The organism is Amycolatopsis heterodermiae (assembly GCF_034929455.1).
Taxonomy (GTDB): Bacteria; Actinomycetota; Actinomycetes; order Mycobacteriales; family Pseudonocardiaceae; genus Amycolatopsis; species Amycolatopsis heterodermiae.
This window is the reverse complement of the sequence record NZ_JAYFSI010000012.1, coordinates 110252-225188: the sequence shown is the minus strand read 5'-3', so window position 1 is coordinate 225188 and position 114937 is coordinate 110252. Positions and strand designations below refer to the sequence as shown.

Below are 114937 nucleotides of genomic sequence, written 5' to 3'. Positions count from 1 at the left end.
ACAGCGGCTCGGTGTGCTCGTACCGGTAGACGCCCATCTTGAGCTTCCGGTCGGTCATGACAGTCCTCCTCGGTCTCGTGGGGCCGCTTCCGTGAACGACCTTTCATTTTGAGCATGCCCCGAGACCCCTGCTATCGTCAAGGCGAATGACCATTCACGGAAGCAGGTGACCCGTGCCCCGCATCACCGCCGAACGCCGGGCGGCGAACCGGTCGCAGATCGTGGCCGCGGCCCGCCGCTGCTTCTCCCGCGACGGCTTCCACCAGACGTCGATGCCCGACATCGCGGCCGAGGCGGGCGTGTCGGTCGGCGCCCCCTACCGTTACTTCGCCAGCAAGGAAGCGATCATCCTCGAGATCGCCGGCGACGCCTTCCGGGTGATGTTCGATCCCGTCGAGCACTTCGCCGACGCGGCCGGCGACGTGACGGTGGCCGACCTGGTCGCGGCGGCGATCGAGCCGGTGAGCGGCGACGTCGCCGTCGACGGGTCGGGCCAGGCTGTCCCGGTCGACGAGTTGCTGCGCTGCGCCGTCCAGGCGTGGGGCGAGCTGCTCCGGCACGAAGGGCTGCGGCAGCACGCCGAAGCGGGTTTCGAGCACGTGCGCGGACGGATCGCCGACGCGCTCCGCACCGGTCAGCGGGCGGGCAGCGTGCCGGCCGAGCTGGATCCCGACCGCGGCGCGCGGATCGTGATGGCCCTGCTGCACGGTTTCGTCCTGCAGTACACGGCGTTCGGGCTGGACGACACCGCCGGGTTCACCCGCGACGTCCGTATCGCGCTCGGCGACGCCGGGCTGCTCCGCAAGCAGCGCTGAGGCTTCAGTCCTGCAGGTTCTCCGCGGTGAACGAGCGGCGCTCGGTCAGCTGAGCCAGGTGTGCTTCCAGGGTCTCCAGCTGCGCGGGCCCGATCCGGGCGGCCCAGCGGCTGCGGACGTCGTCGAAGAGAGCGCCGCCGACGGTCATCAGCTCGTGACCCCGGGCGGTCACCCGGACGCGCTTGCGGCGGGCGTCGGCCGGGTCGGGCTCGCGCTCGACGTAGCCGAAGTCCTCCAGCGTGGCGATCGTCTGCGCCGCGGCCTGCTTGGTGACCGACAGGCGGCGGCCCAGCTCGGAGGCGGTGTCCGCGCCCGCGTCCACGGCGCGCAGGGCGAACTCGTGCACCGGGCGGACGCCCTCGTGGCCGCGCTTCGCGAGCTCCACGTTCACCTCGTCGACCATCGAGTGGAACCCGCCGAGCAGCAGAAGCGCGAGCTCGGCGCCGCTGGACTGCGCCATGCGGCCGATTGTACGAGGCCCGCCGATATGGACAAGGCACTTGTCTATCTACTAGAGTTCGACAAGTGACTTGTCTATCTGTCGACCACCGCCACGCCCACGTCAACGGCACCGAGCTGCACTACGTCGCCGCCGGCACGTCCGGCTCTCCCGTGCTGCTGGTCCACGGCTTCCCGGAGACCTGGTGGGTCTTCCGCAAGCTGATCCCCCTGCTCGGCGAGCACCACCGGGTGTTCGCCGTCGACCTGCGCGGGTTCGGCGACTCCGCCACCGCCGGCCCGGAGCACGACAGCGCGACCGCGGCACAGGACCTCGCCGACCTGATCGCGCACCTGGACGTCGGCCCGGTCCACCTCACCGGCCAGGACGTCAGCGGCCCCGCGACGTTCCGCGTCGCCGCGACGCGCCCCGAGCTCGTCCGCAGCTACGCCGGCATCGAGACCGCGTTGCCGGGGTTCGGCGCCGAGGCGCTCGCCGACGTCACCCACGGCGGCGCCTGGCACATCGGCGTCCTCGCCGCCCCCGGCATCCCGGAGATGCTCCTCGCCGGGCGCGAGCGGGCGTTCCTCGCCGACTACGCGATCCCGTCCCTCTCCGCGAGCCCCGATGCATTTTCCGACAGCGACGTCGACGAGCTCGTCCGCGCCTACGGGCGTCCCGGCGGGTTCGCCGGCGCCGCGGGGCTGTACCGGTCCCTGCTCTCGGAAGGCGAGGAACTCCGGCAGCTCGCGGCACGGAAGCTGGCCGTGCCCGTCCTCGCGGTGGCGTCCTTTTCGGACCGCACGCCCGCGACGTTGCGGCAGGTCGCCGCCGACGTGACGGAGGTCCACATCGGAGGGATCGGCCACTACGTGGCGATGGAAGCCCCCGAACAGCTGGCCGCCGCCCTCCGTTCCTTCTACGCGGACATCGACCCGAAATGACCTATGCTCGGACGACGCCGTAGTTCCCTCGCCCTCCGGAGGAATCCGCCATGTCCTACGCCGTGGACTTCACGACCGTGTCGACGGTCGGCCTGGAATCGTCGCCGATCGCGGACGCTCTCGCCGGGCTGCGGGCGAACGAGGCCCGGTACTTCAAGAACAAGTACGACCACGTCTTCACGGTCGAGCCCGCGAGCGACGCCGCGCCGACGGTCGACTGGGCGCACCGGATCCTCAAGGAGGAACGCGGCATCGTGATCGGCGCGCGCCCGCTCGAGGCGACCGCGTTCGAGGTCGAGGGCATCCGGATGGCCTACGTCTTCTACGAAGACGGCCTGTCGATCAACGTGATGTACACGATCGAGGAGTCCGGGAAACGCGCGGTCGGGTTCAAGCTGTCGGACGGGATGGAGATCCCCGAAGAACTGTCGGCGTTCAAGTTCGCCCGTCAGAAGTCGAAGCTGGCCGGCACCATCCGCGGCTCCTACTTCGTCGTCAAGAACGAGTACTGACCGCGCGCCGGGCGGTGTTCGCGACGAGGACGGCCAGCAGGCCGGCCAGCGCGAGCGCGTCCTCGGGGTCGTCGGCGCGGCGCGCGACGCTCCGGACGGGACCCACCTGGTCGAGCGTGATCCCCGCCCTCGCCAGCAGGAACGTGAGCGCCAGGAACGCGGAGCGGGCGTTGCCGTCGTCGAACGGGTGGAAGAAGCAGACGTCGAGGTGGAGCCGCGCGGCCCGGGCGGGCAGCGGCAAGTCCTCTTCGTGGGCCTGCGCCAGGCACCGGTCGAACCGGCCGCGCAGCGAGGGGTCCACGCCGTAGCGTTCACGGCCGCCTTTGGCGAACGCCGGAAGCGTCCGGAACGGCGCCTCGGCGGTGTCCAGCACCCGGCACTGCCACGCGCTGAGCAAAGGAAAGCTCAGCGCAGCACCGGATTCGGCGTCGGCCCGGACGCACGCGAGGGCGCCGAGCAGGCGTGCGGCCCGGACCGGGTCACGGCCGTGGTCGCGGACGCGGATGTCGTGCACCGGCCCGTCGCGCACCGGGACGACCGCACCCGGCGGACTGCCGCGAACCTCGTGCCACGGCACGGAATCCCGCACGGCCAGCCAGGCCGCGAGGTGGTCGGTCACTCCTGGGCCGCGAGCCGGCCGGCGACGTCGTCCAGGACGCCGGGGTCCGGCGCGACCCAGCTCTCGAACTCACCGGAAACGGTGCGCGCGACCTGCTCCCGGGCCGTATCGGCGGGCACTCCCCAGCGGGTCAGGTACCAGGTGAGCACCTGCTCGCAGTGGAGGTACCAGGCGTCTCCGGCGCCGGTTCGCTCGACGACGGCGTTCACCAGGTCGGTGGTGGCGCGCTCCTGGACCCGGCCGCGCTCGTCCGGCGTGCCGTCCAACGGGTAGCGGTCGAACCGCTCGGCCAGGTCCTCCAGCCAGCTCCGCCACTGGCCGAGGGCCTCCCCGATCCGGTTCAGCGTCTCGTCCGGAGTGGTGATCGAGTGGCGGGGACAGCACCAGGCCGCGACCGGCCCACCGCCGAGATCCCCTTCGTCGTGCGCCCACCGCCAGCCCGCGGCCCAGCTCCCGAAGTGGCCGGTCATGGCCTGGGCCAGCTCGTCCACCCAGGCGGCGTCCACCCGCGCAGCGGGCAGCAGGGCCTTGATCGCGTCGAGCGCGGCCCCGGCGTCGAACGGGTGACGCCGGGGATCGACGTCGTCCCACGACAGGTCCACGGGCAGGACGGCTTCGGTCACCACCCGAGCATTTCACAGGGTGGGTGTCATCCCGCCGTCGATGACGATGTCCGTGCCCGTGACGTTCGCCGCGCGGTCGCCCGCCAGGAGCAGGACCAGGTCGGCCACCTCTTCGGGGCGGGTGAACCGGCCCGTCACCGCGTCGCCCGCGGCCTGCTTGGCGATCGCGTCCGGGTCCAGGCTCTTGGCGCGGCCGACGGTCGCCGCGACACCCTCGTCGCCCAGCCAGAGACCGGTGCTCACCGGGCCGGGGCTGACCGTGTTGGCCCGGATCCCCTGCGGGCCCAGTTCCTTGGACAGCGACTTGCTGAAGTTGAGCAACGCGGCCTTCGCGGCGCTGTAGTCGATGACGAGCGGGTCCGGCAGCGACGCGTTCACCGACGCGACCGTGACGATGGAGCCGGCGCCACGCTCGATCAGGTGCGGCACGGCGGCCCGGGTGGTGCGGACCGCCGAGAGGAAGTTGATCGTCAGCGCCGTCGTCCAGTCGTCGTCGGTGACGGACAGGAAGCCCCCGGTGCGCGGGGTGACGCCGCCGACGTTGTTCACCAGGACGTCCAGGCCGCCGAACTCGCTGATCGCGACGTCCACCAGCCGCGCGGGGCCGTCCGGGGCGGCGAGGTCGACCTGGACCGCCCGGACGGCGGTCAGCTCGGCGAGTTCGGGGGTCAGCGTGCGGGCGCCGGCGACGACGTGGACGCCCTCGGCGGCCAGCGCGCGCGTGATCGCCAGGCCGATGCCCTTGCTGGCGCCGGTGACGACGGCGATCTTGCCGGACAGGTTCAGCTCCATGGTGCGTGACACTGCACCCAGACCGATCAGGAATCAAGAAGCCCTGGTCACCGCCCCGCGCCTAGCGTTACCGCCATGAACTCCATCGAATCCTTCACCCTCGAGGTGGCCGACCCCGCGGCCGCCGAACGCTTCTACACCACCGCCTTCGGCCTGGGCGACCGCCTCCGGGTGCGGGCCTCGGACGAGCCGACCACCGGCTTCCGCGGGTTCACCCTCTCGCTCACCGTGTCCCAGCCCGCGAACGTCGACGCCCTGATCGGCGCCGCCCTCGAAGCCGGGGCGAGCACCCTCAAGCCCGCCGCGAAGTCGATGTGGGGCTACGGCGGCGTCGTCCGGGCCCCGGACGGCACGATCTGGAAGATCGCGACGTCGGCCAAGAAGGACACCGGCCCCGCCACCCGCGAGGTCGACGACGTCGTGCTCCTGCTCGGCGTCAGCGACGTGGCCGCGAGCAAGAAGTTCTACGTCGACCACGGCGTCGCCGTCGGGAAGAGCTTCGGCCGGATGTACGTCGAGTTCGAGACCACCGGCCTGAAGCTGGGGCTCTACCGGCGCAAGGCGCTCGCGAAGGACGCCGGAGTCTCCCCCGAAGGCGAGGGATCGCACCGGATCGCCATCGTCGGCGGCGGCACGCCCTTCACCGACCCGGACGGCTTCGCCTGGGAGACCACGTCGATCGCGGCCGCCTCCTAACCCTCCGGGTAGAAGAGGAACAGCGTGCAGCCCGTGACCGTCTGGGGCACGTGCCACGAGCCGGCCGGCGCGTGCAGGAACGTCCCGGCCGGGTGGTCGCGCGCGCCGTCGTTGAACGTGCCCGCAACGACGTAGACCTCCTCCGGGCCGGGCTCGTGGACGTCGCGGCGCGGCCAGGACGTGCCCGGGTCCATCTCCAGCACCCCCGCGTGCGCGCCGGCCGGGTCCGTCCACAACGGACGGAACCGGATGCCGGGGAACAGCTCTCTCACGGGGGCTTCCTCGACGGAGACGGCGGTGTAGCCCGGCTGCGCGAGGATCTCGGGGTGCATGTCCCCACGGTGCCGCGCCGAGGCACTGTCGGAACAGTGTCGACAAAGACACCCTGGGGTACTTTCCTGCCATGCATCGTGTGGTCGCGCTGGTCCGGCCGGTGCAGTCGACGTTCGAGCTCGGCTGCGGCGCCGAGGTCTTCGGCACGCGCCGGGCCGGGGTGCCGCAGCACTACGAGTTCGGCGTCTGCGCCGAGACGCCCGGCCCGGTGCCGACGACGGCCGGTTACACGATGTCCGTGCCGCGGGGGCTTTCGGCGCTCGCGTCCGCGGACACCGTGCTCATCCCGGGCTGGGCACCGCTCGGCGAGCCGCTGTCCCCGCGCGTGCGCAGCGCCCTGCTGCGGGCCCACGCCCGTGGCGCGCGGCTCGTCACGATCTGCTCCGGCGTGTTCGCGCTCGCGCGCACCGGGTTGCTGGACGGCCGTTCGGCCACGACGCACTGGCAGCGCGCCGCCCAGCTGCAGGCCGAGTTCCCCGAAGTGCGCGTCGAGCCTGACGCGCTGTACGTCGACCACGGCGACGTCGCGACGAGCGCCGGGGCGGGCGCGGGGATCGACCTGTGCCTGCACCTCGTGCGGAAGGACCACGGGGCCGCGCACGCGGCGCTCGTGGCGCGGCACATGGTGATGCCGCCGCATCGCGACGGCGGCCAGACCCAGTACGCGCCGCCGGCCCCGCCTCCGGACGCGCTGGACGGCCTCCTCGAGTGGGCCGGCGCGCGCCTCGGGACGTCCCTGTCGGTGGGCGACCTGGCCGCGCACCTGAGCGTTTCCCCCCGCACGCTGGCAAGGCGTTTCACCGAGCAGCTGGGCACGAGCCCCGGCGCCTGGCTGCTCGCGCGCCGGGTCGCCGAGGCCCGCACCCTGCTCGAGGAGACCGGCCTGCCGGTGGAGGCGATCGCGGCGCGCGTCGGCCTCACGTCCGCGGTCAACCTCCGCCGCCGCTTCCGCACCCTGGTGGGCACGACCCCGGGGGCCTACCGGCGGGCGTTCAGCTCCGGTAGCGGAACAGGATCCGGCCGCGGCTGAGGTCGTACGGGCTGAGCTCCACGAGCACCCGGTCGAACGGCAGGATCTTGATGTAGTTCCGCCGGATCTTCCCGCTGATGTGCGCGAGCACCTTGTGCCCGTTTTCCAGCTCCACCCGGAACGTGGCGTTGCGCAGGCACTCGGTGACCGTGCCCTCGATTTCGATGCTGCCGGTCTTCGCCATCAGCGGATCACCAGCTCGAGGTTGCTGCCCGCGCGCCGGGCACCGAAGCCCTCGAACAACGCCGTGGCCGCCGCATTGGCCTCGTTCACCTCGGCGGACGCCGTCTCGATTCCCTTGTGGTGCAAGGAATCCAGCACGTGGGCGAGCAGAGCCCGGGCGATGCCCCGGCGCCGCAGCCCGGCCCGGACCGCGATCAGCCCGATCCGGGGCTGCCGCAGGGGTATCACCCGGACCAGCCCCGCGTAGTCGCCGTCGAGCGTGGCCACGGCGTACCTCGACGGGTCCAACGCGGACCGCACCTCGGCGGGCATCTCCTGCCAGCCGACGGTGCTTTCGACCTCGGCGCGGATCACCCGATCCAGTTCTCTCAACGGTTTTTCTTCCGCCTCGCCGATTCCGATCACGTCGGCCGATATCGCGTAGGCGCCGGTGGGCACGACGTACTCCCACTCACGACGGCGGATCGAGAAGCCGGCGCGCAGCCAGTCGGTGGTCAGGTCGAGATCGGCCTCGTCGACCACGGTGTACAGCGGCCTCGGCAGGTCGCGCAGCATCGCCTCGGCGAGGTGGTCGAAGACGGCGCCGTGCCAGGCGTCGATGCTGAGGAAGGTCCGCCCATCGGGCCGTTGGGAGGCTTCGCCGCGGCCGACCACGAGGTCGTCCTCCAGCGCGTGCCAATGCCGCTCCGCGACGCGCGTCACGACGGCGGTGTCCGAATGATTCATGGTGTCACCTTTCGGGAGTGCTTGGCGCTCCCGGCGACACCTACGTCAGCCGCCCGACCGTGCTGGGAAGGGGAGCACCCACATCACTGCAACGTTCACGGGGTCTCACCTCCTGGGCCGATGTCACGGTTCCCGCGCAGGCTACCGTCTGGACGGCTGCGCACCCAACTCCTTTTCCGGCGGCGCTTTCCGGGGTCGCGGACCGGTCCGGGGTTTCGAGGTGGGTGGCCAGGACCAGGCCCGCCGCGAAGACCTGCTCGCGGACCGTGTCCCAAGCCTCCCGCACCTCGGCGACCGCAAGTGGCCGCTTCGAACCCCAAGTGTTCTGCGCAATGCCCGGACCGATCAGGCCAGGCATGCGGAGCGCGGGCCGGGCGAACCGCGGCCCCTCGCCGTCGGCCGGAAGAGCAGGAACGAAGCTGTACATGCCGTGGACCGGGTTCTCGAAGGTCGCCCCACGGTAAAGCGTGAACGGCGTGCGGGCGTCGGCCCCGGCGGCCAGCTGCTCGGCGGTGCAGGCCAGGAACGCCTCGTCCTCGCCGAGGTCGGCGGACTCCGCCGGTGTCCAACGTTCGGCCTCGGCGACGACGAACACCGTGTCGACGCAGAACTCGTAGTCGATCTTCGAACCGAAGCAGATCACCGACCCCGGCGACAGCGTCTGCATCGACGTGGGCCGGCGTTCGTCCCGAACCTGACGGCAGTTGCTGTAGCGCATCCGGTCACCGAACACCCACGGATCGGTGTTCTGCCCGATCCCACGCCCCCAGTACGGCCGGTGCAGCGCCCGGGGCAACCGCCCGTCTCGTGGCCACCGGCGCTCCACGTGCGACGGCGGCTCCCACTCACCCCAGAAGACCGGCTCCCCCTGCCGGACTTCGTTGTCGGCGAGGTAGCTGCCCTCCGAAATGAGGAACTTTCGTCCGTGGGCCCCGGTGTTCCACGGCATGTCGTCGCTCTCCGGGCAGTGTTCCGGTCCGGGGTGGGGGAACTGCACGAACGTCGCCATACTTCCGTGGTCGCGCCGGAAGCCGCTTTGTTACGCCGCTGCCTCGATGGCCTCCGCCAGCACCGAACGCAACGGCGTTGCCGGCCGCCCCAGCAGGCGCTCGAGTTCCGGGCTCACCTCGGCGAACTCGCCGCGGCGGGACGCGTGGAACATGCCCAGCAGCATCTGCGCCTGCGGTGCCGGCACCCCGTGGCCGGTCAGGGACGTCACCCATTCCTCGTCGTCCGCGACTACCCGGCGGATCGTGCGGCCCGTCAGCTCGCTGAGGATGCGCGCGGCGTCCGTGAGGTCCAGCGCCACCGGGGCGGTCAGCGGCGGGGTCGGGCCTTCGAACGAGCCGTCGGAGGCCAGGATGATCGCCGCCGCCTCCGCCAGGTCGGCGTGCGCGGTCCAGGAGACCGGGCCGTCCGCCGGGGCGACCAGCTCGCCCGTTTCCAGGGCCGCGCCGAGCAGCTGGGGCACGGTGCTCGCGTAGAAACCGTTGCGCAGCACCGTGAACGGCGTTCCCACCTTGGCCAGGTGGGCCTCGGTCGCGGCGTGGTCGGGCATCGGCGCGAACAGCGAGTCCTCGGCCGCGCCCTGGTGGCTCGTGTAGAGGATGCGCCCGGCGCCCGCTGCCACGGCGGCTTCGATGGCCGTGACGTGGCTTTCGACCGCCTTCCCGCCCGTCTCGTTCGCCGAGACGATGAGCACCTGCGAAGCACCCTCGAAGGCCTCTGCGAGCGACTGCGGGTCGCCGAAGTCGCCGCGCCGCACGCGGACGCCGAGGTCCCCCGCGCGGCCGACGTCACGGACGCTCACGCCGATCTGCTCGGCCGGGACGAGCCCCTGCAGCCGCTGGACGATCTGGGAGCCGAGCTTGCCGGTCCCACCGGTGACGACGATCATGGTCCACCTCTCGCTAACGTTGATAGTAACGACGTTAGCATCATGGATACCACAGATGCGTTATCATTGAAAACATGACGACGGTCAGGGACGAGACGCGGGCGAGCATCGTGGAAGTCGCGGCGCGGCTGGTGCGCGACGACGGCCCGGTCACCATCCGCGCCGTCGCGCAGGCGGCCGGGCTGCAGCCGCCGGCCATCTACCGGTTCTTCGCGGACAAGGACGCCCTGCTCGACGCCGTCGCCGAGCACGTGTTCACCGCCTACGTCACCGGGAAGACGCCCGACGCATCGGCCGACCCGCTGGCCGACCTGCGCACCGGGTGGGACGCGCACATCGCCTTCGGCCTGGCCAACGCGCCGCTGTTCGGCCTGCTGATCGACCCGCGGCGGGCCGCCAGTCCGGCCGCGGCGGCCGGGATGGCGGTGCTGCGCGCCCGCGTCCACCGCGTCGCGGCCACCGGGCGGCTGCGGGTCACCGAACGCCGCGCGGTCGAGGTGATCCACGCCGCCGGCACCGGCGCCGTGCTCACGCTGCTGGCCATGCCGCCGGACGACCGGGAGCCCGGTCTCGCCGACACGATGTACCAGGCGGTCCTCCAGACGATCCTCGCCGACGCGCCGGCGCCCGAGGTTGCGACGCCCGGCCTGTCGAAGCTGACCGCCGCCGAACGCGCGCTGCTGGCCGAGTGGCTCGACCGGCCCGGCGGCTGAGCCTGGGGCAGACTGGGACCGTGCCGGAACTCCCCGAGGTCGAGCTCGCCCGCCAGGTCCTCACCGGGGCCCTGGACCGCAAGATCCGCGAGGTCGACGACCACGACGACTGGGTCTGCCGTCCGCACGCGCCCGGCGACATCGCCGCCGCGCTGGCCGGCGGCCGGCTGACCGCCGCGCACCGGCGGGGCAAGACCCTGTGGTGCGAAACCGAAGGCGGCGACGGGAAACCCGGCCCGAACCTCGGCCTGCACCTGGGGATGGCCGGCCAGCTGCGGCTCGGCGACGAGCGCGGGCCGCTCGGCCCCGAACAGCTCCGCAGCCGCACGGAAAAGCCCGAGTGGTTCCGGTTCGGGATCACCTTCGCCGACGGCGAACAGCTGCTCCTCTTCGACACGCGACGGCTCAGCCGAGTGCGTCTCGACCCCGACCTAGACGCGCTCGGCCCCGACGCCGGCGAGGTCGCGCGCGCCGAGTTCCGCGAGCGGGTCGGCCGCGGCCGGGCGCCGCTGAAGGCGCGGCTGCTGGACCAGTCCGTGGTCGCCGGGGTCGGCAACCTGCTGGCCGACGAAACCCTGTGGCAGGCCGCGCTCAGCCCGTCACGGCCGGTCGACGGCCTGACCGGCGACGACCTCACCGAGCTCCACAAGGCCTTGAAGAAGGCGTTGCGCGCCGCGATCAAGCACGGCGGGGTGCACACCGGCGAGATCATCGGGCACCGCCGCCCCGGCGGCCACTGCCCGCGCTGCGGCGCCGAGATGGCCCACGGCACGGTCGGCGGCCGGTCGACCTGGTGGTGCTCGAAGGAACAGGCGGGCTAACGCGGCCCGAGCCCGGTACGGCCGTCGATCAGCTCACGCACGACGTCCAGCTGGCCGGCGTGCCGGGCCGTCTCCTCGATCATGTGCAGCACCACGCCGCGCAGGTCGCCGACCTCCGCTTCGGGCAGCTCCGGAGCACGCGTGTGGCAAGGCGTGTCGAGCGGCGTCGCGGCGACGACCTCGTCGGACCGCGCGCACTGGTTCCGGTAGAACGCGAACACGACCTCCGGGGCACGCGGGGTGGTGAGGGGCGCGTGGTCGTCGTCCGGCCAGCCGACCGGGTCGGCCGTGCCGGTGACGACCTCCTGGAACCAGTACCGCTCGGCGTACCCGAGGTGCTCCACCATCCCCAGCGGCGTCCAGCCGGACGGCAGGACCGGGGTCTTCAGCGCCGCCTCGCCCAAGCCGTCGAGAACGGCCAGGACGACGGCGCGTTGCGCGCGCAGGTACATCAGCAGCATGCTCTTCTCGTCCACGATCGCGGACCCTAGCGACTCCGCACGACGGCGAACGGAAAATGTCGGGGGTAGCCGGTAGCGTCGGATCCATGGCAACACTGGTCACCTTCCACGCCCATCCCGACGACGAGTGCCTCCGCACCGCGGGCGTCATGCGGAAGGCCGTAGAAGACGGGCATCGCGTCGTGCTGGTCGTCGCCACGCGCGGCGAGGTCGGCGAGGTACCCGACGGATTTCTCGCCGAGGGCGAAAAACTCGAGGACCGCCGGGTCCAGGAGGCCCACGCGGCCGCGGAGATCCTCGGCGTCGAGCGCGTCGAGTTCCTCGGCTACCGCGACTCCGGGATGATGGGCGAGGCGACGAACGACGACCCGCGGTGCTTCTGGCAGGCCGACGTCGAAACCGCCGCCGCCCGGCTCGCGGCGATCCTGCGCGAGGAGTCGGCGAGCGTGCTGACCGTCTACGACGACAACGGCGACTACGGCCACCCGGACCACATCCAGGTCCACCGCGTCGGCGTCCGCGCGGCCGAGCTGGCCGGCACCGCCCGCGTCTTCCAGGCGACGTTCAACCGCGAGTTCATGCAGCGCGGCTTCGAAGCGGCCATCGAGCAGGGGCTGATGCCGCCGGAGGCCGCCCCGTCACCCCCGGAGAACGTCGAGTTCGGCAAGCCCGAGGCCGAGATCACCGCGGCGGTGGACGTCTCGAAGTACGTCGACACGAAACGCGCGGCGATGCGGGCCCACCCGAGCCAGATCAGCGAGGACACGTTCATGCTGGCCATGCCGGACGAGGCGTTCGCCTTCGCGTTCGGCACCGAGTGGTACATCCGGGCCGGCCAGGGGCCGGGGATCACGGAGACGGATCTGATGGCCGGACTCTGAACGGGCTCAGGCGAGAGCCGCCGTCACGTCCAGCTCCACCAGCTGGTCCGGGTACCCGAGCTGCGCGACACCCAGCAGCGTGCTCGCCGTGGTGAAGGCCGCGCCGATTTCCGACGCCGTCAGGCGGTCCCAGACCGCCGAGAGCGTCGCGCGGTCGCCGGTCGCCACGTAGATCACCGTGCGGACCACGTCTTCCGGGGTGGCCCCGGCGAACGCCAGCGCAGCCGCCGTGTTGGCGATGACCTGGTCGGCCTGGGCGAGCACGTCACCGTCGACGACCTTGCCGTCCGCGGCCAGCGGGCACTGGCCGGCCAGGTACACCGTGCGGCCGGCCGGGGCCACCGTCACGTGGTGGTACCCCGGCGTCGTGTGCAGTCCGGGCGGGTTCTGCCGTTGAATGGTCACACCGGCATCTTCGCCGGGCGGGCAACCGGGTTTCGGGAGGGCGCGTGCGCAGGACCATCGACTGGGCGGACGGCGCGATCGTCGTCATCGACCAGACCGCGCTGCCCGCCGAGTACCGGCTGCTGGAGCTGCGCACGGTCGGCGAGCTGATCGACGCGATCAAGCGCCTCGCCGTCCGCGGCGCGCCCGCGCTCGGGGGTGCCGGCGCGCTCGGTGTCGCGCTGGCGGCCCGCCTCGGCGGGGACGTCCGGGCCGACGCCGAGCTGATCGCCGGCGCCCGCCCCACCGCGGTCAACCTGCGCTGGGGCGTCGAACGCGCGCTGGCCAAGCTCGGCCAGGGCGCCGACGCCGTCCTCGCCGAAGCACAGGCCCTGCTGGCCGAAGACGAAGAACTGAACAAGACGGCGTCCGCGCACGCCGCCGAGATCGTGCTGGCCGAGTGCCCGCGCCGGCCCCTGCGGCTGCTCAGCCACTGCAACGCGGGCCGGCTCGCGACCGTCGGGTGGGGCAGCGCGCTCGGCGTCGTCTGGCACCTGCACGAGCGCGGCCTCGTCGAGGAGGTGCTCGTCGGCGAGACGCGCCCGCTGCTGCAGGGCGCCCGGTTGACGGCGTGGGAGCTGGCGCAGGCCGGCGTCCCCTACCGCGTCCAGCCCGACGGCGCGGCCGCCGCCGCGATGGCGCGCGGGATGGTCGACTGCGTGCTCGTCGGCGCCGACCGGATCGCGGCCAACGGCGACGTCGCCAACAAGATCGGCACCTACGGCCTGGCGATCGCCGCCGCACACCACGGCGTGCCGTTCGTCGTCGTCGCGCCGTCGTCCACAGTGGACAGATCGCTCGCGGACGGCACGGGCGTCACCATCGAGGAACGCGACGCCCGCGAGCTCACCGAATACGCCGGGATCGGCATCACGCCGCCGGGCGCGGACGTGTTCAACCCCGCGTTCGACGTCACCCCGGCGGCGCTCATCACGGCCGTGGTCACCGAACACGGCCGCTACGAGCCGTCTTAAGGGCGGGGGCCGATCTCGCGGCCGCCGTCGGTCACCAGGATCGCCATGGCCGGGCACGAGTCGGCCGCGTCGAGCACCGTCTCGTCGCCGTCGACCTCGTCGGTGACCGTGTGGGCCACCGCGCCGTCCAGCGCGAACACCTCGGGCATCAGGGACGCGCACATCCCCGAGCCGATGCAGGTGTGTTCGTCGACCTCAACGTGCCAGCTCATGGTCACCTTCCGAAATCACCAGCCGATCGGCATCGACCGCGGTCCGCGGACGAGCATCTGCGTCTTCCACACGATATCGCCGGCCAGGTGCAGACCCGGCATCTCGGTGACCAACGCGCGCAGCGCCTCCTGCAGTTCGAGCCGGGCGAGCGGCGCGCCGAGGCAGTGGTGGACGCCGTGGCCGAAGCCGAGGTGGTGGTTGTCCTCGCGGTCGAACCGCAGGCCGTCCGCGTCGTCGAACTGCAGCCGGTCGCGGTTGGCCGCGCCGACCGCGACCAGCACGGGCTCGCCCGCGCGCACGAGCACCCCGCCGACCTCGATGTCCTCGGTGGCGTACCGCGCGAACCCGGCACCGGCGCCCAGCGGCACGAACCGCAGCAGCTCCTCGACCGCGGCCGGGATCAGCTCCGGGTCGGCGCACAGCCGGTCCCACTGCCCGGGCTGGTCCAGCAGCGCGTAGACGAAGTTGGGGATCTGGCTCGCGGTGGTCTCGTGGCCGGCGACGAGGATGCCGACGCACAGGTCGACCAGCTCCAGCTCGGTCAGCCGGTCCCGCGTGTCGCGAGCCTCGATCAACGCCGTCATCAGGTCGTCCTGCGGCTGTTCGCGGTGCTCGGCGATCAGGCCGCGCATGTAGTCGCGCAGCTCTTCGCGGTTGCGCTCGAACTCCTCGGCGGTCAGCCCGCTGGTGGACAGCGCGGCGTCGCTCCAGACGCGGAACTTCGGCCGGTCGGCGACCGGGACGCCGAGCAGCTCGCAGATCACCGCGACCGGGATCGGCAGCGCGTAGGCGTCGACGAGGTCCGCGGGCGCACCGGCGGCCTTCATGTCCGCGATCAGCCCGGTGGCGAGCTCGACGACGCGCGGCCGCAGCAGCTCGACGCGGCGCATGGTGAACGCCTTCGCGACCAGCGTCCGCAGCCGCGTGTGGTCGGGCGGGTCCATCTGCAGGATCCCGCCGTCACGCTGCATCGGCGACCGGCGCGGAGCGTCCTTTTCCTTCTCCATCGCCCGCGAGAAGCGCCGGTCCCCGAGCACGAGCCGGGCATCGGCGTACCGGGTGGCCAGCCACGCCGGCTCGCCGTAGGTCATCTTGACCCGCACCAGGCCGTCCCCCTCCCGCGCGGCGGCGTAGGCCTCGTTGAGATCGAGCCCGGCCTCCTCGTTGAACGGGTACGCGAGCGGCTCGGTGTGCGTGGTGGTCATCCGGAACCCCCGTGATCTCGTTTGTAAGCAACTGCTTGCTTGCAAACGCTACACAGCTTCGAGGCTCACGTCGAGCATTCTGATGACCACGCTGCGTAGAGCGTCAGGGCCCCTGGGCGCAGTGCACGCCTCGGAAGCAGCCCCCAGGCCGGCCTCCGAGGCGGCACCGAACGCCGCCCGCGTCCCCCCGAAAGCAGGCGGCTGACCCCGACGATGCCGTGCACCCGGCCGTTGTCCCAGGTCCGCGCAGTTATCGACCAGTTTTTGTCCAGTGCCCGGCGGAAAGTTTCCGGCCGGGTGTCACCGTGAGCCATTGCCGAGTCACGGAGACCTAGGTTACGGTGACCTAGGTGTGGATCGAGATCCTGCTGCTGTCGAGACTGGCCCGCGAACCGATGCACGGTTACGAGCTGCGCAAGGCCGTGGAGGCGTCCACCGGCCACACCCTGTCGAACAACTCGCTCTACCCGACCCTGCGCCGCTTCGTCGACGCCGGTGCGGTGAGCCGCAGCGCGGAGGAACAGGAGGCCAAACCGCCGCGGCACGTCTACACCGTCACCGATGTCGGGCGGGAGCTGCTGCACGACATGCTCGCCGACTTCCCGGCCGAACTCGGGCTCAACGACGCCGAATTCCTCGCCAGGGTGGGGAATTTCGGCTGGCTGCGCGAGGACGAACGCGTGCGCGTGATCGAGGTCCGCGACCGCGCGCTGGCCGCCGAGCACGAACGCCTGACGCGGCTGCTCGCCGACCAGGCCGACCCGTGGAGCCGGGCGACCATGCGGCACGTCTGCGAGCAGTTCGACACCGAACGCGCCTGGCTCTCCGAACTGAAACGAGGAGCGAACTCATGACCACCACCGAAGAGACCCCTCGGCTGCCCTTCGCCCGCGCCAACGCGCTGGCGATCGCGCCCGACTACGAAGCGCTCCGGCAGCAGGCGCCCATCAGCCGCGTGCTCACCCCCGCCGGCGACCCGGCGTGGCTGGTGACGTCGTTCGAGGAGGCCAAGGAAGTCTTCCGCGACAAGCGTTTCGGCCGCTCGCACCCGGCGCCGGAACAGGCGTCGCGGATCTCCCACGCCGCGATCCAGGACGGCCCGAGCGGCGACTTCGACACCGAAGAACAAGAGCACAAGCGGATGCGGCGGATGCTCGCGCCCGCATTCTCCGCGCCGCGGATGCGCGCCCTCGGCGACCGGATCGACGAGCTGACCACCCGCTGCCTCGACGACATGCAGGCCGCGCACGACGCCCACCCCGGCGAGCCGGTCAACCTGACCGAGCTGCTCGCGTTCCCCCTGCCGGTGCTGGTGATCTGCGAGCTGCTCGGCGTCCCGTTCGAGGACCGCGGGCACTTCCGGAACCTGTCCGAGCGGATCGCCGTGATGGACGGTGGTGCCGACGCGCAGGCCGCGATGAACGAGTTCAAGGCCTACATGACCGGGCTGGCCGACGCGAAGCGCGCGAACCCGCAGCCCGACGTCATCTCCGACATGGTCGCGGTCCAGGCCGACGACCCGACGTTCACCGACGACGACCTCGCCCGCATGGGCGCCGGGCTGCTGTTCGCCGGCCACGAGACGACGTCCACCCGGATCGCGATGGGCGTGCTGTTCCTGCTCACCGACACCACCCGCCGCGACCGCTTCGCCGCCGACCCGGACGGCGAGGTGAACCAGACGGTCGAGGAGATCCTGCGGATGACCGCGACCAGCGGCACCGGCCTGCTGCGCTACGCCCACGAGGACGTCGAGATCGCCGGGACCCGGATCATGCGCGGGGACGCCGTGCTCGTCTCCAGCGACGCGGCCAACCGCGACGCCGCGGCGTTCGCCGACCCGGACGAGTTCGACCCGGGCCGCACCCCGAACGTCCACCTCGCCTTCGGCACCGGCGCGCACGTCTGCATCGGCGCCAACCTGGCCCGCACCGAGCTGCGGACGGTGTTCCCCGCCCTGTTCCGCCGCTTCCCGGACATGCGCCTCGCCGTCGGCCTCGACGACATCGCGGTCCGCGTGAACCGCGTCGCCGGCGGCGTCGACCGCGTCCCCGTCACCTGGTGAGGAGCGCCCTGTGAAGATCAGCGTCGACACTGAGAAGTGCGTCGCATCCGGACAGTGCGTGCTGCTGGCGCCGGAGACGTTCGACCAGAACGAAGAGGACGGCACGGTGGTCCTGCTCGCGGAGGAGCCGCCGGCCGGGGAGCGGGACGCGGCGCGGCAGGCGGAGCTGACCTGCCCGGCCGCGGCGATCCGGCTCGCCGAGGCGTAGGCGCGCCGCACCCGCGTCCGGTTTGCCGGTTAACCTTCACCGGTGACCGAACAGCCGGGCCGGAAGCGGGACGCCGCCGCGACGCGCCTGGCGCTGCTCGACGCCGCCGCGAACCTGTTCGCCGAGCGGGGTTTCGACCGGACGACCGTGCGGGACATCGCCAAGGAGGCCGGCGCCAACCAGTCGCTGCTCTTCCGGTACTTCGGCAGCAAAGAGGCGCTGTTCGAGGCGGTCATCGCGCGCAACACGCGTGAGCAGATCGCCTCGAACTCGCCGGAACGCCTGTTCAGCGCGACCCTGCGCGCCATGCTGGAGCCCGGCAGCGAACGGAACCGCACGCTGGAGACGTACCTGCGCTCGCCGGGCAGCGACAGCGCCGCCGCGGCGATGCGGCAGGAGCTGGGCCGCGAGTACGCCGCCACCCTCACGGAACTGACCGACGCGCCGGACGCCGAGCTGCGCGCCGACCTGGCGATCGCCTGGCTGCTCGGCATCGGGCTGGTCCGCGAGATCACGGCCAAGGAACCCCTGGCCAGCGCCGACCCGGACGACATCTGCCGTCTCGTGCTCGCCGCCACCCGGACGTTGCTGGAGCGCACCGAATAGCCGCTAGGGCAGCGCGCGCCGCAGCAGCTCGGCCAGGTGCACGGCCCGGCGGCCCGACTCCTGCGCGATCTGCGTCCGGCAGCTGAAGCCGTCGGACACGACGATTGTGTCGTCCGAGGCCGCGCGGATCGCCGGGAGCATCCGGTCCTCCGCCACCGCTTTCGACACGTCGTAGTGGCCGCGTTCGAAGCCGAAGTTGCCCGCCAGGCCGCAGCACCCCGAATCCAGCGTCGTGTTGCGGACGCCCGCCGCCGCCATGGCCGACTCGTCGGCGCCGAAGCCGAGGACGGCGTGCTGGTGGCAGTGGACCTGGGTGATCGTGTCGACGTCCAGCGCCGCGAACGGGATCGGCGCGCGCTCCAGCAGTTCCGCGAACGTCGCCGTCCGCGAGGCCAGCAGCTCCGCGCGCGCGTCACCGGGCAGCAGCGCGGGCAGGTCGCCGCGGAAGAGGGCCGTGCAGCTCGGCTCCAGCCCGGCGACCTCGTAGCCCGCGTCCAAATAGGGCTGCAGCACGTCCAGCGTCCGGCGCAGCACCCGCCGCGCGACGTCGAGCTGGCCGGTCGACACCCACGTCAGTCCACAACAGACACCACGGTCGGGCAGCACGACGTCGTACCCGGCCGCGGTCAGCACCTCGCAGGCCGCGTCGAGCACCGACGGCGTCAGGTAGTTGTTGAACGAATCCGGCCACAGCACGACCTTCCGGTCACCGGAAGCCTGGCGTCGCAGGTCCGCGCGCGCCTTCGTGAAGGGCGTCCGCGCGAACTCCGGCAGCGCGCGTTCCGGCGTGATCCCGCCCAGCCGTTTCAGCAGGCCGGACAGCACCTTCGACCGTCCCGCCGCGTTGGCCAGCCGCGGCATCCGCGCGCTGACCCGCAACCACAGCGGCAGCCAGCCCATCGAATAGTGCGACGCCGGGCGCAGCCGCCGCCGGTAGTGCTGGTGCAGGAACTCGGCCTTGTACGTCGCCATGTCGACGTCCACCGGGCAGTCCGACAGGCAGCCCTTGCAGGACAGGCACAGGTCGAGCGCGTCGTGGACCTCCGCGGAGCGCCAGCCGTCCGTGATGACCTCGCCGTTGATCATCTCGGCGAGCAGGTGCGCCCGGCCGCGCGTCGAATGCTGCTCCTCACGGGTGGCGCGGAAACTCGGGCACATCACGCCGCCGCCGCTGGTGTTGCGGCACTTCCCCACCCCGACGCAGCGCCGCATCGCCTGCCCGAAACTGCCGCGGTCCTCCGGGTAGCCGAGCACCGTGACGTCCTCTATGGACAGTGGTGCCGTCCGGACGCGCAGGTTCGCGTCGACCTTGCGCGGCTCGACGAGGATGCCGGGGTTCATCCGCCCGGCGGGGTCGAAGATCGCCTTGAACCGGGCGAAGACGTCGAGCATTTCGGGGCTGTACATCCGGGACAGCAGCTCCGACCGGGCCTGGCCGTCGCCGTGTTCGCCCGACAGCGAGCCGCCGTGGGACGCGACGAGGTCCGCGGCCTCCTCCAGGAACCGCCGGAACCCGGCGATCCCTTGCGGTGACAGCAGATCGAAGTCCAGGCGCAGGTGCAGGCAGCCCTCGCCGTAGTGGCCGTAGACGACGCTCTTGCGCCCGTGCGCGCGCATCAGCTCCTTGAACTCGCGCAGGTACGCGCCGAGCCGCTCGGGCGGGACGGCCGCGTCCTCCCAGCCCGGCCACGCCTCGGCGCCGCCGGCGAGCCGGGTCGCCAGGCCGGCGCCCTCTTCGCGGATCCGCCAGAGCCGCCGCTGCGCCACGGGGTCGTCGAGCACCGCCGACCCGGTCAGCTCCAGCGACGCCGCCAGCGCGCGGGCCCGCCCGGCCGGGTCCTCCCCCGCCAGCTCGACGAACAGCCAGGCCCCGCCGGGCGGCAGGTCGTCCGCGCGCCCCGGCATCATCGCGACGAGCTCGGCGTCGACCCCTTCGACGGTCAGCGGCGACCACGGCAGGATCTGCGGCACGGCGTCGGCCGCGGCGATGTCGGACGGGAATCCCAGTACCGCCAGCACCCGCTGCTTCGGCAGCTCGGCCAGCGCGACCGTCGCTTCGAGCACCGTGACGCAGGTACCTTCCGAGCCGACCAGGGCCTTCGCGACGTCGAAACCGTTCTCCGGCAACAGGTGCTCCAGGCCGTAGCCGGACACCCGGCGGCCCCACGTCGAGAGTTCCTTGCGCAGCAACGCCAGGTTGTCGCCGACCAGCGCGCGCAGCTCGTCGAAGATCCGGCCCTCGGTGGGCTCGTCCCGGCCCACCCGCAGCCGCGTGCCGTCGTAGAGCAGGACGTCCAGCGAGCGGACGACGTCGACCGTGCGGCCCCAGGCCACCGAGTGCGAGCCGCACGCGTTGTTGCCGATCATCCCGCCGATCGTGCAGCGGCTGTGCGTCGACGGGTCCGGGCCGAACCGCAGCCCGTGCGGCGCCGCGACGGCCTGCAGGTCGTCCAGCACCGTGCCGGGCAGCACCCGCGCTAGCCGCGCGTCCGGGTCGAGGGAGAGCACCCCGCCGACGTGACGCGAGGTGTCGATCACCAGCCCGGGGCCGCACGCGTTGCCGGCGACGCTGGTGCCGCCGCCGCGGGCGATCACCGGCAGGTCCCGGGCGCGCGCGGCGGCGACCGCGGCGACGACGTCGTCGACGGACTCCGGCAGCACGACGCCCCGGGGCACGTGGCGGTAGTTGGAGGCGTCGGTCGTGTACAGCGCGAGCGTGGCGGCGTCGGTGAGGATCTCCACGCCCCCATTCAAGACGATCGGTGGCACGATCCGCTGTGTGACGATCGACCTGCACGCCCACAGCACGGCCTCGGACGGCACGACCCCACCGGCGGACCTGCCCCGGCTGGCGGCTCGGGCGGGCCTGACCGTGGTGGCGCTCACGGACCACGACACGCTGGCCGGGCTGGCTTCAGCTGCGCTTGCCGCTGCCGAGGCCGGGATCGAGCTGGTGCCCGGTGTCGAGATCTCCTGCCGGCTCGACGACGCCGAGGTGCACCTGCTCGGCTACTTCGTCGACCCGGCGGATCCGTCGCTGGCCGCCGAGCTGGAGCTGATCCGCACCGACCGCACCCGCCGCGCGGTCCGGATGGTCGAGCGCTGCCGCGAGCTGGGCGCGCCGATCACCCTGGCCCAGGTCTCGGCGATCGCCGCCGGTGCGCCGTTGGGCCGCCCGCACGTCGCGGCGGCGCTGGTGGCCTCGGGGGTGACGGCCGACGCGTTCACGCAGGACTGGATCGCCGACGGCGGCCGCGCGGACGTCCCGAAGCACGTCCTGCCCACGGCGGACGCGATCACCCTGGTCCGCGGGGCAGGCGGCACGGCGGTGCTGGCCCACCCGCGCTCATCGAAGCGCCGGGCCGAGGTCACGGACACCCAACTGGCGGCCTTGGCCGCCGCCGGACTCGCCGGGCTGGAGGCGGATCACCCGGAGCAGCCGCCAGAGGTCCGGCAGCAACTACGGGCGGTGGCCGCGGAGCTGGGCCTGCTCACAACGGGCTCGAGCGACTTCCACGGCGACCGCAAGCCGGTCCACCTGGGCCACTTCACCACGGCACCCGAGGTGCTGTCCGCCCTGCGCCCCTGACCCCCAGCGCCCCAATGTGGCGTTCGGTGCGTCCAGCGCACCGAACGCCACATTGGGTGCGTTGGACGCAACCAACGCCACATTGGGGCGCTACCCAGCGGCCGCCGCGAGACGGCGCTCCACCAGCGCCGCCGCCTCCTGCAGCGGCGTGGTCGAGTGGGACCGAGCCGCCGTCAGGAGGTCCGTCACCGTGTTCTCGATCGCCTCCACCCGGGCCAGGGCCGCGGTGTGGTCCAGGCCCTCTGCCTCCCGGGAGAGCGTGTAGACGATCCCGCCCGCGCTGGCCACGTAGTCCGGCACCCACAGCACGCCCCGGGCGGCGAGGGCGTCCGCGACGGCGTCTTCGGACAGCTGGTTGTTCGCCGGGCCCACCACCAGCGGGGTTTCGAGCCGGGCCACCGTCTCCGGGGTCAGGACCCCGCCCACCGCCGCCGGGATGACCACGTCCGCGGGCATGGTGAGCGCTTTCTCCGGCGGGACCCACTCGAAGTCGCGGGCCTCGGCACGCTTCGCCGGGTCGATGTCCGACACCACCACCGACGCACCCTCGGCGTGCAGGCTCGCGGCCAGGTGGGCGCCGACCGAGCCGTACCCGCTGATCACCACCCGGCGCCCGGCCATCGACCGCGTACCCGACGCGGCCCGCAGCGCGGCGAGGACGCCGGCCGCGGTCGGGCCGCTGGACGAGCCGGTGCCGCCCGCCACCTCGGGCGTGCAGTACGCGTGGGGCGTGACCTCGCGGAGCACCAGCATGTCGGCCGGGCCGGTGCCGACGTCCGGGCCGGCCAGGTACGCGCCGTCGAACGAGGCGATCAGGTCGCCGTGGTCGAGCAGGACGTCCCGCCGTTCCGCCGGCGAGAGCACCCGGCCGGGCTCGAGCGCGATGACGCTCTTCGCGCCGCCGAAGGCGAGGCCCGCGACAGCGCACTTCGCGGTCATCGCGGCCGACAGGCGCAGGACGTCGTCGACGGCCGCCGTCAGCCCCGGATAGGCCTTGAGGCGGCAGCCCCCGACGGCCGGGCCGAGCGCACTCGAATGGACGGCGACCATCGTGGTGACCCCGGATCGGCGGCCACGGCGGGCGATGAGGTGCTCATGTGCGGTCATGACGTCCGAAGTTAGAGTGAAGATCGACGATACAGATCCGCAGCCGAACTAAATTCGGTGACGACCAGGAGGTCCCGGTGCTGGACGAACTTGATTCGGCGATCGTGCGGCTGCTGCAGGAGGACGCGCGGCAGACCAACCGCGAAATCGCGCGGAAGACCGGCATCGCGCCCTCGACCTGCCTCGAGCGGATCCGGTTGCTGCGGGAGCGCGGCGTCATCCGCGGCTACCACGCCGACATCGACCTGGCGAGCCTCAACCGCGGCGTCCGGGCCCTGGTCGCGGCGCAGGTGCGGCCGCTGAGCCGGGCCGTGATCGACGCGTTCCAGCAGTCGATCGGCGAACTGCCGGAAGTGCTTTCGGTCTACGTCACCGCGGGCAGCGACGATTTCCTGATCGAAGTCACCACGCCCGACATCGACGGGCTGCACGCGTTCCTCGCCGACCGGCTCGCGATCCGCCGGGAGGTCGTCGGCTTCCGCACTTCGATCATTTTCCGGCACCTGCGCAAGACGACGTTGGAACCACTGGCCTAAGGGGTACCCGGACGCAGACGACACGCCACCCCTGACTACGCCCCCTAAATACCCGGATTCGCACGCTGAGAGGCGGAAACTGCCGGTGGCGGGGCGTCTAATGAGCACGACGGGAAGGAGGCGCCGCCATGATCACCGAACTGAACCATCGTGAGCGGGCCACACTGAGAGCCGTGGCAGAGGGCCACGCCGAGATCAGCTGCAGCTGCGAACCCGACCTCTTCATCGACGGCCTGAGCTGCTGCGACCAGTCCACCGTGCACCGGCTGGCCCGCCTGGGCCTGATCGCGCCGGCCCGCCCGGGCAAGTGCGGCGAACGCGTTCCGGCACTACTCACCGAAGCCGGATCGCACGCGCTGGGTGAGGTTTTCGCGGCCGCCGCGTAATTGTTTTGCCCGGCAGTGGGGGCCCTGCCAGCATCATCCGATGCACGTATTCCTCGAAACCGAGCGGCTGATCCTGCGCCGGTTCACCGAGAACGACGCCGACGCGCTGTTCGAGCTCTACGACGACCCCGCGGTGATGAAGTACCTCAATGGGGGCCTGCCCGCGGATCGCACCGAGATCGTCACTCTCGATCTCCCCGCGTTCCTCGGTTACTACGAGCGTTTCCCCGGTTACGGGTTCTGGGCCGCGATCGAGAAGCCGACCGGTGATTTCCTGGGGTGGTTCCACTACCGGCCGCGGCCGGCCGATCCGCCGGACGAACCCGAGCTGGGCTACCGGCTGCACCAGTCCGCCTGGGGCAAGGGCTACGGCACCGAAGGCTCGGCCGCGCTGCTCGCGAAGGGCTTCGAGGACCTGGGGGTCAAGCGCGTCACGGCGTTCACCATGACGGTGAACCAGCGCTCGCGGCGCGTGATGGAGAAACTGGGGATGACGTTCGTCCGCACGTACTTCGAAGAGTTCCCGGAGCACGAACGTGCCCCGGGTTCGGAGCACGGCGAAGTCGAGTACGCGATCACCCGCGACGAGTGGCTCGCGCTCCGGCCGCGGTCGTGAGTGGTTAGGGCGGTTAGAACCGCCCTAACCACTCACGACCAGCTGCGGCAGAAGGGTCAGCGGTAGACCTCGAACTCGTAGATCCGGGCCGCGCCGTTGCCGTCGTTGGCCGGGGTGGTGATGTTCAGCTTCACGTACCGCGCCGACCGGGTCGTGATCGGGTGGTACGTGCGGCTGGCCCGCGAACCGGACACGGTCGCGACCGTCGTCCACGAAGAGCCGTCGGTCGACGTCTGGATCGTGAACGCGCCGGTGTTCCAGCCGGTGGTCTCACCGCCGAGGCCGGCGTGCTTGACGACGAACGACGACACGTTCTGCGCCGACCCGAGGTCCACCTGGAGGAACTTCGTGGCGGCGGTGCTGCAGAACTTGCTGTTGTTCGCCAGGCTGCCGTCGACGGCGTTGGCCGCGCCCTCGGACGAGGCGCACGCCGCCGAGCCCGTCGCCGCCTTGCCCTGGGCCAGGTTCGTGCCGAGCTCCGGCGCGGCGGCCGGCGGCGTGAACCCGTCGTTGTACGACGGCGGGACGTCCGCCGCGTTCGTGCCCCACGCGCTCGCCGACGAGCCCATCGTGTAGTTCAGCGTCGACGCGCCCGCGATGTCGCCGTAGCGGATCCACGACTTCGTCGTCGCGACGCCGTTGACGCTCAGGCTCTGCACGTACTGCGCGCCCTGGCCGGCCCCGCTGCCGTTGATCTGGATCGTGCCGCTCGGGCGGATGATCGAGACCGAGGGGAACAGCGGGCCGTGCAGGGCCAGGACGTCCGCACCCGGGGTCGCCGGGTACATGCCCAGCGCGGCGAAGACATACCACGCCGAGGTCGCGCCGAGGTCGTCGTTTCCGGGCTCGCCGCCCGCGCCGGTGGTGAACGACTCGTTCATCACGCGCCGCACCGCCGAGCTGGTGCCCTGCGGGTGGGCGGCGTAGTTGTACGCCCACGGCACCCCGTGCTCGGGCTCGTTGCCGATGTAGAAGTACGGCTGGGTGAGGCCGCCGTTGAGCTGCGTGAAGTGGTGGTCCAGCCGCTGGACGGCGGTCTTCGCGCCGCCCATCAGGTTGATCACGCCCTGGTAGTTGTAGGGCACCATCCACGTGTACTGCGACGGGTTGCCTTCGGTGTAGCCGCTGTTGCTCGACGGCACGACCGGCCAGGCGAAGGTGCCGGTGCTGCCGCGCGGCTGGACGTAGCCGGAGTCGGTGCCGAACACGTTCTGCCACCACTGGGCGCGCTGCATGTAGGTGGTGTACTTCGTGGTGTCACCGACGGCTTTGGCGAACTGCGCCACCGCGAAGTCCGACGCCGAGTACTCGAGCGAGTCCGACGGGTCCTCGGTGACGTAGTGCCGGCTGACGTACCCGGACTGGCGCCCGCGGATCGCCTGCCCCTGCGCGGTGCCGCCGTTGGAGCTCTTGTCCATCAGCGTCAGCGCGGCCGCCGTGTCGAAGCCGCGGACACCGAAGGCGTACATGCTGCCGACGACGATCGGCCCGGGGTCACCGGTCATCACGAAGTGCTCGTTGTTGTTGTGCGACCACTTGGGCAGCAACCCGCCCTGCTGGCCGTCCAGCACCATGGACTTCGCGATGTCACTCGCTTCATTCGGCGCGACCAGCCCGATCAACGCCGCCCAGGACCGGTAGATGTCCCAGCCGGAGTAGTTCTGGTAGACGGTGTGGGTCGCCGTGTGGATCGCCTGGTCGAACCCGCGGTACTGGCCGTTGGTGTCGCTGGCGATGTTCGGGTTCTGGAACACGTGGTACAGCGCCGTGTAGAACTTCTGCAGGTCCGCGGCGGCACCCCCGGTCACCTGGACGCGGTTGAGGATCGTGTTCCAGCTCGTGTCGGCCGCGGCGCGGATCCCGGCGAAGTCGAACCCGGGGTTCTCCGCGGCGAGGTTCGCCTGCGCGTTGGCCAGGCTGACGAACGAGATGCCGACCTTCGCCTGGACTCCTGCGTTGCTGGAGGTGTCGAACGTGACGTAGCCGCCGGCGTTCGTGCCGCTGCTGCTCGCGGACCCGGCGCTCACCGTGCCGCCGAGCCACGTGCCGAAGCCGCTGGGCGCGCGGTCGAACTGGATCACGTAGAAGATCTGGTACGTCTTGGACGAACCGCAGAAGCCGCCGCCGGTCGCCGAACCGGTGAGCTGGCTGCCGCTGATGCTGACGGATCCGGCGCGGTTGCCGGTCGCGCTGCGGCCGGGGTTCACCAGCAGCCGCGCGGTCGTCGTGTTCGGGTAGGTCAGCTTCATGAAGCCGGACCGCTTGGTGGCGGACAGTTCGACGGTCGTGTTGTAGTTGTCCAGCTTGTTCTTGTAGTAGCCGGGCGCGGCCGACTCGTTCGCCTTCGTGTAGCTGCCCGCGTACCCGGTCCAGCCGGTGCCCGGCGACGTGCCGATCGCGCCGGTGATCGGCAGCAGGCCGAGGTCCTCGTTGTTGGGGCAGCCGGCGCCGTTGAAGTGGGTGAGGCTGAACTCTTCGATGCTGGTGTCGCCGTAGCGGTAGCCGGACGGCGACCCGGTCGGGGTGTCCGGGCTGAACTGCGTCATGCCGAACGGCACGACCGCTCCCGGGTAGGTGCTGCCGCCGGCGCCGCCGGGCACCGGGTTGGGCGAGTTGCTGTTGTCCGTGCCGATGAAGGGATTCACGTACTGCGTAAGGGCTAGCGTCGCGGCGCCGGCGGCCGGGGCGGGCAGCGCGGCGAGCCCCGCGCCCACGAGGACCGCGGCGAGCGCCGCTCCTCGAAGCCGTCTCCTGAACCTTGACAGTGGTCCGGACATGGAACCTTCCTCTCCTCGTCACGCAGGCGATGACAACGTTGTCACCTCGCGCCTCGCACCGCACTTTCGTAGCGAAAGCTCGGCTTTTCGAGGCTGGTGAGGCTGAAGTGGTGATGGAGGTGGTGCGCGGCCCGCTTCGGGGGCGGGGTGGTGATCCGGGGGTCGGGGAAGGCACATGGTGCCACGGGCGAATACCTCCGCGGTAGCACCGAAAGTCCGAATCACCGTTGCGCGCCAACCGAATCCGCGAACGGTCAGCCCACTGCCCGGCCGTGGTCCGGGTCAGGAGCCCGCGGTGACCCAGTGCTCGCCGAGTTCCGTCGCCGTGGCTTCGCCGTTCGTGAGGTCGGCGAGCCAGCCGTGGAACGCCGTGTCCTCATCGGAGGCCAGGCCGATCTCGAAGCGGGCGAGCTCGTCGAAACGGGTGGCGCGCAGGACGTACCGCGACGCGCGCAGGTCGTTCTCCAAGCGGCCCGCGCGGTCGTAGCCGACCGCGACCTCGAACACCTTGAGTCGACGGTGTTCTAGTACGCCTACAACGTCGATCGCTTGCGCGACAGCCTGTCCGTACGCGCGGATGAGCCCGCCCGCGCCCAGCAGCACCCCGCCGAAGTACCGCGTCACCACCGCGACGGTGTCCGTCAACTCCCGGCGGCGCAGCACTTCCAGCATCGGCGTGCCCGCGGTGCCGGCGGGTTCGCCGTCGTCGCTTGAACGTTGGGTCCGCCCGTCGGGGCCGAGAACGAAGGCGTGGCAGTGGTGCCGGGCGCCCGGATCGGCGCGCCGGCGGCCCGCGATGAACTCCCGCGCGGCGTCCTCCGACGTCACCGGAGCAAGCGCGCAGAGGAACCGGGAGCGCTTGATCTCCACCTCGTGACCGCCTTCGCGAGCCACGGAGAGATAACGATCAGTCATCGGACGGGTTCACCATGTACCCAGCTTGCCACCCCGGGGCCGGGTCACACCACCCGCACCGGACCACTTGGGACAGACGTTTCCCCAGGTCAAGGGCACATTCGACCGGGTCACGGGAGGCCCGGCCCGGCATATGGGACTACCCCCGGGGCCGTCAACGCAAGCGTGGCATTTCCCACCCGGGGACAACGACGTATGTCGATAACAGCGAATTCACACTATCGTCATAAGACCCGGCGAACCCGGGAGTAACACCGCGCGCTCCGGCTGACCCCCACCACAGTGGTCTGCCTTTGCGCGCACGCAGGACCGACATGTTCGGCTGCCCAGCGTTGTGCGGCCTCCCAGATGACCCGCGTCCGGTTTCCAGGCGTCCCCGCCCGGCCGATCCCCCGCGGCATCTTGCACTTCGACAACAGCAACTGTTCTCGACTGACCATCGCGCTACCGGACCACCTCGTTAACCGGTTCAGTTCGAACCACTCGATGAGGTGAGTACCGGTCACGCCAACGCCTTGGGAGGCGGCCAGCCGTGACCCACCGTGCCAGCGCCCTCCCCCCGTCGGGGGAGCAGCTCAGCAACGCCGAGGCCAAGGGCCTTTACCGGAGCGAATACGAACACGACGCCTGCGGTGTCGCGTTCGTCGCCGACCTCACCGGGCGCCGGGACCACGCCATCGTCTCGAAGGCCCTGGTCGCGTTGCGCAACCTGGAGCACCGAGGGGCGCGGGGCGCCGAACCGGACACCGGGGACGGCGCCGGGCTCCTGATCCAGATCCCGGACGAGTTCTACCGCGAGGTCGTCGACTTCGCGCTGCCCGAACCGGGCACCTACGCCGTCGGCACCGCTTTCCTGCCGCAGGACGAAAAACGCCGCGGCCGGGCGATGACGACCATCGAGCGCATCGCGGCCGAAGAGGACATGCGCGTGCTCGGCTGGCGCGAGCTGCCGGTCAACCCCGAGCACTGCGGGCCGACCGCGGCCGAGACGATGCCGCACTTCACGCAGTTGTTCCTCGCCGCGCGCCGCCCGAAGCCGGAGCACTCGGACCCGCTGCACATCGAGCGCAGCGCGTTCTGCGTCCGCAAGCGCGCCGAGCACGAACTCGTCGACGAAGACGTGTACTTCCCCAGCCTGTCGTCGCGCACGATCGTCTACAAAGGAATGCTCACCGAGCCGCAGGTCGAGCGGTTCTTCGCCGACCTGACCGACGAGCGGGTCACCAGCGCGCTCGGCCTGGTGCACTCCCGCTTCTCCACCAACACCTTCCCGTCGTGGCCGCTGGCGCACCCGTACCGGTACGTCGCGCACAACGGCGAGATCAACACCCTGCGCGGCAACCGCAACTGGATGGACGCCCGCGAGGCGCTGCTCGAGACCGACCTGATCCCGGGCGACCTCAAGCGGATCTACCCGGTGATCACCCGCGGCGCCAGCGACTCGGCGTCCTTCGACGAGGTGCTGGAGCTGCTCCACCTCGGCGGCCGCCCGCTGCCCCACGCCGTCCTGATGATGATCCCGGAGGCCTGGGAGAACCACCAGGAGATGGACCCGGCCCGGCGCGCCTTCTACGAGTTCCACTCGACGCTGATGGAGCCGTGGGACGGCCCGGCGCTGGTCGCCTTCACCGACGGCAGCCAGATCGGCGCGGTGCTCGACCGCAACGGCCTGCGCCCCGGCCGCTACTGGGTGACCGACGACGGTCTCGTCGTGCTCGCCTCGGAGGTCGGCGTGCTCGACATCGACCCGGCGACGATCGTCCGCAAGGGACGTCTCGAGCCCGGCCGGATGTTCCTCGTGGACACCGCCGAGGGCCGGATCGTCGAGGACGAGGAGATCAAGACCGAGCTGGCGACCGAGCACCCGTACGACGAGTGGGTCGAGGCCGGCCTGCTGCACCTCGACGCCCTGCCCGAGCGCGACCGCGAGGTGCCGCTGCACGCCGCGCTCGTGCGCCGCCAGCAGGCGTTCGGCTACACCGAGGAGGACCTCGAAACCATCCTGGAGCCGATGGCCCGCACCGGCGCGGAGCCGATCGGCTCGATGGGCAACGACTCGCCGCTGGCGCCGCTGTCCAGCCGGTCGCGGCTGCTGTTCGACTACTTCATCCAGCTGTTCGCGCAGGTCACGAACCCGCCGCTGGACGCGATCCGCGAGGAGCTGGTGACCGCGCTCGGCACGCAGATCGGCGCCGAGCCGAACCTGCTGGACGGGAACGCGGCGTCGTGCCGCCGGATCGTGCTGCCGTTCCCGGTGCTCGACAACGACCAGCTCGCCAAGCTCGTGCACGTCAACGACGACGGCACGCTGCCGGAGTTCCAGGCCGTCACCGTGCTCGGCCGGTACAACGTCCACGGCGGCGGTGAGGCGCTCGTCCAGCGGCTCGACGAGATCCGCGCCGAGGTGTCCGAGGCGATCGAGGACGGCGCGCGGCTGATCGTGCTGTCCGACCGCGGGCTCGACGAGGACCACGCGCCGATCCCGTCGCTGCTGCTGACCGGGGCGGTGCACCACCACCTCGTCCGCGAGAAGACGCGCACGCAGGTCGGCCTGATCGTCGAGGCCGGCGACGCGCGCGAGGTGCACCACATCGCGCTGCTCATCGGTTACGGCGTCGCCGCGGTCAACCCGTACCTCGCGATGGCGACCGTCGAGGAGATGGCCCACCAGGGCCTGATCCCGGGCGTGACGCCGAAGGAGGCGACCCACAACCTGATCAAGGCGCTGGGCAAGGGCGTCCGCAAGACGATGTCCAAGATGGGCGTCTCGACCGTCGCGTCCTACACCGGCGCGCAGATCTTCGAGGCGATCGGGCTCGGCGAAGAGGTCGTCGACAACTGCTTCACCGGCACGACCTCGCGCCTCGGCGGCGTCGGCTTCGGCACGCTGGCCGACGAGGTCGCCAAGCGGCACCTGTACGCGTTCCCGGCCGACGGCGTCCGCGCCGCCCACCGCGAGCTGGAGACCGGCGCCGACTACCAGTGGCGCCGCGAGGGTGAGCCGCACCTGTTCAACCCGCAGACGGTGTTCAAGCTCCAGCACTCCACGCGGTCCGGGAAGTACGACGTCTTCAAGGAGTACACGAAGGCCGTCGACGACCAGGCCGAGAAGCTGCTGACGCTGCGCGGGCTGTTCGGCTTCCAGTACGGCAAGCGGGCGCCCGTGCCGATCGACGAGGTCGAGCCGGTTTCGGAGATCGTCAAGCGGTTCGCCACCGGCGCGATCTCCTACGGCTCGATCTCGATGGAGATGCACCAGACCCTCGCCATCGCGATGAACCGCCTCGGCGGGAAGTCCAACACCGGTGAAGGCGGCGAAGACGCTGAGCGGCTCTACGACCCGGAGCGGCGAAGCGCCGTTAAGCAGGTCGCGTCCGGGCGCTTCGGCGTCACGAGCGAGTACCTGGTCAACGCCGACGACATCCAGATCAAGATGGCGCAGGGCGCGAAGCCGGGCGAAGGCGGGCAGCTGCCCGGCGCGAAGGTGTACCCGTGGATCGCGAAGACGCGGTACTCGACGCCGGGTGTCGGGCTCATCTCGCCGCCGCCGCACCACGACATCTACTCGATCGAGGACCTGGCCCAGCTGATCCACGACCTCAAGAACGCCAACCCCCGCGCGCGCATCCACGTGAAGCTCGTGTCCGAGGTCGGCGTCGGCACGGTCGCCGCGGGCGTCTCGAAGGCGCACGCGGACGTCGTGCTCATCTCCGGTCACGACGGCGGGACGGGCGCGTCGCCGCTGTCGTCCATCAAGCACGCCGGCGGGCCGTGGGAGCTGGGCCTGGCCGAGACGCAGCAGACGCTGCTGGCCAACCGGCTGCGCGACCGGATCGTGGTGCAGACCGACGGCCAGCTCAAGACCGGCCGCGACGTCGTCATCGCGGCGCTGCTCGGCGCCGAGGAGTTCGGCTTCGCGACCGCGCCGCTGGTGGTGTCGGGCTGCATCATGATGCGCGTCTGCCACCTCGACACGTGCCCGGTGGGGGTCGCAACGCAGAACCCGAAGCTGCGCGAGAAGTTCAGCGGCAAGGCCGAGTACGTCGTGAACTTCTTCGAGTTCATCGCCCAGGAGGTCCGCGAGTACCTGGCGGAGCTGGGTTTCCGGTCGATCGCCGAGGCCGTCGGCCACGCCGAGTTCCTCGACAAGCGCAAGGCGATCGACCACTGGAAGGCGTCCGGGCTCGACCTGTCGCCGATCTTCCACGTGCCCGACATGGCTCCGGCCGGCCTGCGGCTGCAGCAGACGCAGCAGGACCACGGGCTCGAGAAGGCGCTCGACAACACGCTGATCCAGCTCGCCGAGGGTGCCCTCAACTCGGGTGACAAGGTGCGGCTGGAACTCCCCGTCCGCAACGTGAACCGGACCGTCGGCACGATGCTCGGCTCCGAGCTGACCAAGCGGTGGGGCGGCGAGGGCCTGCCGGACGACACCATCGACGTCACCTTCACCGGGACCGCGGGCCAGTCGTTCGGCGCGTTCGTGCCGAAGGGCATCACGCTGCGGCTCTACGGCGACGGCAACGACTACGTCGGCAAGGGCCTGTCCGGCGGCCGGCTGATCGTGCGCCCGCCGAAGGAGGCGCAGTACGCCGCCGAGGAGCACATCATCGCCGGCAACGTGATCGCCTACGGCGCGACCAGCGGCGAGATCTTCATCCGCGGCAAGGTCGGCGAGCGGTTCTGCGTGCGCAACTCGGGCGCGCTGGCCGTCGTCGAAGGCGTCGGCGACCACGGCGGCGAGTACATGACCGGCGGCCGGATGGTCGTGCTCGGGCAGATCGGCCGCAACTTCGCGGCCGGCATGTCGGGCGGGGTCGCGTACGTGCTGGACCTGCCCGTGCACCGCGTCAACCCGGAGATGGTCGACATCGACCCGCTCGACTCCGAGGACGCCGACTTCCTGCGCGAGGCCCTCGAAAAGCACTACAACGAAACGGAGTCCGCGGTCGCGCGGGCCCTGCTCGCCGACTGGGACGCGGGCGTCGACCGGTTCGGCAAGGTCATGCCGAAGGACTACAAGCGCGTGCTCGCCGCCCAGGTGCAGGCCGAACGCGACGGGCGCGACGTGAACGAGGCGATCATGGAGGCCGCACATGGCTGACCCCAAGGGCTTTCTGACCACCACGCGCGAAGAGCCGAAGCGCCGTCCGGTCGACCTGCGGCTGATGGACTGGCGCGAGGTCTACGAGGACTTCGCGTCGACGAAGCTGGAGAAGCAGGCCGGCCGCTGCATGGACTGCGGCATCCCGTTCTGCCACCAGGGCTGCCCGCTCGGGAACCTGATCCCGGAGTGGAACACGCTGGTGTGGCGGGAAGACTGGCAGCAGGCGGCCGACCGGCTGCACGCGACCAACAACTTCCCGGAGTTCACCGGCACCCTGTGCCCGGCACCGTGCGAAACCGCGTGCGTGCTCGGGATCAACGACGACCCGGTGACCATCAAGCGCGTCGAGATCTCCATCATCGACCGTGCCTTCGAAGAGGGCTGGGTGACGCCGGAGGTGCCTTCGGCGAAGACCGGCAAGAAGGTTGCGGTCGTCGGGTCCGGGCCGTCGGGACTCGCCGCGGCGCAGCAGCTCACGCGCGCGGGCCACAGCGTCGTGGTCCTCGAGCGGGCCGACAAGATCGGCGGGCTGCTGCGCTACGGCATCCCCGAGTTCAAGATGGAGAAGCACCGCCTGGACCGGCGGATCGCGCAGATGGAGGCCGAGGGCACGGAGTTCCGCACCTCGGTGAACGTCGGCGTGAACGTCACCACCGCCGAGCTGCGGTCGTCCTACGACGCCGTGGTGCTGGCCGGTGGCGCGACCGACTGGCGCGACCTGCCGATCCCCGGCCGCGAGTTCGACGGCATCCACCAGGCGATGGAGTTCCTGCCGCCGGCCAACCGGGTCGCCTCCGGTGACCTCGACGTCTCGCCGTACTCGGCCGAGGGGCTCGACGTCGTCGTGATCGGCGGCGGCGACACGGGCGCGGACTGCGTCGGGACGTCGCACCGCCAGGGCGCCCGCTCGGTGACACAGCTGGAGATCATGCCGCGGCCGCCGGAGGCCCGCTCCGACGCCCACCCGTGGCCGACCTACCCGATGATCTACCGGGTGTCCTCGGCGCACGAAGAGGGCGGCGAGCGGCTGTATTCGGTCAACACGCAGGAGTTCGTGGCCGACGCGGACGGCCGGGTGCGGGCGCTGAAGCTGGTCGAGGTGCGCAACGAGGGCGGCAAGTTCGTCCCGGTCGAGGGCACCGAGACCGAGCTGCCCGCGCAGCTCGTGCTGCTGGCGATGGGGTTCCTCGGGCCGCAGAAGCAGGGCCTGGTCGAGGACCTCGGCGTCGAGCTGGACGCGCGCGGCAACGTGGCGCGCGACAAGGCGTTCAAGACGAGCCTGGACAACGTGTTCGTCGCGGGCGACATGGGCCGCGGCCAGTCCCTGATCGTCTGGGCCATCGCCGAAGGCCGTTCCGCGGCGGCCGGCGTCGACGCGTTCCTGACCGGGCGCGGCATCCTGCCCGCGCCGATCGCGCCGACGGACCGCCCGCTCGCGTAGCGCCCGGCGCCGGCGGAGGTGCCAAAGCCGTCACCTCCGCCGGCGCTGTCCCCCGTTTTGCACGGACCGCGTTTCCTTTCCGCGTTCAACTTAATCTTTCGTGTGAAACCGCCGAACCGGTGGCGCGAAGCCGCCGGTTCGTTGCATTCTGTCTTCAGGGGACCCGGCTGGCCGAAGGGGAGGCGCCGGCCGGGTACCGCCGCGAGGCGGTTTACTTGGGGAGGGGACCCTGATGTCTGTCGATCTGTCCACCACACTGTCCTGGACCACGGCGAGCGGCGACGCCGCGACGATGCTCGGCGAACTGCAGCCGAACATCCTCAAGGCGCACGTGCGTGATCACCTTTCGGCGCTGTTCCTGACGTTCGGCGACCCGGCGGAGGCGCGGGCCTTCCTCGTCTCGGTCACCGGGAAGATGAAGTCCGCCAAGGAACATCTCACCGAGGTCGGCGGGTTCAAGACCGGCGGCGGCGCCGGAACACCGTACGTCGGCGTCGGGCTCACCGCGCCGGGCTACCGCGTGCTCGGCGTCGAGAACTTCCCGCAGGACGAGGCGTTCCTGCGGGGCATGGCGGCCCCGGACACCCGGCGGCGGCTGGACGACCCGCCGCGCTCGACGTTCGATCCGGGCTACCACAGCGAAATCCACGCCGTCGTGCTCGTCGGGGACGCCACCGACAAGGCGATGACCGCGCGGCGCAACGAGATCCTCGACCTGCTGCCGGACTCCGTCACGGTCGCGGCGGAGGAGACCGGGCTCGGCCGGGTCAACGCGCGCGGCGAGGGCATCGAGCACTTCGGGTACGTCGACGGCCGGAGCCAGCCGTTGTTCCTGACCGAAGACGTCGACGCGGAAAAGAACAACACGGACGGCATCAACGTGTGGAACCCGGCGGCGCCGCTTTCCCAGGTATTGGTGTCCGACACCGCGGCGCCGGATCCTGGCGTGCATTTCGGCAGTTACTTCGTTTTCCGCAAGCTGGAGCAGAACGTCCGCCGGTTCAAGCAGGCGGAATCGGACCTCGCCGACACGCTCGGCCTCACCGGCGACGACCGCGAGCGCGCCGGCGCGATGATCATCGGCCGGTTCGAGGACGGCACGCCGCTGACCACCCAGCGGGAGGACGGCGCCGAGAGCCCGGTGTCGAACAACTTCACCTACGACGGCGACCGCGCCGCGCTCAAGTGCCCGTTCCAGGCGCACATCCGCAAGACGAACCCGCGCGGCTCCGGCGGCGCCGAGGAGCCGCCCGGCGAGCGGCTGCACCTGATGGCCCGCCGCGGCGTCACCTACGGCGAGCGCCCGGACGACCCGAACACGGACCTGCCGCCCGCGGCGCGCCCGAGCGGCGGCGTCGGGCTGCTGTTCATGGCCTTCAACTCGGTGCTGGGCAACCAGTTCGAGTTCACCCAGGCGATCTGGGCGGACAACCCGGGCTTCCCGATCGTGGACGGCGTCACCCCGGGCCTGGACCCGGTGATCGGCCAGGGCACGCGAGCACCGTCCGACTACACGGTCGACTGGGGCGGCTCGGCCCGGCGCACGGCGGACCCGGTGCCGCAGTCGGTCACCCTCAAGGGCGGCGAATACTTCTTCATGCCGTCGCTGGCGTTCCTCCGTTCGCTCTGATTACCCGGTACCTTGGTCGCTCTGGGTGAAGTGCGGCGAAAGGGACGGGGTTGGACCGGCACGAACGGCTCAGCGCACTGCTGGACATGGTGGGGCAGCGGGACAAGATCGACGTCGAGGCCTCCGCGGAGGAGCTCGACGTCTCCCCCGCCACGATCCGGCGCGATCTGGACCACCTGGCCGGCCGCCGGCTGCTGACCCGCACCCGGGGCGGGGCGGTGGCGAGCAACGTCGCGTACGACCTGCCGCTGCGGCACAAGGCCGCGCGCAACGCGCCGGAGAAGCAGCGCATCAGCGCGGCCGCCGCCCGGCTGGTCGAGCGCGGCATGGTGCTGGGCCTCAACGGCGGCACGACGAGCACCGAGGTCGCCCGCGCGCTGGCCCTGCGCCCGGAACTGGCCGAACGCGACGGCTCACCGGCGCTGACGGTGGTGACGAACGCGCTCAACATCGCGCACGAGCTGGCGGTCCGGCCGAACATCAAGATCGTGGTCACCGGCGGCGTGGCCCGGCAGCACTCGTTCGAGCTGACGGGCCCGCTGGCCAGCCTGTTCCTCGACCAGATCACCCTGGACCTGGTCTTCCTGGGCGTGGACGCGTTCGACCCCGAGCGCGGCGCGTACGCCCACCACGAAGGCGAGGCGAGCATCAACCGCTTGCTGGCGTCCCGGGCGCGCCAGGTGGTGGTGATCGCGGACAGCGGCAAACTGGGCGGCCACGCGTTCGCCCGCATCTGCGACACCACGGCCGTCCACCAGCTGATCACGGACTCGGGCGCGGACCCGGAGCAGGTGGCAGCCTTCGAAGCAGCGGGAGTCGAGGTCGTGACGGCCTGAGCGGCCTCTGTTCATTCTATAGGCTCTGAACTGCGAAAACCCGCCCCTCAGAGCGCCGCCAGCCGGTCCAAGGCCAGCAGCGCCGCGCCCAGCCGGCCCGCCTCGTCCCCCAGCTTCGCGATCCGCAGCTCCGGCATCTTCTGGAACGTCAGGTGCGCGGCCAGCCAGTCGCGCACCGGCTCCAGGACGTAGTCCGCCGCCGTGAACAGGCCGCCGCCCAGGACGATCACCTCCGGGCCCAGCAGCGTCAGCAGGGTGCGGATGCCGTGGCCGAGGCCGTCCAGGGCGTCCTGGACCACCTCCACCGCCACCTCGTCGCCGTGGCGGGCCAGCTCCACCACCTCGCGGGCGCCGTCGGCCGGGCGGCCCGTGCGTTCGGTGTAGCGGCGGGCGATCGCCGCCGCCGACGAGATCGCCTCCAGGCAGCCGATCGCGCCGCAGCCGCACTTCAGCGAGTGGCCGACGTCGATGTGCCCGACCTCGCCCGCCTGCCCGCCCGCCCGGTGGATCCGGCCGTCGAGCAGCAGCGCGGCCGCGATCCCGGTGCCGACCGGGATGAACGCCGCGTTCCGCACCCCCTGCCCGGCGCCGACGCGGAACTCGGCGATGCCGCCCGCGGTGACGTCGTGCCCGAACGCCACCGGGAGGCCGACCCGATCCTCCAGCAGCTCGCCGAAGTGGACCTCGCGCCAGTCGAGGTTGGCCGAGAAGTGGCAGATCCGGGTCTCCTCGTCGACGATCCCCGGCACCACCACGCCGACCGCCGCGGGTGTCTCCGTGCCGGCCTGCTCGGCCAGCGAAGCCACGATGTCCGCCACCTGCGCGGCGAGCGCCGTGCCGTCCGCGCTGCGCGCCGTCTCGGCCCGCAGCGTCGCCTTCGGCTGCAGCTGCTCGTCGAGCAGCGCCGCCTTGATCGTCGTACCGCCCACGTCGAGGGCCGCCACCATTCGAGTCACCGGCGCATTGTCACATTGACGGGCCCGGAAGTGCGGACCTACGCTCAACCGGCAAGACGACGAATTCCGGAACGCGGTGCAAGTCCGCGCGGTCGCGCCACTGTGACCCCTGCGAGGGGGAAGCCAGACCCGGACCGTTGTACGACCCCGATGAGGCCGCGAAAGCCCGAGGAGGCCCCCACCATGTCGCAAGCGGCAGCTCCCGCCGTTCCGCTCCCCGTCCGGATCCCGATCCGCGAGATCGTCCCGTGGGCGGTGTTCGTGGTGCTCCTCGCCCTGATCGCCGTCTACTTCGTGAGCGCCGAGCAGGGCGCCACCTCGATCTTCGCGAACATGTACGTCCACGAGTTCGTGCACGACGGCCGGCACCTGCTGGCCTTCCCCTGCCACTGATCGGCGGCACGTACTTTCATGATGAAGAACCTGCTGGTCCGCGGCATGCTCGCGGGCCTGATCGCCGGTGTGCTCGCGTTCGGTTTCGCCTACGCGTTCGGCGAGCCGCCGGTCGACACGTCCATCGGCCTCGAAGAGACCCTCTCGCACGACCACGCCCACGACGCCGGGACCGCCGACACCGGCCAGGCCGCCGAAGCACCCGAAGAGGAGCTCGTCCCGCGGGACATCCAGAGCACCGTCGGGCTGCTGACCGGGGTGCTGGTCTACGCCGTCGCGATCGGTGGCCTGCTCTCGCTCGCCTTCGCGTTCGCCCAAGGACGGCTCGGCAGCCTGCGGCCGCGCGTGACGGCGTTGCTGCTCACCGGCGGCGCGTTCGCCGTGGTGTTCCTGGTCCCGTTCCTGAAGTACCCGGCCAACCCGCCCGCGGTGGGCCAGCCGGGCACGATCGGCTCGCGCACCGAGCTGTACTTCGGGTTCGTCGCGGTGTCGCTGCTCGCGGGCATCCTGGCGACGGTGTTCGGCCGCAAGCTCGCGGACCGCTTCGGCGCGCTGAACGGCTTCCTCCTCGCGGCGGCGGGCTACGTCGTGGTGGTCGCCCTGGTGGCGTGGCTGATGCCGGTGGTCGACGAGGTCCCGGCGGCGTTCCCGGCGTCGACGCTCTGGCGCTTCCGCACGGCCTCGATCGGCACGCAGGCAACGCTCTGGCTGGCCCTGGGCCTGTCCTTCGGTGCCCTCGCGGAGAAGTCGCTGAACAAGAAGGCCCCGGCCGCCGCCGTTTCGTGATCACCGAGCCGGCGCCGCTCCTCTAGGATTTCCCCGCCGGGTCGGGGGATTCCGGAGGGGGAGTCTTGTTCGACGACACGCGCTCGACGCTGTCCAACCACAGCCAGACGACGGTCCGCGGACCCGTCGAGTCCGCCGGGACCGACGGGTTCGCGATCACGGCGTTCGTCATGGGGCTGCTCGGGCTGGTCCCGTTCGCGTTCGGTTTCGGGATCCGCGCGGTGGTCCGGACCAGCCGCACCGGCCGGAGCGGCAGCGGCTTGGCGATCGCCGGGATGGTGCTCGCCGTGCTCTGGCTGGGTGTCGGCCTCGTCGCGATCACGCCGCAGCGCGCGGCCGCCCCGGACTACGTCGGCGGCATGGCGGTCGGCGACTGCCTGGACGCCGGCGCGGACGGCGGGAACGTGATCCGGATGGCCTGCGACGTGCCGCACGACGAGCAGATCGCCGCCCGGGTCGACGTCGCCAACGGCGAGGAGGCCTATCCGGGCCTCACCACGCTGCGGGAGCTGGCGCAGCCGTTGTGCCGGATCGCGGGAGCCGCGTACTTCACCGGCGGCACCCCGCCGCCCGGCCTGGAGTTCCGCGCACACGTCCCGACCGAGTCGTCGTGGCGCACCGGGGACCGGGCGGCGACCTGCACGTTCGGAAAGGCGAGCGGCAAGCTCACCGAGCACGTCGGGCCGTGACGGCTAGGGCGCGCCGGGCGGCACGAACGGCAGGCCCTTCGGCGCGCCCAGCTCCAGCACCGTGAGCAGCGCGGCCGTGTCGAGGTGCTCGTCGACGGCGTCCGCCAGCCGGTCCAGCATGTCCTCGCGCAGGACGGCGAAGCCCGGGGCGTCCGGGGACGGCGTCCACGCGACGCCCGCCTGCGCCGCCGCCTCGGTGAGCCACGCGCGGCGGAAGGCGTCGTTCTCGAACGCGCCGTGCCACAGGGTTCCCCAGACCGCGCCGGACCGGTGACCGTCCAGAAAGGACTCCAGGGGCGCGGACGCCGTCACCGAGCCGTGGTGGATCTCGTAGGCGTCGACGCGGGTGCCGCGCCACTCGCCCGACGGGCGCGCGAGCACCTTCTCCTCGGCGAACGTCACCCGGGCCGGCAGCAGGCCCAGGCCCGCCACCTCGCCCGCGCCGGACTCGACGTCGTCCACAATGGACTCCGCGAGCATCTGGTAGCCACCGCAGATGCCGAGGACCGGCTTTCCGGCCGCGGCGCGGGCGGCCAGAGCGGTGTCGAGGCCGCGGGCGCGCAGCCAGGCCAGGTCGCCGACCGTGGCGCGGGAACCGGGCAGCACCACGACGTCCGCCGCCGCGACCGTATCCGGGTCGGCGGTGAGCGACACCGTGACGCCGGGTTCGGCAGCGAGGGCGTCGACGTCGGTCGCGTTGGACGCGCGCGGGAACCGGACCACCGCCACGCTCAGGCCGCCGCCATGGGCCTCCCGGCGCCAGCCGGCCGCGGCCAGCGCGTCCTCGGAGTCGATCCACACCCGGTCGAGCCAGGGCAGCACGCCCAGCACCGGCCGTCCGGTCACCTTCTCGAGGCTGTCGAGCCCGGGGCGCAGCAGGCCGACGTCGCCGCGGAACTTGTTGACGACCCAGCCCGCGACGAGCGCCTGGTCCTCGGCCGAGAGCAGCGCGAGGGTGCCGAACATCGCGGCGAGCACGCCACCGCGATCGATGTCACCGACCACGAGCACGGGCAGCCCGAACCGCCGCGCCAGCCCCAGGTTGACGTAGTCGCCGCCGCGCAGGTTGATCTCCGCGGGGCTGCCGGCGCCTTCGCAGACGACGACGTCGTAGCGCGCGCTGAGGTCTTCGAACGCGCCGAAGGCGATCTCGGCGAGCCCGGCCCGCCCGGTCGCGTACTCCCCCGCTTCGAGCGTCCCGAAGGGCTTCCCGAGGGCGACGACGTGGCTGCGCCGATCACTGCCGGGCTTGAGCAGCACGGGATTCATCGCGGCCTCGGGTTCGACGCGGGCCGCGCGCGCCTGCAACCACTGGGCGCGCCCGATCTCGGCACCGTCGGCGCAGACCATGGAGTTGTTGGACATGTTCTGCGCCTTGAACGGCGCGACGCGCACCCCGCGCCGCGCGAGCCACCGGCAGATCCCGGAGGTGACGAGGCTCTTGCCGGCATCGGACGTCGTCCCCGCGACGAGCAGGCCGCTCATCGGGCACCCTCGGAGTTGTCCACAGCCGCGGAGTTGTCCACAGATCGCCGAGCGGCCCTTCCCCCGGCCGCCACCCCGATAGACTGGACAGGGGCCGCCCCCCGGGGAGTGGTGGGGGCTGCCACCGCGGCGACGATGACCGCGGCGAGCCCGACCAGGCGGGAAAGTCGCACCGCCCGCCGCAGGTCGACCGGCTCCGGATCGCGCCCCTCGCCCAAGCGGGCCCGGCGCTCGACCTCACCCCCGTAGCTGTTCGTGCCGCCCAGCCGGATGTCCAGCGCGCCGGCGAACGCGGCCTCCACCTGGCCCGCGTTCGGGCTCGGGTGCAGGCCGCCGTCGCGTCGCCAGACCCGCCAGGCCGCCCGCGCACGCCCACCGGCGAGGGGCGCGCACAACGCCGTGAGCGCCGCCCCGAGCCGGGACGGCGCCAGGTTCACCAGGTCGTCGGCGCGCGCCGCGGCCCACCCGAACTCGCGGTAACGCTCCGACCGATACCCCACCATCGCGTCGAGCGTGTTGAGCGCGCGGTAGCCGAGCAGGCCGGGCAACCCGGCGACAGCTCCCCAGAACAGCGGCGCGACCACGGCGTCCGACGTGTTCTCCGCGATCGACTCGGTCGCCGCGCGGGTCAGCTCGGCGGAGTCGAGCGTCGTCGCGTCGCGCGCGCAGAGGTGCGAAAGCCGCGTACGCGCCGAAGGCACTTCGCCCGCTTCGAGCAGTCTGGCCATCTCCGCGCCTTCGTCCGCGAGACCACGTCCACCGAGTACGACCCACGTACAGACGGCAGTAGCCGCGAAGCGTGCGAAGGGCCTTCGCCGCGTCGCGGTCTGAAGCGCGGCGCCAAGGCCGACAGCCGTGAAGGCGCACAAGCCCGCGTACGCGGCTCCGCGCGGCTTCGAGTCGGCCCACAGGCGCTGCTCCAGACGAGCGGCGGCGGTGCCGAAGATCGCGACCGGATGCCCCTGACGGGGGTCACCGAACAGGGCGTCGGCGACATATCCGGTAACGAGTCCGGCCGCGGTTGTCCCTAGACGGAGTGGCACGTGGCGCACGTTAGCGCGTGCACCACAATGCCCGGTATGACTGTGTCCAACGCCGCCTCCGCGGGAAAGCAAACGTCGGCGGGGCTGAGCCACCGGCTAGCCGGGTATCTCGAAAACCTGGCCCGCGCCCTCCGCCGGTACGGACGCGACGAAGGAAAGGTGCTCGTCCTCGGCGGGGTCCGCTCGGGGAAGTCACGGCACGCCGAGCGGCTCGTCGCCCGCCACCCGCACCTCGTCTACGTCGCGCCCGGCCTGCCCGCGAGCGACGACGACCCCGAATGGGCCGCGCGGGTGGCCGCGCACCAGGCGCGGCGGCCGTCGAACTGGAAGACCGTCGAGACGACGGACCTGGCGGGCACCCTCCGGAAGGCGACCGAGCCGCTGCTGATCGACTGCCTCGGCACCTGGCTCTCGCGGGTGCTGGACGACGTCGGCGCGTGGGAGCAGAAGCGCGGCTGGGAGCACCGGCTGGACGACCGCCTCGAGGACTTCCTGGCCGCGTGGGCCGCGGCGCGGGTACCGGTGGTCGCGGTCAGCAACGAGGTCGGCAGCGGTGTGGTGCCCGCAACCTCGTCCGGACGGCTGTTCCGTGATGTGCTGGGGGCACTCAACAACCGGGTGTCCGCCGACGCCGACCGGGTCCAGCTGGTCGTCGCGGGCCGGGTGCTCGACCTGTAGACCGGAGGCGCCCGTGTTCGACGTACCCGTGCCCGACCCCGCCGCCCGCGCCGCCGCGCTCGAGCGGCTCGACGGCCTCGTCAAGCCGCTCGGCGCGCTGGGCAGGCTGGAAGAGATCGCCGCCTGGCTGGCCGCGGCGCACGGCAGCGTGCCGCCGCGTCCCCTGAACGACGTCCGCGTGGTCGTCTTCGCGGGCGACCACGGCGTGTCCGCGCTCTCGGCGTACCCGCGCGAGGTGACCGCGGCGATGGTGCGGGTGTTCCTCGCCGGCAAGAGCGGCGTGAACGTGCTGGCCGCACAGGTCGGGGCCAAGGTGCGGGTCGCCGACATCGGCGTCGACTGGGACGGCTCGGACGTCCCCGCGGACGTGACGGCCCACAAGATCCGCCGCGGTTCCGGCTCGATCGACGTCGAGGACGCCCTCGAACCGGGCGAAGCGCAGGCGGCGTTCGACGCGGGCCGCGCGATCGCGGACGAAGAACGTGACGCGGACGTGCTGATCCCGGGAGACATGGGCATCGGCAACACGGCGATGTGCGCGGCCCTGGTCGCGGCTTCGCTCGGCCTGCCGGCCGCCGAGGTCGTCGGCACCGGCACCGGCGTCGACGCGGCGGGCCTGGACCGCAAGACGGCGGCGGTCGCGGCGGCGCTGACGCGCACCGAGGGCCGCGTGGAGGACCCGTTCGAGCGCCTGACGGCCCTGGGCAGCGCGTGCGTGGCGGCCACGGCCGGGTTCCTGGTCCAGGCGGCGGTCCACGGCATCCCGGTGGTCCTGGACGGCGTCTTCTCGGGAGCGGCGGCCCTGGTGGCACGCGACATCGCGCCGGGCGCGGAGCAGTGGTGGCTGGCCGGGCACCGCTCGACGGAGCCGTCGCAGGCGTTCGCGCTGAAGGCACTGGGCTTGGACCCGATCCTGGACCTGGGACTGCGGCTGGGTGAGGGAAGCGGCGCCGTCCAGGCGATCCCGACGCTGCGCGCGGCCCGGGCGATCCTCGCAGAAATGGGCCTGCTGGCCGATCTCACGTGAGTCGCTGGGGTGATGCCGCGCGGATGGCCGCCGGGACGCTGACCACCGTGCCCGTCCCGGCGCCGCGCGTCATCGATCGGCGCGTTGCCGGGGGCGCCATGCTGCTCGCGCCGCTCGCCGCCGTTCCGCTGGCCGTGGCGGCCGCGCTGGCGGTCGCCGCCGGCCAGGCCGTGCACCTGCCCGCCCTCGCCACTGCCGGGCTGGCGCTCGGCGCGGTGGCCCTCGGCAGCCGCGGCCTGCACCTCGACGGGCTCGCCGACACCGCCGACGGCCTCGGCGCCTCCTACGACCGCGCCAAGGCCCTCGACGTCATGCGCCGCGGCGACTCCGGGCCGACCGGGGTCGCGACGCTGGTGTTCGTCCTGCTCGTCCAGGTCGGCGCGCTGGCCGGGGCGATCACCGCGAACCACGGCGTCGCGGCCGCCGTGGTGGCGGTGCTCGCCGGGCGCTGCACGCTGTCGATGTCCTGCGCGAACGGCGTCCCTTCGGCCCGGCCGGAGGGACTCGGCGCGACCGTCGCTGGCTCCGTGCCCAAGGTCGCGGCAGCGGCCGTGGCTTTGGGCGCCGCGGCGTTGGCGGCACTCGCGCCGGGCCTGGCCTGGTGGCGCGGACCGCTGGCGGTCTTGCTGGCCTACGCCGTCGCCGCGGCGCTCCTCCTCCGCTGCACGAAACGGCTCGGCGGCGTCACCGGCGACGTCCTCGGAGCGGGCGTCGAAGTGGGCGTTGCGGCCGCGTTGCTCGCGCTGTCAACCTGAGGCCTCCGCCCGGCGTGTACCAGGTAAACGCCGAGGAGGACACCCTGAGCGCTGACACCGCCGTGGACCTGGCGGAACCCTTCCGTGCCCACCGCCCCGGCCTCGTCCGGCTGGCCGTGCTGCTGCTCGGCGACCGCGGCCTCGCCGAGGACGTCGTGCAGGACGCATTCGTCGCGCTCTTCAAGCGGTGGCCGCTCGACGACCCGGCCGGCGCCGGCGGCTACCTGCGCGTCTCGGTCGTCAACGGCGCCCGCTCCGCCGAAGCCCTGCTCGACGAGGAACACCGCGAGGTCATCGCCGCCGTGCGGCAACTGCCGCGGCGGCAACGGGACGTGCTCGTGCTGCGGTACTGGTCCGGCCTTTCGGAAGCCGAGATCGCCGACACGCTCGGCGTCTCCCGCAGCACGGTCAAGACCTGCGCGTCCCGCGCGCTCGCAAAACTGAAAGGCAGCTCCGATGACCGACGCCGGAACCCGGCTGCGCCGCCGTTCACCTACCGCGCCCGACTCACAGCTTCCTGCCGAACTTCGAGATCACCACCCACTGCGGCGTCGACGAGGTGCAGAGCGGCCTGAACTTCTACGAAGCCGAAAAGCCCCTGTACGGACCGAACGGCGGAGCACCGGCGGGCTGGGGTGATCCCTACCAGGAGGGCACGATGTTCTTGACCGAACCCGGGTTCATGGAGTTCCGCGACGCCCGGGGCCACGTCGTGGAGTTCCGGCTCCGCCGCGGCGCGACGTCGTTCAAACACACCTGCGCAGTGCCGTGAGGAAGGCGTCCGTCACCTCACGGTCGCGCACTGCCAGGCGCAGGTGGTCCGGCCCCAGCCCGGGAAACGTGTCGCCGCGGCGGACCGCGTAGCCCGCTTCACGCAGCCGCGCACGGACGTCGGCGCCGCCTGGGATGCGGATCAGGACGAACGGGCCGCGTGGTTCACCGAGAACGGGAACACCCGCCGCGGCCAAGCCGGACACCAGGTAGTCACGGTCCGATTCCGCCGCCACAGCAAGCTTTTCGGCTTCCTCCACAGCGGACGGACGGCAGCACGCCACCGTCGCGACACCGGCCAAAGTGGACACCGACCACGGCACCTGGACCGCACGCAGCCGTTCGATCACAGAAGGCTCGGCGAGCACGTAACCCGCCCGCAATCCCGCCAGGCCCCAGGTTTTCGTCAAGCTGCGCAGCACCACGACACCAGGAAAGCCATGAGCCAGGCTTTCGACCTCACCGGGAACCGCGTCGAGGAACGCCTCGTCGACGACCAGCAACCGGCCGGGCCGCGCCAGCGCACGCAGGGAAGAAGCCGGGTGCAGCACCGACGTCGGGTTCGTCGGGTTGCCGACGAACACCAGGTCCGCGTCCTCGGGCACCGCGGCCGGGTCGAGCACGAATCCGTCCACTTCGGACAGGATCACCCTTGAGACCGCGTGCCCGGCGGCCCGCAGCGCGGCCTCCGGTTCGGTGAACTGCGGGTGCACGACGACCGCGTGGCGCGGCCGCAGCGCCGACGCAAGTAGCGTGAACGCCTCCGCGGCCCCTGCGGTCACCAGCACCTCCGCAGGGGAACGGCCGTGCCGCGCCGCCACCGCGGAAGTTGCTTCAACGGTGGATGGATAGGCCGCGAGAGTGTCCAAAGAGGACGCCAGCTCGGCCCGCAGCCACGACGGCGGCCGCGGCAGCCGGACGTTCACCGCGAGATCCACCAGCCCCGGCCCGACCTCGCGGTCGCCGTGGTGGTGGAGGTCGTAGTCACCCATGGGCGAACGCGCGGACGTTCGACGCGAACCGCTGCGCCAGCTCGGGGTACCCGGCCCAGTGGACGTGCAGGTAGGACGCGTGCAGTGTCGGCGACACGAAGCCGTCCAGTTGCCGGTCCCAGCCCCAGGCCGCCGAAGGGCCGTGCGACGGCGTGACTTCCGTGCGGTGGAACTCGTGCCCGGTGACGCGCTGACCGGCCGTGGCCAGCACGTTGTCCTCGACGGCGACCGCGCGCCGGTACCCGAGCTTGCCCCGCGCGGTCATCTTGGCGTCGGCCGGCACCGCGCCGACCATCGGCACACCGTCCAGCGACTGGCACAGGTACAGCAGCCCGGCGCATTCCGCGCTGACCGGCATCCCGCGGTCGACGGCCTTCGCGACCTCGGCGCGCAACGCCGTGTTCGCCGACAGCTCGGCCGCGTGCACCTCGGGGAACCCGCCGCCGAAGTACAGGCCGGCGCAGCCGTCCGGCAACGTCTTGTCCCGCAACGGGTCGACGTCCACGACGTCGACCCCGCAGGCCGCGAGCAGCTCGATGTTCTCGGTGTAGCGGAAGGTGAACGCCGGGCCGCCCGCGGCCGCGACCGTCACGCGTGGACCGTCCACACCGGACGGTTCCCACATCGGAGCCGAAAGCCGGGAAGCGCCCGACGCGATCCGGACGATCGCTTCCAGATCGACGCCGTCGGTGACCCACGCGGCCAGCGACGGCAGCACCCGCTCGGCTTCCGAGGCTCGTTCCGCCGCAGGCACGAGCCCGAGGTGACGGCTCGGCGCGTGGATCTCTTCGTTGCGGTACAACGCACCCAGCAGCGGCACGCCGGTGGCTTCCAGCGCAGAGGCGATCTCGTCGAGGTGCCGCTGCGAGCCCAGCTTGTTGAGGATGACGCCGGCCAGCCGCACCCGCGTGTCGTAGGACGCGAACCCCAGCACGGTCGCCGCGACGCTGCGCGAGGCCGCCGACGCGTCGACCACCAGCACCACCGGCGCGTCGATCAGCCGGGCCACGTGCGCGGTCGAGGCGTAGCCCTCGGTGCCGAGCGCGCCGTCGAACAGGCCCATCACGCCTTCGATCACGGCGATGTCCGCGTCCCGGGAACCGTGCCGCAGCAACGGGATCAGCGTGTCCTCACCCTGCAGGAACGGGTCGAGGTTGCGGGCCGGACGTCCCGTCGCGAGGGCGTGGTAGCTCGGGTCGATGAAGTCGGGGCCGACCTTGTGCCCGGACACCCGGTGCCCGGCCGCGCGCAGGGCCGCCATCAGGCCGGCGGCGATGGTGGTCTTGCCGTGCCCGGAACCGGGCGCGGCGATCACCACGCGCGCTACCACTCGATCCCCCGCTGGCCCTTCTGGCCGGCGTCCATCGGGTGCTTCACCTTGGTCATCTCGGCGACCAGGTCGGCGGCTTCGACCAGCTCCGGCGGCGCGTACCGGCCGGTGATGACCACGTGCTGGTGCCCCGGCCGATCGACCAAAGTGGACACGACGTCGTCGACTTCGAGCCAGCCCCACTTGAGCAGGTAGGAGAACTCGTCGAGGACGTAGAAGTCGTGCGTCTCGGCGGCCAGCCTTCGCTTGATCTCCGCCCAGCCCTCACGCGCGTTCGTCGCGTGGTCCTCGTCGGTGCCGGACTTGCGCGCCCAGCTCCAGCCCTCACCCATCTTGTGCCACTCGACGGGCCCGCCCTCGCCGGTGTCGTCGTGCAGCTTGCCCAGCGCGCGGAACGCGGCTTCCTCGCCGACGCGCCACTTCGCCGACTTGACGAACTGGAACACGCCGATCGACCAGCCCTGGTTCCAGGCCCGCAGCGCCATCCCGAACGCCGCGGTCGACTTGCCCTTCATCTCGCCGGTGTGCACGGCGAGCAGCGGCCGGTTGCGACGCTGGCGCGTGGTCAGCCCGTCCTTCGGGACGACTTCCGGTTTCCCCTGCGGCATCAGGCAGCCCTTCCCGCGGTGCGCGCGCGGACGGCGTCGGCGAGGGACTCCGCGGCGACGTCGGCCAGCGGCACGTGCTCGCCGCCGAGGTGCGCGGCCAGATCCGCGGCGAGGCCGAGGCGCATCTTGCCGCTTTCGCAGTCCATCACCACGGTCGTGACGCCGGTGAGCAGCCCGGCCGCGGCCTGGGCGCGCGCGACGGCGTTCGCGCCGCTGGTGGCGCGGCCGTCGGTGACGACGACCAGCAGCGGACGGCGTCGCGGATCGCGGATCTCTTCGACCCGCAGGACTCGCGCGGCTTCCAGGAGTCCTTCGGCCAGCGGCGTCCGGCCGCCGGTGGGCAGGCCTTCGAGGCGGGACGCGGCCGCGTCGACGCTGATCGTCGGCGGCAGCGCGAGTTCGGCGGAGTCACCGCGGAAAGTGACCAGCCCGACCTTGTCGCGGCGCTGGTAGGCGTCGAGCAGCAGCGAAAGCACCGCGGACTTGACCTCGCGCATGCGGGCCTTCGCGCCCATCGAGCCCGACGCGTCCACGCAGAACAGCACGAGGTTGCCCTCACGGCCTTCGCGCAGCGCGAACCGCAGGTCCTGCCGCCGCATCTTCAGGCCGGCGCCCTCGCGGCCGCGGGCTTTCTGGTGCGGGGCCGCAGCTTTGACGGTGGCGACCAGGTGCGGCCGCCCGTCCCGGACGCTCGGGGGCTGGACGCCGATGGTGCGCCCGCTGTCGGTGATCGCGCGCGACCGGCGTCCGCGCTCGCCCTCGCCGATGCCCTTGACGCGGAACACGCGGGCCTTGAACGTCTCCCCGGCACCGACGGTCTTCTGCTGCCCGCCGCTTTGCTGCTGAGGCTGGCCCTGCGGCGCGTCGCCGCCTTGTGGGACGTCTTGCGGCGCCTCGGGCGGCGTCGAACCGGAGCCGGGGCCGTCGTCCTCGGGGCCGGGCGGCTGAGCGTCCTGCAGGGCTTGCTCCAGCTGCTCTTCCGAGATTCCGGGCGCGTCGAACGGGTTGCGGCGCCGCCGGTGCGGCAGCGCGAGCCGCGCGGCGACACGGACGTCTTCGGTGGTCACCTCGTCGCGGCCGGCCCAGGCCGCGTGCGCGACCGCGGCACGCGCGGTGACGATGTCCGCGCGCATGCCGTCGACCTCGAACGACGCGCAGATCTCGGCGATCTGCCGCAGCGCGTCGTCGGGAAGCTTGACGGCGGGCAGAAGCCGTTGCGCCGACTCGATTTCCTCGGCGAGGCGGGTGTCGGCTTCGGCGTACCCGGCGGCAAAGGCGTCCGGGTCGGCTTCGTAGGCCAGGCGGCGGCGGACGACCTCGACGCGCTGCTCCGGGTCGCGACTGGAGGCGACCTCGACGGTCAGGCCGAACCGGTCCAGCAGCTGCGGGCGCAGCTCGCCTTCCTCGGGGTTCATGGTGCCGATCAGCACGAACCGCGCCGCGTGCGACACCGAGACGCCCTCGCGCTCGACGGTCGCCTGGCCCATCGCGGCGGCGTCGAGCAGGGTGTCGACGAGGTGGTCGTGCAGCAGGTTGACCTCGTCGACGTACAGCAGCCCGCGGTGCGCGGCGGCGAGCAGGCCGGGCTGGTAGTCCGTGACGCCCTCGGCCAGGGCCTTCTCCAGGTTCAGCGAGCCGACGACGCGGTCTTCGGCGGCGCCGACGGGCAGTTCGACCAGCCGCGCGGGACGCCGGTGACTGTTCGCGGCGCCGTGCGGGCCGTCCGGGCAGAGCGGGTCGGGCGCCGCGGGATCACACGAAAAGCGGCAGCCGTCGACGACCTCGACCCCCGGCAGCAGGCCCGCGAGCGCGCGGACCATGGTCGACTTCGCGGTGCCCTTCTCGCCCCGCACCAGCACCCCGCCCACGGCGGGCGAGATCGAGGACAGGATCAGCGCGAGGCGCAGGTCCGGCATCCCGACGACGGCGGTGAACGGGTACGGCTTCAACAGCACTCCTTCAGCGGCGGAGGTCGGCGTCCAGCCGATCATCGCACAGCGCCCGCCTCGCTTAGGGTGGGAAATCGTGCGCGAAGAATCACGTCCACCAGCCGACGAACGGCCCCCTCCGCGACGCCTGACGGTCGTGGGGATCGGGGCCGACGGCTGGCCCGGTCTGTCGGAACAGGCGCAGGCCCTGGTGCTCGGCGCCGACGTCGTCATCGGCGCGCCGCGGCAGCTGGGATACCTGCCCGCGGACGTGCCGGCGGTGGCCTGGCCGTCGCCGTTGCTGCCCGGGCTCGACGCGCTGCTCGCCGAGCACGAAGGCCACCGTGTGTGCGTCCTGGCCAGCGGAGATCCGTTTTTGTCGGGGGTGGGTTCTACGCTGGTGGCCCATGGATACGAAGTCGAGGCGCTGCCCGCGCTCTCGTCGGTGACACTGGCCCGGGCCCGGCTGGGCTGGTCCGCCGAGGAGACCGAGGTGGTGACCCTCGTCGGCCGATCGTCGGCGCGCGTGGCCCGGGTGCTGGCGCCGCTCCGGCGAGTGCTCGTGCTGGGTGCCGACGCGGCGGCTCTGCGCTCCCTGCTCACCGTGCGGGGTTATGGCGAGAGCGAGCTGTTCGCGCTGGAGAACCTGGGCGGGCCCGAAGAGCGCATCTCCGACGGCTGGACCGGCGATCCCGGTCCGCTGACGGTGTTCGCGCTGGAGTGCACCGGCCCGGCGCTGCCCCTGATCGGCATCCCGGACGAGGTGTACGCCCACGACGGCCAGCTGACGAAGCGCGACCTGCGGGTCTCGGCACTGGCCCGGCTCGCCCCGACCCCCGGCGAACTGCTGTGGGACGTCGGGGCGGGCGCGGGCAGCGTCGGCATCGAATGGTCGCGGATGCACGGGCTGAACCGCGCGATCGCGATCGAGCGTGAGCCCGAGCGCGCCGAGCGAATCGGCCGCAACGCGGTGGACCTGGGAGTACCGGAACTGGAGGTGGTGACCGGAGAAGCACCCGAAGCGCTGAGCGCACTACCCGAACCGGACGCCGTCTTCATCGGCGGCGGGGTGACACTGCCGGGCGTCCTGGACGCATGCCTGGCCACGGGCGCCCGAGTGGTGGCGCACGGAGTCACGCTGGAGGCCGAGCAGGTACTGGCCCGCACGTACGACCAGTACGGCGGCGAGCTGCTGCGAATAGCGGTCGAACGAGCCGCACCGCTGGGCGGCTTCACAGGCTGGACCCCGGCGCGCACGGTCACGCAGTGGAGCAGCCAATGACCGGCGCTACTGCGGCTTGTGACCGCACTCCGCCTTGCAGCCTCGAGAAGCGGCGACCGGCAGGCTGCGCCACTGCAGCCCACACCCGCGCAGGCCGGCGGGCGGCCAATCGCGCCGACACCTACGCGGCACGGCGGCCATCCGGCCGTGCCACCGCGGCCTGGGCCGCCGAGGCACGGCCAACGACCGGTCGCGCCACCGGCGCCCGCACCCACGGGCAACGGCGACCGACCGGCCACGCCGCGCTGACTCGTAGCCGAGCGGAACGGCGACCGGAAGGCTGCGCCACCGGCACCCATACCCGCGCGGCACAACGAGCGACCGGCGGCACAACACCGGACCGGGTCAGCAGAGCACGGCCAAGGCCCGGTCGCGCCGCCGGCGCGCGCACCCACGCGGCACGGCCAACGACCGGTAACGGCACCGGCGCGCGCCCCCACAGGGCACAGCCAACAGCTGGTTGCACCACCGCAACCCGCACCCACGCGGCACGCCCAACGACCGGTTGCAGCGCCGCAACCCGCACCTGCGCGGCACGACCAGCGGCTGGCTACTGCGCCCACACCCAGGGGCAACGGCAACCAACCAGCCACACCGCGACGGCCCACGCACCTCAGGCACGACCAACGACCGGCCACGCCACCGCAAACCACTTCACGGGGAGCAGCCGATGACCGTGTACTTCGTCGGTGCCGGACCCGGGGCCGCGGACCTGATCACCGTGCGCGGGCGGGACCTCCTTGGCCGCTGCGGCGTGTGCCTCTACCCCGGCAGCTTGACACCGCCCGCCCTGCTCGCCTACTGCCCCGGCGCCGAGCAGGTCGACACCGCCGGCCTCAGCCTCGAGCAGATCGTCGAGAAGCTGGTCCAAGCGCACCACGCCGGGCACGAGGTCGTGCGGTTGTGCTCTGGTGATCCGTCGCTCTACAGCGCCGTCGCCGAGCAGGTGCGGCGGCTTGATGCCGCCGGTGTGCCCTACGAGGTCGTGCCCGGGGTGCCCGCCTTTGCCGCGTCGGCCGCTGTGCTCGGGCGGGAGCTGACCGTGCCCGAGGTGGGGCAGAGCCTGATCATCACTCGCGTCCAGGCCCGGTCGACCGCGATGCCGCCCGGCGAGACCCTCGCCGCGTTCGCCGCCACCGGGGCGACCCTTGCGCTGCACCTGGCGATCAACCACGTCGAGCGGGTCACCGAAGAACTGAGCCCGCATTACGGCGCCGACTGCCCCGTCGCCGTCGTGGCGCTCGCCAGTCAGCCGGGCGAGACCGTGGTGCGCGGGGTGCTCGCCGAGCTTCCGGAGCTGGTGCGGGAAGCCGGGATGACGCGGGCGGCGACCATCTTCGTCGGCCGGGTGCTCGCCGCCGCCGGGTTTCCGGACAGCTTCCTCTATTCCAGTGCCCGCGACCGGGCGAACCAACCGGAGTCGTTGTGACGCAACTGCGCTGGGGGCTGCTGGCCGCCGGGACCATCGCCGCCGAGTTCGCCGCGGGCGTCGACGAGAGCAGGCACGGCGTGCTGACCGCCGTCGCCGCGCGGTCCGCCGACCGGGCGCGGGACTTCGCGACGCGCTTCGAGATCCCAAAGGCCTACGGCAGCTACGAAGACCTCCTCGCCGACCCGGATGTCGACGCGGTCTACGTCTCGACGCCGCACCCGATGCACCGGGAATGGGCGATCGCGGCGGCCGAAGCGGGCAAGCACGTGCTGTGCGAGAAGCCCCTCACCGTCACGGCCGCCGACGCCGAGGAGGTCATCGCCGCCGCCCGCAAGCAGGACGTCTTCCTGATGGAGGCGTTCATGTACCGGCTGCACCCGCAGACGCGGCGGCTGGCCGAGCTGGTCTCCTCCGGCGCGATCGGCGAGGTGCGCGCGGTCGACGTGACCTTCAGCTACGACGTCGAAGACGCCGAGGTCGAGCGGCTCGGCGACCTCGCGCTCGGTGGCGGCGGGATCCTCGACGTCGGCTGCTACTGCACGTCGCTGGCCCGGCTGGTCGCGCAGGCGGCACTCGGCGTCGACGTCGTCGAGCCGGAAGAGGTGACGGGGATGGCGAAGCTGTCCGCGTCCGGCGTCGACGAATACGCGACCGGCCTGCTGCGGCTGCCGGGCGACATCCTCGCGCGGCTGTCGTGCGGGTTCCGGCTGGCGCAGGAGGACGGCATCCACGTCTACGGCAGCCGAGGCAGCATCACCGTGCCGCGCCCGGCGTGGATCCACGCGCTCCGCAAGCCCGTGACGTCGCAGATCGTCATGACCCCGCACGACGGGGCGCCCGAGGTCATCGAGATCGAAGCGAGCCAGGGCCTCTTCGCACGCGAAGCGGATCACGTCGCCACGCACATCGGCGACCGGCAGGCACCGGAGCTGACCTGGGCCGAGACGCTGGCCAACATGCGGACGCTCGACCGCTGGCGCGAAGCCGTCGGCTACGGACGTCCTTCGTGATCCTCGTCCTCGGCGGAACGGCCGAAGCGCGGAAGCTCGCTTCGGTGCTGACAGACCGCGGAGTGCGCGTCGTGTCTTCGCTGGCGGGACGCGTCGCGCGGCCACGGCTCCCGGTCGGCGATGTGCGCGTAGGCGGCTTCGGTGGCCCGGAAGGCCTCGCGGCGTACCTGCGCGAGAACGGCGTACGCGCTGTCGTGGACGCGACGCACCCCTTCGCCGAGCGAATCGGTGCCAACGCCGCGAAAGCCGCCGAACTCACGAAAATCCCGCTGCTGCGGCTCGCGCGGCCCGGCTGGGAAGCGGGCGAAGGCGACCTCTGGCACTGGGCGGACGACCTCGACGACGCCGCGAGAAAGCTCCCGGACCTGGGCAAACGCGTCTTCCTGACCAGCGGGCGCCAGGGGCTGCCCGCCTTCGCGCACCTCGACGACCTCTGGTTCCTGATCCGCTGCGTCGACCCGCCCGAGCCGCCGCTGCCCCGGCACCACGAGCTGCTCCTCGCGCGCGGACCGTACGAAGTGGACAGCGAGCGCAAACTGCTCGCCCGCGTCGACGTTCTCGTGACAAAGGATTCCGGTGGCGGCCTGACCAGTGCCAAACTCACGGCCGCACGCGCACTGCGTGTGCCCGTGCTGCTGGTCCGGCGACCACCGAGGCCCGTCACGGAGACCGCCGAGACCGTGCCCGGAGCCGTTGAATGGGTCCTGAAGCGTTGATCGAAGTGTTCTACGAGGTCCTGCGCAAACGCCGGGACGTCCGCGGCGAGTTCACCGGCGAGCCGATCCCCGAAGCCACCCTGACGAGGATCCTCGAGGCCGCGCACGCCGCGCCCAGCGTGGGGCTCACGCAGCCGTGGGACTTCGTGCTGGTCGACGACCACACGACCCGCGAGCGGTTCGCGAAACACGTCCACGAAGAGCGGGACGTCTTCGCCGGACAGCTCACCGAAGAGCGCGCCGGCACCTTCGCGAACATCAAGATCGAGGGCATCCTCGAGTCGAGCCTCGGCATCGTCGTCACCTACGACCCGGCGCGCGGCGCCCCCGACGTCCTGGGCCGGCACGCGATCGCCGACGCCGGCCTGTACTCGGTCTGCCTGGCCATCCAGAACCTCTGGCTGGCCGCGACCGCCGAAGGCCTCGGCGTCGGCTGGGTCAGCTTCTACCGCGAAGCGTTCCTCGGCGAGCTGCTCGGCGTCCCCGGCGGCGTCCGCCCGGTCGCGTGGCTCTGCGTCGGCCCGGTGAGCCGGCTCGAAACCGTGCCCGACCTGGAGCGTCACGGCTGGCGCAGCCGCCGTCCCCTGAGCGAGGCGATACACCACGGCCGGTTCACGCCGCGTGACCCGGGGTCTGCGTAAAGCGCCTCGGTCTGACCCGTTAGCGTTGCGCCGATGCGTCTGATTGCCGTAGCGCTGGGGTTGCTCTCGGCCTTGTGCGCGCTGGCTTTCCCCTTCCTGCCGGTGGTGCAGGACACGGCGGAGGTCGTCTGGCCGACCGGCAGCGACACCCGCTCCGTCAACGCGCCCTTGACCGGGTACTGGGCCCAGGACCTGCGCGCCGAGCTGCCGTGCGCGGCCATCCGCTCGGTCGACGCCCGCACCAACGGCCCCGGCCTGCTGTTCGCCACCGTGCCCGACGGCCGCACCGACCCGAACGCCGGCAAGGGCGTCGGCCTGCAGCTGCGCGTCGACAACGGCGTGCTGTTCGCCTCCAGCCAGGGCCAGCAGATCGCCCAGCAGCCGCTGCCGGCCGAGAAGTGCGACGTCGAGCTGGACGTCGACGCGACGCAGATGACCCTCGCCGTGGCCGGGACGCCGATCTTCCACACCGGCGGCGACGTCCGGCCGCGTGTGGTCGGCATCTACTCCTCGATCAACTCGGGCAAGGACCCGATCGCCGGGCTGCACGTCTCGGTCGTGCCGGACACGCGCTACCAGACGTCGCCGACCGCGCTGAAGGTCGGCGTCGGCGTGGTCGCGATCCTGTCGCTGATCGGCTGCATGATCGCGGTCTGGCGGCGCGACTCCGGCTTCGCGCGCCGCGCCCCGCGCTGGGCGCCGGTCGGCTGGTGGCGGCTGACGCTGCGGGACGCGACGGTGATCGCCGCGCTCGGCGCGTGGGTCTTCATCGGGCCCGTGACCTCGGACGACGGCTACATCCTGACGATGGCCCGGGTCACCGAGCAGACCGGCTTCCTGACCAACTACCACCGCTGGTTCGGCGTCGCCGAGGCGCCGTTCGGCTGGTTCTACCACGTGTTCGAGCTGATGGCGCACGTCAGCGTGGTGCCGCCGTGGATCCGGCTGCCGTCGTTCCTGCTCGGCGTCCTGTGCTGGCTGCTGATCAGCCGCGAGGTCATGCCGCGCCTGGGCGCCCAGGTCCGCACCAGCCGCCCGGCCAGCTGGGCGGCGGCGACGGTGTTCCTGGTCTGGTGGATGCCCTACAACAACGGCGTCCGCCCGGAACCGGTCGCCGCGCTCGGGTCGCTGCTGGCGATCTGCGCCGTCGAACGCACTCTGGTGACCCGGCGGCTGCTGCCGCTGTGCCTCGGCCTGACCGCGGCCGGGTTCACCCTGGCCGCGACGCCGACCGGGCTGATCGCGGTGGCGCCGTTCCTGGTCGCCGCGCGCCCGCTGTTCAAGCTGGTCCGCCAGCGCGCCAACGAGAACGGCTGGCTGCCGGTGCTCGCGCCGGTCGCCGCGGCCGGGCTGCTGGTGCTGGTCGTGGTGTTCGCCGACCAGACGTTCGCGACGGTCCAGGAGGCGACGCGGATCCGCACGCAGGTCGGCCCCAACCTGTCGTGGTTCCAGGAGCTGGCGCGCTACCAATTGCTGTTCGCCGACCTGCCGGACGGCTCGGCGCCGCGCCGGTTCCCGGTGCTGCTGATCGTGCTGTGCACGGCCACCTGCCTGGTGATGCTGCTGCGCCGCGGCCGCATCCAGGGCGCGTCGCTCGGCCCCGCGCGCCGCCTGATCGGCACGACGGCGTTGTTCTTCCTGCTCCTGGCGCTGACGCCGACGAAGTGGACGCACCACTTCGGCGCGTTCGCCGCGGTCGGGGCGTCGATGGCGGCGTTGACGGCTCTAGCGACCAGTTCGACCGTGCTGCGGTCCAAACGCAACCGCGCCGCGTTCCTCGCCGGGCTGCTGGTCGTCGGCGCGCTGGCCGCGACCGGGCCCAACACGTACTGGTTCGTCTCACGCCTCGGCGTCCAGTGGACGAACGTGGCACCGTCGATCGGCGGCATCGGGCTGTCCACGATCCTGCTGGTAGCGGCCGCGATCGCCGGGATCTACGCGTTCGTCGAGAACGTCCGGGCCCACCGGCCGACCGCCGCGCCCCCGGTGCAGGAAGGCCGGTTGCGCGCGCTGCGGCTCGGGTCGCTGTCGCTGGTGGTGGTGTGCGGACTGGTGGCGGGCGGCGAGTTCGTCACGATGGCGTGGGCGATCCACAACCAGGCCGGCAGCTACAGCCTGGGCGCGGCGAACGTCGGGCACCTGTTCGGCAAGAGCTGCAACCTCTCCGACCACGTGATGGTGGAGCGCGACGCCGCGACGAGCATCCTGCACCCGCAGACCGAGCAGCGCACCGTCGCCGACGAGACCAAGCCGCCGGAGAACTCGCCGCTGCCCAACCCCGACCGCGACAACGGCCGCGTCCAGACCGGCTTCCACACCCGCCCGGTCGACGACAAGGACCCCCTCGCCGAGCCGCCACACGGCTTCACGCCGGAGAACGTGCCGATGTGGTCGAGCTACCTCGACCCGGAGACGCGCGCGGGCCGCCTGCGCAGCGACTGGTACGCGCTGACGGAGAAGCCGGGCGACGGCCAGGTGGTGGTGGCGACCGCGGGCGCGCCCCGGCGGCCGACGTCGGTCAGCCTCGACTACGGCGTCAACACCCCGGAGGGCGTGAAGATCCTGCGCAGCCAGTTCGTGCTGCCGCCGGGTTCGGGCACGGGCGGCTGGAACGACACCCGCATCAACCTGCGCGACCTCCCCGCGGAGACGAACGCGGTGCGCATCAACATCGTCGACAACGACCTCACGGAGGACGGCTGGATCGCCGCGTCGGCCCCGCGCGTCCCGACGTTCACGACGCTGACGGACAAGATCGGCTCGAAGCCGGTGTACATCGACTGGCCGGCGTCGTTCGTGTACCCGTGCGCCCAGCCGGTGACGTCCCACGACGGGATCTCCCAGGTCCCGGAGTACCGCATCACGGCGGGCGGCCTGGCGGACGAGGCGGAGTGGGCGTCCTCGACGAACGGCGGCCCGATCGGCTGGCTGGAGGAGCTGGCGGAGGAGCCCGAGGTGCCGAGCTACCTGATCGGCCAGCCGAGCCAGTCGTGGGGCCAGCTGCTGCAGATCGAGCCGTTCACCGAAGGCATCGCGCCGACGGTGATCCACGGCGAAAAAACCGTCCCGGGCTGGTGGTCACCGGGGCCGGGGCCGAGCCAGCCCAACGGCAAGGACCCCACCCGCTGAGGTTGTCCGTGAAGGCCACATCGAGGGACTCTGAGTCCCTCAATGTGGCCTTCACGGATTTCAGTAGCTGCGGGGCGTCCAGACGATGCCGTTCTCCGCGCGGGTCCGCGAAGAGCCCACGATCAGCAGGCAGCGCATGTCCACAGTGGACGGGTCCAGGTCGCCCAGCGTCGTGATCCGGATGTTCTCCTCCGGGCCGCCGACGTCGCGGGCCACCACCACCGGGGTCGACGGCAACCGGTGCCGCAGCAGGACCGCGCGGGCGTCGGCCAGCTGGGTCGTGCGGGTGCGAGAGGCCGGGTTGTACAGCGCCAGCACCAGGTCCGCCTCCGCCGCCGCGGACAGGCGGCGTTCGATGATCTCCCACGGCTTGAGCCGGTCCGACAGCGAGAGCACGCAGTAGTCGTGGCCCAGCGGGGCGCCCACCCGGGACGCCGCCGCCTGGGCCGCCGTCACGCCCGGGACGATCCGGACGCGCACCCCGGCGCCGTGGCCCGCGGACACCTGCTCCAGCACCGCCGACGCCATCGCGAACACCCCCGGGTCGCCCGAGGACACCACGGCCACCCGCGCACCGGAAGCCGCCAGCGCCAAGGCATCGCGAGCGCGGTCGGCCTCCACCCGGTTGCCCGACGCGTGCCGCTGCTGGCCCGCCTTCTGCGGCACCCGCGCCACGTACGGGCCGTACCCGACGATGTGGTCCACCGCTGACAGCTCCGCCGAAGCCTCCGGAGTCAGCCACTCCGGGCCCGCCGGGCCCAGGCCGACGACGACCACCTCGCCGCCGGAAACGACCTCAGGCGCGGAAACAGCGGGAGACTGACGGGACGCGTAAGCCGGCGAAGGCAGCAACGCCAGCGAAAAATAAGGTACCGAAGCGGGATCCACCGAAGCCAGCGGCGAAATCCGCTGCTCCCCCCACGTCGCGCGCTCGATGTAGAACGCGTCGTCCAGCTTTCCGGCCTCCGCCAACGCCTCCCGCACCGAACCGAACGTCCGCCCCAGCTTCACGACCGCCGCCGCGTCCGTGTCGGCCAGGCGCCGCGCCAGTTCCGGCGCGGGCAGCGTGCCCGGCAGGATCGTCAGCACCTCGTCGCGCTGGACCAGGGGGCGGCCGAGCACCGAGGACGCCGCGCTCACCGACGTCACCCCCGGCACGACCACCGCGCGGAACCGGCCGGAAAGCCGTTCGTGCATGTACATGTACGAGCCGTAGAAGAACGGGTCGCCTTCGCAGAGCACGACGACGTCGCGGCCCGCGTCGAGGTGCTCGGCCAGCCGTTTCGCGCTCAGCTCGTAGAAGTCGGCGATCGCGCCCTCGTAGCCGCCCGGGTGGTCGGTCGTCTCGGTCGTGACCGGGTAGACGAGCTTCTCCTCGACCTGCCCCTCACGCAGGTACGGCTCGGCCACCGACCGCGCGATGCTCCGGCCGTGCCGCGCGCAGTGGTACGCGATCACCGAGGCTTCCGAGATCAGCCGCGCGGCCTTGACCGTCATCAGTTCCGGGTCGCCGGGGCCGAGCCCGACGCCGTACAGCGTGCCAGTGCTCATTCTTCCGCGCTCGCGAGCGCGTTGATCGCGGCGACGGCCATCGCGCTGCCGCCCCGGCGTCCGTGGACCACCAGATAGGGCGCCGGTGCCCGCTTGGCCAATTCCACTTTGGACTCCATCGCGCCGACGAACCCGACCGGCACGCCGATGATCGCCGCGGGGGCGCCGACGCCTTCGTCGAGGATCTCCAGCAACCGGAACAACGCCGTCGGGGCGTTGCCGATCGCGACGACCGAGCCGGGCAGCTTGTCGCGCCACAGTTCCAGGGCCGCCGCCGAACGCGTCGTGCCCATCCGCTCGGCCAGCGACGGCACGCTGGGGTCCGACAGCGTGCAGACGACCTCGTTGCCCGCGGGGAGACGACGCCGGGTGACGCCGCTCGCGATCATCTGCGCGTCGCACAGGATCGGCGCGCCCGCCTCCAGCGCGGCACGGCCGGACTCGACGACGTCGAGGGTGTAACGCAGGTCGTCGACCAGATCGACCATGCCGCAGGCGTGGATCATCCGGACCGCCAGGCCGGCCACGTCGCCGGGCAGGATCGCCAGGTCCGCCTCCTCGCGGATCGTGGCGAACGAGTGCCGGTAGATCTCGGCACCGTCCCGCAGGTAGTCGATCACAGGGTTCCTTTCAGCTCGTCGAACGGCACCCACCGGCCGTCGACCCGGTAGCCGCCCGCCTCGGCGACAACGTCCACATGGGACTGTGACGGCCTCCCGCACCGCCGTTCACAGCCCGAAAAATGGGCGCGCAGGCCGGGCCGGAAGACGGCGTCGGCGCGGACGTCGGCGCGCGACTTCGCGCAGCCCGGACGTCCGATGCACGCGCTGGTCCCGAGCGGCTCGCCGCCGAAACCCAGCCGCTCGAAGACGTCGGCGGGCACGTCCGGCAGCACCAGGGACTTCCACGGCGTGACCACCGCCGGCCCGAAGGACGCCAGCGCGCGCACGTCGTCGGCCGTCAGCTGCCCGAACCGCGGGACCACGCCCGCGGCGGACGCCGAGATCATCCCGGCCGGCACCGGAACGTCCGCACGCGGAACCGGCGTCCCGCGCCACGCCGGGTCGTCCAACTCCGCGACGCGCCAGGCTGATCCGCGCACCCGAAGGAACTCCAGCGCGACGTCGATCAGCACCGGGACAGCGTCGGACAGCGAAACCCGGCGGCCGATATCGCCGCCCGCGAGCAGCAAAGTCCCCGAGGACGGACCGGTCGCGCGCCAGCAGACGTCGGCGCCCTCCCCGGCGACGTCACCGCGGCCGTCGTCGAAAGCGAAAAGGAACCGTCCAGGCAGCGACGCCAGTTCCGGCGTCGCACACAACCGCCGGTCCAGCGACGAAGCCAGGCCACGGACGTCGGCGAGGCCACCGTGAAGCCCGCTCAACGGCGAGGCCAGCACGTTCCGGACCCGCTCGTGCGACGGCGAGGGCAGCAGTCCCGCGTCGGTCAGCCGGGCCGCGAGGCCGGGCCGGGTGACGCCGCGCAGCTGGACGTTGCCCCGCGAGGTGAGGTGGAGGTCGCCGTCGCCGCACGCCTGCGCGCAGTCGGCCAGCGCGCGCAGCTGCGCGGCGGAAACCGCACCGCCCGGCAGCCGGACCCGCGCCAACGGGCCGTCCGCGGCGTCGTGAGTGGCGAAAACACCGGGGCACGCGTCGGCTCGCACACGCGCGTGGGTCGGCATGGGATCACTGTAACTCGCGGTTCTCCGGTTCCCGAGAGGCCGGACGCGGGCGCAGGACGGCGGTTCCGGCGTCCAGGTCCACGTCACGCCGGGGAGGCGCGCCGTCGGCGTCCTGCTCGATCAGCATCGACATGGTTTCCCGGTGTTCCAGCTCACGCCGCTTGGTGCCGTAGAGGAACGCGGTGGTCTCTTCGATGTAGGTCGCGGACAGCCGCGCCTTGAACCGCGAGCCGTTCTTGCGCGGCCGCAGCTCGATCGCGGCCACGACCAGCAGGATCACCACGCCGCCCGGAAGGGCCAGCCCCAGCCAAGTTCCCATGCCCGGCGAACCGGATGACCGCCGGTCAAGTTCCGGGTGCCGTAGAAGTCACGTCGAATGTAGTAGGTGTGCTACATTTCGTCGCATCAGTCAGATGGGGGTCAGACCATGAGAGATCCAGGGGACCCCGCCGTCCGCGTGCGCGGGCTGCGGATGCGCTACGGCGCGAACGACGTCCTGCACGGCGTCGAGTTCGAGGCCTGCCGGGGCGAGGTCGTCTGCCTGCTCGGGCCGAACGGCGCGGGCAAGACGACGACGATCGAGATCCTCGAAGGCTTCCGGATGCGGTCGGCCGGCGAGGTGAGCGTGCTGGGCGTCGACCCGGCGCACGGCGGCGAGGACTGGCGGGCGCGCCTGGGGGTCGTGCTCCAGTCCTGGCGCGACCACGGGAAGTGGCGCGTCCGCGAGCTGCTCGCCCACCTCGGCCGGTACTACGCGCCGTACTCGACGCCGTCGGCCGCCCGGCCGTGGGACGCCGACGAGCTGATGGCGACGGTGGGGCTCACCGAGCACGCGCGGAAGAAGATCAAGAACCTTTCCGGTGGCCAGCGACGGCGGCTCGACGTCGCGATCGGCATCGTCGGCCGTCCGGAGCTGCTGTTCCTCGACGAGCCGACCGCGGGCTTCGACCCGGAGGCCCGGCGCGAGTTCCACGAGCTGGTGCACCGGCTGTCCGACGAGCTCGACACCACGATCCTGCTGACCACGCACGACCTCGACGAGGCCGAGAAGCTGGCCGACCGGATCCTCATCCTCAACGGCGGCCGGATCATCGCCGACGGTTCGGCCGACGCGCTCAGCCGCCAGATCGCCGGCGAGGCCGAGGTCCGCTGGACGGTCGACGGCCAGCGCTTCGTCCACTCGACGACCGAAGCCACGAAGTACGTCCACGACCTGTTCAAGCAGCACGGCGAGGCCGTGGCCGACCTGGAGGTCCGCTGCGCGTCACTGGAGGACACCTACATGACGCTCGTCCACCGCGCCGAAACCGGCGGCGAAACCGAGCTCGGCCTCCAGGAAGCAGGTGCGCGATGAACCCCAGGACCGCCGCTTTGCGCTCCGGACTGCAGCGCGGCTGGATCGAGTTCAAGCAGACCTGGACCAACCCGGACGACGTGATCGGCCAGTTCGTCTTCGTCGTGCTCTTCCTCGGCGCGCTCTTCTTCATGCGCAACGCGACGCTGCCCGGCACCGGGTTCTCGCTCGGCGCGGCCAGCGTGCCCGGCGTCCTCGGCGCCGGGATCGTGTTCAGCGGGCTGAGCTCCTCGGCCGGCTACCTGGCCGTCGAGCGCGAAGACGGCACGCTGCTGCGCGCGAAGGCCACCCCGAACGGCATGCTCGGCTACCTGACCGGGAAGACGACGTCGGTTTCGCTCGCCCAGGTCACCAGCCTGCTGCTGACGCTGGTCCCCTGCCTGTTCCTCTACCCGTCGCTCGCGCCCGGCGGCGCCTGGTCGTACCTGCACCTGGTGTGGGTCCTGGCGCTGGGGCTGGTCGCGACCCTGCCGCTCGGGGCCGCGCTGGGGTCGCTCGCCGGCAGTCCCCGGGCCATCGGGCTGATCACCATGCCGGTCCTCGGGCTGGGCGCGATCTCGGGGATCTTCTACCCGATCACGGCGCTGCCGGTCTGGGTGCAGTACCTCGGCCAGGTGTTCCCGATGTACTGGCTGGGCCTGGGCATGCGCTCGGCCCTGCTGCCGGAGAGCACGGTGGTCGTCGAGATCGGCCAGTCGTGGCGGACGTTGCCGACCCTCGGCGTGCTCGCCGCGTGGGCCGTGATCGGATTGGCGCTGGCCCCGGTCCTGCTGCGCCGCATGGCGCGGCGGGAAGCGGGATCGTCGCTGGCGCAACGCCGGGAGAAGGCCATGCAGCGTGTGGGGTGAGTCATGAGCGAGGTCGTCTACAACCGGATCGCGATGCTGCGCGCGGAACGGTCGATCTCGCGCCGCGAGCTGGCCGACGCGCTGGGCGTGCACTACCAGACGATCGGCTACCTCGAGCGCGGCGAGTACAGCCCGAGCCTCTACCTGGCGCTGCGGATCGCGGACTTCTTCGAGGTCACCGTCGAGGTCCTGTTCTCGACGAAGCCGTTCCCCCGGCTGGGAGAGCGGTCCGCCTAAGGGACCGATGAGCAGTGGCAGGTGATCGAGCCGTCGCTGCCGGCATCGGGAGCAACGGAACGCCCGCGAGTCGATGACCGGCGGGTGATCAACGGGATGTTGTTCAAGGCCAAGACCGGGGTGGCCTGGCGGGATCTGCCGGAACGGTACGGCCGTGGAAAACGGTCTGCAACCGGTTCTGGCGCTGATCACGCACCGGCACCCGGTCGGTCCTGGTGGCACAAGTCCGGGTGGTCGCCGAGGCAATCGACGAACTCGACCGCGAGGTCTCGGTCGACTCCAGCATCGTGCGGCGTATCAGCACGCTGCCGGCGCCCGCCGGATGACCGGGTCCGAGGCGGGGGGCCGGGGGAAAGCGCGCTCGTGCGGCGGGCACAGCGAGCCAGGTGATCATGCCATCGGTAGGTCCCGTGGTGGACCCACCACCAAGATCCACCTCGCCTGCGACGGTCACGGACGGCCCTTGTCGATCGTGCTGACCGGCGGCGACGTCAACGACTGCACGATGTTCACCAGGTCATGGCCGGGATCGAGTTCCGTCGACCGGGTCTGGGCCGTCCGCCGACCATTCCCGAACGCCGTGATCAGCAGGCCAAACCGGCTGTGCCGAGGTCGGGTCGGCGGGCGACCACCGGCCTTCGACCGCACCATCTACCGACGCCGCAACATCGTCGAACGCTGCTTCACCCGCCTCGAACAGTTCCGCGCCATCGCCACTCGGTTCGACAAGACGGCTATCTCCTACCGAGGGATGATCGATCCGGCCATGCTGCTCACCTGGCTTTGAGGACAGACCCTAGGGCTTGCGGAGGTCGGCGTCCAGCAGCGCGCGGACGACGTCGGCGCGGCGGGTCTCGCGGACCGTCCGGCTGAGCTCGACGTGCAGGAACGGCGTGCCCGCGGCGGCCTGGCTCTGGACGTTCGTCGTCCCGGCCAGGCCGCGGCAGGGCTCGTCCCAGGCGCGGCAGACGCGGAACCCGGCGGCGGCGAACCGGTCGGCCGCCCGGCGGGCCGCGTCGCCGGCCTCGGCGGCGCCGGCCGAGAGCACGACGTCGGCCGAGGTCAGGGTGGTGTCGCCGAAGCCGTGGAGCTGGACCTGCGGCAGGCCGCGCCGGGCGAGCAGCGTCGTCACGACGTGGAAGACGCTGCGGGTTTCGTGCGCGGGGTCCTCACGGCGCCGGTGGGCACCGCAGATCGCGAGGACGGCGCCGGGCACCTGCCGGAAGAGGGCGAGCCCAATCCGGTCGGTCCGCAGGTCGGACGACGCGTGCGGCACCTCGACGACCAGCGACGGTGGCGCCGACCGGTCGACCGCGTAGAGCCCCCAGGCGCGCTCGGTGCCGGGCTCCTGCACCGCCAGGGTGTCACCCTCGACGGAAAACCCCAGCTCACCGAGGTCGTGGGACCGGTGGTCGAGGAAGGCGGCGAACCCGCTCTCGGCGGTCCGGAGCTCGGCCGGGGTCGGCACGCGGTACGGCTGACGAGCCGACTGCGCGGCCGTGAAGCCGCGCAGGAGGGAGTCCACACCGCCGGGTCGTGAGCCGCTCACCGCTTGACGTCGATCTCCACCCGGGGCCAGGGGACGACGCGGATCCGGATGCGGACGTCGCGCTCCGCGGCGAGGATCTTGTGGACCAGCGCCAGGACGATTCCCGCGGTGCAGGTCAGCAGGACGAGCGTCAACGCCACGAACCCCCACGGAACGGTGGTCACGTGAACTCCTCGGACCGCCCGGTTGACAGGATCCCCACCCCGGCGCGGCGGTCGATGCGCTGTTCCCACCATAGCCGCACACGTCACCTTGACGCCACGCCCGGGCGCACCGGAGAGTGAGTCCGATACCCACGCGTCGGCAGGTGGAGGAACCCGGTGAGAGTCCGGGGCGGTCCCGCCACTGTCACCGGAGAGCCCGCTCTCCGGAAGCCAGGAACTCCGGCCGGCGCACCCGCACTACCCGGGGCGCGGACCCCGAGGAGGAACCTCGTGATCCTGCTTCTGTCCACTTCGGACACCGACCTGCTCAGCGCCCGCTCGTGCGACGCCGAATTCCGGCTGGGCAACCCGTCACGCCTGGACCTCGCCGAGCTGCCCGCCCTGCTCGAGGGCGTGCGCATCGCGGTCGTCCGCATCCTCGGCACCCCGCGGACCTGGCAGGAGGGCCTGGACACGCTGCGGGCGTCGGGCGCGCACGTCGTCGTCCTCGGCGGGGAGCAGACGCCGGACGCGGAGCTGATGAAGCTCTCGACCGTCCCGGCGGGCATCGCCGCCGAGGCCCACGCCTACCTCGCGCAGGGCGGCCCGGCGAACCTCACGCAGCTGCACCGGTTCCTCTCCGACACGCTCCTGCTCACCGGCGACGGCTTCGAGCCGCCCGCCGAGCAGCCCGGCTGGGGCGTGCTCGACCGGCCTTCGCCGAAGACGGACGGCCCGGTCGTCGGGATCCTCTACTACCGGGCGCACCACCTGTCCGGGAACACGGCGTTCGTGCACACGCTCGCCGACCAGATCGAGGCCGCGGGCGGGCGCGCGTTGCCGATCTTCACCGCTTCGCTGCGGACGCGCGAGCCGGCGATGATGGCCGAGCTGGGCAAGGTCGACGCGCTGCTGGTCACCGTGCTGGCGGCGGGCGGCACCAAGCCGTCCGAGGTGGGCGCCGGGGGCGACGACGAGGCCTGGGACGTCGCCGAGATGGCCGCGCTCGACGTCCCGATCCTGCAGGCGCTGTGCCTGACCAGCGACCGCGAGACGTGGGCGGCCAGCGACGACGGCCTCTCCCCGCTCGATGCGGGCAACCAGATGGCCGTCCCGGAGTTCGACGGGCGGCTGATCACCGTGCCGTTCTCGTTCAAGGAGCTGGACCAGGACGGGCTGCCGCGCTACGTCCCGGACGCCGAGCGCGCGTCCCGCGTCGCCCGCATCGCGCTGGCGCACGCCCGGCTGCGGCACACGCCGGCGTCCGAGCGGCGGATCGCGCTGATGCTGTCCGCGTACCCGACGAAGCACTCGCGCGTCGGCAACGCGGTCGGGCTGGACACGCCCGCGTCGGCCATCGAACTGCTGCGGCGGATGCGCGAGCTGGGCTACGACCTGGGCGAGGACGCGTTCCCGGGCGTCGAGCCGACCGGCACCGACCAGCCCGACGGCGACGCCCTGATCCACGCGCTGATCGCCGCCGGCGGCCAGGACCCGGAGTGGCTGACCGAGGAGCAGCTGGCCGGCAACCCGATCCGGGTGCCCGCCGCGCGCTACCTCTCGTGGTTCGAGGAGCTGCCGGCGGAGCTGCGCGAAGGCATCGAAGGGCATTGGGGCCCGGCGCCGGGCGAGCTGTACGTCGACAACGGCGACATCGTGCTGGCGTCGCTGAAGAGCGGCAACGTGATCATCATGATCCAGCCGCCGCGCGGGTTCGGCGAGAACCCCGTCGCGATCTACCACAACCCGGACCTGCCGCCGAGCCACCACTACCTGGCCGCCTACCGCTGGCTGGAGGAGGAGTTCGGCGCGCACGCCGTCGTCCACCTGGGCAAGCACGGGTCGCTGGAATGGCTGCCGGGCAAGACGGCCGGGCTCTCGACGTCGTGCGCGCCCGACGCCGTGCTCGGGAACCTGCCGCTGGTGTACCCGTTCCTGATCAACGACCCCGGCGAAGGCGCGCAGGCCAAACGGCGGGCGCACGCGACGATCGTCGACCACCTGATCCCGCCGATGGCGCGCGCCGAGTCGTACGGCGACATGGCGCGGCTGGAGCAGCTGCTCGATGAGCACGCGAACATCGCGGCGATGGACCCGGCGAAGCTGCCCGCGGTGCGCGCGCAGATCTGGACGCTGATCCAGGCCGCGAAGCTGGACCACGACCTCGGCGTCGAGCAGCGGCCGCACGACGCGGAGTTCGACGACTTCCTGCTGCACATCGACGGCTGGCTCTGCGAGGTCAAGGACGCCCAGATCCGCGACGGCCTGCACGTCCTCGGCGCGGCGCCCACCGGCGAGGCGCGCGTCAACCTGGTGCTGGCGATGCTGCGCGCGCAGCAGGTCTGGGGCGGCAAGCAGGGCGCACTCCCGGGATTGCGATCGGCGTTGGGGCTCAAGGAGAACTCCGACGCGCCGACGTCCGAAGTGGACAAGATCGAGAAGACGGCCCGCTCGCTGGTCGAGGCGATGGAGTGGCGCTCCTGGGACGTCACGGCCGTGCGCGGCATCGTCGAAGACAAGCTCGGCGGCCCGGACGAGCAGGTCCGGCTGATCCTGGAGTTCGCGGCCAACGAGATCGTGCCGCGGCTGGCCGCGACCACGGGCGAGCTGGACGCGATCCTGCACGCGCTGGACGGCGGGTACATCCCGGCCGGGCCGAGCGGATCGCCGTTGCGCGGGCTGGTCAACGTGCTGCCGACCGGCCGGAACTTCTACACGGTCGACCCGAAGGCGATCCCGAGCCGGCTGGCGTGGGAGACCGGGCAGGCGCTGGCGGACTCGCTGCTGCGCCGCTACCGCGAGGACACCGGCGACTGGCCGCGCTCGGTCGGGCTGTCGGTGTGGGGCACGTCGGCGATGCGGACGTCCGGCGACGACGCGGCGGAGGTCCTGGCGCTGCTGGGCGTCCAGCCGGTGTGGGACGAGGCGTCCCGGCGCGTCACGGGCATCGAGGCGATCCCGCTGGCCGAGCTGGGCCGGCCGCGCATCGACGTCACGATCCGCATCAGCGGCTTCTTCCGCGACGCCTTCCCCCACGTCATCACGATGATGGACGACGCGGTGCGGCTGGTGGCTTCGCTGGACGAGCCTGCGTCCGAGAACTTCGTCCGGGCGCACGTCGCCGACGACCTGGCCGCGCACGGCGATTCGCGGCGCGCGACGACCCGGATCTTCGGCTCGAAACCGGGCGCGTACGGCGCCGGGCTGCTGCCCCTGATGGAGTCCGGGAACTGGCGCGACGACAAGGACCTCGCCGAGGTGTACGCGGTCTGGGGCGGTTTCGCCTACGGCCGCGACCTCGACGGGCGGCCGGCGCGCGAGGACATGGAGAGCTCGTACAAGCGGATCGTGGTGGCGGCGAAGAACACCGACACCCGCGAGCACGACATCGCCGACTCGGACGACTACTTCCAGTACCACGGCGGCATGATCGCGACGGTCCGCGCGCTGACCGGCACGGCCCCGGCGTCGTACGTGGGCGACAGCACGACACCCGACGCCGTCCGCACCCGCACGCTGGGCGAGGAGACGGCCCGGGTGTTCCGCGCCCGCGTGGTGAACCCCCGCTGGCTGGCGGCGATGCGGCGCCACGGTTACAAGGGCGCGTTCGAGCTGGCGGCCACGGTGGACTACCTGTTCGGCTTCGACGCGACGGCCGGCGTGGTCGGCGACTGGATGTACGAAAAGCTGACCGAGTCGTACGTCCTGGACGAAACCAACCAGGAGTTCCTGCGCCAGGCCAACCCCTGGGCGCTGCGCGGAATCGTGGAGCGCCTGAACGAGGCGGCGAACCGCGGCCTGTGGGAGGAACCGGACCCCGAGCTGCTGGCGCAGATGCGCGAGGTCTACCTGTCCCTGGAGGGCGATCTCGAGTCGGAGTAACGCGCAACCGCCTCGCGCGACTTCTCCAGCATGCCCGACGTCGAACTCCCGGCCGCGATCGAGGACATCGCGAACCGGGTGTTCGAGCGGCAGGAGTTCAAGCACTACCAGGCCCACCAGGACGTCATCGTCGAGCGCCTCCTCGCCGAGCACGCCGCGTCGATCGAAGTCGCGACGTCGATCGACCGGACCGCTTACGAGGAGGCGTTGCGGCTGGCGACCGCGGCGGCCGAGGTGCGCATCCGACGTTCGAACACGCGCCTTGTCCTGCTCGGGCTGACGGCCGCGCTGGCCGCGGCGTTCGCCGTGTTCGCCAGGGACGATTTGACGGCGGCGCTGTCCGACGTCCTTCACCTCGACCCGCCGCGCACCTGGATCGGCCGCAACACCGGTGGCCTGGAGTTCGGCGGCTGGCTCCTCGTCGGCCTGTGCCTGGTCGCCCTGTCGGGGCAGTGGGCGCGGCGGCGGACGGCCCTGGCCGCGATCATGCGGCCGGCCACGACGGCGGCCAGCACCCTGGCCCGTTCGACGGCCGCGGCCGTGCAGGAGGCCGTCGCGACGTCGATCAACAACGAACTGGGCCCTCAAGGAATCATCGCGTTCCCCACCCACGCCCCGCGGCTGGTCGAGCTGGACGTCACCCAGGTCCGCCAGTCGGCGACCGCGGCCTACGTCAAGGAGTTCATCCTCGAGCACGAGTCGTCGGCGATCGGCCTCGCGGGCACCCGCGGCTCCGGGAAATCGACGGTCATGAGGGCGCTGCAGAGCGACCCGGCGATGGCGGGACCGATGGTCGTCGTGCCGTCGCCGGTGCGCTACGACTCCGGGGAGTTCATCCGGCTGCTGCTGGCTGAAGTCGCCCGGGCCGTCGTCGGCACGCGGCCCGCCGGGCTGGCCTACCGGCTGGCGGACCGCCTCACGCTCAAGCGACAGGGGGTCATCGCGATCTCCTGGTTCCTGATCGCCCTCGCCCTCAGCCTGATCACTCCCGCCGGTGCCACGATCATCGTCGCCGCGCTCCTGCTGTTCCTCATCTGGGTTCAAGGCGTCAAGGTCGCCAAACGCTTCGATGCGCACGCGCAGAAGCCCCACGTGAAACTGGCCGCGGAACTGCTCCGCGACCTCCGCTGGGAGACCGAACGGGCGACCGCCGGCAAGAACGTCCTGAAGCTCCAGTCGTTCTGGGAGTCGAGCCGGGAAAGCGTTCGCGGCCTTCAGCGAGGACGAACGCATGGTCGTGTGCATCGACGAGCTCGACTCTTTCGAGCGCCGCGGGCTCGCCGGGCGGGACGCGTTCGACTCGTCCTTCGACACGGTGATCCACACCCGCCGGCTGACGCTGGACGAGTCGCTGGACGTCATCCGGGCGCGCGCCACCGGGTTTCCGCCGATCGTCGCGATGCTCTGCCACGCCTGGTCCGGCGGGCTGGCCCGGGACCTGTTGCGCAGCGCGAGAGCGGCGGTGGAGCTGCAGCGGCGCACCCCACTGACCCCGCTGAGCATCGACACGATCATCGCCGCCCTGGTGTTCGACGACCTCGCCGGCGCGATCAGCGCGTCGATGCGCAGCCTGGACCCCGGCGACGGCCAAGTCGACGCGCTCTGGGCGTTGCAGCAGGCCCTGGACACCGCGCGCGACGGCGACGGCGACCGCGCGATGGAGGCCGCGACCGCGATCGAGGGTCTCACGTCGCCCGTCCTCAAGGCGCTCCACTCGAAGGCGAGGCTTGGGCTGTCCCTGCTCCGGCTGGCCCGCGTCGCCCGGACCCTGCCGAACTACTGGGTGGAGGACGGCCCGGCGCTGCCGGAGGTGCGCAAGGCCGCCGACGACCACGCGACGGCCGTCGCGGCGCTGAACGAGCCCGCCCCGGTGCACGAGTCCGCGGTCCGGAAGGCTGTCCGGGACTTCGATCGGCTCCCCGCCCCGAACGGTCACCAGGGACATCCGGCCCCCGCAGCAGCGACCATTCAGGCAACATAAAAGGGATATCGGGGTGATTTCGCCCGTAACCCCGGCTTTCTCTTGACTTTGAAATGGTCTAGTCCAATGATCTGTCCACCCTCGAACCCCACCGGGAGGACAGATCATGCGCAGAAGCAGACTGGCCGCCGTCGGGCTCGCCGCCGCCACCTTCATCGGTACAGCAGTGAGTCTCGTGATCGGCGCGCCCTCCGCGACAGCGGCGCTGGGCAACAACTGGTACGCCGCGGCGCCGTATCTGATGCCCGTGAGCAACAATCCACCCGACCCGATCACCGTGATGAACGCGACCGGGCTCAAGGCGTTCCAGCTGGCGTTCATCCTGGCGCCCAACGGCGGCGGCTGCAGCCCGACCTGGGACGGCACCAACGCCGTCTCGTCCGACACCACCGTCGCGAACGTGATCTCCCGCATCCGCGCCAACGGCGGTGACGTGTCGGTGTCCGTCGGCGGTTACGGCGGCACGAAGCTCGGCCAGACCTGCGGGAACGTGGCCGCGACCGCCGCCGCCTACCAGCAGGTCATCGCGAAGTACTCGCTCAAGGCGATCGACTTCGACCTCGAAGAGCCCGAGTACGAAAACACCGCGGCCATCGCCAACGAGCTCGGCGCGGCGAAGACGTTGCAGGCCAACAACCCCGGCCTGTTCGTGTCGGTGACCATGCCGGGCACCGCGGCCGGCACCGGCTGGTTCGGCACGCAGCTGCTTGACCAGGCGAAGTCGATCGGCTTCTCCCCCAACAACTTCTCGATCATGCCGTTCGACGGCGGGTTCAACGGCGGTTCCTCGCAGGTGTCCGCGCTGGAGGCCCTGCACGGCCTGCTGATGTCGCACATGGGCTGGGACAGCGCGACGGCGTACTCGCACGAGGGCTTCTCCGGCATGAACGGCAAGTCGGACGCCTCGGAGATGTTCTACACGTCGGACTTCCAGACGGTGTACGACTACGCGACCAGCCACGGCCTGGGCCGCTTCACGTTCTGGTCGGTCAACCGCGACCGTGCCTGCGTCGGCACCACCGACAACGGCGTCTGCAGCAACGTGCCGCAGAACGACTGGGACTTCTCGAAGTTCAGCGTCCGCTTCGCCGGGGCCACCCCGCCCCAGACGACGCCGACGACCACCCCGACGACGCCGACCACCCCGGGCGGCGGCTCCTGCACGGCGGCGGAGTGGGATCGCACCAAGGTCTACGTGAAGGACGACGTGGTCAAGCACAACAGCCACAAGTTCACCGCGAAGTGGTGGACCCAGGGCGAAGAGCCCGGGACGACCGGTGAGTGGGGCGTCTGGGTCGACAACGGCGCCTGCTGAGCTCGTTCTTTTGGAGGCCGTCCCGGGTTCGCCCGGGGCGGCCTTTTCGCATCAGAACTGGAGGTGGGTGTTCTCGCGCTGGACCTCGGGGGTCAGCGCGGGCACCTCGACGACGTGCCGCCCGGCGTGGCGCAGCAGCTCGGTGCCCTGGGCGTCGACGAAGACGGGTGGCTCGCGCCAGGCGAACACGACCCGCGGGATCCCGGCGTCGAGGATCAGCTGGGTGCAGCTGCGGGGATGGGAGCTGCGGTTGCTGCACGGTTCGAGCGAGCTGTACACGGTCGCGCCGGCCAGCCGGGGATCGCCTGCGCACTTGGCCAAGGCGGCTTCCTCCGCGTGGTTGAGCGGATCACCCTCCCCGGAATGCCCGGTCGCGATGACCTCGCCCTTGGCGTCGACGACGACGGCCCCGACCCGGAAGGTGTGGCTGGGCGGACATTCGGCGGCGAGCGCGATGGCCTCGCGCAGCCGCCGGACGTCCCGGCCGGTCGGCTCGTCGGCCGCGCGGTATTCGAGGATCGCCATGCCGGTGAGCTCACGGGCGCCGGTGAGCCGCAGCGGCCGCGGGAAGAGCCCGGGCCCGACGAACCGCGGCGCGTCCGGCTGCCCGACGAAGAACGGCGCGATCGCGAGCCGCAGCTCGTCGGCGAGCCCTTCGGCGAGGAACCGCGTGTGGATGCCGCCCCCGCCCTCGACCAGCAGGTTCTTGATGCCGCGCGCCCCGAGGTCGTCCAGGACCCGCCCGAAGTCGGGCGGATCCCCGGCGTCGACGACGGTGGCGACCTCCTTGAGCGCGTCAGCCGCCCCTGGTGGTGCATAGACGATCTTTTCGGTGTCGCCGACGGTGAAGAACTGCGCGTCGGGGTCGAGGCCGCGGGTGGTCAGGGTGACCTTGACCGGCTGCTCGGGTTTCCCCTGCTCGAGGCGGTGCCGCCGCAGCTCGGGCGACCGCACGAGCAGCCGCGGGTTGTCGGCCCGCACGGTCCCGGCCCCGACCAGGATCGCGTCCGCCTCGGCCCGCAACCGGTCGACGATCGCGAAGTCGTCCTCAGTGGACAGCACCAGCCGTTCGGGTGACGTGTTGTCGAGGAAACCGTCGAGCGACTGGGCGGCGGAGAGCAGGACGTGCGGCCGGTCGATCACCCGGCCCAGTATGCCGGGCCGTAACGGCGCGGGCGATCGGGACGTCCTAGGAACCATGACCACGCGAGGCTGGCAGAAGGAGCGGACGATCACCACGGTCGACACGGTGGGCCGCCGGGTAGCGGTGACGACCGGCCTCACCCGCGACCCGGAGGGCCGCCTGGTGGCGGTCATCGCGGTCGGCGACGGCCCCACGGCGATCTTCCGTCACCTCAACGACCTCGACGACCGCCCGGAACTGGTGACCAACGCGGCCGACACCGCAGCCGACCTCCACACGATGACGGGCATCGCCCCGGTGCGCCAGCTCCGGCGGCGCCGCACCTAGGGCCGTCGGTTTCGCCCGCGCCGCAGTGCGGCAACTGCGACGGCACCGCCGCTGGAACCGCCGGTTTCGCCCCCGGTGCAGTGCGGCAACGCCGACGGCACCGCCGCTGGAGCCACCGGTTTCACCCACGGCGCAGTGCGGCAACGCCGACGGCACCGCCGCTGGAGCCACCGGTTTCACCCACGGCGCAGTGCGGCAACGCCGACCGCACCACACCTAGGACCGCCGGGCTTCGCCAGCGCCGCAATGCGGCAACTCCGACCGCACCGCCGCTGGAGCCACCGGTTTCGCCCGCGGTGCAGTTGGCGGCGGCACTGTGGTGGCATCGCCGCCAGGGCCGCTGGTTCGCCCCGCGGTGCTTCGGCGGCCGCTCAGGCGGGCAGGACCGCGTACTGGCGGACGTAGAGGTCCGTGTACGTCACCGGGCCGCGGGGGCCAGGGACCTTGTCCAGGTTGATGCCGGTTTCCGGGACCGCGAGGAGCTTGAAGCCGTCGAGGAGGCGGGTCGGGGCGTTCCAGAAGACGCCCGTGCCGGTGTAGCCGTCGAAGAACGCGTCGGCGGCGGCTTCGTCCTCGGTCGCGATGCCCGCGGCCAGGCCGGAGGTCTGCTCGTTCGCGATCTCGACGGCGTCGGCGAGGGCACCGACCGTGGCGACCGTGACGGTCGCCTCGCGGTCGGAGTCCAGGGCCCACTCGTAGCCGATCGCGTGCTCGTGCGGCGCGAGCGACGGCGTGACGCCCCGCTCGGCCAGCGCGTCGGCGATGCCCGGCCAAACGTCGTCGTGGATGCTCTCGTGGATCAGCAGCAGGTTCAGCCGGTTGCACACACCCAGCCGGTCGAGGCTGGCGAAGACCAGGTCGCGCGCCTTGGTGACGTCGGCGCCGCGGTCGACGTACAGGACACCGCCGCCGTCGGCGTGCGCGAGGGTGCGGACGCCGTGGACCGCCGCCTCGGTGGCGAGGGCGCGGGTGCTGTCACCGCTGCCGCGCAGGATGACGAGCGGCACCAGGTCCGGCAGCCGCACCAGCGCGGAGGCCGCCTCCCGTTCCACCCGCGGCACCAGCTGGACGCAGTCGGCGTCGATGCCCGCTTCGGTGAGCGCCGGCGCGATGACGACGTCACGCAGCCGCTGCGCCGAGCCGAGCGCGGCCGAGCCGGTGCGCAGCACGCCGGCGTTGCGCGACTTGACCAGCTGCGAAGCGACGTCGACGGTCACGTTCGGGCGCGCCTCGTAGTTCGCGCCGATCACGCCGACTGGAAGGCGCCGTTCGACCAGCCGCAGCCCGCCGTCGAGCGTGGACACCTCGACCGAGCGCTCGTGGTGCGGGGCGCCGGCGAGCAGCCGCAGCTGCTCGGCCATGCCGGTGAGCCGCTCCGGGGTGATGGTGAGCCGGTCGAGCAGACCGGCGCTCATCCCCTCGGCCGTCGACCGCTCGACGTCGGCCCGGTTCGCCTCGAGGATCTCGTCCCGCTGCGCGAGCAGGCGTTCGGCCATCCCGCCGAGGGCGGCATCGACGGCCTCCGCACTGGCAGCGGCGAGCGACGGCGCGGCCAGCTTCGCCGCCCGTGCGCATTCCTCCACGGCCTTGGCGACCTCGTCCATCGTTCGGCTCCCTCCGGCGACCAGCGAGAGTCCAGTTTGCCGCATGGCCCCGGCCCGGTGGCCAGGGGCTCCGCCCCTGGCGACGAGCGGCGGCCGACCGCGACAGACAGCACCGCCGCCCGCAGGCCCGAGGACGTCGGCCGCCCCGCGCCGACCGGCCGACGCCGCACCACGGTCCGGGCCGCCGATCTGCGTCACCCCGACCGACGACACCACGCCGCGTTTCGCGGGCGTCCGCGATCACCGGACCCGACGACACCACGCCGCAGTCTCGCGGGCGTCCGCGATCGCCGGTGCCGGTCAGGCGGCCACGGGCTCCAGCAGCCACAGGCCACCGGCGATGAGGCAGCTGACCGTCGCCACCGCGAACACCAGGACCCACAGCACCGGGGGCACGGCCGTGAGGCGGCCGAGCTGGTCGGCGTCGGAGTCGCGGGCCTGACCGCGGCGGCGCTTGGTCTGCAGCTCGATCACCGGCCGCACCCCGCCGAACAGCAGGAACCACGTCAGCAGGTAGCCGAACGGTGCCTGGACCTCGACCGGCGCGACGAAGGCGACGAGCGCCAGCACGACCGCGCTGACGACGACGGTGAACACCCCGTAGGTGTTGCGCACCATTACCAGCACGCCGAGCAGCAGCAGCGCGACGAGCACCAGGACCGTGTCGACCAGGTCGTTGCCCAGCAGGCTGGCGAACACCAGCCCGAGCACCGACGGCGCCAGGTACCCGGCCATCGCGGTGAACGCCATCCCCGGCCCCTCGGGCTTGCCGCGCGAGACGGTGACGCCGGACGTGTCCGAGTGCAGCTTGATGCCCTGGAGCCGCCGGCCGACCAGTACGGCGGCCAGCGCGTGCCCGGCCTCGTGCACGATGGTGACGACGTTGCGCGCCCGCCGCCACGGCGTACCGCCGACGAGGACCACCAGCAGCGCCACACCCCCGGCGATCAGGGTGATCATGGCGGGCGTCTGGGCCTGCTCCAGCAGCGTCCCGGCCGGGTCGGCAGCGGCCTGGAGGGCCACCGGGACGTCACGGGCCGTGCTGCCGAGCGCGAGTTGAACGGGCGAGCTCACCCGGACACCTCACCACAGGCGACATCTGGCTACGGTGAGTCCCCACCGCAGACGGGTTCCCGGCCTCCGGTATTGGATCGGATCGTCAGTACATCTCCTTTCTTCGGGTCGGGATGGTCGGCTGCGGGCGAGCATTCGAGGTCATAGCGCCTGGCGCAGGCCGCTGGGAACAGGAATCGCTGCCGACAACCGCACGAACGCCGCCGGCGAGGCTCGCCGGCCGAGCCCGCCCGGCCGCGGAAACGTCCGGTCGCGCCGAATGCACGGTCCGGGGTGTGCGCTCGGCGCTGCAGCCCCGAGGCGCACCGGCACGCCGTGAGCGACCACCCCGCCAACCGACGCTACTCGGCACGGCGCACACCGTCAGAGGACAGCCATAACCCAGCTCATCGCGACACCCGCTCGACTGTGCCCACCGCCATCCATGGAGACGACCGCAGTCAGCTCATCGCAACACCCCTCCGCAGCACGCACCAACCAGCGAGACAGCCGGACTCAACTCACCGCAACACCGCCAGGCGACACCCAGCGTCCGCGGAACAACCGAACTCAGCTCACCGCAACGCCCGCAGCACAGACCACCACGGAGACAACCGTGCTCATCTCGACACTGCTAGGCAGCATCCAACGTCCGCGAGACAGCCGGGCTCAACTCACTGCGACACCCCTCAGCAGCACACCGACCAGCGAGCCGGGCCCAGCTCACCGCAACACCGCTGGGCTGCACCGACCGTCCGTGGGGGCTGGAGCCCAGCTCATCGTGACTCCCGCATCCGCGCTTCTCCCTCCACTCGGAACAGGAAGGACGCCCAGCTTCGGAACGGTGCCCAGGACTCCGCGATCTCCGTCAGCTCGGCGATGCTCGCGTCCGGGAGGTGGTAGGCCTCGCGCATGATCTCGTGTAGGCGGCTCTCGCCTCGGGGGAAGGCGTCCGGGTGGCCGGCGCCGCGGATCAGGATCAGCTCTGCGCTGAAGCGGCCGACGCCCGGCAACTGCTGCAGCTGTTTGAGGGCGTCCTCCGCCGGCATTGCGCGCAGCGCTGCCGCGTTGAGAAGGCCGTCTGCCGCCGCTTGCGCTATTCCGCGCAGGCGCTGCAGCTTGTGGGCGGGCGCGCCCGGCAGATACTCGAGCTTTGCCAGCTCTCTCGGCGCCGGGAACGACGGCAGGCGTACGCCGCCGACGTCGACCTCTGTGCCGAGGCGGTCGGTGAGGCGGCGGCGCAGCCGCACCGCCTGGGTCATCCAGATGCGGTGGCTCAGCACCGCCCAGCACGCCGCCTCGTACGGCGACGCGAACAGGACCGGGCGCAGGCCCGGGTGCAAGTCCTGCAGCAGCGACACGACCGGATCGCGGTGGCCCGCCGCCGGGAACTCCGTGGCGTCGACGTCCAGCGAGCACATCCGCGTCACCTGGGCCACCACCGCTTCGGTGTGCTCCTCGGGGCCGTGGACCTCCACCTCGACCACACCCGGCGATCTCTGTCTCAGCAGCGCTCCCGCCGGCGTCCACACGCCGTCGACCGGGAACGCCATGCGGAGCGCTCCGGGCTCCGCCTCCGCTTGCCCGGCGGGCGCGAAGCCCATCAGGAACCCGGCGGCCGCGGCCAGGTCGAAGCCACCGTGGACCAGGATTTCCGTACTGGGCGGGGCCAGGGTCGAAGCTGTCATGTCTCCTCCTCGGAGCGTCGGATCGGAATCTCGCCGACGACGTTAGGAAGGGGCACCGACAATTTCCGGCCTCGAACGCCTGAGCCCGGCGTTCTTCACTCGGTCGGGTGACCACAGCTTTGACATACTGCCGGTATTCGAAAGGCGGGAGTGCCTGCATCGAAGGCTTCCTCGACCTGCTCGGCCCCGCAGACCAGGCCGGCCCGCCCGACCGGGATCACGCAGCGCCTGATGCGCACCACCCTGCTCCCGCAGGTCTACGAGCGGTACTGGCATCCCGCGCTCGACGTCGCCTGCGGCACCGGCCGGTTCACCCGCGCGTTCGAGGAGGCCGTCGGCCCGGGCGGGCTCACGATCGGCCTGGACGGCGCGCGCACGATGCTCGCCAAGGCGGCGGCCGAGGGCGGCCCGGGCACCGTCGCGTACCTGCGCGCGGACGCGGTGCGGATCCCGCTGCGAGCGTCCACTGTGGACGCCGTCTGCTCGTGGCGGGCCGATCGGCGCGAACTGTCGGGGGTGGCGGTTAGCATCGCCCCATGACCCACGCAGATCCCGTCCCGCCCGACGACAGCTACCTCCGTTCCCTGGTCGAAGCCACGGCCGAAGCGGTGGCGGCGGCCGAACCGCTGCCGTCGGCGCACACCGGCGCGGACGAGGCGACCCGGGCCGAGGTGACCGCCGCGGTCGAGCGCAGCTCACCTGATCTGGTGGCGTTGAGCCAAGATCTGCACGCCCACCCCGAGGAGGGCTTCCACGAGCACCGCTCGGTGCAGGCCCTCGCGGACCTCCTGAAACGTCATGGCCACGAGGCGACCGTCGGGGTGGGCGGCCTCGACACCGCGCTGCGCGTGAGCACACCGGAGCGGGACGGCCCGCACATCGCCGTCCTCGCGGAGTACGACGCCTTGCCCGGCCTCGGCCACGCGTGCGGCCACAACGTCATCTGCACCACCGCCGCGGGCGGCTTCCTCGGCGCCGCCACGGTCGCCGAACGGCTCGGAGGGCGCGTCAGCCTCATCGGCACGCCGGCCGAGGAAGGCGGTGGAGGAAAGGAGATCCTGGCGCGCGCGGGCGTCTTCGACGACGTCGACGCGGTGATCATGCTGCACCCGTTCAGCCACGACGTCGCGCTGCACCCGTTCCTGGGCCGCCGTCAGCTGGAGATGGTCTTCCACGGCGTCGGCGCGCACGCTTCGGCCCAGCCGTTCATGGGCCGCAACGCGCTCGACGCCGCGGTCGCCGCCTACCAGGGCGTCTCGGCGCTGCGGCAGCAACTCCCGCAGAGCGACCGCGTGCACGGCGTGTTCAGCGACGGCGGTGCGAGGCCGAACGTCATCCCGGCCCGCGCCGCGCTGCTGTTCTACCTGCGCTCCCAGAACCCGGAGACCCTGCGCGACCTCGCCGCCCGCATGACGTCGATCGCCGAGGGCGCGGCGGCGATGACCGGCTGCGGCGTCGAGCTGATCTGGGACGCCCAGGCCGCCTACCTGCCGATCCGGTTCAACACCGCGCTCGCCGGGCGCTGGTCGGTCAACCAGGCCGGCACCGGCCGCAAGCCGCTGCCGCCGGGCATCGTCCCGGAGTCGCTCACCGGGTCGACCGACCTCGGCAACCTCTCCTACCGGATGCCGGCGCTGCACCCGATGCTCGGGATCTCCGGCCCGACGGTCGCGTTGCACACCAAGGAGTTCGCGGCCGCGGCCGGCTCGGAGACGGGTGACGCGGGCGTGCGTGACGGCGCGCTCGGGCTGGCCCTGACCGCCGCGGACTACCTCGGCGACGCCGAGCTGCGGAAGGCCGTCCACGACGAGTTCGAAGCCGCGGGAGGTGCGCTGGACGTTCCGGCCTTCTTCGACTGAGGCGCACGGAAAGCCTGAGAACCGCCTGAGTTTTCTCAGCTGATTCTTCTCAGCAAAGCCTGAGGGATTTCCACAGGTTGTTCACAAGCACAGGCGCGAATCTTGGTTCATGACCGAGAACGAGAGTCGGCCCGGCCCCGCCTCACCCGGTGGGCACCAGCCGCACCAGAGCACCCAGCAGTACGGGCCGTACGCGCAGTACGCCTACCACCAGCAGGCGGCGCCGAACCCGCTCTTCACCCCGCAGCCGCCGCCGGCGCCGCAGGCGGTCAAGAAGCCGCGCAAGGGCGGCCGGGTCGCGATGCTGGTCGGCGCCACCGCGCTCGGCGCGGCGCTGGTCGGCGGGGTCGGCGGCGCCGCGATCGTCGGGCTGACCGCGACCTCCGCGGACGGCACGACGTCGGTGAGCGCACCGGCCGCGAGCGGGCAGACGGTCTCCAACAGCACCTCCGGCGACGTCAGCGGCGTCGCGGCGAAGGTGACGCCGAGCGTCGTCCAGATCAACGTCACCACCGACCAGGGCGAGGCGATCGGCTCCGGCGTCATCCTCACCGCGGACGGCCGGATCCTCACCAACGCGCACGTCGTCGACGGGGCCCAGAACGTCGTGATCACGACGTCCGACGGCACGAAGTACCAGGCCAGCGTGGTCGGCGCGGACACCAAGGCGGACATCGCGGTGGTCCAGGCGAAGAACGCGAGTGGCCTGACGGCCGCCAGCCTCGGGGACTCGAGCAAGCTCGCCGTCGGCCAGGAGGTCGTCGCGATCGGCTCGCCGGGCGGGCTGCAGAACACCGTCACGACCGGCATCGTCAGCGCGCTGAACCGGAACCTGTCCGACATCGGCCAGGGCGGCCAACAGCAGCAGCAGTCGCCGTTCAACCGCACCTCGAACCAGACCAGCGACTCGCCCAGCTACACCGCGATCCAGACGGACGCCTCGATCAACCAGGGCAACTCCGGCGGCGCGCTGGTCGACGCCAACGGCAACGTGATCGGGATCAACTCGGCGCTCTACAGCCCGACGGCCTCGGCGAACGGCTCCGCGGGCAGCGTCGGGATCGGCTTCGCCATCCCGATCAACGACGCCAAGAAGATCGTCGACCAGATCGTGAACGGCTGACAGAGACGCGGACGGGCCGTAATCGGGGCGGCCCGTTCCCTCCCGCTTCGGGGAGCGGGAACACGGCGAAGGCCGTTTCGAGAGTCAATCGGGGGCTCTCGAAACGGCCTTCGCGCTGTCTACAGCTCGTACGTGAGCGTGAAGCTGTGGTCCGGCCCGATCTCGGCCGTGCCCGAGATCCCGGTCAGCTCCCCCGAGCCGGAGCCGGCGAGGATCTTCAGCGTCAGGCCGCTGTCGTCGGCCGTGTGGTGCAGGACGAACGCGCCCTTGCGGCCGTCGACCGAAACGGCGAGACGTTCGAAGGCGACGTACGCGCGCGAAGTCCCGTTGGACGCCGTGAGCATCTCGACCGTGCTGGTCCCCTCGACCGCGCCGGTGAACGTCTTGGCGATCGCCACGCGGGCGAACTCCGTGCCCGCGGCCTCGTCGGTCGCCTGCGGCTCCCACTTGTCGAGGACGAACGACGCGGTGGCGGTGCTGGTCATGGCTGGTTTCCCCTGTTCTTCGAAGGTGAGTGCCACCTTCGCAGCGATACCTGACAGGTCGCGTCAGGTTTTCTCAGCGCTTCCGGTTGCCGAACAGCCCGCGCGTGATCTCCCGGCCCAGCGCGCTGGCGGCGGACCGCATGAACGACTTCACGGCCGGGTTCTTCATCGCCGACTCCACGAACCCGGGCTCTTCCTTCTCCTTCTTGGGAGCAGGTTCAGGAGCAGGAGCAGCTTCCGGCGCGGGTGCGGCCACCTTCGCGGCCAGCTTCTCGTAGGCCGACTCCCGGTCGATCGTCTCGGCGTACTTCGCGTGCAGGTCCGACGAAGCGACCGAAGCGGCGACGGCCTCCGCGCCGATCGAGCCCATCTTCGACCGCGGCGCCCGCAGCCGCGTCCACGCCACCGGCGTCGGCGCGCCCCGCTCCGACAGCACCGTGACGATCGCCTCGCCGATGCCCAGCGACGTCAACGCCGTGTCGAGCTCGTAGAACTTCGTCTTCGGGTAGGTCTTGACCGTCTTGGCCAGCGCCGCCTGGTCGTCCGGCGTGAACGCCCGCAGCGCGTGCTGGATCCGCGCGCCCAGCTGGGAGAGCACGTTGTTCGGGATGTCCGTGGGCAGCTGCGTGCAGAAGAACACGCCGACACCTTTCGACCGGATCAGCTTCACGGTCTGCTCGATGCGCTCGAGGAACGCCTTCGACGCGTCGTTGAACAGCAGGTGTGCCTCGTCGAAGAAGAAGACGAGTTTCGGCTGGTCGAGATCGCCCTCCTCCGGTAGCTCCTCGAACAGCTCGGCCAGCAGCCACATCAGGAACGTCGAGAACAACGCCGGCTTCGCCTGCAGGTTGTCCAGCTCCAGCAGCGTGACGACGCCCTTCCCGTCGCGTGCGCGCATCAGGTCGTGGACGTCCAGCTCGGGCTCGCCGAAGAAGTCCTCCCCGCCCTGGGCCTCCAGATTGGACAGCGAACGCAGGATCACCCCGGCCGTCGCGGCCGAGACGCCGCCGATGCCCTTGAGGTCCGCCTTGCCCTCGTCGCTGGTCAGGTGCGTGATGACCGACCGGAGGTCCTTCGTGTCCAGCAACGCCAGCCCGCGCTGGTCGGCCCAGTGGAAGATCAGGCCGAGCGTCGACTCCTGCGTCTCGTTCAGCCCCAGGACCTTCGACAGCAGCACCGGCCCGAAACTCGTGATCGTCGCCCGGATCGGCGCGCCCTTACCGCCGGTCCCCAGTGACAGGAACTGCACCGGGAACGCCGTGCCCGCCCAGTCGTCACCCAGCTCCTGCGAGCGCTTCGACACCTTGTCGTTCGCCTCGCCGGCCGCCGCGAGCCCCGACAGGTCACCCTTGACGTCCGCCAGCACCACCGGCACCCCGGCCGCCGACAACTGCTCCGCCACCAGCTGCAACGTCTTCGTCTTGCCCGTCCCGGTCGCCCCCGCGACCAGGCCGTGCCGGTTCAGCGTCGCCAGCGGCAGGCGCACGGCGGCACCCGCGTCCGCCTGCCCGTCGATCACCACCGCGCCCAGCTCCAGCGCGGCACCCTCACTCGCATAACCGGCGGCGATCTCGCCCGCCGGGGACCCCTGCTCCGTCACTCGCGACTCCCCGATCTGTGTCCTGCACCACACCGCTGGCGGCCCCGCGAGCGTAAACGCGCCGTACGCGCAGGTAACGCACCTCTTGTCCCCGTGTCGGGTTAGGGTCACGAGGTGACCGACCGCCTAGTCTGGATCGACTGCGAAATGACGGGGCTCGACCTCGGCAAGGACGCGTTGATCGAAATCGCCGCCCTCGTGACCGACGCGGAGCTGACTGTGCTCGGCGAGGGTGTGGACATCGTCATCCACGCCGACGAGGAGAAACTCGGCGGCATGCCCGAGATCGTCCGCGAGATGCACGCCCACTCCGGCCTCACCGAAGAAGTGCGCCGCTCGGCCGTGAGCCTCGAAGAAGCCGAACGCCGCGTCCTCGAGTACATCCGCGAGTACATCCCCGAACCGGGCACCGCGCCGCTGGCCGGCAACTCCATCGCCACCGACCGCGGCTTCATCTCCCGCGACATGCCGGCCCTGGACGCGCACCTGCACTACCGCCTCGTCGACGTCTCCTCCGTGAAGGAACTCGTGCGCCGCTGGTACCCGCGCATCTACTACGCCAAGCCGGAAAAGGGACTGGCCCACCGCGCCCTCGCCGACATCAAGGAGTCGATCGGCGAACTCGACTACTACCGGCGCGTCGCCTTCGTCCCCCAGCCCGGCCCCACCAGCGACGAAGCCAAGGCCGCCGCCGCTGAGGTGCAGGAACAGCACCACGGGTAACCCCCTGGAAAACCGAGTGCAGGCACCCGCTACGATTGCTTCATCGAGGTGATCGCACGCGGTTGCCTCAGATGGTGGGCGTAGCTCAGCTGGTAGAGCACCTGGTTGTGGTCCAGGAGGTCGCGGGTTCGAAACCCGTCGCTCACCCCATCACCCCGGTTTGGTCGGGCCTCCGCGGCCCTTCACCGAGCTGGGGTTTTGCTTTTCCCGGCGTTCCGCCGTTGGTGGCAACCCTCACGACCGGATGGCTCAGCGTGCGAGCCGCCGGTTGCCGGTGCACCGTGGAGCGGTGGGAATTTCAGGGCCGAAGATCCGGGGTCGGAAGAAGAAGCTGCGGTACGAGGACATCACCGTCGTCGACCAATCGCTGCTCAAGCGGGCTGTGGGGGCCGCCGCGCTGGGCAACGCCATGGAGTGGTTCGACTTCGGCGTCTACGCCTACATCGCCGACACCATCTCCGAGGTGTTCTTCCCCGCGAGCGTCGCGCCCGGGGTGCGGCTGATCGGGACGTTCGGGGCGTTCACCGCCGCGTTCCTCATGCGTCCGCTCGGCGGGCTCGTGTTCGGGCCGCTCGGCGACCGGATCGGACGGCAGAAGGTCCTCGCCGTCACCATGATCATGATGGCGATCGGCACCCTCTGCATCGGCCTGATCCCGTCGTACACCTCCATCGGCGTCTGGTCGCCGATCCTGCTCGTGCTCGCCCGGATGGTGCAGGGCTTCTCCACCGGCGGCGAGTACGGCGGCGCGACCACGTTCATCGCCGAGTACTCCCCCGACAAGCGCCGCGGTTTCATGGGCTCCTGGCTGGAGTTCGGCACGCTGTCCGGGTACGTGCTCGGCGCGTCCGTCGTCACCGGCATGAAGGCGTGGGTCCCGCACGAGACGCTGCTCGACTGGGGCTGGCGGATCCCGTTCCTCGTGGCCGGCCCGCTCGGCATCATCGGCCTCTACATGCGGCTCAAGCTCGAAGAGACCCCGGCGTTCCAGAAGCACGCCGAAGAGGCCGAGAAGCGCGGCCGCTCCGGCGAGCCGTTCTGGAAGATGTTCACCGACTACTGGCCCGCGCTGCTGATCTGCGTCGGGCTGGTGCTCGTGTTCAACGTCACCGACTACATGCTGCTGTCGTACATGCCGACGTACCTGTCCGAGCAGCTGCACCTCGACGCCACGCACGGCCTGCTGCTGATCATCGTCGTGATGGTCGTGATGATGCTGATCATCCTGGTCGGCGGCCGGATCACCGACAAGGTCGGCCGCAAGCCCGTGATGATGGCCGGCTGCCTCGGTTACCTCGTGCTCTCGTGGCCCCTCATGCTGCTGGTGCACGACGGCGGCCTGGTCCTCACCTTCCTCGGCCTGATGGGCCTCGGCCTGCTGCTGCTCTGCTTCGAGGTCTCGATGCCGGCGGCGCTGCCCGCCCTGTTCCCGACCGCGATCCGCTACGGCGCGCTGTCCATCGCGTTCAACATCTCCGTGTCGCTCTTCGGCGGCACGACACCGCTGGTCATGCAGGCCCTGATCTCCTCGACCGGTCACGACTTCTGGCCGGCCTGGTACCTCATGGCGGCGGGCGCGGTCGGCGCGGTCGCGGTCTACTTCAGCCGGGAGACGGCGAACGAGCCGCTCTGGGGCTCGGGCCCGGCTGTCGAGACCGAGGCCGAGGCGCGGAAGCTCGTCCGGGAATCGGGCTAGGCCACCTCGAGCAGCAGGCCGGTCAGCTCGGCGGGCAGGGTGATCATGCAGTCGTGGCCGGTCGGCAGCTCCCGCACCCGCTCGCCGGGCGGCACGGGACGCCGGGTGATGCCTTCTGGACGGCCGGCGACGCAGTGGATGTGCGTGCGCGGGATCGCCCGCACCGCCGGGTCGTCCAGCCGCACCGGCTCCGTCAGGCAGCGCACCGGCTGGTCCGAGAGCATCTCGCGCAGCCAGGCGACGTCGTCCGGATCGGTGACCCCGAACAGGCCGAGCGGCGGCGGCAGCTCCGGCAGCGGCGGCACCCGCCAGCCGTCGACGGCCGCGTCGACGAGCTGCTTGCTGATCGGCATCACGTCGATCGCGGTTTCGCCGTCTTCCGGCACCATCGCGTCGAGGTAGACCAGGTGCCCGATCCGCCCGGGGACGCGGTTGGCCACGCCCGAGATGACCATCCCGGCGTAGCTGTGGCCCACGAGCACGACGTCGTCGAGCCGCTCGGCTTCGATCAGGCCGGCGATGTCGTCGACGTGGGTGCCGAGCCCGACGTCGGGCGCCAGCAGGTGGGCCTTGTCGCCGTAGCCGGTCAGGGACGGCGCGAACGCCCGGTGCCCGGCGGCCTCCAGCAGCGGGACCACGCGGTCCCAGCTGCGCCCGCTGTGCCAAGCGCCGTGTACCAGCAGAAATGTTGCCATGGTCGAGTGGTTCCTCCTCGTGCCTCGGTACCATTCGGTAACCGGGACCATCGTGATCCACTCGACGCGCACCGGGCAATACGGCACTAAATGGTGCCCCGGTTCTCAGGAGGTAACCGTGGAGGACCCGTGCAAGGCCCGCCAAGTCCTCGGCATCGTCGGGGACAAGTGGGCGATGCTGGTCGTGCGCATGCTCAAGGACGGGCCGCGGCGCTTCACCGAGCTCAAGCGGTCCGTCGAGGGCATCAGCCAGCGCATGCTCACCGTGACCCTGCGCGACCTCGAGCGCGACGGCATCGTGACCCGCACGGTCCTCGCCGTCATGCCGCCGCACGTCAGCTACGAGCTGACGCCGATGGGCCGGACGCTGCGCGAAGCCACCGCGCCGCTGCTCGAGTGGAGCATCGAGCACCTGCCGCACATCGACGCCGCCCGCGCGGCGTACGACAACCGCTAGTTCGCGGCGGTCCGCCACTCGTCCCAGGACAGCTGCCAGACGCTCCAGCCGTCGGTCGGCTCGAGCTTCGGGCCGCCGCTGTTCTGGACGGTGACGATGTCGCCCTTCTTGGACGTGTCCATCAGCCACTTCGTGTTCTCGGTGGACAGGTTCAGGCAGCCGTGGCTGACGTTGCTGTGGCCCTGCTGCCGGACCGACCACGGTGCGGAGTGGTAGAAGATGCCGCTGTAGGACAGGCGGATCGCGTACTGGACGTAGGTGCTGTAGCCGCCGGGAGCGTCCTCGGGGACGCCGTAGGTGGCGGAGTTCATGGTGTAGCCGGTGTGCTCGCTCATGACGGTGTAGTTGCCGGCCGGCGTGTTGTGGCCGGGCTTGCCCATGGACGTCGGCATGGTCTTGACCACCTGGTCGTTGACGGAGACCGTCATCTGGTGGGTGCCGCCGTCGGCGACCGCGACGAGCTTGTCGCCGACGGCCGCGCTGATCGTCTTGTCCTCGCGGCCGTAGCTGCCGTTGCCGAGCGGCTTGCCGTAGACGGCGGCGTCGACCTTGATCTTGGTCCCGCTCTTCCAGTAGTCCTTCGGCCGCCAGGTCACCTGCTTGTCGCCGGACCAGCGGAACGCGCCTTCGGTGGCCGGCTCGGCGGTGACCTTCAGCGCCTTCTCGGCCGCGGCCTTGTCGGCGACGTTGCCGGTGAAGGTGAAGATCAGCGGCAGCCCGACTCCGACGGTCTCGCCCTCGACGAGGTTCACGGACACGCCGAGCTGGCGCGCGGGCTTGACGGTCGTGAAGCTCGACTCCGCGGTGACCGGCTTCCCGTCGGCGCCGGTCGCCGTCGCGGTCAGCTTGTAGGCCTTGCCGTACCCGAGCGGCTCGGCGGAGTCCCAGCCGGCGCCGTCCGCCCGCGGCTTCCCGGCGACAGCCTTCCCGTCGGCCCCGGTCAGCTTGACGTCCCCGACCTTCCCGTCGGCGACGGCGACGGTCACGGGCTCACCGGGCGCGACGTCCTTGGCGTCCTTGGCCGGGCTCAGCGTGAGCACGGCGGGCTTCACCACGGGTTTCGGCGCGGGCTTCGACGACGTCGCCGACGGCGGTTCACCCGAAGGAGTACCACTGCTGCACCCGGCCACCGTGAGGCCGATCACCCCCGCGGCCACCAGCAGCCGCACCCTCATGCCGGTCGAACGCCTCATGCCACCCGCCTGTTTCGTCGTCCGTGTCCGGCTCCAGTGTGCCCGACCAGCCCGGACACCGGGGCGCGAACACCCGAACCCGCGCAAGGTGACCCCCCTTGAAACGGCCCGCGAAGCTGGTGCTAATCTTTTCCACGTCGCCGAGGGAAACCTCCGGTAGACACCGGCGCCATTAGCTCAATTGGCAGAGCAGCTGGCTCTTAACCAGCGGGTTCGGGGTTCGAGTCCCTGATGGCGCACCCTCCACCACCCCAGGTCGATCTTCATCGACCTGGGGTTTTGTGATATTTGGACGCACGTCATCCACTTCTTCTTTGTCCACTGTGGTCGGTGGGGAGCCCGAGGGGAGCCCGAGAGCGCACGCCGGGTGCAACGACTTCCGCGGGATCGCTCCCGCCAGCCTCCGCGCCGCGTCATCCGCCACCTCTTTCGCGACGTTCGTGTAGAGATCCATCGTCACCTTGATCGACGAGTGCCGGAGCATATGCTGGATCGTCTTAAGGTCCACTCCCGCACCGAGAGCCAGCGTGGCAGCGCCATGCCGGAGGCCGTGCAGCGTGATCGGCGGCAAGTCCGCCGCACAGATCAGCCTGGCGAACTCGTCGGCGACGTCGGCCGGGTGCAGTGGACGGCCGTCGGGCTCGGTGAAGAGCAAATCGCTCTCGACCCACTCAGCACCCAGGGCCGCTTTCCGCTCGTCCTGCTGGAGCAAGTGCGCGGTGAGCACCAGCACCGTGTCCGCGTCGATGGTGACCAAGCCCTCGGACGACGGTGTCTTGGGCTTGCTCTGGCCGGTCTCCCACCCGTACTGGACGATCTGGTTCGCCACCTCGATGCAGGCAGCCTCCAGATAGGTGTCCGAGCGGCGCTGGCCACAGGCCTCGCCCCGCCGGAGGCCGGTGTAGGCGATCAGGTGGAACAACGGGTAGAGCCGGTGATACACGGCGAAGTCCAGGAACTCGCCAGTCTGCTCGGCCGTCCACACCATCACTGGGTACGGAACCTCGCCCGTCCGCCTCCACTTCGCCACCCGCTCCGGCGTCCAGAGCTTCGGCTTCGGCCGGACCGCGGCCGGCAACTCGACCAGCTTGGCGACGTTGTGGGTCAGCAGGCCTTGATCGACTGCCGGACGAAGGACGGCGCGCAGGGTCTCCTTGATCCGGTGCAGCGAGGCCGGTCCTACGGGACGCTGCCACTTCACCGCCGCGATCTTCTGCGGGTCGCCGCTGGCCCGATACTCACCGATCAGCTCGTTGCGTTCCACGATCGCCTCGAACATCGCGTCCAAGTGGCCCACCCGCAGCCGGTCTCGGCGGATCTTGCCCAGGTGCGGCCGGAGGTAGAGACGGACGTGGGACTCGTACGAGCGGTACATGTTCCGGCTCACCGTCCGCTTCTTCAACGCCAGAAACGCATCGAACACCGCACCCATGAGCGGATGCTCCAGAACTGGAGCGCCGGCCTTGACGAGACGACGGACCTCATCGATCTCGGGCAGCGGCTTCTGCTCCGAGATCAGTCTCGCGAGCAGGTCTCCGATCTTGCGCAAGGTCTCGTCGTCGTCTCCCTCGGCGATCCCGAGCAGCTCGTTGACCCGGTCGAGCCCCTTCTGCGCGTCCGCCGCCGACTCGTACCCGCCGCGACGTCGCGGGCGGCGGTTGTCCTGCGCGTCTTTGGGCAGCTCGATCCGGAAGTACCACTGCCCGTGCCGCTTGTTCGACAGCTTCGGACATGCGTCACCGAGCGACTTCCTGTTGCTGTCCCGGCAGGAACACCGCCGGAACACCGAGCCGTTTGCCACTGAGGACACCTCACCTCTCGTTCGTCAAGCACCCACCAAGGGCTTTCTCCAGACCGAATGCTCGCGCTGCGACCACCACTCGGGGAAGCCCGAGCCCGGGAAAGATCACCTGATCAGGTGGCAAGTTCGAGGAGCCGCAGGAGCCCGGCCGTCGGCACCCGATACGACCGTCCGACCCGGACGACGGGGCAAGGAAAAGAGCCACCACGGGCCAGCGCATACGCCGTGGTGCGACGGATCCTCAGCGCCCGGGCCGCCGTCATGAGGTCCACCACCGCCGGCAAGGCCGCGATCTCCGCCAGTGACATCGCCTGCCCCCGCTCGGCCGTCATCGCCCAAGCCCCAGCCGCCGCAGGGCCAGGTTGTGACACGCCGGATTCAGGTCGGCACCGATGAATCGGCACCGCTGCTCTCGCGCGGCGAGACCGGTCGTCCCGCTGCCGGAGAACGGATCGAGAACCCGTCCCGCCGGGGCGGCAGCCGAGCCGGACACAGCGTCGCGCGATCTCCAGCGTGCCGGCGGCGGGATGGCCCGTCCGGCCGCGGTCGGCCGAGACCTTCCAGACGTCCGTCTCGGCGCCGGTCTCGCCATGTGCCTCGAAGGCTCGCTGATCTCGGGCAAGAGCGAAGATGTTCTCGTAGCGGTGCGCGAACCGGTCGCGGACGCTCTCAGGCCGCGCGTTCGGCTTGTGCCAGATCACTGCGCGCTCCACCAAACATCCCCGGCTCATCAGGGCGAACGCCACCCGCCAGGGCACCCCGACGAGATCTTTGGCCCGGAACGTCGACTGCGGTGGGCGAAGCGTCCCATACGGAGTGCGCAATCGGGCTGCTGCGGTACGAGCCGAAGAACCGCTGGCGACATAGCTGCCCCATGAGCCGCCATAGCTGTCGCCGAGATTCAGCCATGCGACGCCTCCGGGTACCAGGACGTGGGCAAGTTCGTCGAAAAGCTCGGCAAGGCGGTCGACGTAGTCGTCCACTGCGGGTTCGATACCCAGTTGGCATGCCACTGCGTAGTCGCGCAATCCCCAGTACGGCGGCGACGTCACGACGCAGTCCACCGACGCCACCGGCAGAAGCCGAACCACATCGGCCGCGTCCCCGGTGTACAGGGCCACCTGGCCATATTCGTAGGTGACTGCTCGTGAAGCAGGCTCGATATCACTTCGACCTCCCCGTTCGCGGCAAGGAAACCGTTCTCGTAGCGAGATCCGTCGGCCGTTCTCGCGATCAACGCGTTACGCAACAACCAACCGTCAGCTTGGAGTGCGAACGCCACTCGCCACGGTAACCCGGCGACCGAGCCCGAGACCGCCTGTGGATCGTCGAGCACCAGCCAGGTCGTCCCGTCAGGCCGGACGACCCGCCACAGCGCCATCCACACGCGACGCAAGGCGGCCACCACCTGATCAACACAACGACCTCGATGATTCGGCCTGACCACGACGCAATCGATGACCTGATCAGGGAGCGCGACCACGAAATCGACCGCGTTCTCCGCCTGGAGCTCGAAACCATCTGACACCAAAGCAGCCTCCACATCACGCGACAACACGAGACATGGTCGACATGGCAACGAATCATGCGGAGTCCACGAGACCGTACATTGTGTCGTGGAAATGGCGCTGCTCGGTCAGGGCCGAGTGGCGAGCCGCGGCGATTCCCAGAAAGTTCGTGACGTCCAAGGCGGAACCACTGCGGACGACCTCGTCGAAGAACCAAGCCGAGGTGATCAACGCCAGTACCCCCGGCGACCCGGCCGGCGCGTCCTGGAGCTGCGGTGCTTCGAGCAGGCGAAATGTGTGGTTGATCGCGAGCCCGGTCGCGCAGTGGTCGTCGTGGGCGACCTCTCCCGCGTGCAACGCCATGCGCAGCCGGATCCGTTCCTCGGGCAGGTGAGCCTCTGGGCCGGCACCAGCACGAAGACGCCGTCACCGGTGCTCTCGTGGTGGCAGTCGAACCACGGCACGCCCGCCTCGTCGAAAGCGCCGTACCGTTCGATGTCCGCCGCCGGCATCGTGCGATGAACGACAAGACGCGATTGTTCCATTCTTTCGGCAGCCCAATGCAGCCCGGTGACATCCACGGCTAAGCCGAACGGCGGCGGTCACGAGAGGGACCGGCCGGAGCGTCCGTTGCCTGCGGGACGCACGAGAAACACTTGACACAGGGCATTCCGGAGATGCCGTCGAGCAGCTCGGCCGCGTCCGGATCCAGCAGATCGCCGCACAAGGTCTTCAGCACCGGCGGCGCCGGTGCACTCGTGGCCAGCGTCACGAAATGGACTTGGCGGTCACGCTCTCCCGCGGGGCGGCCATCGGCGCGGAGTACACCGCGCCGGATTCGAACGGCGACGACGCGGCAGTTGCGGAAATGGCGAGCAGCACGCATGAGATGTCCTGTTCATCGATGTGGGCTACCCCATGGGGCAGGGCGGTTCCCCGGTCATGGCGAAGATGCGATACTGAGCGGCGCGGGACCGGTCGGCTCTCGACCGGGTTCCCGGTCCCGCGCCGCGGTTCTTCCAGGAGAGGGACCGGATCAGCCGATCAGGGTGTGTGCCTGGTCAGCGAGGGTGGTCAGCAGGATCAGCAGGGGCGTGGTGGCTATGACGAGCACCACGCACCCGATCCCGCTGGCCGCCCTTTTCCGGTGTTTTCCGGCCATTCGACCTCCTGTTTCGACGGACTGCCGGAGCAGCCCTGCGGCTCCTGCTCGTGCGGCGGGAGCCTCGACGCCGCGACGTGCGCCGAGGTCTTCGGAATGCGAACCCACTGAGGCGACCAGGCGGCGAGCACGGGGAACCTCCGGGAGCAGCAAGGATTGCGCGAGCCGATGCGGCGTCACCATCGACGTTATCCCGCGAGCAATTCCGTTCGAAAGCGGCTCACGATCAACGGGGCCAATCCTGCGACGACCGGTTTGTGCGCCGACCAGTAGAACGTAAGTAGCAGATCATTCGCCCTCCGGGCGAGTACTCCGATACCCAACGGGAAGTATGGCGATACTATCCGATGCGCACGGCAAGACCATCAGTATCCATTCACTCCCCCGCAGGTCAGCCGAGTGTGCGCGGAAGAGCGGTCATCCGCGCAAGGGGCGCGGGCTCGACGGGTCCGGATTGAAGCCCGCGCGAAGCTGCTCGTTGATCAGCTGCCGAATCGTGTCGAGTGACACGCCGGAATACTTTTCCCGGAATTCCCGCTCGAGCAGATTCCGCTGACGCTGGTTCTCGGCGCGCAACTGCCAGTTCGTCGTCTGCTCCTGCCTGAGCGACGCCTCGAGCGCCTCGATCCGGTCGGCGAGTTCGCAGACCGTCTTCGACGTCGACAAGAGCACCTGCCGCAAGGCGGCAGGGTCGTCGATCGGATGCCGCGGTTCCCGGGCCTCGGGTACGAAGTGCGGCGGTATTGGCTGGCCGCCGCCACCGTCCGCGGGTCCACGCGCGCCCACCGGAACCCGCGCGACCGGGATCGGCGGCCCGGAGCCGCCCGCACAAGCAAGCGACCGCGAGCCGGCCCGCGCCGGTTCACGATCAGCGGGCTCCCCGGCGACGTCGTCGATACCCGCACGGATCATCTCGACGGCAACCACCGGTTCCTCGATCCAGGCCGGGGCCGCCATCGGGCCGTCATAACCACGTACGGGACGATCCTGGCCGACGCTCCGCGCGAACAAGGCCGCCGCTTGCGCCCGCACCGCGGGCAGGCGGTCGGCAGGTACCGCGACCTCGACGATGTCGACGATCCGCTCCCACGGTGGCGGTCTCGTCGCACCCTGACCGAGGGACTTCGCCAGCAGGCGCGTCAGCGCGTCCTTGGTTTTCCCCGCACACCAGTGCCCGTCCCGCGCCCCGTAGGCGTCGAGGAGGCGCCGGCGGGTCTCCGCGAGGCTTTCACGATCGTCGGCCAAGGCGACCAGAAGGAACAGCACCAGCTTGCGCTCGTCGAGCGTCAGCGGAGACTTCCTTTTCCCGTCGTCGAATGCCGCGGTCGAGGGGAGCTTCCCCAGAGCGGTCTGCCCCCGGGTCCGCCGCCGACCCCGCTCGCCACGGGCACTCACGACCCGAACCCTTCGCCGGGCTGTTCGGGCGCGCCGACGCGAAGCGCCGTCCAGCGCATAGTCGTTCACCTTTGTCTCTGTGGTACGCCGCGCAGTACCGCAAGGCGTCACTCGCCCCGACAACGAGCCGGCCCTGCTTCTGCTCTGTCAACCCGCCGTCTTCCAGCGTTCTCCCGGCAGCCGGAACGGGGTGGCCCCTCCGCGGGAATCCCAACTTAGCCGCTCCCGCACGGCCAGGTGCACGCTCACGAACGGCCAAGCCGGCACGGATGCGCACACCCCGAGCTGACCCGAATGGCGCAACCTGTCACACGAGAGTGACACGTTGCGGCGCATTCACCCTGTCGAGCTTCCACCGACCGTGCCGCCTCCGCACGGCAACTCACCTCAACGGCGTAGGCACCCGAGCACTCCGAGTACGACCGAGTCGCCGAGATGGAATATTCCAGATCGCATTCCAAATATGCCTGCCACCGATCACCTCGGAAATACCGACAAACCAGACACGTGTCGCATCCGTGGCCTACGCGCTGGCGGCACGTGCACCTACACCTGCATATCGCCACCATTCGAGTGAAGATGTCACACGTCTCGGCAGCGTTTCCCGACCTTCCTTGCAATCAAAATATTCAGGTTCTAAGCCTGAATAAGTCGGATATTCCAAAGTGCATCAAGAGCTTGACATCAGGGGGAGCCATGGACATCAGGAGCTACGACCCGATGGTCGCCGGGAACGCGTTCGACGCGGACAGCTGGGAGCGGAGTCCCCTGTGCGGGCCCGACCAGGGGGACTGCGTCGAGGTCAACTTCGGGCAACCCGGGCTGGTCGCGATCCGGGACTCGAAGCTGGCGGACAGCCCCGTGCTCGTGTTCAGCACTTCGGAGTGGGAGGCCTGCACCCGCGGCATGAGCCGGCCGAGCGGACCACGGACCACGCGCTGAAGGCCGGGTCCATCCAGGAACCGCGAAACCGGGGAGCCCGCGGTAGCGGAAGGGGGCACGCGGCCCACTCAGCGTGGGTGTTCGGCGGTCAGGCCTACTATCATCGGGGCAGGAAGCCTCCCGATTGGACGACCTGAACGTGGCACGGCCACCCTCCCCTTCCCCCCAGGACGACAACGAGCAGCGCATGCGGCTCGGTCTCGAGGTCCGCCGCCTGCGCAAGCAAGCCGATCTGACTCAGGGCGCCCTGGGCAAGATGGCTCATTCATCCCAGGGGGCGATCAGCCGGCTGGAGTGCGGATACGAACGCAGCTCGGGGATCCTCGACGGTGTTCTGAAGGCCCTCGACCCACCGGCGGAGACCGCGGACGAGCTCCGGCGCCTGAACCGGGTCAACGAGCGCGGACGCGAGAAGCGGCGGAAGGACCTGATCGAGTCGACCGCACCGTGGTTCAGCCGGGTTCTGGAGCTCGAACCGCAGGCGACGGCGATGTTGTGCTGGACCGGCGAACGACTGAAGGGATTGCTGCAGGCCGAAAGCTACATGGTCGAGCAGTTTCGCGGCTACGGCGTGGACGACCTCACCAACGCCGTGACCGGGCGCGCCGCGCGGGCGACCCGGGCGTTCATCGAAAATTCCGGCTGCCGCTACGAATTCCTGATCAGCGAAGGCGCGATCGAACGACTCGTCCGGTGCGAGACCGCGAACCGGTTCGTCGCGGTGGACCAGGTGAAGCACCTCATCACCCTCGTGGACCGGAACCCGAACATCGACATCCGCCTGGTGCCCTACACCGGTCTCCTGCACGTCGACCCCGACTTCACGATCATGGAGTTCACGCCGCCGAAGACGGCCTTCGGCTACAGCGACGTGCTGAAAAGCCTGGTGACGTCCGACCCGGGCGGGCTCGACATCGAGCACCTCTACGAGTGCTGGGATCGGTTGCGCAATTCCGCGCTCAGCGCCGATCGGACACGGGGTGTTTTCGAAAAAGCACTCCGGCGGCGCCAGGAGTCACCCTGATGCCGCCTGTGACCAGTGGCATCCCGGAATACGATTATCCGATCACACGCTACGGGGAGCGGAATATGACAGCGTCGGGCAGTGAACCGTACCCCCCTGCCGGGGTCGACCTCAGCCAGCCCAGTATCGCCCGGATCTACGACTACTACCTCGGCGGAGACACCAACTGGGAAATAGACCGGCAGTTCGCGGAGAAGCTGCTGACGGAGTTCCCGATCCTGCGGCCGATCGCGCGCTCGAACCGGTTGTTCCTGCACCGGCTCGTCAGGCACCTCACGAAAGCCGGCATCCGGCAGTTCATCGACCTCGGGTCGGGCGTGCCGACCATGGGTCACGCACACGAGGTCGCCGACCAGGTGGCTCCCGGCAAGGTGCGAGTCGCCTACGTCGACCACGAACCGGTGGCGGTGGCGCATTCCCGGAGCCTGCTGCGGCAGTACGGCGACGAAGAACGGCACACCGCCATCCACGCGGACATCCGCGATCCGGAGGGCCTGTGGAAGAAGATCGAGGCGAGCGGCGTCATCGACCTCGAAAAGCCTGTCGGGCTCCTGATGATCGCCGTCCTCCACATCCAGCAGCTTCCGGCCACGGACAGCCCGGTTTCCGAAGACCTCGGACCTCAGCTCGTCGCCACCTACCGAAACCTGCTTCCCACCGGTTCCCACCTCGCCATCTCCCACGTCACGGGAGAGGGCATCCCGGCCGAGTCCGCCAAAATGCTCACGCGGATAAAGACGATGTACGACAACTCGGGAAGCCCCGTCATCTGGCGGACAAAAGAACAAATCTGCGACCTGTTCGGCGAATTCCGGATCATCGACCCCGGCCTGACCTGGACACCGCTGTGGCACCCCGAAGAGGAGTCCGTCACGGACGAGACACCGAACCTCGGGGATCCCAGCGAATCCATCGTTCTCGCGGGCGTGGCGAAAAAGGAGTAGCCACCCAGGCTACCCCTACGAGCCGTCGCACGCCGGTGTGATCCTGCTGGACAGCCTGTAAAGTCCTGGCCGATGGACTGGACAGCGCGAGCTGCTACCTCGAGCCGCTGGAGGAACAGTTGACGGACTCGTTTCCGGAGTACCGGGAAACAAGCGTTACCGAGCCACTCAGGCAGGGCGACGTACTGGAGGCAGTGGACAACGCGGCCTCCTGCTGGCAGCGCCACCTGCTCGTACTCACCGCCGACTGCGACCTGGCCCACGCCAAGCACCGAGGGCGGGTAACGTGTGTTCCGCTGCTCACGGCGCGGGAGTACCTGATGGAGATGAAGATCCCCATCCTGCGCGATGACGCGGTGGGGAAGTTCATCGGCGAACTGCGCAAGGTGCTGCCCTCGGACGGGCCGAACATCTCCGACGAGCGGCTCCGGCAATGGCCCTGCGAAGCGGCTCCAAGCGAGATCGTCTCCACACTGGGACTCGACGGCCAGGGTGCGGAAAAGGCCAGAGCAGCGCTGGATTCGATCCGTTTGGCCAGCCAGACATCGGCAACCTTGGACGAGGCGGTCAAGGCCTTGATCGAGGCCCAGGCGGATGCGCCCAACCCGAAGAAGCGCGAGAACATCGTCAACGCGATGGTCCAGGCCCTGAAGATGCCTTACTCGCACCCACCGGGTGACGCATTGTTCCTCTCCGCGATCGCGCCGGCCAACGACCTCGGCTACTTCGCCTATTTACGCCACCTCGAGCAGGTCGCCGAAGACGAGATTGCGATCGGACCGGCCAGGACCGCCGCGGCGTACCGCCGCATCGCACACCTCCAGGACCGGTACATCCACGCACTCGTGCAGCGGTTCGCACTAGTCTTCATGTCCATCGGCCTCCCCACCACCTACGAAGAGATGCGCGACCTCCATTCCGAGACCATGGGAGAGATTTGCCGGTGAAGCCGCTCATCACCACAGTCAACGCGCTCAAGGAAATGGCGACCGGACTGTCCCGGGAAGCCATTCCGGCATCACCGTTGCTGTTCGAATACACCGGCATCGACGTCGAGGTTCTCCTGCATGCGGAAGACACGGCCGACGAGCAGCGCATCTTCGTGATACGACAGTCCGACACCAGGGAACGCACCGTCCCCCGCCATCCCGGCGATCTGACGAGCGATGTGCTCAGCCGTGTCGCTTCGTTCGCCGAACGCGCCCGCGCGAACGGGTCACTGACGTTGCCGCATGGCTGGCACCAATTCAAGCGCAACAACCTGATCACGTTCTTCGCCGGTCAGCGCGGCGGACCCGAGGGGCGGCGGTGGATTGCGGAGCTGCTGCCGGGCGCACCGCCGGACATCGTCTTCTGGGGCATGGCGAGGTCGGACCGCCCGGCGATCCTGGAAGAGTTCGAGGCCGCCAAGCCCATCCTGCCACCGGGATGGCAGCAGGATTGGCGGTCCGCCGTCGAGAAGTGCGCCGAATGGGTCGAACTGTCGAAGCGGCCCGAAACCACCGACGTCGAGATCGAACTGGGGCACCTGGACCAGTCGACAACGAAGGGCTGGTCCTACGAACAGTGGTTGACTGAGGTCACCGCGGATCAGCACTCCTTCATCGAAGCCACCACGACCAAGTCAATTCGCCTGCGCGGCCCGGCGGGTTCAGGCAAAACGCTGGCGTTGTCCCTCAAAGCGATCAAAGAAGTACTCGACGCCCGGGAATCCGGGGGCGGGATACGTGTGCTGATGGTGACCCACAGCTGGTCTTTGACCACCGCGATCTTGGAATCCGTCGAATCCATGGGGAAGGGGCAGCTCGCGGAGATCGACGTCTTCCCTCTTCTTGAGATCGCCAAGCTGATATCGCCGCACTACGCCAATGACAAGTCGGGGTACAGCCTTGCAGCTGACGACAGTTTCAGCGGCAAGCAGGATCAGCTGAACGAGATTCTCGAGGTGCTGGACGACTTCGTCACCGGCGACTGGGTCACCTACCGAGAACGGGTCACCGAAGACCTGCGTGCCAGGTTCGACTCCGGGGAACCCGACGACCGGAAAGCCCTGGCGTGGGACCTGCTGCTCGAGTTCGGGTCTGTCATCGGCGCTTCCGCGATCTTCCCCGGTGCCGGCGCCGAGTCCCGGTACGCCCAGCTGCCCAGAGCGGGGTGGATGCTTCCCCTGCAGACGCGAGATGACAAGCGCGTCGTCTTCGCGTTGTACACGAAGTACATGGAGAACCTGGACGCACGCGGCACGTTGACGTCGGACCAGGTCCTAGCGGACCTGCTCAGCCACCTGGAAACCCACGCGTGGAATCGAGCGCGCAAAGATGAAGGTTACGACCTGATCTTCGTCGACGAGTTCCACTTGTTCAGTCCGTTGGAGCGCCAAGTGCTCCACTACCTTTCGCGAGACGTGAATTCATACCCGCGGGTTTTCATGGCCGTCGACCCTCGGCAGTCTCCGTCCGAGGCTTTCATCGGGGTGGCCGCGGACGGGACTCGATCTTCGTCGGGGGCGTTCGAAGCCAGCATCGGCGACGTGACCAATTTCGAGCTGACGACGGTGCACCGGTTCACGCCTCAGATCCTGGAGCTGATCAAGCACGTCCATCACGAATTTCCGACACTAGACCTGGGGGCGGATTGGCAGATCGATTTCGCGGCGGTCGAGTCGGCACAAGAATCCGGTCCGTTACCGGTGTTGAGCAAGGCAGCTTCGCGGGAGGGAGAAGACGCGGACATCGCCAAAGCAGTGCACAAGCTGTACTCCACGGGTCGCATCGCCTTGGCCGTGGTCGACAACCGGCATTGGCACAGGTTCAGCGAGCTCGCGACTCGCATCGCCACGTCCGGGAAGTTCCATGTTTCGACGATCTCGGGCCGGACCGACATCGACGGCATCGGTTACCGCAGCCGCGGTCTGGTGGTCGGGCCCGCGGAGTACTTGGCCGGACTTCAGTTCGACGTTGTTCTGGTCGCAGGCATCCCGGACATGGACGTGACCAGAACTGCCACCAATGAACGCACCAGGTTGCTGTCACTGCTGTACCTGGCCCTGAGCCGTGCGCAGCGTCAGGTGCGAGTCTTTGTGAACGACGACGACGGTGGCGCCGCCGAGGTGCTCGGCCGGGCGGTCACCAACGGCGTGATGAAGCAGGAGCAGGGCAGCTTTGTGTGAGCACTGATCACCAAAGGCTGCGCCGGGGTGGCGCCGCTTGCGTCAAGGCGTCACCCCCGGCCGGCTGCCACGCGCAGTGGCCATAGAACACCGGAACAGCTACAGGCGGCCGCCTTGATGCGCGGCACAGTCCGGCCCAAGAGATGGAAATCTCGTCGAAGCGACACTGCGATACTTCTCATGATGCAGCACTGTCCAACAGGTGGAAATTCACCGATTTCCCACGAAGAGCGATTCTCTTCAGCAGGAAACCGCCAATCGGGTATCAAGCCGTGCTGGTCGAAACCGGCAGCGAAGAATAGATCCTGATCTGCGCACCCAATCGGACCAGCCGCCATGGAACATACGGGTGAATCACGGAATGTTTTATCGATCTGCAATCTCTGATTCGTAACGTCCCTCACGTGAAGATCGACCTCGATAGCGGCCTGCATCGAGCGATCACTGGACTCCAAACTGCTCGGCGCGATCACCCGTTCGACCGGAACCGGGGCGGTACATGACAGAGGATCGAGCCGGCGCACTGCCGGAACCGAACACTCAAGTCGTCATCGACGGCCAGTTGGTCACAGTCCTGGTTATAACTCCGACGATCTCCGGCGCCGACGTGGTGTACCGCCGCGGCGATGGGCAATTAGGCGAAGCTTCTTTGGACACCACCGAACTAGTACTGGCGCAAGTGTCGGCAAATGATGCTGGCGGTCACCCGGAACGGGCACTGACCGGTTTATGGGGCAGGTGGATGCAGTACGCCGTACCGCGGATCAGATCCGCCGTCCTGGCGACGCGTCCACTGCAGCCTTATGCACACCAAGATGAAGCTGTCTTCACTCACATGCTTGCCCAGCCCCGGCTGCGCTTCCTCTTGGCAGACGAACCAGGCACGGGAAAAACGATCATGACCGGAATGTATCTGGCGGAAGGAACCCGTCGCGGCCTCATCCCGGGGCGGACCATTCTCATAGTTCCCGCCCACCTGGTGGAAAAGTGGCGCCGAGACCTACGCCGTTACTTCGCCGTTCAAGCTGACCGGCTCACGCCGGAACTCGCCCGGGACCCGAAGGACCTTGATCCACGTGTCAGCGTATGGATCGTTTCGGTCGACCTGTTCACCTACAATTCCGATGTCCGCCGCAAGGTCTCGGGCGCTCGCACGTCGTGGTCGCTCACCGTGTTCGACGAGGCCCACCGTCTGACCCCGACTTCACAGTATCTCACCGCAGCTCGTGAAGTTGCCGCGCGAACCCACCACCTCTTACTGCTCACCGCCACACCACATCGAGGCAAGGAGCACTTCTTCCGGGCCTTGCTCAACCTGCTCGACTCGACCCTTTACCCCTGGGATCCCAAGCAGAACGACTACGAAACCGCGCTGCGCCCCAGCACACTTTCGTTCCTGCGGAGGATGAAGGAGGAGCTCAAGGACTTGGATGGTCGAGCACTCTTCCCGGCTCGCTATGCCGAGACCGTACAGATCGACCTCAACGGCCACGAAGAGGCTGCGTACACCGCCGTGATGGACTACGTCGACACGTTCTATGGCGAGACAGCAACACTGGCCCGCTCCATCTACGGCAAACGAGCCGCGTCGTCGCTCATCGCGGCGAAATCAACCATCCTCCGACGCGAAGAGGCCGTGCGCGGTCCTGCCGGAGGTCGAGCGGACCTACCGGTTCCCGAAGAATTCGTCGGCGCCGGGGCCGAACTGCAGTTCGAGGTCCCGGACGACGACGCGTGGCGCCGTGCGGAGGAAGTCGTCGTCTCCGCACGCAGTCGGGACAAGGGCAAGGAACTCACGCGCATCACCGCCGTCCTGGAAACCCTGGAGCGGGCCGCTGCCACCCCCTCGACCAAGTGGCTGCGCACCCTGACACTCATGGAACGACACGGCATTCGCCCCGGTGAGGGACAGTTGCTCGTTTTCACCGAATTCGCGGACACCGCCAGATGGTTGGCTGACGCGTTCGGCGGCGCCGGATTCAGCGTCGACACCCTCGATGGAGGGGTCGGCCACGAGGCTCGCGATCAGTTGCAGCAACGATTTCTCGATCGCCGGTTCCAGGTGCTGGTCAGCACGGATGCCGGCGGTGAAGGCATCGACCTCCAATCCGCGCACGTCATGGTGAACTGGGATGTCCCGTGGTCACTGGTCCGGCTCGAACAGCGGATGGGCCGGCTGCACCGGATCGGGCAAAAGCACGATGTGCACATCTATCACCTGGTCGCACCCTCCACACGTGAAGGCCGGGTGCAAGAAGTCATGCTGTCCAACATCGAGGCGGCTGGTCGCTCCCTGGGTGGCCGGATCTTCGACCTACTCGACGCGACCGCCGCGCGCGCCGGATTCGACTACGGGCGCGCGTTGATCGACGCGCAGCGCAGTGGAGCACGCATCGACGTTCCCCTGCCCCACACGGAAAAACTGCTCGACGCGGCCCGCGAACTCGTCGAGGACGAGGACCGCTTGCGCACTCCGGCCAACACCGCCGAAGCGATGGCCCGGTTCCGCGCCGACCGCCTGGAAGCGATCAACCCGGTCATCGTCGACGCCTTCGTCGATCAGCTGGCCCTGGCCCGCGAGTGGACTCTTGGCCCCGGACCGGCGAAAGGTATCCGCGAAGTCGCTGCCCGGCGACCGCTGCCACCTGCCCTCGGTGGTGGCCTCGATCGTCTGGTCGCCGCCGATGGCGCGTCGGTCAGGCAAGCGATCAATGACGGCGCCCGCGGTCTCGACGATGTCGTGGTCCTCGGCCCGACCGAAGAACCGTTCGGCGAGTTGGTCGACATCGCAGTCCACGACGGCGAAACGGAGCTGGTACGCGGCACTCGCCTGACCGACACTGCCGCGCTGACGGGGTACATCTTGCTGATCTACGACGCCGAGGTTGAAGCACACGACGGTGTCCGCCGTCACCGGCGCAAGACCCCGCTGCTCATCCGGTACTCCGGCACCGGCGCGTTCGAGATCGCATGGGAGTCGCTGATGACCCTGAGTTCGAACGTCGTCCCAGCCGCGGGACCTTCTCCGGCGTTGGCACCCGCGGTACGGACCGAGGGAATGGCCCAGGCGCGAGCGGCGCTGACGCGCGAGGTCGAACGGGTCCGCGCCGAGCGCGCTGCCTGGGTCGAGAACGCTTTCGAGCAGCTCGACCAGGTCGAGTACCGCTATCTCGACGAACTCGACGAGTTGCCGGCCGAGGTCCGGGGCGAGCGGCGCAAGTCGTTCGAAGAACTCAAGGCTCTGCGGCGCCGGCAACTCGAGGACATCGGAAAGGTCACCGGCACGCCCCTGAGGCTCGCGGGCTGGGCGCAGGTCGCGGCCGGCGCGCGAACGACGGAACTCGGCTACGACCCCGACAGCGAAACGGTCGCGATCGCGACCGTCCTCGACGAGCTGGAGCGGTTCGGCTACCTCGTCGACGATCGGCAGACCGCTGGGGTCGGCTACGACTTGTTTGCCCATCATCCCCAGACCGGTGAACAACGGCTGGTCGAGGTCAAGGGCCTGCTGAACGGCTTGGAAGCCATTTGGCTCGAGCAGCACGAGTGGGCACAGGCCCAGCAACGTGGCGAGGACTACTGGCTGTACCTGGTGACGAACTGCTCGACGACGCCCCAGGTGGTGCTGCGTGCCCAGGACCCGGCCGGTCGCCTGGCCGCCGGGCCGCGGCGCATCGAACGATTCCGCATTCGGGTGACCGAGCTGAGGCGCATGATGAAGGGTGAACAGTGAGCAGCAGGAAGAGCGCGCGGACCACGCCCACCGATGTGCGCGAGCGGTTGATCGACCACTGGTTCCCCTGCGCGGTCGTCGACGCGGCGGTGGGTTCGCCCGCGGGATCCGGCCGGAACGAGAAGGCGATCTTCCCCTGGTTCGCGTCCCGGCCGATCGCCCAGGCTCGCGCGGCAGTGCTGGCAACGCTGCTTCCGAATGACACCACGTTGCGCCCCTGGGTCGAGCGAGCCGTTCAGGAGGGGGCACCTGGTGCCTTCGACCAGCTCGCCGAAGCGGTCCGGCGGAACTACGGAGGCCGTGCTCCGGTCATGGTCGACATGTTTTCCGGCCGGGGGATCATTCCGTTGGAAGCCGCGCGGCTCGGCGTCAGCGCCGTCGGCACCGATCTGAGTCCTGTGGCGACGTTCGCCGGGCGGCTGCTCGCCGACTGGGCGATGCGGGATTGGTCGGGTGAGGCCCTGCTGCCGTTCACGTCCGGCAAGGCCACTGCCCGTACCCTCGCCGGCCAGGACCGCTTGGTCGACGACGCTCAGCTGTTTCACGAGGAAATCGGACGCCGCACCCGGGAGAGCCTCGCCCGGTACTACCCGCTCAACCCGGACGGTCGACCCCCCTGGGGGTATCTGTGGGCCGTCTCCATGCCCTGCGACCAGTGCCGGCGTCGTTTCCCCCTGATCGGAAGCTACACACTGCGTCAGCCGTACCGGCGCACCCAAGATGGCGGGCAGTCGATGAGCCTGGTGATCAGCGACGATTCCTGGCGTGTCGAAGTCATCGAGGGAACCACGGACGATCGACCGACGTACGCCTCGGCCGGTCGAAAGGGCAAAAGCGCCCGTTGTCCCTTCTGCGGTCACCTGCACAGCCTCGAGACGGTCAAAGCCAAGGGGTTCGCCGGGCAATACAAGGACGAGCCGCTTGTCGCGGCCGACTTCGACAGTGGTGACAAGAACACCAGGAAACTCTTCCGCGCCCTGCGTGACGACGAGCGGAAAGCGGCACGTGCGGCCGATCCGGCTGTGCTACCGAAGGCCGGTCGTCTATCGGCCATCCCCGACGAACAGGTCCCCAACGGCAACGTTCACACGGTGATGGCGAGCGGATACGGCTACACGGGCTACGGGCAGCTCATGTGTGACCGGCAGACGCTGATGTTTGGCACGATTGCTCAGGAGATTCGTACCTGCCACCAAGAAGTGCTGTCGGCCGGCGTATCAGTCGACTACGCCGGTGCCCTCGCAGGCTTTGCTGCCGCGACACTGACACGGATGTTAAAGCGCGCCACTCGTGGCGCGCGACTGCTGACACACGGAAGGCCCGACGGCTCCAGTCAGAATCGGGTCCAGGTAGACCACATTTTTGCCAATGAGGCCAGTTTGGCTTTCCAGTTCGACTTCTTCGAGGCCGGTATCGGAGAAGGCCCCGGCAGTTGGGCCGGGCTGACCAAGACGGGACTCGGCCCGCTCGCCGCCCACCTCCGCGGCCGGCGCGGCGGATCGGCACGGTTGCGATGTGCCGACGCGATGGCCCTGCCCTTCCGCGACGGAACCGTGGATGCGGTCGTGACCGATCCGCCGTACTACGACATGATCGAGTACTCGGATGCGTCCGACTTCTTCTACGTCTGGCTGCGGCGCGTTCTCGGCGAAATCCAGCCCGACCTGTTCGCTGACGCCATCGGCAGCAAGGTCGCCCCTGACCTGCAGAACAAGGACGATGAGATCATCGTCCGACGCGTCTACAACGGCGGTGTCCGGCACGATCGCGACTTCTACGAGCGATCGCTTTCCCGCGCTTTCCACGAAGCTCGCCGGATCCTTCGGCCGGACGGGCACCTTGTCGTGGTCTTCGGCCACTCCGATCCTGACGCCTGGCTGCGGCTGCTCGGCGCGCTGCACGACGCCAGCTTCGTCGTCACAAGTTCGTGGCCCTCGCGCACCGAGACGTCCAACACCGGCGTGGCGAGCATCAAGGTCACCCTGACGATCGGCTGCCGGGTCGCGCCGCCACGGCGTTCGGTCGCCACCGCCGCACAGGTCGATCGCGAAGTCACCACCGCGGTCACGACCGCGGTCCGGCAGTGGGAGGCCGACGGGCTCGCGCTCACCGACCAGTTGATGGCCGCTCACGGCCCGGCGATGGCGGTGTACGGCCGATACAGCGATGTCCTGCTCCCCACCGGTGAGCCGGCAGGTCTGAACCGCTACCTCACGCTGGCCCGGACGGCAGTGCGTGACGCAAGCGCGGTGAAGATCGACGAGCTGCCTCTGGAGACCTTCGACGCACCCACCCGGTTCGCCGTCTTCTGGCAGCGGCTCCACGGCCGGGCGGATGTTCCCAAAGGCGAAGCGCGGTTTCTCGCCCAGGCCGACAACCTACGGCTTGAGGACCTGCGCGGACCACTCCTGACCGAGAGCAAGAGCGGCTTCAAGCTGCGGTTGGACGCACCCGGGACGGTCACCGAACGCTCGTCCGCCTTCGAGGTGGCCCGGGCCATGGCGAAGGCGTGGGACGACGGCGGCACCGAAGCGGTCGCCCGCGTCATGGCGATCGCCGATCGGCAGGCGAACGACGCCCACCTATGGGCAGTGGTCGCCGAGATCGTCCGGCAGCTGCCAGCCGGCGAACCGGCGGCGAAAGCCCTCACCGCGATCCAGCGCAACGCGGCAACCATCGGAACCATGATCGGCTACGTGATCGCGGCGGCCGAGGCGGAGACGGACACGCGAACACAGCTCACGCTGTCCTTCGGAGAGGACCTGCTGTGACCACCCGCAAACCGGCCGCGCACTGGGCCGACGTCCTCCAGCTGCGGCCCGAGGTACGCACCTCGGACGGATCGATCGGCGAGCTGCAGATGAGCTTGCACAAGGCGGTCTACCAAACCGTCGACGTGCCTTACCGCAAGGTCGTCTACTACGGCGACATCACCGAGCCGACGCCGAACCTGACCGGGTTCTTCGCCAGGGTCGCCCGACGGCTGGGCACCGACGCCGAGGCGCCTGCACTGTTCCACCTGGACCAGGGTATGGGCGGCGGAAAGAGCCACGCCCTGGTCGGCTTGCATCACATGGCCACCACTCCGAAGGAGTTCTTCGCGACCGATATCGGCCGGGAGGTGTACGCCGAATCCACCCGTGGCAGAACCAAGGTCGATCTCGCGGAGGCAGTGACTGTCACTCTCACTGCGGACTACTTCAGTCCGGGCTCTACCAGCGAGGTGTTCGGCCCGGCCAAGAACCTGTTCGAGCGATTCGTCTGGGCGCTCGTCGACGGCGACATGGACCACTACCGGCGTCATGTCGCCGGCGGGCCGAACAAGAGCACCCTGCAACAGGCCTTGACCGACGCAGGCCGACCGGTGCTGATCCTGCTCGACGAGCTGATGGACTACATCCTGCAGCTGTCCGACGTCGCCCACATCGACACGATGCCGAGTGAGAAGGCGTTCCTCAACGCTCTGATGGACGCCTGCGACGACGTGCCGCGAGTAGCCTTCGTGGTGGTCATGATCCGCTCCGAGCTCGACGAGCGGGGCTACCCGCCGCAAGCCGCCGACTTCCGTGACTACGTCGCCGCGCGGTTGATCCGCAACGGCCAGACCGTCGCCGTCACCGAGGCGCAGGACTTCTCAGCGATCATTCGCCGCCGGCTGTTCGATCTGCCCGGCGCGAAGCTCCCGTTCCGGGACCTGGCACAGCGCTACGGCGCCGGGGCCGACACCGCGTGGCGCAAGCACGTCTTCGAGAAGCTCGGAGTCAACCGCGGTCTGCCCGGAGTCGAAGACCGGATCGGCTCCAGCTATCCGTTCCACCCGGAATTGATGCGGCTGGTCCGCGACGAGTGGTCGCAGGTCTCCGGCTTCCAGCGAGTGCGCTCGACCGTCGCGATCTTCGCTCAAACGGCCTTGCACTGGTCCTCCGAGCACCAGGCCGGCCGATGGGCGCCGCCGCTGATCGGGGTCGGCGACATTCCGCTGACCATTGCTCTCGAGCAGCTTCTCTCGTCCGGTCTACTCCTCGGCAACGACCGGGCCATCCAGGGGTACCGCGCCGTCGCGAACACTGACGTCACCAGTACCGATGGCCGAGGTGGTCGCGCGGTCGACGTCGACGCCGCGCTTCGCCGTGACGGTGTCGCCGTCGGCCAGCCGGCGCCTGCTGTACGGATGGCGACCGCCCTGCTGTGTTATTCGATCGTCGGCCGTGGCCAAGGTCGCCGAGGTGCGACAAAAGCCGAACTGCTCCACGCGATCTTCGGGCCGGCGGGCCAACAGGTGCCGTACCCCGCCGCCGAAGAGGTGTTCAACAAGCTGACAGGCGAGGCTGAAGGCCTCGGCGCTTTGGAGGTGACCACACCGAACAACGCTCCGGCCCGGTTCCACCTGTCGATCAGGCAGACGTTGCGGATGTACTTCACGGCGGCGATGGCGATGGTCCCGCCGGCAGCTCGAGGTGAGCTGGTGTGGGAGCAGGCACAAGCTCTCGCGTCGAAGGGCGTTTTCGACCACCTCGTCCCCGTAGACCTCCCGGCCAACGAGCAACAGCCGCTGACGAAAGTGTTCGAAGGTATCGACAGCGCGTCGACCCGGCTGGTTCTCCTCGACCCCCGGCGCTGGACACTGCTGAACGGCAAGGACACCACGAGCAGACGGGACATCACCGCGCTGCTCGGCCTGGGTGAGCAGCCCCTGCGCGTCGACAACGCCGCGAGTTGCGTCGTCGTGTGTGTGAACACCCAACGCCGGGAGATCGCGCTCAAGCGCGCGGCCGAGGTGCTTGCCTGGCGCGAGGTCATCGCGCAACTCACTGACGACACGGAAGACGAACTGCAGGAAGCGCGCGCCAAAGAACACGAAGTGCTGACAAAGCTACGGCGTGACGTCGAGAGGGCGTACCAGCACTACGCCTACCTGGTTCGCGCCGGCGACTTGCACGTCGAGTACCGGCGATTCGACGAAGAGTCCCGCACGGCGCTGAACGGTGGCCACGTGTGGACAGCCTTGATTGAAGCAGGCCGAGCGACCCAGCCGGCCGGTCTTGCCGCCGACTACCTCGCCGCGCTGATCAGTGACTTCGACCGCACGCTAACCCCTCGCGAAATCGTCCAAGCCTTTTACAAAAACCCTGCGTTCCCCCTGGTCACCTCGACCGACGAGATCCGGCGTGTCCTGCACGAACTGGTCACCAACGGGTGGGAACTCGTCGATGCCGATGGGGACTCGCTCGCTGTGTCGAGCGCTGACCAAATCGCGATCACGTCCATCAATCAGACGCTTCGGCGCCGCTCCGCCGAACCGGAGGATACGACGCGCGAGGAGGCAACCGAAACTGTCCGCGGTGAGGAGCCCGGGGGCGCTCCGCCGAAACCGCCCTCGCCGCCGGCCTCCGACCCGACCGCGTACAAGCGGTACCGGCTGCGCCTGGCCAACAGGAGCATCACCAGTCCCGACGCCCGCGATCGCGCCTGGCAACTGCTCCAGGAACTTCGCAAGGTCATCGACCCCACGAACCGGGCCGATCACCAGCTGCTCAGCCTGGATCTCACGCTGGTGACGGCCGAAGGTGACCAGGGCGCGATCGAGGCCAAAGGCGAGGCACTGGGCGCCCAGATCACCGTGGAGAACGACGACTTTTAGAGCACGGAAGGCAAGCCTTCAGCTCTTCCCTGAGGGTTCGGACCAGGCGACACAGACCGACAGTCGCGAACCCGAGGGGAGCCCGAGAGCGCACGGACGCGACGCCGGTGATGCCGAGCGCGGCGGGGTCCTCCACCGCTTCCAGCCACCAGGGGTAGACGGTGTCCGGCCCGGTGGGCTTGACCGCTCCCTCGTCCGGCATCGGGGCGATCGCGGACTTGAAGCTCAGCTGCCAGACGAGCCGGCCGTCCCGCTGCCCGAGCTGGATGCCGGCCGCGAAGGCGTCGGGGTCCCACGGGATGGCGCCGGTTTCGTTGTCCTGGAACTCGAAGGTGAAGGACGGCGGCTGCAGCGGGCCACCGGGGGTGACGGTGTAGGTGAGCAGCAACCGGTCGGCGACCCACCGGGCGCTCTCCCACGCCGGCGACTTCGGGTCCCGCAGCAGGCCGACGACCGAGCCACCCGAGGTTTCGTAGGTGGCCCCGCAGTCGAGAGCGACGTCGCAGGTGAACTGCACCCGGGCCCCCGCGGTCACCGAGCAGAGGTCGTGCTCGGGCCCGATCGCACCGTGCGCGCCGGAGCCGTCGTGGCTCAGCCGCAGGTGCCCGCCGCCGAAGGCGCCCTGCCAGGTCAGGACCCGGTCGTGCGCGTCGTAGCTCCAGGCGTCGCGCGGGATCGGCAGCCGGTCCAGGAAGAGCTGGTCCTCACCGGCGCCGGTCACCATGGTGACGCGGCTCCGCGCTGCGAGTTGCCGTAGGTGTCCATGCGTTCCACCACGTAGTCGTGGTGCGCCTTGCTCGACGACATCATCCGCTCCCCACATCCGGCAACTGCTGACCACCGGCGGCATCCACGCACCGGGGTCGACGACCGGTCCGACGTTAGGGAGGCGTTACTGGCCGCGCGTCGGGGAAATCCCTACAAGAACCCCCACGCCTTCTTCTCTACAGGCCGGCAGCAGCGGATCGCGTGGAACCTCAGGAAGTGACGCGCAGGACCAGTTTGCCGCGGGTGCGGTTGGACTCGCCTCGGGTGTGGGCCTCCGCTACCTGCTCCAGCGGGAAGACCTCTTCGACCTCCACCACCACCTCGCCGGTGTCGATGAGGGTGCCGATGGTCGTGAGCGCCGGGGCGTCCGGCTCTACCAGGAACGGTGTCACTCGCTTGCCCTTCGCCTCGGCCGCGGTGGCCAGTTCGGGTGATACGCCGGCGGGGACGGCGACGAGAAGGCCGCCGGGGCTGAGGACGTCCAGGGATCGGGTGCTCGTGTTGTCGTGGACGTCGCCGACCAGGTCGATCACGACGTCCACTTCGGACGCCGCGTCCTCGAACCGGACGGCCGTGTAGTCGATGAGCTCGTCCGCGCCGAGTTTGGTGAGCCAGTCGTGGCTGCCGGCCCGGGCGGTGCCGAGCACGTGGGCGCCGAGGTGCTTGGCGAACTGGACCGCCAGGTGCCCGACTCCGCCGGCCGCCGCGTGGATCAGGACGCGCTGCCCTGGCTGGACCTGCGCGGTGTCCACCAGGGCCTGCCACGCGGTGAGCGCGGCGAGCGGCACCGCCGCGGCCTGCTCGTGGCTGACGCTCTCGGGCTTGCGGGCGAACTGCCGGGCCGGCGCGGTGACGTACTCGGCGTAGCCGCCGGCCGCCCGCGGGAACCAGGGCATGCCGTAGACCTCGTCGCCCTCGCGCAGGGTCGTGACGCCGAAGCCGACCTTCTCCACGACGCCGGAGACGTCCCAGCCCAGGATGAACGGCGGCTCGCCGAGCACGCCCGCCATCCCGTCGCCGGCGCGGGTCTTCCAATCCACCGGGTTGATGCCGGCCGCGTGGACCTTCACCCGGACCTCGGTCGGCAGTGGTTCGGGGCGGGGCACTCGCTGCACCGAAAGCACGTCGGGGCCGCCAAGGGTGTGCTGGACGACGGCGCGCATCGAGGTGTCGGACACTGGTTCTCTCCCTGGATCGGATGATCTTTGCCTGGACACCGGCAACGTATCTCCAGGGATATAGTTACCCGCAAGGACTAGTACTTCCCATTGGGAAGTATCGAGGTGAGAGGCTTGCCATGACCACTGTGTGCCTGACCGGGCAGCACTCCGACCACGACGTCTACGCCGCGCAGTGCCCGTGCCGGGCGATGCTGGACCTGCTGGCGAACAAGTGGTCCGCACTGGCCATCGGCGCGCTCGAGGACGGTCCGCAGCGGTTCGGCGAGCTGCAGCGGCACCTGCAGGGAGTCAGCCCGAAGGTGCTGACCCAGACCCTGCGGCGCCTGGAGGAGTTCGGTTTCGTCGATCGCACCATCTACCCCGCGGTACCGCTGCACGTCGAGTACTCGCTCACCGAACTCGGGCACAGCGCAGCCGTGCCGCTGCGCATGCTGCGCACCTGGGTCGAGGACAACATCGACGGCGCCGCCCGCGCCGGAGCACCGGCGGCGTCCTGCGCGACCGAGACCACGCAGGCCCGCTGACGGCACGGCGTGGCCACCGGTGTCCCGCGCTCGGGCGGGACACCGGTCCGGCGGATCAGCGGCCGTAGGCCTCGAGCAGCCGCAGCCACACCTCGCTGACGGTGGGGAACGCCGGGACGGCGTGCCAGAGGCGGTCCAGCGGGACCTCGCCGACCACCGCGATCGTCGCCGCGTGCAGCATCTCCGCGACGTCCGGGCCGGCGAGGGTGAACCCGACGACCACCTTCCGGTCCTCGTCGACGACCATCCGCGCGTGGCCCTGGTACCCCTCGGCCTGCAGCTGGGACCCCGCCGTGGCGGCCAGGTCGTAGTCGACGACCCGGATCCGCAGTCCGGCCGCCTCGGCCGCGGCCGCGGTCAGGCCCACCGACGCGATCTCCGGTTCGGTGAAGACCACCTGCGGCACCGCGCGCTCGTCGGCGGTCGCCGCGTGCCGGCCCCACTCGCCGTCGTCGATGGCCTCGCCCTTGGCGCGCGCGACGATGACGTCGCCGGCCGCGCGGGCCTGGTACTTGCCTTGGTGCGTAAGCAGAACACGCCGGTTGACGTCGCCCGCGGCGTACAGCCAGCCGCCCTCGACTCCCTCGACCCGCATCGTGCCGTCGACCGTGAGCCAGGCGCCCGGCTTCAGGCCGACGGCCTCCAGGCCGATGTCCTGGATGTTCGGCGTGCGGCCGATCGCGACGAGCAGCTCGTCGGCTTCGATCTGCTCGCCGTCGGTGAGTGTGAGGGACACCGTGCCGTCGGCGTTGCGCTTGACGGATCCGGCCTCGGCGCCGATGCGCACCGAAACCCCCTTGTCCCGCAACGACTCCGCGACGCGTTCGCCGGCGAACGGCTCCGCGAGGTGCAGCACGCCGTCACGCGCCAGCATGGTCACCGACGACCCGAGCTCGCTGAACGCGGTCGCCATTTCCGAGGCCACCACCCCGCCGCCGATGACGGCGAGCCGGCCGGGAACCTCCTTCGCGGCGACCGTTTCCCGGCTGGTCCACGGCGCGGCGTCGCGCAGGCCTTCGATGTCGGGGACCAGCGCGCCACTGCCGGTGGCGACGACGACCGCGTGCCGCGCGGTCAGCGTGGTGGTGGTGCCGTCGGCGCCGGTCACCTCGACGACCCGCTCGGCGCTGATCCGGCCGTGCCCGCGGTGCAGCGGAATGCCCGCCGACTCGAGCCAGGAGACCTGGCCGTCGTCCTGCCAGTCCGAGGCGAACGAGTCGCGACGACGGAGCACCGCGGCCACGTCCAGCTCACCGGTCACCGCTTCACGGGCGCCGGGCACCTGCCGGGCGGTCCGAAGCGCCGCACCACTGCGCAGCAGGGCCTTGGTCGGCATGCACGCCCAGTAGGAGCATTCGCCCCCGACCAGTTCCCGCTCGACGACGGCGGCGCTCAAGCCGCCCTGGACGACCCGGTCGGCGAGGTTCTCCCCCACCGGGCCCGCGCCGATGACGACGACGTCGTACGTGGTCACGTCAGTTCCCCTGGGCGGCACGGCCGAGGCGGATCGCCGAAACGAGGAAGAAGATCCCGCCGAGCACGGCGTAACCGGCCACATTGGACAGTGACGCGCCGGGCGCGGCCGCCCCCGCGATGAAGCTCCCGCCGGCCAGCACCGAAATCCCGCCGCTCAGCATCATCGGCCACTGCCCGCCCATCCTGCGGCGGACGATCCCGACGACCAGCTGGACGATGCCGGACACGATCGCCCAGGCACCCCACACCCGCAGCACGGCCGGGATGCCGGAAGCGGCCCCGACGGCCACGCCGGCGGTGGCCAGCAGGCTGATCGCGATGTTCACGTAGATCCCGCGAACCGAACCGGAGCCCTTCGACGAACGCGCGTCCACGACGGCCGAGCCCACGTCGAACAGCGGGTACAGGACGACCAGGACGACACCGATCGCCCCCAGGCCCGACTTGGTCGTCAAGAACACCAGCAGCGCCCACACGACGGCGAACGCGAACCGCACGAAGTACAGCCGGCGCAGCGTGGGCGCGAACCCGCTTACGGCGGGCGAGTCGACAGTAGTCACCATGATCCCTTCAAGACTGCGGAAGACCGAACGTTCTATCTCTTAATTCAGCATGGTCGGGCCGCCACGAGCTGTCAAGACCGAACGTTCTATCCGAAAGATTACGTGCGAAGGGGCGCACGCCCATCAC

General features: G+C 70.5%; 103 protein-coding genes, 2 tRNA genes, 2 pseudogenes and 1 riboswitch (1 of these 108 only partly in view). Of the genes and pseudogenes, 59 read left to right on the top strand and 48 right to left on the bottom strand.

The features are described from left to right. Positions 1–58 carry the 5' portion of a PhnD/SsuA/transferrin family substrate-binding protein gene (locus VA596_RS38715; RefSeq protein WP_323334087.1) on the bottom strand. Its footprint begins 929 nt before the window's first position, so only the first 58 of its 987 coding nucleotides appear in the window; the start codon lies at positions 56–58; its stop codon lies beyond the left edge, outside the window. 115 nt (positions 59–173) lie between these two features. Here VA596_RS38715 and VA596_RS38710 point away from each other — a divergent pair, with 115 nt between their 5' ends. Further along, positions 174–815, top strand: a complete 642-nt coding sequence (locus tag VA596_RS38710) for a TetR/AcrR family transcriptional regulator (RefSeq protein ID WP_323334085.1) — start codon at positions 174–176, stop codon at positions 813–815. A 4-nt stretch (positions 816–819) separates the two neighbouring features. Here VA596_RS38710 and VA596_RS38705 read toward each other — a convergent pair whose 3' ends face one another. Further along, the gene (locus tag VA596_RS38705) at positions 820–1275 is read right to left on the bottom strand and encodes a MarR family winged helix-turn-helix transcriptional regulator (RefSeq protein ID WP_323334083.1); all 456 of its coding nucleotides are present in this window, start codon (positions 1273–1275) and stop codon (positions 820–822) included. Positions 1276–1340: 65 nt separating this feature from the next. On the opposite strand from VA596_RS38705, the gene VA596_RS38700 reads away from it, so the two are divergent. Then, positions 1341–2198: an alpha/beta fold hydrolase gene (locus VA596_RS38700; protein WP_323334081.1), complete on the top strand. Its 858-nt coding sequence runs from the start codon at positions 1341–1343 to the stop codon at positions 2196–2198. A gap of 50 nt (positions 2199–2248) precedes the next feature. Then, positions 2249–2710 carry a phage tail protein gene (locus VA596_RS38695; protein WP_323334079.1) on the top strand — a complete coding sequence of 154 codons (462 nt, stop codon included), beginning with the start codon at positions 2249–2251 and terminating at the stop codon, positions 2708–2710. Here VA596_RS38695 and VA596_RS38690 read toward each other — a convergent pair. The 3 genes from VA596_RS38690 to VA596_RS38680 are packed head-to-tail and all read right to left on the bottom strand — an operon-like array spanning position 2694 to position 4756. Next, on the bottom strand, positions 2694–3329 hold the full coding sequence (locus VA596_RS38690; RefSeq protein WP_323334077.1) for a Fic family protein: 636 nt from the start codon (positions 3327–3329) through the stop codon (positions 2694–2696). The two genes, VA596_RS38695 and VA596_RS38690, sit on opposite strands and share 17 nt — an antisense overlap. Further along, positions 3326–3952, bottom strand: coding sequence for a hypothetical protein (locus tag VA596_RS38685; RefSeq protein WP_323334075.1), 627 nt, complete (start codon positions 3950–3952; stop codon positions 3326–3328). Before VA596_RS38685 ends, VA596_RS38690 begins: the two co-directional genes overlap by 4 nt. Before the next feature lie 12 nt (positions 3953–3964). After that, positions 3965–4756: an oxidoreductase gene (locus VA596_RS38680; RefSeq protein ID WP_323334073.1), complete on the bottom strand. Its 792-nt coding sequence runs from the start codon at positions 4754–4756 to the stop codon at positions 3965–3967. Positions 4757–4819: 63 nt separating this feature from the next. Between VA596_RS38680 and VA596_RS38675 the strand changes: the two genes are divergently transcribed. Then, a complete protein-coding gene (locus tag VA596_RS38675; RefSeq protein ID WP_323334072.1) occupies positions 4820–5440 on the top strand; it encodes a glyoxalase in 621 nt (206 codons plus the stop codon). Here the strand turns inward: VA596_RS38675 and VA596_RS38670 are convergent. Continuing rightward, positions 5437–5772 carry a cupin domain-containing protein gene (locus VA596_RS38670; protein WP_323334070.1) on the bottom strand — a complete coding sequence of 112 codons (336 nt, stop codon included), beginning with the start codon at positions 5770–5772 and terminating at the stop codon, positions 5437–5439. The two genes, VA596_RS38675 and VA596_RS38670, sit on opposite strands and share 4 nt — an antisense overlap. Before the next feature lie 71 nt (positions 5773–5843). On the opposite strand from VA596_RS38670, the gene VA596_RS38665 reads away from it, so the two are divergent. Next, positions 5844–6803: a GlxA family transcriptional regulator gene (locus VA596_RS38665; RefSeq protein ID WP_323334068.1), complete on the top strand. Its 960-nt coding sequence runs from the start codon at positions 5844–5846 to the stop codon at positions 6801–6803. Here VA596_RS38665 and infA read toward each other — a convergent pair. Genes infA through VA596_RS38645 form a run of 4 tightly spaced genes read right to left on the bottom strand, consistent with a single transcriptional unit; the run spans position 6766 to position 9609 of the window. After that, entirely contained in the window at positions 6766–6987 is a 222-nt protein-coding gene (gene infA / locus VA596_RS38660; protein ID WP_392761619.1) for a translation initiation factor IF-1, read from the bottom strand. The two genes, VA596_RS38665 and infA, sit on opposite strands and share 38 nt — an antisense overlap. Continuing rightward, positions 6987–7712, bottom strand: a complete 726-nt coding sequence (locus VA596_RS38655) for a GNAT family N-acetyltransferase (protein ID WP_323334067.1) — start codon at positions 7710–7712, stop codon at positions 6987–6989. The genes infA and VA596_RS38655 overlap by 1 nt, the downstream gene beginning before the upstream one ends. A 40-nt stretch (positions 7713–7752) precedes the next feature. Beyond that, positions 7753–8721, bottom strand: coding sequence for a hypothetical protein (locus tag VA596_RS38650; protein ID WP_323334065.1), 969 nt, complete (start codon positions 8719–8721; stop codon positions 7753–7755). 30 nt (positions 8722–8751) lie between these two features. Continuing rightward, positions 8752–9609: an NmrA family NAD(P)-binding protein gene (locus VA596_RS38645; RefSeq protein WP_323334063.1), complete on the bottom strand. Its 858-nt coding sequence runs from the start codon at positions 9607–9609 to the stop codon at positions 8752–8754. 74 nt (positions 9610–9683) lie between these two features. On the opposite strand from VA596_RS38645, the gene VA596_RS38640 reads away from it, so the two are divergent. Both VA596_RS38640 and VA596_RS38635 read left to right on the top strand, forming a co-directional pair. Then, complete coding sequence (locus VA596_RS38640; RefSeq protein WP_323334061.1) at positions 9684–10322, top strand: TetR/AcrR family transcriptional regulator; 639 nt, start codon at positions 9684–9686, stop codon at positions 10320–10322. Between the two features lie 20 nt (positions 10323–10342). Then, positions 10343–11143 (top strand): Fpg/Nei family DNA glycosylase, encoded by an 801-nt coding sequence (locus VA596_RS38635; RefSeq protein WP_323334059.1) that lies wholly within the window; start codon positions 10343–10345, stop codon positions 11141–11143. Here the strand turns inward: VA596_RS38635 and VA596_RS38630 are convergent. Beyond that, on the bottom strand, positions 11140–11619 hold the full coding sequence (locus VA596_RS38630; RefSeq protein ID WP_323334057.1) for a DinB family protein: 480 nt from the start codon (positions 11617–11619) through the stop codon (positions 11140–11142). The genes VA596_RS38635 and VA596_RS38630 overlap by 4 nt on opposite strands. 71 nt (positions 11620–11690) lie before the next feature. Here VA596_RS38630 and VA596_RS38625 point away from each other — a divergent pair, with 71 nt between their 5' ends. Further along, a complete protein-coding gene (locus VA596_RS38625) occupies positions 11691–12485 on the top strand; it encodes a PIG-L family deacetylase (RefSeq protein WP_323334055.1) in 795 nt (264 codons plus the stop codon). Positions 12486–12491: 6 nt separating this feature from the next. Here VA596_RS38625 and VA596_RS38620 read toward each other — a convergent pair whose 3' ends face one another. Then, entirely contained in the window at positions 12492–12890 is a 399-nt protein-coding gene (locus VA596_RS38620) for a RidA family protein (RefSeq protein ID WP_323334053.1), read from the bottom strand. Between the two features lie 44 nt (positions 12891–12934). Here VA596_RS38620 and mtnA point away from each other — a divergent pair, with 44 nt between their 5' ends. Further along, the gene (gene mtnA, locus VA596_RS38615; RefSeq protein WP_323334051.1) at positions 12935–13903 is read left to right on the top strand and encodes an S-methyl-5-thioribose-1-phosphate isomerase; all 969 of its coding nucleotides are present in this window, start codon (positions 12935–12937) and stop codon (positions 13901–13903) included. Here mtnA and VA596_RS38610 read toward each other — a convergent pair. Together VA596_RS38610 and VA596_RS38605 are read right to left on the bottom strand one after the other, a co-directional pair. After that, entirely contained in the window at positions 13900–14115 is a 216-nt protein-coding gene (locus VA596_RS38610) for a ferredoxin (RefSeq protein WP_323334049.1), read from the bottom strand. The two genes, mtnA and VA596_RS38610, sit on opposite strands and share 4 nt — an antisense overlap. A 15-nt stretch (positions 14116–14130) precedes the next feature. Beyond that, positions 14131–15321: a cytochrome P450 gene (locus VA596_RS38605; protein WP_323334047.1), complete on the bottom strand. Its 1191-nt coding sequence runs from the start codon at positions 15319–15321 to the stop codon at positions 14131–14133. A gap of 350 nt (positions 15322–15671) precedes the next feature. On the opposite strand from VA596_RS38605, the gene VA596_RS38600 reads away from it, so the two are divergent. The 4 genes from VA596_RS38600 to VA596_RS38585 are packed head-to-tail and all read left to right on the top strand — an operon-like array spanning position 15672 to position 18200. Further along, entirely contained in the window at positions 15672–16175 is a 504-nt protein-coding gene (locus VA596_RS38600; RefSeq protein WP_323334045.1) for a PadR family transcriptional regulator, read from the top strand. Continuing rightward, complete coding sequence (locus tag VA596_RS38595) at positions 16172–17386, top strand: cytochrome P450 (protein WP_323334043.1); 1215 nt, start codon at positions 16172–16174, stop codon at positions 17384–17386. The genes VA596_RS38600 and VA596_RS38595 overlap by 4 nt, the downstream gene beginning before the upstream one ends. Positions 17387–17396: 10 nt before the next feature. After that, a complete protein-coding gene (locus VA596_RS38590) occupies positions 17397–17594 on the top strand; it encodes a ferredoxin (protein ID WP_323334041.1) in 198 nt (65 codons plus the stop codon). A gap of 42 nt (positions 17595–17636) precedes the next feature. Then, entirely contained in the window at positions 17637–18200 is a 564-nt protein-coding gene (locus VA596_RS38585; RefSeq protein ID WP_323334039.1) for a TetR/AcrR family transcriptional regulator, read from the top strand. A gap of 3 nt (positions 18201–18203) precedes the next feature. Here VA596_RS38585 and VA596_RS38580 read toward each other — a convergent pair whose 3' ends face one another. Then, positions 18204–20942 carry an FAD-binding and (Fe-S)-binding domain-containing protein gene (locus VA596_RS38580; protein ID WP_323334037.1) on the bottom strand — a complete coding sequence of 913 codons (2739 nt, stop codon included), beginning with the start codon at positions 20940–20942 and terminating at the stop codon, positions 18204–18206. A 37-nt stretch (positions 20943–20979) separates the two neighbouring features. On the opposite strand from VA596_RS38580, the gene VA596_RS38575 reads away from it, so the two are divergent. Beyond that, positions 20980–21789 carry a PHP domain-containing protein gene (locus VA596_RS38575; RefSeq protein ID WP_323334035.1) on the top strand — a complete coding sequence of 270 codons (810 nt, stop codon included), beginning with the start codon at positions 20980–20982 and terminating at the stop codon, positions 21787–21789. Between the two features lie 90 nt (positions 21790–21879). Here VA596_RS38575 and VA596_RS38570 read toward each other — a convergent pair whose 3' ends face one another. Continuing rightward, entirely contained in the window at positions 21880–22896 is a 1017-nt protein-coding gene (locus VA596_RS38570) for a Glu/Leu/Phe/Val dehydrogenase dimerization domain-containing protein (RefSeq protein ID WP_323334033.1), read from the bottom strand. Positions 22897–22976: 80 nt separating this feature from the next. Here VA596_RS38570 and VA596_RS38565 point away from each other — a divergent pair, with 80 nt between their 5' ends. The 3 genes from VA596_RS38565 (at position 22977) to VA596_RS38555 (ending at position 24434) form a co-directional block, all read left to right on the top strand. Beyond that, positions 22977–23432 carry an Lrp/AsnC family transcriptional regulator gene (locus tag VA596_RS38565; RefSeq protein WP_323334302.1) on the top strand — a complete coding sequence of 152 codons (456 nt, stop codon included), beginning with the start codon at positions 22977–22979 and terminating at the stop codon, positions 23430–23432. Between the two features lie 128 nt (positions 23433–23560). Further along, positions 23561–23818 (top strand): hypothetical protein, encoded by a 258-nt coding sequence (locus tag VA596_RS38560; protein WP_323334031.1) that lies wholly within the window; start codon positions 23561–23563, stop codon positions 23816–23818. A 40-nt stretch (positions 23819–23858) separates the two neighbouring features. Then, positions 23859–24434: a GNAT family N-acetyltransferase gene (locus VA596_RS38555; protein WP_323334029.1), complete on the top strand. Its 576-nt coding sequence runs from the start codon at positions 23859–23861 to the stop codon at positions 24432–24434. A 56-nt stretch (positions 24435–24490) separates the two neighbouring features. Here VA596_RS38555 and VA596_RS38550 read toward each other — a convergent pair whose 3' ends face one another. Both VA596_RS38550 and VA596_RS38545 read right to left on the bottom strand, forming a co-directional pair. Continuing rightward, positions 24491–27211, bottom strand: a complete 2721-nt coding sequence (locus tag VA596_RS38550) for a GH92 family glycosyl hydrolase (protein WP_323334027.1) — start codon at positions 27209–27211, stop codon at positions 24491–24493. A gap of 282 nt (positions 27212–27493) precedes the next feature. Beyond that, positions 27494–28126, bottom strand: coding sequence for a YigZ family protein (locus VA596_RS38545; RefSeq protein ID WP_323334026.1), 633 nt, complete (start codon positions 28124–28126; stop codon positions 27494–27496). 532 nt (positions 28127–28658) lie between these two features. Here VA596_RS38545 and gltB point away from each other — a divergent pair. The 4 genes from gltB to VA596_RS38525 all read left to right on the top strand — a co-directional run bounded on the left by gltB (position 28659) and on the right by VA596_RS38525 (position 37140). Further along, complete coding sequence (gene gltB / locus VA596_RS38540) at positions 28659–33230, top strand: glutamate synthase large subunit (protein WP_323334024.1); 4572 nt, start codon at positions 28659–28661, stop codon at positions 33228–33230. Continuing rightward, positions 33223–34674: a glutamate synthase subunit beta gene (locus VA596_RS38535; RefSeq protein WP_323334021.1), complete on the top strand. Its 1452-nt coding sequence runs from the start codon at positions 33223–33225 to the stop codon at positions 34672–34674. The genes gltB and VA596_RS38535 overlap by 8 nt, the downstream gene beginning before the upstream one ends. Before the next feature lie 232 nt (positions 34675–34906). Continuing rightward, positions 34907–36304, top strand: a complete 1398-nt coding sequence (locus VA596_RS38530; RefSeq protein WP_323334019.1) for a Dyp-type peroxidase — start codon at positions 34907–34909, stop codon at positions 36302–36304. 50 nt (positions 36305–36354) lie between these two features. Then, positions 36355–37140, top strand: a complete 786-nt coding sequence (locus VA596_RS38525) for a DeoR/GlpR family DNA-binding transcription regulator (protein WP_323334017.1) — start codon at positions 36355–36357, stop codon at positions 37138–37140. A gap of 47 nt (positions 37141–37187) precedes the next feature. Here the strand turns inward: VA596_RS38525 and VA596_RS38520 are convergent, their stop codons facing one another. Then, complete coding sequence (locus VA596_RS38520) at positions 37188–38087, bottom strand: ROK family protein (RefSeq protein WP_323334301.1); 900 nt, start codon at positions 38085–38087, stop codon at positions 37188–37190. A 192-nt stretch (positions 38088–38279) separates the two neighbouring features. Between VA596_RS38520 and VA596_RS38515 the strand changes: the two genes are divergently transcribed. The 3 genes from VA596_RS38515 (at position 38280) to VA596_RS38505 (ending at position 39964) form a co-directional block, all read left to right on the top strand. Then, on the top strand, positions 38280–38489 hold the full coding sequence (locus tag VA596_RS38515; protein WP_323334015.1) for a CbtB domain-containing protein: 210 nt from the start codon (positions 38280–38282) through the stop codon (positions 38487–38489). 18 nt (positions 38490–38507) lie between these two features. Then, positions 38508–39275 carry a CbtA family protein gene (locus tag VA596_RS38510; protein ID WP_323334013.1) on the top strand — a complete coding sequence of 256 codons (768 nt, stop codon included), beginning with the start codon at positions 38508–38510 and terminating at the stop codon, positions 39273–39275. Between the two features lie 65 nt (positions 39276–39340). Next, positions 39341–39964, top strand: a complete 624-nt coding sequence (locus tag VA596_RS38505; protein WP_323334011.1) for a DUF4190 domain-containing protein — start codon at positions 39341–39343, stop codon at positions 39962–39964. Positions 39965–39967: 3 nt separating this feature from the next. Here the strand turns inward: VA596_RS38505 and VA596_RS38500 are convergent, their stop codons facing one another. Further along, on the bottom strand, positions 39968–41449 hold the full coding sequence (locus VA596_RS38500) for a cobyric acid synthase (protein WP_323334010.1): 1482 nt from the start codon (positions 41447–41449) through the stop codon (positions 39968–39970). Next, the gene (locus tag VA596_RS38495) at positions 41446–42492 is read right to left on the bottom strand and encodes a cobalamin biosynthesis protein (protein WP_323334008.1); all 1047 of its coding nucleotides are present in this window, start codon (positions 42490–42492) and stop codon (positions 41446–41448) included. The genes VA596_RS38500 and VA596_RS38495 overlap by 4 nt, the downstream gene beginning before the upstream one ends. A gap of 36 nt (positions 42493–42528) precedes the next feature. Between VA596_RS38495 and VA596_RS38490 the strand changes: the two genes are divergently transcribed. The 4 genes from VA596_RS38490 to VA596_RS38475 are packed head-to-tail and all read left to right on the top strand — an operon-like array spanning position 42529 to position 45527. Next, positions 42529–43170, top strand: a complete 642-nt coding sequence (locus VA596_RS38490) for a bifunctional adenosylcobinamide kinase/adenosylcobinamide-phosphate guanylyltransferase (RefSeq protein WP_323334006.1) — start codon at positions 42529–42531, stop codon at positions 43168–43170. A 13-nt stretch (positions 43171–43183) separates the two neighbouring features. Then, the gene (gene cobT, locus VA596_RS38485; RefSeq protein WP_323334004.1) at positions 43184–44197 is read left to right on the top strand and encodes a nicotinate-nucleotide--dimethylbenzimidazole phosphoribosyltransferase; all 1014 of its coding nucleotides are present in this window, start codon (positions 43184–43186) and stop codon (positions 44195–44197) included. A gap of 23 nt (positions 44198–44220) precedes the next feature. Beyond that, positions 44221–44952, top strand: coding sequence for an adenosylcobinamide-GDP ribazoletransferase (locus tag VA596_RS38480; RefSeq protein WP_323334002.1), 732 nt, complete (start codon positions 44221–44223; stop codon positions 44950–44952). A gap of 14 nt (positions 44953–44966) precedes the next feature. Further along, a complete protein-coding gene (locus tag VA596_RS38475; protein ID WP_323334000.1) occupies positions 44967–45527 on the top strand; it encodes a sigma-70 family RNA polymerase sigma factor in 561 nt (186 codons plus the stop codon). A 171-nt stretch (positions 45528–45698) separates the two neighbouring features. On the opposite strand, the gene cobC is transcribed toward VA596_RS38475, so the two are convergent. The 4 genes from cobC to VA596_RS38455 are packed head-to-tail and all read right to left on the bottom strand — an operon-like array spanning position 45699 to position 50602. After that, positions 45699–46715 carry an Rv2231c family pyridoxal phosphate-dependent protein CobC gene (gene cobC / locus VA596_RS38470; RefSeq protein WP_323333998.1) on the bottom strand — a complete coding sequence of 339 codons (1017 nt, stop codon included), beginning with the start codon at positions 46713–46715 and terminating at the stop codon, positions 45699–45701. After that, positions 46708–48045 (bottom strand): cobyrinate a,c-diamide synthase, encoded by a 1338-nt coding sequence (locus tag VA596_RS38465; RefSeq protein WP_458364030.1) that lies wholly within the window; start codon positions 48043–48045, stop codon positions 46708–46710. The genes cobC and VA596_RS38465 overlap by 8 nt, the downstream gene beginning before the upstream one ends. Then, on the bottom strand, positions 48039–48653 hold the full coding sequence (gene cobO / locus VA596_RS38460; RefSeq protein ID WP_323333994.1) for a cob(I)yrinic acid a,c-diamide adenosyltransferase: 615 nt from the start codon (positions 48651–48653) through the stop codon (positions 48039–48041). Before cobO ends, VA596_RS38465 begins: the two co-directional genes overlap by 7 nt. Then, on the bottom strand, positions 48653–50602 hold the full coding sequence (locus VA596_RS38455; protein WP_323333992.1) for a putative cobaltochelatase: 1950 nt from the start codon (positions 50600–50602) through the stop codon (positions 48653–48655). The genes cobO and VA596_RS38455 overlap by 1 nt, the downstream gene beginning before the upstream one ends. Before the next feature lie 136 nt (positions 50603–50738). On the opposite strand from VA596_RS38455, the gene cbiE reads away from it, so the two are divergent. The 6 genes from cbiE to VA596_RS38425 all read left to right on the top strand — a co-directional run bounded on the left by cbiE (position 50739) and on the right by VA596_RS38425 (position 58791). Further along, positions 50739–51863 (top strand): precorrin-6y C5,15-methyltransferase (decarboxylating) subunit CbiE, encoded by a 1125-nt coding sequence (gene cbiE, locus VA596_RS38450; protein WP_323333990.1) that lies wholly within the window; start codon positions 50739–50741, stop codon positions 51861–51863. A 670-nt stretch (positions 51864–52533) separates the two neighbouring features. After that, on the top strand, positions 52534–53292 hold the full coding sequence (gene cobM, locus VA596_RS38445) for a precorrin-4 C(11)-methyltransferase (protein WP_323333988.1): 759 nt from the start codon (positions 52534–52536) through the stop codon (positions 53290–53292). Next, the gene (locus tag VA596_RS38440) at positions 53289–54305 is read left to right on the top strand and encodes a Gfo/Idh/MocA family protein (protein WP_323333986.1); all 1017 of its coding nucleotides are present in this window, start codon (positions 53289–53291) and stop codon (positions 54303–54305) included. Before cobM ends, VA596_RS38440 begins: the two co-directional genes overlap by 4 nt. Beyond that, positions 54302–55021: a cobalt-precorrin-6A reductase gene (locus VA596_RS38435; protein WP_323333984.1), complete on the top strand. Its 720-nt coding sequence runs from the start codon at positions 54302–54304 to the stop codon at positions 55019–55021. The genes VA596_RS38440 and VA596_RS38435 overlap by 4 nt, the downstream gene beginning before the upstream one ends. Continuing rightward, the gene (gene bluB / locus VA596_RS38430) at positions 55018–55662 is read left to right on the top strand and encodes a 5,6-dimethylbenzimidazole synthase (RefSeq protein ID WP_323334300.1); all 645 of its coding nucleotides are present in this window, start codon (positions 55018–55020) and stop codon (positions 55660–55662) included. Before VA596_RS38435 ends, bluB begins: the two co-directional genes overlap by 4 nt. A gap of 33 nt (positions 55663–55695) precedes the next feature. Continuing rightward, positions 55696–58791 (top strand): arabinosyltransferase domain-containing protein, encoded by a 3096-nt coding sequence (locus tag VA596_RS38425; RefSeq protein WP_323333983.1) that lies wholly within the window; start codon positions 55696–55698, stop codon positions 58789–58791. A 60-nt stretch (positions 58792–58851) separates the two neighbouring features. Here VA596_RS38425 and VA596_RS38420 read toward each other — a convergent pair whose 3' ends face one another. The 4 genes from VA596_RS38420 to VA596_RS38405 are packed head-to-tail and all read right to left on the bottom strand — an operon-like array spanning position 58852 to position 62342. After that, positions 58852–60342 carry a precorrin-2 C(20)-methyltransferase gene (locus VA596_RS38420; RefSeq protein WP_323333981.1) on the bottom strand — a complete coding sequence of 497 codons (1491 nt, stop codon included), beginning with the start codon at positions 60340–60342 and terminating at the stop codon, positions 58852–58854. After that, on the bottom strand, positions 60339–60962 hold the full coding sequence (locus tag VA596_RS38415) for a precorrin-8X methylmutase (protein ID WP_323333980.1): 624 nt from the start codon (positions 60960–60962) through the stop codon (positions 60339–60341). The genes VA596_RS38420 and VA596_RS38415 overlap by 4 nt, the downstream gene beginning before the upstream one ends. Beyond that, the gene (locus tag VA596_RS38410; protein ID WP_323333979.1) at positions 60959–62023 is read right to left on the bottom strand and encodes a precorrin-3B synthase; all 1065 of its coding nucleotides are present in this window, start codon (positions 62021–62023) and stop codon (positions 60959–60961) included. Before VA596_RS38410 ends, VA596_RS38415 begins: the two co-directional genes overlap by 4 nt. A gap of 4 nt (positions 62024–62027) precedes the next feature. Further along, the gene (locus tag VA596_RS38405) at positions 62028–62342 is read right to left on the bottom strand and encodes a DUF6191 domain-containing protein (protein WP_323333977.1); all 315 of its coding nucleotides are present in this window, start codon (positions 62340–62342) and stop codon (positions 62028–62030) included. 108 nt (positions 62343–62450) lie between these two features. On the opposite strand from VA596_RS38405, the gene VA596_RS38400 reads away from it, so the two are divergent. The 4 genes and pseudogenes from VA596_RS38400 (at position 62451) to VA596_RS50750 (ending at position 65249) form a co-directional block, all read left to right on the top strand. Then, a complete protein-coding gene (locus VA596_RS38400) occupies positions 62451–63377 on the top strand; it encodes an ABC transporter ATP-binding protein (protein ID WP_323333975.1) in 927 nt (308 codons plus the stop codon). Continuing rightward, a complete protein-coding gene (locus tag VA596_RS38395) occupies positions 63374–64225 on the top strand; it encodes an ABC transporter permease (RefSeq protein WP_323333974.1) in 852 nt (283 codons plus the stop codon). The genes VA596_RS38400 and VA596_RS38395 overlap by 4 nt, the downstream gene beginning before the upstream one ends. Before the next feature lie 3 nt (positions 64226–64228). Further along, positions 64229–64462, top strand: a complete 234-nt coding sequence (locus VA596_RS38390) for a helix-turn-helix transcriptional regulator (protein WP_323333972.1) — start codon at positions 64229–64231, stop codon at positions 64460–64462. 21 nt (positions 64463–64483) lie between these two features. Further along, positions 64484–65249: pseudogene (locus VA596_RS50750) on the top strand (IS5 family transposase). A 9-nt stretch (positions 65250–65258) separates the two neighbouring features. Here the strand turns inward: VA596_RS50750 and VA596_RS38375 are convergent. Together VA596_RS38375 and VA596_RS38370 are read right to left on the bottom strand one after the other, a co-directional pair. Continuing rightward, positions 65259–66011 carry a hypothetical protein gene (locus VA596_RS38375; protein WP_323333969.1) on the bottom strand — a complete coding sequence of 251 codons (753 nt, stop codon included), beginning with the start codon at positions 66009–66011 and terminating at the stop codon, positions 65259–65261. Continuing rightward, positions 66008–66175 carry a hypothetical protein gene (locus VA596_RS38370; RefSeq protein ID WP_323333967.1) on the bottom strand — a complete coding sequence of 56 codons (168 nt, stop codon included), beginning with the start codon at positions 66173–66175 and terminating at the stop codon, positions 66008–66010. The genes VA596_RS38375 and VA596_RS38370 overlap by 4 nt, the downstream gene beginning before the upstream one ends. A 146-nt stretch (positions 66176–66321) precedes the next feature. After that, a riboswitch (cobalamin riboswitch) is annotated at positions 66322–66395 on the top strand. 50 nt (positions 66396–66445) lie between these two features. On the opposite strand from VA596_RS38370, the gene cobN reads away from it, so the two are divergent. The 3 genes from cobN to VA596_RS38355 all read left to right on the top strand — a co-directional run bounded on the left by cobN (position 66446) and on the right by VA596_RS38355 (position 73332). Beyond that, positions 66446–70036, top strand: a complete 3591-nt coding sequence (cobN, locus tag VA596_RS38365) for a cobaltochelatase subunit CobN (RefSeq protein ID WP_323333966.1) — start codon at positions 66446–66448, stop codon at positions 70034–70036. Between the two features lie 1231 nt (positions 70037–71267). After that, positions 71268–72017 (top strand): hypothetical protein, encoded by a 750-nt coding sequence (locus tag VA596_RS38360; protein WP_323333964.1) that lies wholly within the window; start codon positions 71268–71270, stop codon positions 72015–72017. Between the two features lie 106 nt (positions 72018–72123). Further along, positions 72124–73332, top strand: a complete 1209-nt coding sequence (locus VA596_RS38355) for a chitinase (protein ID WP_323333962.1) — start codon at positions 72124–72126, stop codon at positions 73330–73332. Between the two features lie 51 nt (positions 73333–73383). Here VA596_RS38355 and VA596_RS38350 read toward each other — a convergent pair whose 3' ends face one another. Next, on the bottom strand, positions 73384–74475 hold the full coding sequence (locus VA596_RS38350; protein ID WP_323333960.1) for a dihydrofolate reductase family protein: 1092 nt from the start codon (positions 74473–74475) through the stop codon (positions 73384–73386). A gap of 55 nt (positions 74476–74530) precedes the next feature. On the opposite strand from VA596_RS38350, the gene VA596_RS38345 reads away from it, so the two are divergent. Continuing rightward, a complete protein-coding gene (locus tag VA596_RS38345) occupies positions 74531–74803 on the top strand; it encodes a hypothetical protein (RefSeq protein WP_323333958.1) in 273 nt (90 codons plus the stop codon). A gap of 371 nt (positions 74804–75174) precedes the next feature. Here the strand turns inward: VA596_RS38345 and VA596_RS38340 are convergent, their stop codons facing one another. The 3 genes from VA596_RS38340 to VA596_RS38330 all read right to left on the bottom strand — a co-directional run bounded on the left by VA596_RS38340 (position 75175) and on the right by VA596_RS38330 (position 79148). After that, the gene (locus tag VA596_RS38340) at positions 75175–76407 is read right to left on the bottom strand and encodes an aldehyde dehydrogenase family protein (protein WP_323333957.1); all 1233 of its coding nucleotides are present in this window, start codon (positions 76405–76407) and stop codon (positions 75175–75177) included. 300 nt (positions 76408–76707) lie between these two features. After that, positions 76708–77481 (bottom strand): M50 family metallopeptidase, encoded by a 774-nt coding sequence (locus VA596_RS38335; protein WP_323333955.1) that lies wholly within the window; start codon positions 77479–77481, stop codon positions 76708–76710. A gap of 755 nt (positions 77482–78236) precedes the next feature. Further along, entirely contained in the window at positions 78237–79148 is a 912-nt protein-coding gene (locus tag VA596_RS38330) for a DNA-3-methyladenine glycosylase family protein (RefSeq protein WP_323333953.1), read from the bottom strand. 231 nt (positions 79149–79379) lie between these two features. Between VA596_RS38330 and VA596_RS38325 the strand changes: the two genes are divergently transcribed. From VA596_RS38325 to VA596_RS38315, 3 genes are all read left to right on the top strand, one after another. Then, the gene (locus VA596_RS38325; RefSeq protein WP_323333951.1) at positions 79380–79688 is read left to right on the top strand and encodes a methyltransferase domain-containing protein; all 309 of its coding nucleotides are present in this window, start codon (positions 79380–79382) and stop codon (positions 79686–79688) included. Next, positions 79685–81007 (top strand): M20 family metallopeptidase, encoded by a 1323-nt coding sequence (locus tag VA596_RS38320; protein ID WP_323333949.1) that lies wholly within the window; start codon positions 79685–79687, stop codon positions 81005–81007. The genes VA596_RS38325 and VA596_RS38320 overlap by 4 nt, the downstream gene beginning before the upstream one ends. Positions 81008–81116: 109 nt before the next feature. Beyond that, a complete protein-coding gene (locus VA596_RS38315) occupies positions 81117–82130 on the top strand; it encodes a S1C family serine protease (RefSeq protein WP_323333947.1) in 1014 nt (337 codons plus the stop codon). 119 nt (positions 82131–82249) lie between these two features. Here the strand turns inward: VA596_RS38315 and VA596_RS38310 are convergent, their stop codons facing one another. Further along, positions 82250–82615 carry a DUF3224 domain-containing protein gene (locus VA596_RS38310; RefSeq protein ID WP_323333945.1) on the bottom strand — a complete coding sequence of 122 codons (366 nt, stop codon included), beginning with the start codon at positions 82613–82615 and terminating at the stop codon, positions 82250–82252. A 73-nt stretch (positions 82616–82688) separates the two neighbouring features. Beyond that, positions 82689–84215, bottom strand: a complete 1527-nt coding sequence (locus VA596_RS38305) for a helicase HerA-like domain-containing protein (protein WP_323333943.1) — start codon at positions 84213–84215, stop codon at positions 82689–82691. Positions 84216–84329: 114 nt separating this feature from the next. On the opposite strand from VA596_RS38305, the gene orn reads away from it, so the two are divergent. From orn to proP, 3 genes are all read left to right on the top strand, one after another. After that, positions 84330–84938, top strand: a complete 609-nt coding sequence (gene orn / locus VA596_RS38300) for an oligoribonuclease (RefSeq protein ID WP_323333942.1) — start codon at positions 84330–84332, stop codon at positions 84936–84938. A 74-nt stretch (positions 84939–85012) separates the two neighbouring features. Beyond that, positions 85013–85088 (top strand) — tRNA-His (locus VA596_RS38295). 139 nt (positions 85089–85227) lie between these two features. Beyond that, positions 85228–86634 carry a glycine betaine/L-proline transporter ProP gene (gene proP, locus VA596_RS38290; RefSeq protein ID WP_323333940.1) on the top strand — a complete coding sequence of 469 codons (1407 nt, stop codon included), beginning with the start codon at positions 85228–85230 and terminating at the stop codon, positions 86632–86634. Here the strand turns inward: proP and VA596_RS38285 are convergent. Further along, entirely contained in the window at positions 86631–87329 is a 699-nt protein-coding gene (locus VA596_RS38285; protein WP_323333938.1) for an alpha/beta fold hydrolase, read from the bottom strand. The two genes, proP and VA596_RS38285, sit on opposite strands and share 4 nt — an antisense overlap. A 118-nt stretch (positions 87330–87447) precedes the next feature. Here VA596_RS38285 and VA596_RS38280 point away from each other — a divergent pair, with 118 nt between their 5' ends. Beyond that, positions 87448–87786, top strand: a complete 339-nt coding sequence (locus VA596_RS38280) for a winged helix-turn-helix transcriptional regulator (RefSeq protein WP_323333936.1) — start codon at positions 87448–87450, stop codon at positions 87784–87786. Here VA596_RS38280 and VA596_RS38275 read toward each other — a convergent pair. Next, positions 87783–88979, bottom strand: a complete 1197-nt coding sequence (locus VA596_RS38275) for a L,D-transpeptidase (protein WP_323333934.1) — start codon at positions 88977–88979, stop codon at positions 87783–87785. The two genes, VA596_RS38280 and VA596_RS38275, sit on opposite strands and share 4 nt — an antisense overlap. Positions 88980–89145: 166 nt before the next feature. Between VA596_RS38275 and VA596_RS38270 the strand changes: the two genes are divergently transcribed. Further along, positions 89146–89218: transfer RNA gene (locus VA596_RS38270), tRNA-Lys, on the top strand. 248 nt (positions 89219–89466) lie between these two features. On the opposite strand, the pseudogene VA596_RS50745 reads toward VA596_RS38270, so the two are convergent. From VA596_RS50745 to VA596_RS38240, 5 genes and pseudogenes are all read right to left on the bottom strand, one after another. Beyond that, positions 89467–89967, bottom strand: a pseudogene (locus VA596_RS50745) (tyrosine-type recombinase/integrase); the annotation flags it as partial. Positions 89968–90893: 926 nt separating this feature from the next. After that, positions 90894–91901, bottom strand: a complete 1008-nt coding sequence (locus VA596_RS50835; protein ID WP_458364029.1) for a DNA methyltransferase — start codon at positions 91899–91901, stop codon at positions 90894–90896. 462 nt (positions 91902–92363) lie between these two features. Continuing rightward, positions 92364–92651: a hypothetical protein gene (locus tag VA596_RS38250; protein WP_323333930.1), complete on the bottom strand. Its 288-nt coding sequence runs from the start codon at positions 92649–92651 to the stop codon at positions 92364–92366. Between the two features lie 673 nt (positions 92652–93324). After that, positions 93325–93450 carry a hypothetical protein gene (locus tag VA596_RS38245; protein ID WP_323333928.1) on the bottom strand — a complete coding sequence of 42 codons (126 nt, stop codon included), beginning with the start codon at positions 93448–93450 and terminating at the stop codon, positions 93325–93327. Between the two features lie 417 nt (positions 93451–93867). Next, positions 93868–94845 carry a cupredoxin domain-containing protein gene (locus VA596_RS38240; protein ID WP_323333926.1) on the bottom strand — a complete coding sequence of 326 codons (978 nt, stop codon included), beginning with the start codon at positions 94843–94845 and terminating at the stop codon, positions 93868–93870. Positions 94846–95541: 696 nt separating this feature from the next. On the opposite strand from VA596_RS38240, the gene VA596_RS38235 reads away from it, so the two are divergent. From VA596_RS38235 to VA596_RS38200, 8 genes are all read left to right on the top strand, one after another. Continuing rightward, positions 95542–95787, top strand: coding sequence for a DUF397 domain-containing protein (locus VA596_RS38235; RefSeq protein ID WP_323333925.1), 246 nt, complete (start codon positions 95542–95544; stop codon positions 95785–95787). A gap of 124 nt (positions 95788–95911) precedes the next feature. Further along, entirely contained in the window at positions 95912–96811 is a 900-nt protein-coding gene (locus VA596_RS38230; protein WP_323333923.1) for a Scr1 family TA system antitoxin-like transcriptional regulator, read from the top strand. Positions 96812–96876: 65 nt separating this feature from the next. After that, on the top strand, positions 96877–97755 hold the full coding sequence (locus VA596_RS38225) for an SAM-dependent methyltransferase (RefSeq protein ID WP_410171961.1): 879 nt from the start codon (positions 96877–96879) through the stop codon (positions 97753–97755). 194 nt (positions 97756–97949) lie between these two features. Beyond that, a complete protein-coding gene (locus tag VA596_RS38220; RefSeq protein ID WP_323333919.1) occupies positions 97950–98702 on the top strand; it encodes a hypothetical protein in 753 nt (250 codons plus the stop codon). Then, complete coding sequence (locus VA596_RS38215) at positions 98699–100924, top strand: DEAD/DEAH box helicase (protein WP_323333917.1); 2226 nt, start codon at positions 98699–98701, stop codon at positions 100922–100924. The genes VA596_RS38220 and VA596_RS38215 overlap by 4 nt, the downstream gene beginning before the upstream one ends. Before the next feature lie 499 nt (positions 100925–101423). Further along, on the top strand, positions 101424–104657 hold the full coding sequence (locus VA596_RS38210) for a helicase-related protein (RefSeq protein WP_323333915.1): 3234 nt from the start codon (positions 101424–101426) through the stop codon (positions 104655–104657). Further along, on the top strand, positions 104654–107428 hold the full coding sequence (locus VA596_RS38205) for a hypothetical protein (protein ID WP_323333913.1): 2775 nt from the start codon (positions 104654–104656) through the stop codon (positions 107426–107428). Before VA596_RS38210 ends, VA596_RS38205 begins: the two co-directional genes overlap by 4 nt. Continuing rightward, a complete protein-coding gene (locus VA596_RS38200; RefSeq protein WP_323333911.1) occupies positions 107425–110298 on the top strand; it encodes a DUF499 domain-containing protein in 2874 nt (957 codons plus the stop codon). Before VA596_RS38205 ends, VA596_RS38200 begins: the two co-directional genes overlap by 4 nt. Here the strand turns inward: VA596_RS38200 and VA596_RS38195 are convergent. Further along, complete coding sequence (locus VA596_RS38195) at positions 110273–111022, bottom strand: hypothetical protein (protein ID WP_323333909.1); 750 nt, start codon at positions 111020–111022, stop codon at positions 110273–110275. The two genes, VA596_RS38200 and VA596_RS38195, sit on opposite strands and share 26 nt — an antisense overlap. 253 nt (positions 111023–111275) lie before the next feature. Then, entirely contained in the window at positions 111276–112229 is a 954-nt protein-coding gene (locus tag VA596_RS38190; RefSeq protein WP_323334296.1) for an NADP-dependent oxidoreductase, read from the bottom strand. A gap of 134 nt (positions 112230–112363) precedes the next feature. Between VA596_RS38190 and VA596_RS38185 the strand changes: the two genes are divergently transcribed. Further along, the gene (locus VA596_RS38185; RefSeq protein ID WP_323333907.1) at positions 112364–112771 is read left to right on the top strand and encodes a winged helix-turn-helix transcriptional regulator; all 408 of its coding nucleotides are present in this window, start codon (positions 112364–112366) and stop codon (positions 112769–112771) included. A gap of 55 nt (positions 112772–112826) precedes the next feature. Here VA596_RS38185 and VA596_RS38180 read toward each other — a convergent pair whose 3' ends face one another. Then, positions 112827–114245 carry a dihydrolipoyl dehydrogenase family protein gene (locus VA596_RS38180; RefSeq protein WP_323333905.1) on the bottom strand — a complete coding sequence of 473 codons (1419 nt, stop codon included), beginning with the start codon at positions 114243–114245 and terminating at the stop codon, positions 112827–112829. 1 nt (position 114246) lies between these two features. Then, positions 114247–114810 (bottom strand): hypothetical protein, encoded by a 564-nt coding sequence (locus VA596_RS38175; protein ID WP_323333903.1) that lies wholly within the window; start codon positions 114808–114810, stop codon positions 114247–114249. Positions 114811–114937 lie beyond the last annotated feature (127 nt).

What these genes read in the sequence shown, in the direction of transcription:
- VA596_RS38705 (WP_323334083.1), bottom strand. Translation starts at nt 1,275, where the DNA reads ATGGCGCAGTCCAGCGGCGCCGAGCTCGCGCTTCTGCTGCTCGGCGGG.
- VA596_RS38695 (WP_323334079.1), top strand. Translation starts at nt 2,249, where the DNA reads ATGTCCTACGCCGTGGACTTCACGACCGTGTCGACGGTCGGCCTGGAA.
- VA596_RS38675 (WP_323334072.1), top strand. Translation starts at nt 4,820, where the DNA reads ATGAACTCCATCGAATCCTTCACCCTCGAGGTGGCCGACCCCGCGGCC.
- VA596_RS38670 (WP_323334070.1), bottom strand. Translation starts at nt 5,772, where the DNA reads ATGCACCCCGAGATCCTCGCGCAGCCGGGCTACACCGCCGTCTCCGTC.
- VA596_RS38665 (WP_323334068.1), top strand. Translation starts at nt 5,844, where the DNA reads ATGCATCGTGTGGTCGCGCTGGTCCGGCCGGTGCAGTCGACGTTCGAG.
- infA (WP_392761619.1), bottom strand. Translation starts at nt 6,987, where the DNA reads ATGGCGAAGACCGGCAGCATCGAAATCGAGGGCACGGTCACCGAGTGC.
- VA596_RS38655 (WP_323334067.1), bottom strand. Translation starts at nt 7,712, where the DNA reads ATGAATCATTCGGACACCGCCGTCGTGACGCGCGTCGCGGAGCGGCAT.
- VA596_RS38650 (WP_323334065.1), bottom strand. Translation starts at nt 8,721, where the DNA reads ATGGCGACGTTCGTGCAGTTCCCCCACCCCGGACCGGAACACTGCCCG.
- VA596_RS38645 (WP_323334063.1), bottom strand. Translation starts at nt 9,609, where the DNA reads ATGATCGTCGTCACCGGTGGGACCGGCAAGCTCGGCTCCCAGATCGTC.
- VA596_RS38640 (WP_323334061.1), top strand. Translation starts at nt 9,684, where the DNA reads ATGACGACGGTCAGGGACGAGACGCGGGCGAGCATCGTGGAAGTCGCG.
- VA596_RS38625 (WP_323334055.1), top strand. Translation starts at nt 11,691, where the DNA reads ATGGCAACACTGGTCACCTTCCACGCCCATCCCGACGACGAGTGCCTC.
- VA596_RS38610 (WP_323334049.1), bottom strand. Translation starts at nt 14,115, where the DNA reads ATGAGCTGGCACGTTGAGGTCGACGAACACACCTGCATCGGCTCGGGG.
- VA596_RS38605 (WP_323334047.1), bottom strand. Translation starts at nt 15,321, where the DNA reads ATGACCACCACGCACACCGAGCCGCTCGCGTACCCGTTCAACGAGGAG.
- VA596_RS38595 (WP_323334043.1), top strand. Translation starts at nt 16,172, where the DNA reads ATGACCACCACCGAAGAGACCCCTCGGCTGCCCTTCGCCCGCGCCAAC.
- VA596_RS38570 (WP_323334033.1), bottom strand. Translation starts at nt 22,896, where the DNA reads ATGACCGCACATGAGCACCTCATCGCCCGCCGTGGCCGCCGATCCGGG.
- VA596_RS38560 (WP_323334031.1), top strand. Translation starts at nt 23,561, where the DNA reads ATGATCACCGAACTGAACCATCGTGAGCGGGCCACACTGAGAGCCGTG.
- VA596_RS38555 (WP_323334029.1), top strand. Translation starts at nt 23,859, where the DNA reads ATGCACGTATTCCTCGAAACCGAGCGGCTGATCCTGCGCCGGTTCACC.
- VA596_RS38550 (WP_323334027.1), bottom strand. Translation starts at nt 27,211, where the DNA reads ATGTCCGGACCACTGTCAAGGTTCAGGAGACGGCTTCGAGGAGCGGCG.
- VA596_RS38545 (WP_323334026.1), bottom strand. Translation starts at nt 28,126, where the DNA reads ATGACTGATCGTTATCTCTCCGTGGCTCGCGAAGGCGGTCACGAGGTG.
- VA596_RS38535 (WP_323334021.1), top strand. Translation starts at nt 33,223, where the DNA reads ATGGCTGACCCCAAGGGCTTTCTGACCACCACGCGCGAAGAGCCGAAG.
- VA596_RS38530 (WP_323334019.1), top strand. Translation starts at nt 34,907, where the DNA reads ATGTCTGTCGATCTGTCCACCACACTGTCCTGGACCACGGCGAGCGGC.
- VA596_RS38520 (WP_323334301.1), bottom strand. Translation starts at nt 38,087, where the DNA reads ATGGTGGCGGCCCTCGACGTGGGCGGTACGACGATCAAGGCGGCGCTG.
- VA596_RS38515 (WP_323334015.1), top strand. Translation starts at nt 38,280, where the DNA reads ATGTCGCAAGCGGCAGCTCCCGCCGTTCCGCTCCCCGTCCGGATCCCG.
- VA596_RS38510 (WP_323334013.1), top strand. Translation starts at nt 38,508, where the DNA reads ATGATGAAGAACCTGCTGGTCCGCGGCATGCTCGCGGGCCTGATCGCC.
- VA596_RS38500 (WP_323334010.1), bottom strand. Translation starts at nt 41,449, where the DNA reads ATGAGCGGCCTGCTCGTCGCGGGGACGACGTCCGATGCCGGCAAGAGC.
- VA596_RS38490 (WP_323334006.1), top strand. Translation starts at nt 42,529, where the DNA reads ATGACTGTGTCCAACGCCGCCTCCGCGGGAAAGCAAACGTCGGCGGGG.
- VA596_RS38480 (WP_323334002.1), top strand. Translation starts at nt 44,221, where the DNA reads ATGGCCGCCGGGACGCTGACCACCGTGCCCGTCCCGGCGCCGCGCGTC.
- cobC (WP_323333998.1), bottom strand. Translation starts at nt 46,715, where the DNA reads ATGGGTGACTACGACCTCCACCACCACGGCGACCGCGAGGTCGGGCCG.
- cobO (WP_323333994.1), bottom strand. Translation starts at nt 48,653, where the DNA reads ATGCCGCAGGGGAAACCGGAAGTCGTCCCGAAGGACGGGCTGACCACG.
- cobM (WP_323333988.1), top strand. Translation starts at nt 52,534, where the DNA reads ATGACCGTGTACTTCGTCGGTGCCGGACCCGGGGCCGCGGACCTGATC.
- VA596_RS38425 (WP_323333983.1), top strand. Translation starts at nt 55,696, where the DNA reads ATGCGTCTGATTGCCGTAGCGCTGGGGTTGCTCTCGGCCTTGTGCGCG.
- VA596_RS38420 (WP_323333981.1), bottom strand. Translation starts at nt 60,342, where the DNA reads ATGAGCACTGGCACGCTGTACGGCGTCGGGCTCGGCCCCGGCGACCCG.
- VA596_RS38410 (WP_323333979.1), bottom strand. Translation starts at nt 62,023, where the DNA reads ATGCCGACCCACGCGCGTGTGCGAGCCGACGCGTGCCCCGGTGTTTTC.
- VA596_RS38405 (WP_323333977.1), bottom strand. Translation starts at nt 62,342, where the DNA reads ATGGGAACTTGGCTGGGGCTGGCCCTTCCGGGCGGCGTGGTGATCCTG.
- VA596_RS38400 (WP_323333975.1), top strand. Translation starts at nt 62,451, where the DNA reads ATGAGAGATCCAGGGGACCCCGCCGTCCGCGTGCGCGGGCTGCGGATG.
- VA596_RS38395 (WP_323333974.1), top strand. Translation starts at nt 63,374, where the DNA reads ATGAACCCCAGGACCGCCGCTTTGCGCTCCGGACTGCAGCGCGGCTGG.
- VA596_RS38390 (WP_323333972.1), top strand. Translation starts at nt 64,229, where the DNA reads ATGAGCGAGGTCGTCTACAACCGGATCGCGATGCTGCGCGCGGAACGG.
- VA596_RS38360 (WP_323333964.1), top strand. Translation starts at nt 71,268, where the DNA reads ATGGTCGTGTGCATCGACGAGCTCGACTCTTTCGAGCGCCGCGGGCTC.
- VA596_RS38355 (WP_323333962.1), top strand. Translation starts at nt 72,124, where the DNA reads ATGCGCAGAAGCAGACTGGCCGCCGTCGGGCTCGCCGCCGCCACCTTC.
- VA596_RS38345 (WP_323333958.1), top strand. Translation starts at nt 74,531, where the DNA reads ATGACCACGCGAGGCTGGCAGAAGGAGCGGACGATCACCACGGTCGAC.
- VA596_RS38340 (WP_323333957.1), bottom strand. Translation starts at nt 76,407, where the DNA reads ATGGACGAGGTCGCCAAGGCCGTGGAGGAATGCGCACGGGCGGCGAAG.
- VA596_RS38330 (WP_323333953.1), bottom strand. Translation starts at nt 79,148, where the DNA reads ATGACAGCTTCGACCCTGGCCCCGCCCAGTACGGAAATCCTGGTCCAC.
- VA596_RS38325 (WP_323333951.1), top strand. Translation starts at nt 79,380, where the DNA reads ATGCGCACCACCCTGCTCCCGCAGGTCTACGAGCGGTACTGGCATCCC.
- VA596_RS38320 (WP_323333949.1), top strand. Translation starts at nt 79,685, where the DNA reads ATGACCCACGCAGATCCCGTCCCGCCCGACGACAGCTACCTCCGTTCC.
- VA596_RS38315 (WP_323333947.1), top strand. Translation starts at nt 81,117, where the DNA reads ATGACCGAGAACGAGAGTCGGCCCGGCCCCGCCTCACCCGGTGGGCAC.
- VA596_RS38310 (WP_323333945.1), bottom strand. Translation starts at nt 82,615, where the DNA reads ATGACCAGCACCGCCACCGCGTCGTTCGTCCTCGACAAGTGGGAGCCG.
- VA596_RS38285 (WP_323333938.1), bottom strand. Translation starts at nt 87,329, where the DNA reads ATGGCAACATTTCTGCTGGTACACGGCGCTTGGCACAGCGGGCGCAGC.
- VA596_RS38275 (WP_323333934.1), bottom strand. Translation starts at nt 88,979, where the DNA reads ATGAGGCGTTCGACCGGCATGAGGGTGCGGCTGCTGGTGGCCGCGGGG.
- VA596_RS38250 (WP_323333930.1), bottom strand. Translation starts at nt 92,651, where the DNA reads ATGGCGTTGCACGCGGGAGAGGTCGCCCACGACGACCACTGCGCGACC.
- VA596_RS38245 (WP_323333928.1), bottom strand. Translation starts at nt 93,450, where the DNA reads ATGGCCGGAAAACACCGGAAAAGGGCGGCCAGCGGGATCGGGTGCGTG.
- VA596_RS38235 (WP_323333925.1), top strand. Translation starts at nt 95,542, where the DNA reads ATGGACATCAGGAGCTACGACCCGATGGTCGCCGGGAACGCGTTCGAC.
- VA596_RS38225 (WP_410171961.1), top strand. Translation starts at nt 96,877, where the DNA reads ATGACAGCGTCGGGCAGTGAACCGTACCCCCCTGCCGGGGTCGACCTC.
- VA596_RS38210 (WP_323333915.1), top strand. Translation starts at nt 101,424, where the DNA reads ATGACAGAGGATCGAGCCGGCGCACTGCCGGAACCGAACACTCAAGTC.
- VA596_RS38195 (WP_323333909.1), bottom strand. Translation starts at nt 111,022, where the DNA reads ATGGTGACCGGCGCCGGTGAGGACCAGCTCTTCCTGGACCGGCTGCCG.
- VA596_RS38190 (WP_323334296.1), bottom strand. Translation starts at nt 112,229, where the DNA reads ATGCGCGCCGTCGTCCAGCACACCCTTGGCGGCCCCGACGTGCTTTCG.
- VA596_RS38185 (WP_323333907.1), top strand. Translation starts at nt 112,364, where the DNA reads ATGACCACTGTGTGCCTGACCGGGCAGCACTCCGACCACGACGTCTAC.
- VA596_RS38175 (WP_323333903.1), bottom strand. Translation starts at nt 114,810, where the DNA reads ATGGTGACTACTGTCGACTCGCCCGCCGTAAGCGGGTTCGCGCCCACG.